Genomic DNA, 110,770 nt, shown 5'->3' with positions numbered 1-110,770 from the left:
AGCATTGGCTGGTGAAATCCTCCACTCTGCTTCCTTAGCCTTAGATGACATAGTAGATTATGATATAGTAAGAAGAGGGGACAAAGCTGCTTGGGCAATCTATACAAATAGAAAAGTCATATTTATTACAAATTATTTGATTCCTTCAGCACTAAGAATAATATCTACTTATGGTCAAAAAGCCTTAAACTTAAGTATAGAATTATGGAGGGATACTGCAGTAGGTGCCTTAAAAGACATATTCGGTAGCCCTAGCGAATATCTTTTAACAATAGAGCTAAAGACTGCTAGCTTGTTTAAGCTTTCAACTATGTTAGCATCTTTCTCAGCTAGAAGAGAGGATCTAGTAGACGCTTCTTTAAATGCAGGAAAATATCTGGGTATAGCATATCAGTTAATTGATGATTATATAGATTGTGTAAAATTTGATAAAGGAGAGCTTAAAGAACTTACTGGCAGTGCTAAACAGTTATATGATCTCAAAAGGGATTCCTATAAGGAGTTTGTTAAAAAAGAATATGAAAGTGCTGTAAATAATTACTTAGATTCAATTAGAAAAATGGAAATAAGTCAAGACTATGCAGAGGAAATAATTTCTCTGCCGACTTTCTTAACTATGGGGCTATTGAACGAGGCCGGGATAGATAAATTATAAAAAGTCTTCGCTTCAGAGTTGAAATTGGTGAATTATTATTAAATTAGCAGTCATTCATGAATCTCAAAAAATTACAGAACCATCGAAGCAACTGCTGTTAGAGATAAAGAATTCTGGTAATACTGCTGTTTATATTAGAATATCTAAGTTAAATCCAGTAATAACTTCAGAGGGTTTAGAATTCAACTATGGAGGGAAAAAGATAGACTTTGACGGGGCCTTAGTAAGAAACATAGGTTTTATATCATCAACTGAACAACTTATGAAGAGAATTGATACTTTAAAAGGACTTGAAAGTAGTGGAGTTACCCTAGTCAACTCTTCAGATTCAATGCTTACTGCTAGAGATAAATTTAACAGTTTAATGAAACTAAAACTAGCTAATATACCAGTTCCAGAGACTACAATAATGGAAGACCCATTTGAGGTTATGAGACTTGTAAATGAATGGAAGGATGTTGTAATAAAGCCGGTCATAGGTAGTTTAGGATTAGGATCAGTAAGAGTATCTGACCCAGATATAGCCTTTAGAGTTTCTAAAGCTATACTATCAGTTAATCAACCAGTTTATGTGCAAAAATATGTTAATAAGCCAGAAAGGGACATTAGAGTGATAGTTGTTGGTAATCAGATTTTAGGTAGCGTATATAGAATTAACAAGTCATCCTGGAAAACAAACGTAGCTCAAGGTTCTCTTACTCAAGTTCTTGTACCTGATCAAGATTTAGAAGAGATCTCTATTAAAACAGTAAAGACTCTGAAATTAGATTATGCTGGGATAGATATAGTAGAAGACGTTGACGGGAGTTACAAGGTGATTGAAGTAAATGCTTCTCCTTTGTGGAAAGGTTTTTATGAAGCTACTCATATAAATCCTGCAAAATATATAGTCGAGCATTTAATAAGAAAAATTAAGAAATGAGGAATAACAAACCGCCTGAGACATGATGAAGAGCTTTCGCCCTGATCATGAAAAATCCACAACTTTAATTTCTTTTACTGTTCTTAAAACAAACATTGTATAGGTAGAAGTAACTCCTTCCATATTCCCTATTTTATCTAAAACTACCGCTAACTCTTCTCTGCTTTTTACTCTAACCTTCAATAGCGCATAATATTCTCCGGTAACGTCAAATATCTCATAAACTTCCTTGTATTCGGAAATAGTCTTTAGTATACTCTCATATTTTTTTGGGTCAGCTTTTATTAAAACAAAAGCCATTACGTTGTATCCTATTTTTTCAGGGTCAACATCTACATAAAACCCTTTAATCACACCATTTTCTTTAAGTCTTTTTATTCTTATGTGAATTGTAGACTCGCTTAAGTTTAACATTTTAGCAATTTTAGAGAAAGGTGTTCGTGCATCTTCTTCTAGTATTCTCAATATCTGCTTATCTATGTCATCTAAATAATATGTCATATAATCATCCTCCCAAACAATTTTATTGCATCAAATAAATCAAAATCTCCAATTGCTATTTTTAAAACTAAGTTAGGGTCACTTTTAGTCATTATTCTTGACAATCCTTTTAGACTCATAATACCTTTTTTAACTCCATGAACAACTTTAGCTTGGTATTGAATAGTTGAATAAAGTTTGCTCTTCTTGAATTCTCTCTCAAAATTTTTCTCATTAATTAAAGTATCAGCAAAGATTTTAGCTGATAAAATTGATGGTCTTATACCTTCTCCAGTTAGAGGATAAACAATTCCTAAAGCTTCTCCAATATATTTTCCATTCATTCTATCCTCAAGTACTCCATAATCAGCAACTCTAGCTCCATGAAAGTTTAGGATTTTTCCCTTCAAGATTTTTTTCACTCTCTCTTTTAGGAACGATATGTCCGCCCATCCACCAATTCCTATTTTACTTCCTTTTTCATCTGGGAAAACCCATGCATATCCTAGCAAGTCGCTATAAAAATAAAATTCCACGACCTCTTTATCAATCTGATAATCTGTAATATATTGTATTGCTGGAATTGTACTATCCTTAGGTAAAGAGTAATGACCATTAGCAAAAATTACCTTATCAGCTTCTACCTTTTCTCCGTTCTGAGTGAAGTATTCTCCATTTTTCTCAATTACTTTTGTATTAAATTTAACATATACTTTATCTGCAATATCCCTTAAGAAAACTGGTTTATTTATAACATATCCTAGTTTCCTATCTGTTCGTATATCATGAATCAATTTATCATCAAGATAAATTCGGAAACCCTTTATCTCACTTATTATAGCTTCTTTTGATAATGGAACTATTCCTTCAATTCCGCTGATTAATCCCCATGCACAAGGCTTTAAACCTACATCAGACAAACCTTCATAAACCGTGACATTATATTTAGTTCCTTTTAAAATCCACGCTAATGATAGTCCAGCAGGACCGGCGCCAACAACTCCCAGTTCCATGAATTTGTCACTTCCTAAGATAAAGTAGTATTAGTATTCCTACCAATATAGTACCAGAATATAATACTATCAATTGATAAAAGTTTCCAATAAATCTCCCTATTATTGCTCCTATTATAACTATTAGCAAAAACGCAACGTATCCGTTTCCAAAACTTAAGAAATCCTTAGCTACTATTTTTGCAACTAATGGTTTAATTGATATTATGAATTGGAATATGAAAGGAATTATGTAAACTAATCCTACTAGCGCAAAATCCTTAGGTTTTACCGGTAAAGCAAAAAATATTGCTAGAGTAACCCCTAAAGCAAATACACCAGAGAAATATAATCCAACAATTCTATTCCTTAAGTCAGTCCATGTTTTATAGTTATAGAGAATGTAAATTAACATAACAAAATCTATTGTTGATAGAACTACAAATGCTGGAAAATTGAAAAGGTATGCTGGGATTATAGGTAAGGCTATAAATAGTATTGATAACAGTACGAGCGTCGAATTATTCAACTTAGCTCATTATTATACGTTTCACCCCAGATATAAAATTCTAATGCTAACTGTTGTAACAAAAAAATAATATAGTATCTTAACGTAATAACTAAAGGAGAAGAGTATTGAAGATACTAGTTATGGGCAACATTAGGTTTCCAGAGCCTCATGTAGAAAGTACATTGTCAACTATAATAAAAAAAGAAGAACCAGAAACTATAGTACTGGACGGTGATATAACTCAATGCTATTGGGATTATGAATGTCCTAGAGTAATAGATGTTCTTTACGTAATCAGAAGTTTAGCGCCCTGGGCTCAAATAGTATATATTCAAGGCGATATGGACCCTCATGCAATAAAATGCATTATGGCAGAGCCTAGATATAGAGAAGAGATAATAGCTACAACTACTTATATAGCAGAAGTATCTTCAACTAAATACTTCATTCTTCATGGTCATCAAGGTGATGTAGATCAATTAAGAAGAAGTACTTCTGCAGGACCATGGGATTGGATAGTTATTGCGCAGAATAAAAGGTTGGAAGTAGATAAATTAGCAAGAGTTATTTATATAGGTGGAATAACTAGGGAGTTTCCCCCAGAAGCACGAGGTTATTTGGTTATAACAGATTCTAATCATTACATTAGACAGATTAGGAGCTAACACCTAAAAGGGCACTTCTAACCATTTCATATATTTTAATATCATAAAATTGTTCAACAACTTCCTCTTTATTCTCCCCCTTTTCCCAAACTTTGTAGGAATTTATAAGTACTTTATTATTTTCTCCTTTAGAAAATACTATCTCTTTTTCTCCCTTCATGTTTCTGATGAGTTTTACAACTGAAAGTAATTCTTTATCTATTTTATTGTAAAAGACTTGTACTATCACATAATATAACTTTGCTCGGAAAAGTTATATTGTATTGGAAGTCATACTCAGTATTTTCCTTTCCAAGCGAAAATCACTAATACTAACTATTTCTACATAATGATAATGCCTTACAAAAATGTTCTTACGATAGTTTCTGCAAATTCTGATAATTTAGAAAACTATTTTAGAAAAATATTTAACGATATTAGAAGTAGCGGAAGTAAAAAAACAAGTATAAATGTGTTTACTGATTTAAACTATTCTAATTTAGTTACTATAGTGAGAGAAGCTTTATTAGAAAACATAGATATAGGTTATGAACTGTATTTATGGAGAAAAGATGAGGTTAAGAATTTTTTTGATTATATAGGAAAGACAGAGCTTGATGGACTTCTAATATATTGTGATGACGAAAATAGAGTTTTTATTTCAAAAATAATAGATAATTTACCAAATAATATAAAGAGTAACTTAATAAAAGATTATTGCAGACGGAATAGTTAGTTAAATGCTACGATAGTTTTTTAATTTTTGATGAGGAATAGAAAGAGCGATAAAATTTGAAGGAATTAAAATATGATGTACTCATTGTAGGAGGAGGTTTTGCTGGCGCTACGACTGCTTTCAATCTTGCTGGAAAAGGTTTGAAAGTTTTATTAATTGATAGCAAACCTTGGAACAGAATTGGAGATAAACCTTGTGGAGATGCAGTAAGCAAAGCTCATTTTGATAGACTTGGGATGCCTTATCCGCAAGGTCAAGAATTAGAGAATAAGATAAGTGGAATAAAGCTTTACAGTCCAGATATGAAAACGGTATGGACGGTAAACGGAGAAGGTTTTGAGCTAAATGCCCCACTATATAATCAAAGAATCTTGAAAGAGGCACAAAATAAAGGAGTTGAAATCTGGGATCAATCAACCGCAATGAAACCCTTATTTGTAGATGGATATGTAAAAGGAGCTGTTATATTCAATAGAAGAACCAATGAGGAAATAACAGTTTATTCAAATATCCTTGTCGATGCAACAGGTTATTCAAAAAGCGTTAGGAGTAAATTACCACAAGAATTACCTATAGCTGAAGATCTTGATGAAAAGGACGCTGATATAGCATATAGAGAAGTGTTGCTAACTAAGGATGATATTGAGGACTCAGAGTATTTAAAAATCTTCGTAACTCAACAAGCTTCTCCAGGCGGATATTGGTGGTATTTCCCTAAAGGTAAAAACAAGGTAAATGTAGGATTAGGTATACAAGGCGGAATGGGATATCCGCCAGTGCAGACATTCTATCAGAAATATCTAGATTATTATGCGCCAGATATTGATAAGACAAAACTGTTGATTAAAGGAGGAGCACTAGTCCCAACAAGAAGGCCATTATATACCATGACATGGAACGGTATAATTGCTGTCGGTGACTCAGCTTACACTGTTAACCCTGTTCATGGTGGAGGAAAAGGTTCTGCAATGATTTCTGGTTATTGTGCAGCCAAAACAATACTCAATGCTTTTGAGAACGGCGATTACTCTGCGCAAGGTTTATGGGATATGAACATTTGCTATATTAATGAGTATGGAGCCAAGCAAGCGAGTTTAGATATATTTAGAAGATTTTTACAAAAGCTCAGTGATGATGATATAAATTATGGTATGAACAAGAAAGTTATAAAAGAGGAAGACCTGCTAGAGGCTAGCGAGAAAGGAGATCTTCATTTATCAGCTGCAGAAAAAGCAATGAGGGTAATTGCTGGACTAGGAAGACCATCTTTACTTATGAAACTAAAAACTGTAGCTGAATATATGAAAGAAATTAAACAACTCTATCTAAATTATCCTAGATCCCCGTCAGCTCTTCATATGTGGAGAAAGCAAGTTGATGATCTAATATCAGAATTCAATGTGGATATTAGTAGATAATAAGACAAAAAGTATTGTAAGAATAAAAGGTGTAAGTAAAGGAATCCAAAAAGTTTTCATTGCATATCCTCCTACTTCTTCTAATGCTTTAACCATTAAAGATATAAATGAACCTAGAACTTTAACACCCTTTATGTCATCCTTTTTAAAGTACACTTCACTTTCATGTGCTTTTTCTTTTGCTTCTTTAAGTAGTTCGTATGCTTTTTCGACAAGAGCATCACATGGCTGAGCTGGTGTGTATAAGTCTCCAGCTATTGTACCCGTACAGCTATGGTCGTCCGGAGTAACTAATAAAGGGTAATTTACAAGAGTTCTTAGTTTTTCTCTTATTTTTTTAGTTAATTCTGGGTCAGAGTTATTGGAATAGATGTATACAATTCCAATATCGTTTTCCCCATCAGATATATATGTTACTCTTAGTTTATTATTGCATAGTCCTTCGCAATTATTTATAATGTCTTCGGCGTAACCTACTATGAATGGTCTCTCACTTCCTTTCTTATTTTTAGCTTTCTCGATTCCATTTGTTATACATGAATAAGAATTCAGTGGAAGGTCTTTAGTAAGATATTCATTATGGCAATCAACAATGTAATTTTCCGTTTTTACAGTAAAATCCCACAATCTTAATGGTAGATCATCGATCCCATAGTTAGGTCTTTCTAGGAACGTTAATGTTTTTGAGCCAAAATCTAGTGTAATTCCTCTGAATTCTCCGCAACTCCATTCCTTTATTCCATAAAAATTCAATTTTAGCCAATCATTGGTGGTCCTTTCCTCTTCTGCAATTCTTTTTGCGATGTTCATTGATTGTGAAGAGGTTGCTATATCAATTTCATGGCTTCCAGGTCCATGAAAGATAATATTGTGATTGTTTTCGTTTTCTAGCTGATATATAAATTTGCTACTACCTATTTCGCCAGAAATCCCGTAATGTATTTTAGGAATTACAAAGAACACATCATTTACTTTAAACAACCCTATATGAACAGTAGTTTTGAACGAAATACTTTCGAGGAATCTTTCCAGCGACGCGTTATCTTTTTTTATTATATTACTAAGGAAAGGTCTGATCAATTGCATAGACTTTATTCCAGTAATTTTTTCTCCTTTTTTGTTTACAGTATGAATATAATAATAAAAGATGAAAGCTACTAGAAAAGAGTAAATAACTATATATGTGTTAAAGAAAAATATAGTAGATATAATATTTGAGATAAAGACTATAAATGCAGACCTACTTTCGCTATACTTAGGAAGTAACGTGTAACCTATAAGTGGAGAAAAGAAAGTCAGGGAATAATAATAGTAGCTAGTAATAAGAGGTGAAAGAAGATAAAATATTCCAGTAATGTCTGCAAAAAAGAAAACAAGTTTTTTATCGTTTATAAATATTGCTGTAAGTAGTGCAATATAAATTGCAAAAGAGTATATGTATACAAGTCCAAGTTCTAAACTCCTTAAGACTATAATTACTGATTCGAATGCGGCAAGACCAGAAAGGATCTTTAAATCTGGTAAGCTTTTTAATTTAGAGTAGTACTTTCTCGTAATAGCCTCAGAATTCACGCATAAAATAGAGTTGTTGGGGGTTTAAATGTTATTGACTAATGAAATGTTAAACGCTAATAAAGTGATTCGTTACAAGAAAGAGGATTGTGAAATCTATGTAGTTGAAAAAGATGGGAAGTCTTTTCTTATAGGTATATACAACGGGGAATATTCCACCTATGCAAAAGTAACAATAACTTTTGCAGGAAACTGGAATTGTGAGACTATCTTGTATAATCCATTTGGTTACTTTGTATTTTCTACAGATGAGAAAGACTTGATTGAAAAAATAAAACAGAAGATGGAAGAGTTGATTAGGAATGTTCTTGGATGAGTATGATTTAATAATAAGTGATGTTGATGGAGTTTTAGTTAGAGAAGGAGAGCCAATTTGGAATAATTTATTTGCGATGAAAAAGATGATAGAAAATGGAAAGAAAGTCATACTTATAACTAACAATTCTGGTTTTAGTAGGATATTATTATCTAGACAATTAAACTATTTGGGATTAAAAATAGATCCAAACAATATAATAACCAGCGGTACAGCTGCAGCTATTTACCTTAGAGAAAAAACAACTGTGAGATCTGTTTATGTTGTGGGAGAAGAAGGACTGATAGAGGAACTTAAGAATTATAATTTTAGGATCTTGAATTCAAACGAAATAGAGGAGGAGACACCAGATGCAGTAGTTATTGGTTTAGATAGATTAAGCACATACGAAAAACTCTCTAATGCTATGCGATGTATCTATCATGGTTCTAAATTTATAGTCACGAATATGGATAGACTTTGGCCGTCAAAGGATGGTCTAAAACTTGGCGCTGGCTCATTAGCTGCTTCAATAATTTACGCTTTACAAAGAGAACCAGATTTTATAGCTGGTAAACCTAATACGTGGATTATAGAAATCGCACTAAAACTGACTAATACTAAGAGCCTTGATAAGGCAGTAATAATCGGCGATCAGTTAGAGACCGATATAAAAATGGGTTTGAATGCGGGAATAGATACGATATTAGTCCTTACTGGCATCTCAACATTAAAAGACATAGAAAAATCAAAAATTAAGCCCAAATATGTTGTTAATTCATTAAACGAAATTGTGAAATAAAGGTTTTTTAATCAATAACTGAAGATATGTTTGTGGAGAAAGTTTCTTATGATGCGGTTGTAGTAGGGGCTGGATTAGCGGGACTAATGGCTGCACATCAAATAGCATCTGCTGGGTATAATGTTGCTGTAATTTCAAAGGTTTTTCCTACAAGATCTCACTCATCAGCCGCCGAAGGAGGGATAGCTGCGTATATCCAAGATAACTCAGATCCAAACGACAACCCAGACTATATGGCATATGATACAATAAAAGGAGGAGACTACTTAGTAGATCAAGATGCGGCAGAACTCCTTGCATACAAATCAGGTGAAATAGTAAAACTTCTGGAAAGATGGGGAACATTATTTAATAGGCAACCCGACGGGAGAGTTGCAGTAAGATATTTTGGAGGACAGACATATCCAAGAACAAGATTTGTTGGAGACAAAACTGGAATGGCACTGCTACATACAGTTTATGAGAAAACATCCGGATTAGGTACTGTAGATTTCTATTTTGAGTGGTTTGCATGGGAACTTGTAAAGGACGATAAAAAAGTCAGAGGAGTTGTTGCTTTTGATATGAGGAATATGTTACCAGTATTCTTCAAAGCAAAAGCTGTAGTTATAGCAGCAGGAGGTATGGGGATGTTATATAGGCATTCAACTAACAGTTACATTAATACTGGTGATGGCTACGCTATCGCATTAAGAGCTGGTGCTTCCTTAAAAGACCCTGAATTTGTTCAGTTCCATCCAACTGCCCTTTATCCATCAGATATTCTAATTAGCGAGGCTGCTAGAGGAGAAGGTGCAGTTTTAAAGAATGCAAAAGGAGAAAGGTTTATGGTAAAATATGCCCCTAAAAAGCTAGATTTAGCTCCAAGAGATATAGTCTCTAGGGCTATCCTCACTGAAGTTAAAGAAGGAAGAGGATTCCCTGGAGGTTATGTAGGCTTAGATTTAACTCATCTTGGTGAAGATTATATAAAAGAGAGACTAGCTCTGGCATATGAGGCTGCTAAAAGCTTTGCAGGAGTAGATGCTACAAAGGAAATGATTCCAGTAAGACCAGCGCAACATTACTATATGGGAGGGATTGATGTTGATATCACTGGCAAGAATCCAGATTTAATTGGGTTATTTGCCGCTGGAGAAGCTGCTTGCGTTTCTGTTCACGGCGCTAACAGACTTGGTTCGAATTCTCTCCTTGAAACACTTGTATTCGGAAGAGAAACTGGAAATGCCGTGGTTGAATTCTTAAAAAGTTACACTGAACCATCGTCAGATATAGATAAAGAAGCAGACAGAGCTGTTGATTCAGCATACGGTGTTGTTAAAAGTGAGAGCGGTGTTCATTTTGGAGAAGTTTTAGAAAAATTAAGGGACATAATGTGGGATTATGTTGGGGTTTTCAGAGATGAAAATGGTATGAAAACTGCAGTATCAGAGGTTATGAAGTTAAGGGATGAGGCTAAGAAATTATATGTTTTAGATAAAGGTAGTGTATATAACACAGAGTTTTATAATGCCCTTGAATTAAGGAATATGCTCGACTTGGCATTAGTGATAGCAACTTCAGCCTTAAATAGAAAAGAATCCAGAGGCGCTCATTACAGGTTTGATTACCCAGAAAGAGACGACCAGAATTGGCTGAAACATACTATAGCTTATTTAAGAGGAAATACAGTTGAAATTACATATAAGCCAGTTAAGATGACAAAATGGAAACCTGAAGCGAGGGTGTATTAAATGTCCTTGCAAAATGAAGAAGGAGAGGTAATTTTAAAAATAAAAAGATATTCGCCCGAAAAGGGTTCTTATTGGCAAGAATATAAATTAAAGGTAGACAGATTTACTCAATTTACTGAAGCACTAAGAAGGATAAAAAGCGAACAAGACCCTACATTAGCATATAGAGCTTCTTGTCATATGGCAGTTTGCGGAAGTTGTGGAATGAAAATAAACGGAGAACCAAGACTAGCATGTAAAACTTTAGTTTTAGATACAGTAAAGAAATATGGTTCTAATGTAATAACAATTGAACCAATGGATTATTTCAAACCTGTTAAAGACCTTGTTGTAGAATTAGACGATTTTTATCAAAGGATGTATAAAGTAAAACCAAGATTATATCCTCATAAAGAAGTGCTCGAAGGTAAAGCAGAGCATAGATTGAAGCCAGAAGATCAGAGAGAACTGTGGAAATTTGCTCAATGTATTTGGTGTGGGTTATGTGTATCAGCTTGTCCTAGCGTCAAGATGGACACAAATTTCTTAGGACCTGCTGCACATGCTAAAGGTTATAGGTTCTTAGCCGATCCTAGAGACACAATTACTGATGAAAGATTAAAGATATTATCAGATAGTGCGTGGCGTTGTACTTATTGTTACATGTGTTATAATGTATGTCCAAGAGATGTAGAGCCAGTTACTGCGATTAAAAAGACAAGGGCTTACACAAAACTTGCAAAAGAAAAAACACCTGTAATAGTGACTGGAGAGAAACATGTGGAAGCAATCTATAGTTCTTTGATAGAAACCGGGAAACTAGATGAAGCTAAGGTTTATCTCAGCACTTACGGTCTACTTGGATCTATTAGGGACTTCATATATCTGTTCCAATCTGGCAAAGTAAAATACGCATTAGTAAAAGAGAAACCAGTTGAAAATATAAGTGAGATAAGGAAAATTCTAACAGGTGATAATAAATGAGTTATGCATATTATCCTGGCTGTGCAACACACGGTCTTTCAAAAGATGTTGATATCGCTACTAGAAAAGTCTTTGAAGCACTCGGGTTGAAATTAGTAGAGGTTAATGATTGGAACTGTTGTGGAGGAGGATTTTATGATGAAAAGGATGAAGTAGGGCATGTTGCACTTAATTTGAGAAACTTATCAAATGTTGAAAAAATGGGATACGAAAAAATGGTAACACCATGCAGCGTATGTCTTCATAGCCATAGGCTTGCTACTCATAAATATAAAGAAAATAAAGATTTGAAAAAGAAAGTGGATGAGAGAATAAAGGGTACCAGTATAAATTACTCGGGAAAAGCTAGTGCCGAACATATAGTTTGGGTTCTAATAAGAGATGTTGGGCTTCAAAAAATTAAAGAAAGAGTGAAAAAGCCTTTAACTGGGCTAAAAGTAGGAGCCTATTACGGCTGTCAGATGCTTAGACCTGAAGAAATAATGGGATTTGAACCTGCATTTAATCCTCATAGTATGGAAGATCTTATAGCTGCAACCGGAGCTACCCCTATATCATTCCCTGCAGCTAGGTCATGTTGTGGATTTCCCTTAATGGGTAGTAATCCTCAGGTAGGTATAAAGATGGCTTTTGGTGTATTAAAGGGTGCCAAGGACCAAGATGCCGATATATTAGTTCATCCATGTAGTTTATGCCATCTTCAGCTAGATTCCTTACAATTAAAGATAAAGGCTGAATTTAATATAAGTTGGACTTTACCAGCGATTTACATAACGCAATTATTGGGACTTGCATTCGGTTTCTCAGCTGATGAACTTGGTATAAGCAATTTAGCTAAGCAAGTATTAGCTCAAAAGGGTGTGATATGATGTATGAAGATAAAATCCAAGATGTTATAACTAAAGTAGGAGGAACAGTCACAAAAGGATGGTATTCCGTTAGCGAAAGGCCTGAAAAACCTCCTTTTGCAAAAGAAGTGGAATATAAGGTTGGAGACACATTTTGGGGTAAAATTCATCTGAGGAATGAAGGAGATATATATGTCCTTATAATTTCGAAGGACGTGTTTAATTGGAAAGATAAAGTAGCTCAGTTGAAAATTGGGGGAGAAGTAGAAGACGCTGCAGGAGGATTACTGTGGTTGAGAGAAAGTTCAGATACATTAGAAAATGACTTAAAATATATTAAAGACTATTTGTCTTCGCTTAAAAATCCTAATAAATAATTTTTTCCTTATATATAAATTTCATATCTTATCCTTGATAAAACTTTATTACTCAATTTGATTTATAATAATGTGGCCATGCCCAGTAGACTCCCACGAAGTTGGATGGAATGATACTGGGTCCTCCTCTTTATTTATGCTTCAACAACTCTCAGTAAATCATCATGATCTAATTTATATACTACTAGATAGTCATCAGAAACCCTTCTCAAATCTGCATTATCTCCTCTTATCATTACGCTTATTAATGTTGAGTTAGCTTCTTTTAGCGATCTCCTTACAGTAGTCTCAGCTATCTTATCTTCTCCATCTGTTAACAGAATTATTTCGCTTACTCCTTTTACATGACCTTCTTTTATATCTTCACAAGCTGAAATTACAGATCTACTTATATCAGTTCCTCCTCCACCTCTTATTTTTCCAATATACTCAATCATTTTGACTACGTCTTTACTCTTAGCATTCTTAGCAACTTTAATCAATGGATAAGGAATATTATCGAAGAATCTTACATAGAAATCTCTGTTTTCTCTTCTTGCTCTACTATATAGTGCTAATGCTACAGCTTTAGCCCATATAATCTTTTCTCCATCCATACTGCCAGATTTATCTAGCAAGAGGTAAATAGGTCCTAATACCTCTTTAATTCTTTTTTGATATAGCAATAATTGTGATTCTGCTAGTTTAACGTAAAATAGTTCTTCGGGCAAAGCTAATTCTGAGCTTACTATCCTTTCTAAATCTGATCCCTCTTCATAACCATAAAGCTCTCCCCTTGAAAATCTTGTTGTTTTTTTCTTTGTAAAACTGCCAAGTCTTGGCATTCCGCTCAAAAATTCAAGGATCTTCTTTATTTCAGTATTTCTTGCTAATCTTAATACTTCGTGTATTTCTCCTTCAAAGTTAAGTATCGACCCAGTCCCTGCTCCATTGCCCCCAACTATTTTCTGTAAATTCCTTACTGATTCTGAATCTTCTATGGCCTTGCTTAAAGCTTTATCATTTACTTGTTTCATTAATTTTTCCATTTGCTGATTATTTTGCTGATTTTGCTCTTTTTGCCCCTCTTTTCCTCCACCACCTTTCATTAGTCCATTTAACAGTTGTTCTGCCATTTGTCTCTCTTCTTGTGATTGTGAGGTTCTTTTTATTCTTTCTAATTCCTCTACTAGATTCTGTACATAACTAACAGAAAGTGCCATGCTCACTGCTGAATTTATCATAGAGTAATTTCTATTTTCTTCTACCAGTGGAGAGTTTATCATCATTTCTACGAATTTATGCATAATATCTTTTCCTTTAGGGATCTCCTCTTTTACTTTAGGTATTGGCATAGGTAAATAATGTATATAGTAGGTATCAATTAGGAAATTCTCATCTAGTTGTAAATCTCTTCCAATTAACTTCTTTATAGTATAGCTTATTCTTTCACCACGATAACGAACCAAGGGGTCTGTATATTGTATTCCTCTTAAAAAACCTTCGTCGTTTTCTTCACTCATGTATATATCCCCAATTTTCTAGCTACTTTTTCTAATAATTCATCTATTTCCTTCATCACTTCCTTGGAGAATTCCTCTACTTTTTCGTCTCCACTTTCTCTTCCTAGGGCTACTACTCTATCTCTTGTAGCCCTAAGACTTCTTATTAGTTCTATCAATCTTGGATCAGACTCATTTGCTGCTTCTACATACTTACTAGCTTCTTTTACATTAGAGTATATCTCATTTAGTTCTTTCATATACTTTATAGGTGTCTTTAGTTCTTCAGAAAGAAGCGCTGATACTTTCTCAAAGTCATCTATTTCTTTAGGAGCTATATACTTTAATACAATCAAGTCCTCTTCAATGGCTTTTAATCTTCCATTTAATATTGAATGGGCCGATACTATTTTCATCACCTTTCCTTTTCTTCTATCTGTCAGATGAATTCCTTTTTCCTCAAGCATTGCATAAAGTTTCAATAATTTACTCTTTATTGCTGATAAGTCAACTTGAGGAATAAGAGCATACAATTCATCTAATTGCTTTATACTCATTACAGGTTCTCTCACAGCCCATTTATTCGAAAATTCATAATCCCAAGCCGAGTTAATCAAATCCTTCCATAGATCTTCACTTATAGGCTTAGCATAATGTCTTAACAGAAGTCTATCGTATAATGCGTCCAGTTCTGGCTCATCTGGAACTCTATTGCTTGCAGATATTAGTGTCCTTAAAGGTACGTTTATAACGTTATAACCATCATAAATTACTCTTTCGTTAAGTAACGAAAGTAATGCGTTTAATATCGCAGAGTTAGCATTAAATATTTCATCAAGAAAGGCTATTTCACTTTCTGGTAATCTATCTTTCGTTATTCTCTTGTATATACCTTGCTTTAATGCATTTATATCCAAAGCTCCAAATAATTCGGCAGGTTCCGTGTATTTCGTCAGTAGATACATGAAGAATTTAGCATTTAATAATTCTGCAGCCCTTCTTGCAAGAGCAGATTTTGCAGTACCAGGTTCACCAATTAATATAACGTGCTCTTTTGAAATCAAAGCTAATGTTAGCACTTTAGCTTCTTCTTCTCTACCTATAAATGGCGCAGAAAGTAACTCAACAAACTTTTTAGGGTATTCTAATAATTGTTGTTGGTTACTACTCACATTTATTCCCATTTTAATTATAACTGTATAGCTTAAAAAGAAATCTTAACAATAATGCCCCATTAGTTTAAATACATTAAGCTACATTAATCATTTTTGCGTTATGAAAGAATTTTTATACTTTGAAACTATAAACATATTAACAAATTTCGTGAGTCGAGTCTAATGGTAGAAGAAAAAATAAATAATCTAAAAGCAGGTATGGAAAGTGTAGATGTAACTGTAAGAGTTTTAGAAGCCTCAGAAGCAAAAGTGATACAAACAAAGAATGGTGCAAGGACTATAAGCGAAGCTATTGTTGGAGACGATACTGGTAGAGTAAAACTAACATTATGGGGAAACCTAGCTGGTTCTATAAAGCAAGGGAGTGTAATTAAAATAGGCAATGCATGGACTACTGCCTACAAGGGTAAAGTTCAGTTAAATGCTGGAAGTAAGTCTAAGATCTCAGAAGTAAGCGATGATTCAATTCCGTCAGAAGATCAAATACCAGAGGAAACTCCTTCTGCGGGTGAATATAGAAGGCCATTCAGAGGAGGAAGAAGACAGAATAGAGGTCCTAGAAGGCCAAGATTTGATGAAGAAGATAGTGGTGAAGAAGAGTGAATTTTGATGAAGTAAAGAATCTAAAACCTCAGAAAGTGGGAGAGTTTTTAGATAAAAGTGAAGATGGAGAAGGTTATATTATAAAAATTTCTGAGGAGAAAGTTTACGAATTAGCTCCTATTGCATATTATGTTTGGGAATTATGTGATGGGGAAAAAACTGTAGATCAGATTGTAACTCAAATTAGTACAGAAGCAAATATCCCGAGCGAGCAAGTTCGAGACCCAATTTTGATGGTATTAGATGAGTTACAGAAAAATGCTCTTATAAGCATGTAATATGTAAAGTTATAAGTTTCGATTTTTTATTTTTATATCATGAGAGCTATACTGGACGATAAAACTCTTTTATTGGCTGAGGACGCTTTATCTCTTTATATAAAAGAGTCTTTACCTAAGCCATTAGGAATAGAAGAAGTAGAACTTTTAGATGCTCTTAATAGAGTATCTGCAGAGGACGTTTATTCTAAAATCGATCTTCCACCTTTTTCAAGGTCTACTGTTGATGGATTTGCAATTATCTCAGAAAACACCCCTGGAGAATTTGCAGTTATAGATAAAATAAGAATAGGGGAATACAAAGAGGTGAAAATTCAAGGTAATCAAGCAGTTGAAGTAGATACTGGAGCAATAATTCCGGAAAACGCTACTGGTGTTATAAAAATTGAAGAGACTAAACAAGAAAATAATAAGGTAAAAATTGAAAGAAGACTTAGCTTTGGAGAAAATATTGGCTGGGTTGGTAGTGATATTCCAAAAGGTTTTGAGGTGTTAAGGAAAGGAGAGATAATATCTGCAGAAAAAATAGGTTTATTGGCATCAGTAGGAATAAATAAAGTGAAAGTATTTAGAAAACCAAAAATCTTCATAATAACTACAGGGGACGAGCTTATACCTCCTGGTAACCCCTTGGAGAGAGGAAAAATCTACGAATCTAACGCATTTTATCTTTACGCTAAACTAAAAACGGAAGGATATGAAGTTTTAGGTTTCTCCCATGCCAGAGATGATAAGGACGAGATTGAGAGACAACTATTAAATGCTCTCAGCATTGCTGATGTGGTGATTCTTACTGGAGGTACAAGTGCGGGGGAAAAGGATTATGTGCATCAAGTGATAAAAGAAAAAGGAAGAATCGTTGTCCACGGGCTAAAGTTTAAGCCTGGAAAGCCCACGATTTTGGCCATAGTAGACGGTAAGCCGGTAATAGGTTTACCAGGGAATATAGTCTCAACTGTTATGGCTACTGAGAGAGTAATACTGAAGTACTTATCTATTCTTGCTGGAAAAGATTTTGAAGACCCCGTAAAAGTTAAGGCTATTCTTATGAATGGTGTCAAAGCTGATAAAAATCGTTATACTTACACACCAGTGTATCTATTTAGGAAAGGGGAAGCATATTATGCATTAGCTGTTCCATTCGATAGTTATATGATAGGTACATTTTCCTCTGCTGACGGCTACATAGGTCTTCAACCTGGTACAGATTTTAAGGAGGGTGAGGAGATCTATGTTTACATAAAACGTTTTGATCCTAGACCTATTTATATTGGAGAGGAAGAACCAGTCATAATGAAAAAACTTGATAATTTTAGAAAATTACCACTAGGATCTTTCGCTGCTATTAAGGCTTTACAGTATGGTTTGGGAGATGTTATAGTTTTAAGTAAGCTGTATGATCCTCAAGCTTCTGGAGATTATGTCTTTAAGCGCAAAGTTTTGCAAAACGGATCATTTAAAAACGTAATAGGCTATCATGATTGGATTGGTTTGAGCAAAATAGTAAGTTCTCCGTCAGTTAAACTACGATACGTGTCCTTAGCTAGTAATTTTATAGGAAGGGCTACGGTGATTGCACCTAATACTATTATCAACGAAGGTAACGAAATAAAAGAGGAAGAATTAGTGATTATAAGTAAAGAAGAGTATAAGTCAAAGCTTAAAATTTTATTTGGATAGTATCAGATGTGATTGTAAAAGCATTTTCGTCTTCAGCAAATTTAGGGGCTGGATATGATATATTGGCATTAGCACATAATGCTTTTGAGGATACTTTAGAATTGCAAGCTCAATCTTCTAGTGAACTGAGTATAAGGGTAGAAGGGGAAGGAGTTCCTCTAGAAGTAGAAAAAAATTCCGCTAGTTTTGCCCTTTACGAGCTTTTACGAGATTTCGGTATAAAAGCTAAAGTGAGAGTGAAAGTAATTAAGGGAATTCCTGCTGGTTTAGGCCTTGGGAGTAGTGGTGCTTCTTCATCTGCTGCAGTTTTTGGCGCAAATGAACTATTTAACTTAGGATTAAGTAGAAAAGATTTAGTCAAGTACGCTATGAGAGGAGAAATAGCATCCTCCGGCTCCCCTCATCCCGACAATGTATCTGCTAGTCTTGTAGGAGGAGTAGTTAGCGTTGTTAATTCAAACCCTATTCGTATAGAAGAAATTCCATTGAATATAGATTTTGATATCTTATTATTAATTCCGATTGTAAAGATTGAAGCAAAGACTAAAAAAGCAAGAGAGATGGTTCCAAAGCAAATAGATATATCTAAGTATGTTTCTAATTCAAGGTATTTGTCTTCACTGATTTTAGGTTTTGTTAAAGGAGAGAGAGAATTGATTAGATTAGGATTAAACGACGATATAGTGGAAAAAGCTAGAGAACCTCTTTTCCCATATTACCCTAAAATAAAGGAAATTGCTATCCTGCATAATGCTATTGGAGCATGTGTAAGTGGCGCTGGTCCTACTATAGCAGTTTTTACTGATCAATATTCCGATAAAAATAAGATTATTGAGGAGGCACTTAATGTTTGTAAAGCTTATGGCTATGAGTGTATCTATAAAGTAGCTAAAGTAGCAGGAGGTGCTTGGGTTGAGAGAAGGGACTAAAACTACTTCAGAAGGATTTGATGAAGAAACGGGAGCAATAACAACTCCAATTTATCAAACTACTTCTTATGTTTATCCTATAGGCGAAAAATTTAGATATAGCAGAGAGGTCAACCCTACAGTTCTAAAGTTAGCAGAGAAAATAACTGAACTAGAAGAAGCAGAAATGGGGGTTGCATTTTCTTCTGGCATGGGTTCAATTTCTTCAACCTTTTTAACATTAGCAAGACCGGGTAGTAAGATTTTAATTCACAGGGATATGTTTGGAAGGACTTACAAGTTTTTCACAGATTTTTTACGTTCTCTAGGTATGGAAATAGATATAGCGAATCCAGGTGAGATACTTGAGAAAGCAAAAAGTAAGAAATATGATATTGTTTACGTGGAAACTATTTCTAACCCCTTAGTAAGAGTCGTCGATATACCAAGCCTTTCGAAGATATGTAGAGAGAACGGATCAATTTTAGTAACTGATGCGACTTTTTCAACACCCATAAATCAAAAACCTTACGTCCAAGGGGCAGATATAGTTTTACATAGTGCTTCAAAGTTTATTGCAGGTCATAATGATGTAATTGCAGGTTTAGGTGCAGGTTCAAAGGAGTTAATGACAAAAATAGACTTGATGAGAAGGACATTAGGAACTTCATTAGATCCTCATGCAGCATATTTAGTCATTAGAGGAATGAAGACTCTAAAGATAAGGATGGACGTAATCAATTCAAACGCCCAAAAGATCGCAGAATTTCTTTCTGAACATAATAAAATCAAAGCCGTGTACTATCCAGGTTTAAAGACTCATTTCGATTTTGAGGTTGCGAAACGTGTATTAAAAGGATTTGGAGGAGTAGTGACGTTTGATATAAAAGGGACTATGAATGATGCCCTATCTTTATTGAGCAAAGTCAAGGTAATACTTCCTGCCCAGACTTTAGGAGGAGTGAATTCTACTATTTCTCACCCTGCTACGATGACTCACAGAACTTTAACACCTGAAGAAAGGAAATTAGTTGGCATCACAGATTCAATGTTAAGGTTATCTGTGGGAATAGAAGATGTAAATGATCTAATAGAAGATCTAGATAAAGCTCTTTCGACTTTAAATTAAACTATTGCCTTTATCTCATTTTTAAGTTCTTCTTCAAGCATTGCCTTTATCTCATTTCTATGCATTCTTATTAAATGTAAATATAGCCCTCTCTTAGTAAAGGGTCCTTTATTACAAATCTTGCAATATAAGACTGAATTTCTAGAATCAGAAAGCCAAAAAGCCACTTTTTCAACAGCATTTTTAGCTATGCGGAAGGATGAGATCCCGACAGTTTTTTCTATCTCTTTATCATCGACCTTTATTTTGCTGGCTACTCTGGCAGTTATATCAACTAGTTTCTCTGCAGTTATTGATATCCCACTATCCATTTTGGATCCCACACAGAAGATATTCCTATAGCTATGCTCAATATAGCAACTAATCTTACTAGTCTTTTATGTAAATCTACGTCTAAAAATGCTTTTATATCACTTAAATCAATTCCCAGAGTCCTTAATATCTTTTCAGTTCTAACTTCAAACTCTCTATAATATTCTGGTATTTGATTGTTATCTAAATTTCTTTTCATGTCTATTGTTAATTCTAATGTTTCAGCAAACTCATCTTCATTGATTTCTGGAAATATTTGTGTCAATTTTTTATTAATTTTGCTCCCAATTACCTCAGCCATACCGGGGACATATTCAATCGGAACTAAATAGGATATCCAAGCATCAACATATCTTCTTACTGTATCTTTCACTTCGGGCAAGTCACCTTCAAGCTCTTCAACTATCGAAGCAGCTGCAATTATATGAGCTGTTGCTTCTCCTATTTTTAGATCTTGAAATTCTAAGTGTGAATTAGAGTAATCTACTACATCACTCATTTAGTAACACTATATATTTTCTATCACGTCTTAATGTTTAAAGACAGTTATCAGATAATACATATTGTGGTAAGGTATATCTTATCGAGACTTATCATTTAAATTTTAGGAGTATAAAGTGTGTAAAAGGTTAAAAGTATGAATGCGTTCGTTTTTGGTTTAGGTGGTGGGGGAGATGTCGCGTCTACTTATATAGCGATAAAGTACCTTGAGCTAAGAGGGTACTCAAGTATCGTTGGAGCTGTAACATGGGAGAGATATATTGAGGATCCACTCCCTGGCCCAATTTGCGGAGAAGATCTGGTAAATTCAAAACCTATCAACAATGTAATAACTGAAGTTTATAGAAACTCTTATGCAATAAGAAAAGGTGCGAAAGTTATTCCACAGATTGTCCGTTTCTTAAATTCCACTAAATATGAAAAGGGATATTCAATTTGTATAAAGGACGGCTCTAAGAGAGTAGCTGAACAAGTAGCTGATTTTTCTTCTAGAATGAATGTTAGGCTTATTGTTGGCGTTGATGCTGGAGGAGATGTTCTAGCAAAAGGATGTGAAGATGGTTTAGGTAGCCCCTTGATTGATTTTGTTATGTTATCCTCACTAGTTGAGCTAAAAAAGATGGGTTATGATGTGCTTTTAGCTACCATAGGCACTGGTAGTGATGGCGAACTAGAACAAGAGTACATACTTCGGAGGATTTCAGAGGTTGCTAGGCGAAATGGCCTCATTGATATGAAGGGGATTGACAAAGACATTGAGAAAGAGTTTGAAATTATACTTTCGTATGTAAAGACGGAGGCTTCTAGGATTCCTTATGAAGCCTTTAAGGGCCTTTATGGCGAAATTGAAATAAGAGGAGGGTTAAGAAAGGTTAAAGTATCTCCTATATCATCTGTAATGTTCTTCCTTGACCCAGAAATAGTAGCTAAAACTTCTCCTCTTTATAATATAATAAAAGATAATACTTCGTTAGAAGATGCTAACAGACGAATGAATGAAGTGGGAATTTATACTGAATACGATTTTGAGAAAGATTTATACCAAAGATTTGGTGATACGGTAAGAAATAGAAGCGTAGAAGATATCATGAATATAAGGAACGAAGGAAGAAAACGTTTAGGTAACCTAAAAATTACCTGTTAATGTTCTATTTTATTTATAAAATGATATAGCATAATTTATAACTTTAAAGTTGTTATATAAGGCTGTGAAAGTACTCGATGACTTAAAAATTACATATGGCCTCTCTGAAGAAGATATTGAATACGCAATTGAAAAAGCACAAGGTATAATTCTAGGTTTCGCAATGGAGTATAAAGCTATTAGAGTGCTTGAGGGTATGGACTTTAAAAATGTAAAATATGTTGACTTACCAACTCACGATATAGAGGCAGAAAAGCTCGGTCAAAGATATTATATAGAAGTGAAGGCGTCAAAGAAATCACCAACTAAGGAATATTCTGCCCATAAATTAGCAATGATAGCAATGCTAGATGGCACTCATTTGACTCTTGTGATGAAGCCTTCCCCTCACTTGTTTAGTACAGAGGAAGTACTGAGTATTCCAAAGAAGGTTCTGCTTAACTTCTTTAAGTATGCATATCATGGCGATATAGAAAATTTAAAAACATTGTTAAGTGATGATAGGTCAAGAGAAATATTACTGAGCTATGAAAGAATAATAAAAACGTATAGTAGCAAATATTCTGGGGAGAGTTTAAGTATTATCCAGACCTTCCTTTAGAACTTGATTGACTTTAGATAAGGACAGATCTCTTTCTGCTTTGTCTAAATATTTGTATACGCTTGAGTGCTCTTTACCCTTAATAATTAGTTGAATGGCTCTTTTAGCAATATCAACTTGTTCTATATTACCAATTATTCCGACGGAATGATCTGTTACTATTATTTTTACACCTGTATATTCTTGAATTATTTTTTTCGTTTTTCCTCCTTCACCTATTATTCGTCCTTTGATTCTTTTTAAGTCATCTTGGCTGTTGGACACTTCTTTCAAGTTTATTTCTTCGAAAATATAATCATCTCTCATTAATTTCATTGCTTCTTCTGGTTCAAAACCAAGGCCTAACGCCTTAATTACAGAAACTACTTTCATCGCTTCGTAGGCATTATTATACGTAGGGGTAACATTAATGGATTTAGTCTTTTCATCAAGGGTGATTTTAGTATTACTAATCTCTTCTAACCGAGGGAGCAAGGATTTTACAATATGAATTCTCTCATCTGGAACAGTTACGTACATCACTTTTTATCAACATTTTGATATATCTTCAATCTCCCTAATATTTCCTCACTTTCAACTATCTCAATACCTTTACTAGCAAAAAAGTTGTTAATATTATTTATATCTCTCTTTAATAATTCTAGTGCGTTTGGGTGATTGATATCTACTGCTTGACTAACATCTATTATATAACATTTCTCGTTCCATACCATTATATTATATTCACTTAAATCTCCATGAACCAATTCTGCTTTATTTACCATATTCCCCATTTGAATCAAGATGTCTTCATACATTTCTTGACTTATTTCCTCATCATGTAATTCTTTTAGTAATGGAGCCCTAATACCATTTTCTCCGATGAAATCCATTACTAGGACGTTTTCCAAAACATAGTAAGGTTTAGGAACTCTAACATCATTTTGATATAACCTGTTCAAGTTTTTGAATTCTTTCCTAGCCCATACACTAATTAGTTGTCTAGTGTTAGAAACTTTTATATTATCAAATCTTGGATCTCCAAAAGTGTATCTTTCCAATGCTCGTTTACTCGAAGCTGTTGAAACATAGTATATTTTTAGAGCATACCAAATTCCATCTTCAGTAACTGCCGGATAAATTTTAGCTTCTTTTCCAGAAGAGACCGAGCCATATATATTTTTTATTTTTAATTTCCTAGAAATTTGAAATAAAATATAATAAGTTCTATTATCTAGAGCTGAATCGACTACCTTAAAAAGATCCTCATCTTTTCTTCTCTTCTCCTCCTTTTTCCTCCTTTCCAAAAAATCATCCTCTTAATTGCTCTATAATATCAGCTGAAACTACTTGCTCTTGTTCTAGTCTTCTAACTTCACTTTCAGTGTATTTATATACAATATCACATTTGTTAGGCTGAAAATCCCAAGGGGCAGCAAGTACAACGTCTCCTTCTTTAACCCACATCTTTTTTCTCATCTTACCTGGTATTCTACCTAGTCTTTCTTTTCCATCTAGACATATAACTTGAACGTGTTCAGCTCCAAGCATTTTCTTTACTACGCAAATAATTTCTCCTTCTTCCGGCTTTGGCACTTCCCTTACAGAAGGCTGTTCATTTGTTTTCTTTTTTGCCAATCAATTAGCCACCATTTCACATATTGTTTTTTATACCTAAAAAGTTATAGAGGTCTTAATAACTCGATAGCAATTGCGGTACTTCCACCAGTTCCATGGCAAATACTAGCAATCCCTCTTTTTCCTCCCATAGTAGATAATACATTAATTAATGTTGTAATTATTCTTGCCCCGCTTGCACCTATTGGATGCCCTAACGCTATTGCACCTCCAAATACGTTAAGTTTATCATACGATACACCTAAATATCTGTTATAAAGAACACTGTTTACAGCAAAGGCTTCATTGTTCTCGAAATAATCAAATTGCGAAATATCCATGTTTAATTTCTGAAGTAATTTTTTCACTGCAAATATCGGTGCTTCAGTGAATCTCCAGCTTTCAATTCCAACCCAGCTATATCCTAGGACTTTTGCTATAGGCTCTACGTTATATTCCTTAACGGCTTTTTCACTCATTAATACTAATGCTGATGCACCATCAGATATTTGTGAAGAATTTCCAGCTGTATGAAAACCATCTTGTGTAAATGCAGGTTTTAATTGTGATAATTTCTCTATTGAAGTATCTTTTCTTATTCCTTCATCTTGTATGATTTCTTTTTCTCCCATTTTTATCGGTACGATTTCTTTCAAAAAATAGCCTTTATCCGTGGCCTCTGCAGCTCTTTTATGGCTTTCATAGGCTACTTCATCTAGTTCCCTTCTGGTAAAGTTGTGGGCTTTAGCTACCATATCAGCCTCTTGACCCATAAGTTTCATATTAAACGGGTCTATAAGTCCATCCATTAGCATAGTGTCTATGAATTCTAATTTTCTGCCTAATAGCATCTTTACACCCCACCTTGTTTCGCTTTTAATCGCTAACATTGCCTGACTCATACTTTCCATTCCACCGGAGACCACTATATCGGCATCACCACTCTTTATCATTTGTGTGGCATTTATCGTGCTGATCATTCCAGAAGAGCAAACCATGTCAACGCAGTATCCTTCAACTTCCATGGGAATTCCAGCTTTTACTGCAGCTTGTCTAGCTAAATCTTGTCCATGACCGCCTCTAAGAATGTTACCCATTATACTAATATCCACCCTTGATGGTTCTACGTTTGCCCTTCTTAAAGCTTCTTTTATAGCTATTGATCCTAAATCTACTGGAGAAATATCCTTAAACACTCCTCCAAATTTTCCTATTGGAGTCCTTACAGCTGAAACAATATAGACATCCATACAAATCACTTTACTTTAACTATTTTAAATCTTTATGCATTTTTATTTTTCTTATGATTGAATTATTTGCCCTTTCAAGTCAAAAAACGAAGCTTCTGTAATTCTAACATTTATCCAGTCTCCTAGTCTATCATAGTCCCTTATTACTACTGGTATATAGTTAATTGTTCTTCCTATTATAGAACCTTTTTTCCCTCTCTCAGTTGTTAAAACTAAAGATGTCGTATTTACGTATTCAGAATGTATCGAATATGCCACATCCTCGTAGACCTTGTTAGCTATCCTCATTCTTTCTTTTTTTATTGGGTCTGGGACTTGTTCCATTAAAGCACTCTTAGTATTTGGTCTCAAGGAGTACATTGCCATGTGTATTCTTTCAAATTTCAGTTCTTTTATCAATTCCAAAGTGTTATTGAAAGCTTCCTCATCTTCTCCAGGATGTCCAATTATTATATCCGTAGTAATATTGACTATTGGTACTTTTTGCCTTATTTCTCTCACTAGTTGCTTATATTCATCAATAGTATATTTTCTATTCATTAATTTTAATACTCTATCATCTCCACTTTGCACGGGTAAATGTATAAATTTATACACTTTTCTATCTTTTAACACTTCTACTATGTTATCAATATCCCTCATGGCTTGTTCTGGTGTCATCATTCCTATTCTTAACATGTAATTTCCTTCAATATCAAGAATTTCTTTAACTAATTCTGACAGTTTAAAATTAATATCAAGACCGTAAGCTGCAGTATCTTGTCCGGTTAATTCTATTTCAACTGCACCTTTGCTTACTGCTTCTTTTACGGCATTAACTACGTTTCTAGGCGGATAACTCCTTAGTTTTTTCCTTGCAAGTTTTGTTATACAAAAATTACAATCTCCAGCACAGCCATCAGCAATTGGTATTATTGCAACCTTTCCTTCAAAGACTCTTGGAGTAATAAGATCTTTACTATCTTCAAGAAATATTTTTCTTTCCTTAGATTCTACAATGTCTACTATTTTATCAACACTCTGAGCTCCAATTATACTACTTTCTGGCGCAAGACTCATCACTAAAGCTGGCTCTGAACTAGCTAAACAACCTGCTATTACAAGTTTTTTCCCCAGCTTTCTTAGTTCTTTTATTCTCTGCTTCATTCTCTCTTCAGTTTCTAATCTTACAGCACAAGTGTTCAATACTACAACGTCTGCTTCAGAATAATCTTCCGTGATTTCGTGCCCCTTATCTTTGAGTAAAGTCATCATAATGTAAGAATCTCCTCTGTTTAAGGCACAACCATAAGTCTCAATGTAAACTTTCACGTATAATCACAACTAATTTATACCTCAAATTCTTAAGATTAATTGTGGCAACAGAGGAACAGTACATAAAACTTCTTGAAAGGCTTTACGCTAAGTTACCTGAAAGAACTCAAAAAGTTAGTGGTCAAGTTCTACCTAATTTGATAATCCTATCTATAGGAAATACAACAATAATAAAGAATTTCAGCGAGTATTGTGATAGGTTGAGAAGAGAAGATAAGCTTTGCATGAAGTTCTTATTAAAAGAGCTAGCTGCTCCAGGTAACATAGATGAAAACGGACAATTAGTCATTCAAGGTAAATTCTCTTCGGCTTCTATAAATAAAATTATGGATAGATTTATACGAACTTACGTACAATGCAGTACCTGTAAGAGTCTTGATACAGTTCTGATAAAGGAGAAGAAATCTTGGTATATCTATTGCTTGGCTTGTGGCGCAAAAACACCAGTCAAGCCATTGTGATTAAGATGAAAGTAAGTCTAAATGTAATAAGGAAGGAAGGATACGTTTTTGTGAACATATGTGAACCAGAATTAATAGATAAAACGTTCAGAGAAGGAGATATAAAGCTTACAGTAGACAGAGATTTTTATGAAGGTCAAGAAGTACCTATAGATTATGCTTTCTCTTTACTTGAGGAAGCAAGTGTAATTAGTATGATTGGAAACAAGATTGTTGAAGAAGCTATAAGAAGAGGTTTAATAAAAGAGGAAGGAGTAATTTTGGTTCAAGGAGTAAAATTTGCACAGCTATACAATATGTGAGAGATAATGGCTAGGAAGTTTTGTGTTTTATGTGGAAAAGAGGAAGGAGAATTTATTGGTTCGTTGTGCGTAGATTGTTATATAAAAACTAAAAGTTTAGTCGAGCTTCCACAGAGTATTAAAGGAAAGTATTGTAAATTATGTGGGGCGGAATGGGTAAATGGCAAGTGGATAAGAAGCAAAGATACTACTTTAACTCCTTTAGAGTCCATAATATATAGAGAGATAGGGAGAAAGATTGAAATTGATTCTAATATTGATGAAATAAATTATCAAATTAATAACATATGGAAAGATGTTAATGGACATACTTTTGTTACAATTGACGTCTCTGGTAAAATAAAAGGAAAGGATTTTTCTATGTCTAAAGTAGTGGATATTAATATTGAAAAGGCAGTATGTCCATCATGCTTAAAAAAGAAAACAAAATATTTTGAAGCAATAGTTCAGTTAAGATTTAAAGAGGGTTCTATAGACACAAAAAAGAAAACAGTGTTTGAGTCATTTTTTACGGATGATATAATAGATGGTTTATCAGATATTATAGAAGGAAAGGAAGGCGTAGATTATTATTTTATAAACAAAACAACGGCAAAACGCCTAGTATCCAATTTCAGTTCAATGATGAAGGACGTAAAAGTTGTTGAGAGTTATCAAGATGAGACCATGAAAAACGGTAAAAAATTTGCTAAACTAGTTATATCGGTTAGGATATGATTGTCGTCGGAATTGATGAGGCAGGACGAGGTTCTCTTATAGGTCCTATGGTAGTGGCAGGAGTTGCTGTTGATCACACTAAATTACAAGCTCTTAAAAATATGGGTGTTAAAGATAGCAAGCAATTAACTAGAAGTAGGAGAGAAAAGTTAATCAGTACAATAGCTTCTCTTGCTGAAGGTTTTGTTGTTGTTAAGGTTTTACCAGAAGATATAGATAAGGAAAATCTAAACGAACTTACGTACGAAGCGATGATAAAGATTATTAATGCTCTTAGCGTTTTTAAACCTTCAAAGATAACAGTAGATAAAGTAGGAAATGCAATAGAAGTTGAAGAGGAAATAATTAGGGTAGGGTCAGAACCAAACGTTGTTACAAACGCTGATGTTAATTTCGTGGAAGTGAGTGCTGCTAGTGTTATAGCTAAAGTAGTGAGAGACAAAATAATTGATGAGTTAAAAACTAAATATGGTGATTTTGGTAGTGGTTATCCTGCAGATCCTAGAACAGTAAACTGGATTGAGAAACTGTATGAAAGTAACTCTCCTCCTCCACCTATCATCAGAAGGACGTGGAAAATTTTACAAAGTATAGCCCCTAATTATTATATTAGAAAATGGTAACTAACTTACCTGCAGAGGCTAAAGCTAAATGGCTTAAATATATGGATGCTAAGACTAGTGAGGAAAAGATAAAAGCGTTACAAGAATTCCTTAGCGCAATTCCTAAACACAAAGGTACAGAAAATTTAGTTTATTGGGCAAAGAGACGATTAGCTGAGCTCAAAGAGGAAGCTCAATTAGAGAGAAGAAAATCTTCATCATTGGGCAAAGGTTTACAGTTTTTTGTAGTAAAAGAAGGAGCTGGTCAGATTGTACTAATAGGTAACAACGAATTAAGAAATAGATTAATGAAAATTTTAACCAATGTAAAGACAGATCCCAAAGACCTCCCAATCCCTGGAATGATGCAGTATAATGACGTTAACATACAGTTGGTTAATCCTCCTCCAATAATATTTGAAGCCAAAGCTTTGATAGGGAGAATTGTAGGACTAGTAAAAAATGCTGATTCTGTACTTATTGTGGTTAAAAATAAGGAAGAATTCATGAACATCAAAGATTTTTTAGTGAATAACGGAGTTTATCTAAGGAAACCTCGTGGAAAAATTACTATTGATAGAAGCAGGTATGGCAGGGCTGGCATTAGAATAGTAGTCTTAGGTAAACTTATCGATACAAATGAAAATGAGGTTAAAAACTATCTCGAGAGCTTTGGAATAAAAAGTGCATTAGTTAAAATTATAGGTGAAGTAAGTTTAGACGATATTGAAAAGGAGGTCTTTGAGACTGCAGTTTATAAATTAGGTGTAGTTGCTACGGTTGAACCATTTGAACTACCTGATATACCAGTTGTTAATATTAATGATATTGAAAGATTGAAAGAAGCATTATTCAAGTCTCTCGATGTCATAAGAGTATATACCAAGGAACCTGGAGAAAAACCTACATCCGAACCTTTAACAGTAAAAAGGGGGACTACAGTTCTTGAGATAGCGAAAAAATTGCATAATGAATTGGCAGATAATTTTAAGTACGCAAGAGTTTGGGGAAAATCAGTGAAGTTTCCAGGTCAAAAAGTTGGAGCAGACTACGTATTAGAAGATGGTGATATAATTGAAATTCATGCAAGATAAAAGTTTATATCTCCTTGAATTAATCGTATTCATATGGCATTAATTTCTACTACTAAGAAGAAAAAACAGAAGGAATATAAACAGAATTTATCACAGTTTGATTTAATATTTTACAAATCTTCTATAATCGACGGATTAGCTAAGTCTTTGGAAAAGAAACTCAAGCAAGCTGGACTATCTGATGATCCTAGAATGTATGCATCAAGAATTTTCTTCTTTTTGTTGGTAGGTATTATTGTTGGAGCGATGCTAGTAGCACTTGGTATTTTAATGTTTAGGGATTATGAGATAACAAAATCTACAAAGTTTGCGATAGTAGGAATAATGGGACTACTCTTTGGAATAATAATACCAGTGGTAACTTATTTAGTCTTGATATCTGGTGTTTCTCAAAAAGTGGATAACAGGAAACTTGGAATAGAGTCAGAGACTCCAGCTTTCTCTGCTTTATTTCTTGTTTTCTTAAGGAGCGGATTATCTACTAGGTTACTTTTTGAAAATTTAGCTAAAACTACTGCTTTTACGCATATAAATAATGTTTCAAAGTACATAGTCAAAAGAATTAATTATTTGGGAGAGTCAGTAGAAAGAGCTATTGATGAATCTATTAAAATTGTTCCTTCAAAACTTTATGATGACCTAATGACTACCTATATTACTGCAATTAGAACTGGTGCACCAGTATTTGAAACAATGGAAACAAAAATAAAGGATGTATTGAAAGAAATAGAGCTTGCTGCCTCAAGGGCTGCTGATAATTTATCTGGAGTTGGTGAAGGCTATGTAACCTGGTTATCTTCTGGATTTATATCATTCTTCCTTATATTAATTTTAGAGGCTGTTTTCCCACAACTGCACGTAATGCCAATAGGTATGTTAGGAGCATTTGCGGTAATAGGAATTCCAGTAGTTAACATATTATTCGTTTGGGTTGTCGATCAAACCCAATATAAATTCCCCGAAAAACCATTAAGGGCTGATAAAATATTCTTGATGTTATTCCCGGTAGGGATTATAATAGGGATTATCTTAATGGTTATACTAGAGCCAATTATAGCAAGAGTTACTCATCAAACACCAGTAGCCCCACAGTACATGATAATAGGTTTATTTACGTTGTCTGGGAACTTAAGCTATATTCCAGCTACTGTTATAGGCCTTACTGCAGGATTATTAATTGCAGCAATACCGCCTTATATTATCGCAAAAAGAGAACTTGCTACTGGGACTGGATATGATATTTACGTAGCCAGATTTTTGAGAGCTATAGGAGAAGGCATAAGGGCTGGTCTCTCTCCAGAGACAGTTATCTATAACTTGAAAGATTCTAAAGAGTTAGGCAAGCTTCAGATAATTCTAAAAAGAGTATACGCATATACGAGATTAGGCATTCCAATAAAAGATGCCTTTAAAAAAGCCTCAGAGATAATTTTAGACTTCCCAACAAGGATAGCTTTCTCCTCTTTAGCAGATATGGTAGAAGTGGGAAGTCTGACCCCTGAATCAGTTGAAATTCTTGCTGATCAAATAGATACTCAAGTGAGAATAAGGAGAGAGTATTATTCAAAAATAAAAGTATTGATTGCAATGCCTTATGTTGGATCTATTCTAGCATTAATTGCTACAGTAATATTATCTTCGGCCATAATTTCTTTATTGAATTCTAGTAGTTTTATCACCAGCTATGGTCCTCTTGCTGCAGCTCAAGCTCTGGTTCCAAGAGCAGTTTACATTGCTGGCTTGTCTTCAGTATTTAACGCTTTTACTGCTGGATTATTAGTAGGTAAGTTAGCTTCTGGTAGGATTGCCAACGGTTATCTTCATGCCGGATTATTAATGGTTATAACTGCAATATTGGTATTGGTATCTCTATCTATAAAGTTCTCATTTGGTACCACAGTTGCTCCTTCATTATAAAGATTTATATAGAGCATTAACTAAAATAGAGGTGATTAATCAATGAAATTTAAACTCAATATTCCGTTAAAACTTCAAAAGAAAACTTCTTCTAAGGTAACTAGCAATACAATTGATAATTCTCTTCCTTATTCGCTTTATCCTTTATATGTTAGTCTCTCTTCGATGCAGGCAGAAGTCAAATCTGATTATGATATCGATTTAGCTCAAGTTATTCCTGAGTTTATTGCTAAAGATTTTGAAAAGTACGGGATAGAGCTTTCAATAGCTAAACCACATGTATTTATAACATATGATGAAGAAAAAGGAATATATAGGTATAACTTAGTTGAACCTCCATTAGATATAAATACATTCAATATCTATTTAACTTTAATATCAGAAATAGAAAGAAATTTGCTTAGTAACGTAGATTATGTGGAGCTAGGCAAGATCTTAGATGAACTGAGCGTAAAGAGGGCAGACCTAAATGTATTTCAAGGCAGAATTGGTAACTTAAGGCAATTATCAACGGCATTTAGGGTTGCATTATACTATACCCTAAGAAATATGTTCGGCTATAATATAATTACTCCTTTATTGTTGGATAATAAGATAGAGGATATATCAGTTAGTGGAATCAATTTACCAATATATGTTTATCATAGAGAATTTGAATATACTCCGACAAACATAATATTTACTAAAAATATGAATATGTTTGGTAACAATATCGACGGAGAGGTATTACTAGATGAATTAGTTCTACGTTTTATTTCGCTATCAAATAAGACAATATCTGTAGCCAATCCGATAATGGACGGAATATTACCTAAAGGCGATAGAATAGCTGCAACTTTTAGAAAAGAAGTTTCTGCAAATGGTTCTTCGTTCGTTATTAGAAGATTTTCAGAGAACCCCATAACAATATTAGATTTAATAAACTCCAAAGTTCTATCTCCAGAAGCTGCCGCATACTTATGGTACTCAATTGACATGAAATTATCATTTATGGTTATTGGAGTAACTGGTGCCGGTAAAACGACTGTTCTAGGATCTATTTTAAACCTTGTCAAAGAATCAATGAAAATTTTGACGATTGAGGATATACCAGAAATGAGATTAGCTCAAGATAACTGGGTACAATTATATGCAAGACCTGCATATGGCGGAATGGGTAAAGAGATCACTTTAATGGATCTGTTGAAACTCGCGTTAAGATACAGACCCGATATAATAGTAGTCGGTGAAATTAGAGGTCAAGAGGCTTACGTTCTATTCCAAGCAATCTCTACTGGTCACGGTGGAGCTACGACTTTTCACGCATATGATAGTGAAAGTGCAGTACAAAGACTAATGAATGAACCATTAAACATACCTAGAGAATGGATTCCGATGATGAATATTATTGTAACTGTGAGAAGGTTACCAGTATATATTGGAGATAAAATATTATTAAGAAGAAGAGCTGTTGCGATAGATGAAATTGTATCTTATAATGATCTAAGAAGAACAGTCAGATGGGATCCGAATACCGACACACACATATTAGATTTTGATGCTATGTATGTATTGAAGGCTAGAACTCAAGAGGCTGGTAAAAGCTTTGATGAAGTGAAAGCTGAGATACAAAGAAGAGCTGATTATTTAAGATTGTTAGCATCAGCTAGACCAATAGTACAAAGTAAAGAAAGTTACAAATTACTTAAGAAGTATATTATTAAATACAGCAACAGACCTAACGAAGCATTCAGAGAGGTACAAACGTTGGCCGGTGTTAAGCAACAGATTCCATGATTCCTATAAATAGTAAAATTAATGAAGTCAATAATTCGCCTTGCAATATGTTTATAAATGAAAAAAGTAAGAGAATTGGCTCTACAATACTTATTTTTTCTTCTTCCTTTATCTCTTCTTCTTTTGTTTTTGGTGTAATTCTCCATGAAAATGGAAGTCTAAAAAGCCCTTTAATATAACCAGAAATTGATGCATTTAATAGAACTATTGGTAATTTAATATCATCTATTTTGGCTCTGAAGACTATACTATATAAACCGAGAGAGAAGCCATAGAGTGTAAGACATAAGAGGTAAACTAGTGGGGGGATTTTAAGGATAAAATTAAGCGCTGAAAACACCGAAATAATAACCACAAAAAGTCCATAAATTCCCCATTGTTGTGAATAAAGAAACCCTTCAATACCTTTTACTCCTTTTCTTATCATTTTTAATGACGAAAAGAATAACTGGGCTGACCCGTAAGACCATCTTTGAATTTGAGAATACAAATCATTTAAAGTAAAAGGAGCCAAAGAATATACTATTATATCATCAGCATATCTTATCTTGTACCCCTTAAGGAAAGCTCTAATTCCTAGTTCCAGATCCTCTGTTATTAAGTTTTCTTTCCAACCTCCTAATCTAATTAACGTATCTTTTTTAATACACAATGCCGATCCGTTTGGGAAAATTGGTAACCCTAAATAATATCTAGCCTTAAATAATGAATCCATCACTTTTTCTGTGAATTCTTTATAATATTTTTGAACGGGGGTTTGTGCATTATAGATCTTTATTCTTAGAGCTAAGATCTCGAAATTATATTCTGATAGTCTTTTCAAAAAGTCTTTATCAACTCTTCCATCTGCATCAAGAAAAACTAGATATTCATTTTTTGCTATAGAAACACCGTAATTCAGTGCGCCAGCTTTCTTTCCCTTAGGATTTGTTCTATTTAGTATTCTTACTCTTCGTAAGTTTTCGTATTTTTCGTATTTCTTCTTAAATGTTTCTGGTGGATCATCAGAAACAATAATTATTTCATAATTATCATAATCTAAATTAAGAAGATTCTTAAGAAGTTGGTTAATTGTTTCTTCTCTTTCATTTTTTTCTGCTACAATAAAACTAAAGCTTTTATGTACCTTAGAATTCTCATTCTTCAGTTTAATGCTATTAGATCTCAAAAGATAATACACTTGCAGAAAATTCCAAGTTATCGGTATTATAGTGAAAATAAGAAGAAGAATCTCATAAAAAATCATTTTGAATTTGCCCTTTTAATGGCTTCATTTATTCTTGCTTTTGCCTCACTAACTCCTCCCCAGCCTGACACCTTAACCCATTTACCTGGTTCTAATTCCTTGTAATGCTCAAAGAAATGGTTGATCTTGTTTTTTATTGCCTGTGGCAAATCAATTATGTCTTTTATATTTGAGTATGTGGGGTCTGTCTTGTCTTTTGGTACTGCAATTATTTTAGCATCTTCTCCTTCTTCATCTCTCATATAAAGTATTCCTATTGGTCTTGCTTCAATAACAGTTCCAGGGAACAATGTATAATCGGTTATTACAAGAACATCTATTGGATCTCCATCTTCCTCAAGCGTACCGGGTACGAATCCATAGTTAAATGGATATACCATTGAAGTGTAAAGAACTCTATCTACTTTTACAATTCCTTCTTCTTCGTCATATTCATACTTTATGTTCGATCCTAATGGAATTTCTATGACTACGTTAACTTCATCCGGAGCTTTTTTACCTGGGCCCAATTTCATTTCTTATCAAAAGAAAATTCTACTTTTCATTTATATTCTTTTTTAACTTAATGACTTCGTCAGAGATGAGCTTAAGTTTTTCGTCTTTCAAGAATTCGTTTATTTCATTTTCATAAGTTCTAATTATTTCACTTACGTCAAAACCCAATTTTGAGTATCTAATAGCTTGTAAATAAGTTGATAGTCTATCACATAATTTTGCTATTTTTCCCTCAATGGTCTTTAGTTCCTTATATTCAATAAATAAATTTACATCTAAGCCCAATTCTTTTATTGCATCTAATTCTACTTCTTCTTTTTGGGATATTCTATCTGAAGCCCATTTTGGTAAATCGCCTAAAATACTTTCACCAACATCATGAAATAACGCAATGGCAGAAGCTCTCTCTGGGTTTACATTAACTCCTTTTTCCTTAAGTTTATTTCCAAGATAGTATGCTAAAACTCCGGCTTCCCAACAGTGCTGTGATACTGTCTCTCCAATCGATGGAGGAATACCTTTTTGCATCCAACCAGTTCTTACCAAGTTTTTTGATCCAACTATTGCTTTTTCTAGGTTCATGAATCGAAAAGGGAGTTCTTAACTTAAATTTTTACATACATATTCTAATATATCGATCATTGAGCCTATTCCATTAGTCCAGATCCTTATCATAGCTTCTTTTCCTTTCATCCCTCTATCAAAGATCACATTAGGAATTTTTCCTTTCATTTCGTATACATAATCTATAAGCCACTGCATACTTTTTCCTTCTGTTTCTTTTTCTGGCTCCAATTCCCTATTAACTTCTATCATATCTAATCCATAAGAGTTAAGAAGATTTATTATTTTTTCATCAAATCGAATATTTATTAACGTATCTGCATTTATCCCTTTAGTTATTATAGCTAAGAGAAGTCTCGCAGTATGTGTAGGCTTACCGAATGTTACCGGGAAACCTACTTTTACTTTATTGTCCCAGTTCTTTATAATTCTGTTTTTGAAAGTTGCTATATCATTCAAATCTTTAACGTATGTTGGGGGTATTGAATGCGCTAGATTTGATTGAACTTCTGGTATTAGCTTGTAAAAGTTTGGAGTTTGTTCAACAAACATAGAGAAATTATTCATATCTTCTATTACTTTATATTTATATGCGTCTTTCTCTAAATAAGTCAGAGGATCTATTGGTCCTATACCTTTCCCTACTTCTAATCCATACTGAATTGAAACTTGAAGTAGATCTCTTGCTATCCTGAAAGCCCCTTCAATATTATTTCCTTTTACTAGTTCCGCTGAAATTGCAGTTGAAAAGACGCTTCCAGTACCGTGAGTATGTTTTTGATATAGTCTTTCATATCCTATGCTTAGAAATGAATCCTCGTTTGCCTTGTATAATATATCGATGCTATACTTTCCTTGTAAATGACCACCTTTTATAATAACAAATGGAATTCCATATTTCTGTGCAATTATTTTACTTGCCTTTTTTGCATCTTCAATGCTTTCTATCTTTATTTGGGCAAAATATGAGGCCTCAACTGCATTAGGTGTTATCACTGTTGAAATTTGCAGAATTAATTTCTGATATTCCTCCAGGTCTTTAATAAGTTGAGTCCCGTCTTTCGCAAACAACACAGGATCTGTTACTATTGTTTTGTCTTTTAGGTACTCATTTACAATTTCATATTGGTCTTTATTATATATCATCCCTATCTTAACACTTTTTATATCAAAGTCTTCTAGGATTGTTACTAATTGTTTCTTAAAAAAATTTCTTTCTATAGTTAATATCCCTTTAATTCCTTTAGTATTTTGTGCAGTTATAGCAGTAGGTGCAAGTACTCCATGAACTCCTAGAATCTCATATACTTTTATGTCAGTCTCCGCACCTGCTCCATTTCCCGTATCAATACCAGCAATACTAAGTCCTACTGGTTTTATCATCTTTTTTCACTCTTGTATTTCCTGCAACTACCCAAAACTCTCCATCATCTCTTATTTCCAATTTCCAAATTCCCGTAGTATGTTTTACAAGTTCTAATGTCTCTTCAACTGCATTGATAGCATCTTTTCTCCCTTTTCCTAATGCCATGATAAGTAACACGTTATCTCCGGGCTTAGTGTTATCAATAACATGTAGAATCCTTAAGTCAATTAAATCATTGTATTTCTTTTTCATTTCCTCTATAATTTCACTAAATCTCCTCTTTGTGTATTCCTCATAAGCTTGATAACGAAGTTCATACACTTTATGCCCTTCAACTATGCCTTTAACAATTCCTAAATAGACTACTAATGAGCCCGCCTCGGAGGGAGCCTTTTGTCTAAACTTCCGTATTTCTTCAAGAAGATCAAACCTAGAGGATAAAAGCAATTCCCCTCCTGCTGGGGGAGGCAAAAAAGCCACTTCATCCCCGTCATTGATTACTTCTGAGTTCTTTCCATTTACTAGTATACTTACCTTAATACTTCCTAATCCGTTTTTAACAACTTTATAAAAATCCTCACCATAAATAGAGGAGAGTTGAGAGATCAAGCAATCAACAGTTTTACATTCAGTTTCGACTTCTTCAAAGTCCTTCCCGGTATAATCTTGTAGGAAGGAGAAGTATCTTATTCGTATTTTCATTTTTCTCTCCCTTTATTTAACAACAAATATAATATGGACAAGGAATTATTAAATTTCTTATTAAATGGTGAATCTCAAAGTCCAAGAGGATTCAAGGATGATAGACTAAATGATGTATTGAGAAAATTAGATGAGATTGACAATAAAATACAAATTCTTATGAAGTCTAAATCATCAAAACCAATATGTGAACAGATTCTTGAAAGGATATATCTAATAGTCTCAGAAAGAGAAATTGACCCTAAACTAAACCCTTCACTTTTTATCCTTGATTTAGATGGCGAGAAAGTTCTTGTAACCTTTAAAGATACAATGGATTTATTACAAATGTATTTTAAGGTTTACAAAGAAGAAGTGGAGAATAAGCTACCAAGAAGATTAATGCCATTATTTTCTTTCTTAAAAAAGAATGGCCTAGTATACCTAGATCACGAGGATAAGGTGTACAAACTTATCTAAGAATACACTATCTCGTCAAGTATCCTTTCAATAAGCTTAGGGTTAATAGATCTTTTAATCATTTCTAGTAGAGCTGAAACCATTTCTTCGCTTTCAGCTAAATTCTTAGCGGTATATTCTAGTCTATTAGAGGAAGTTATTTTGTCTCTAACCTCTTTTAATTTATCAGAGTAGTTCTGTCCTTTAATGTAATCTGAAATAAGTGTTGTTTTTGCTTCTAATAATGATGGATTGTTAATAATAACACTAAGATATTTTATAATCTGATCTTTGTTAGGATTTTCTTTTATTTTTTCTTCAAAAATAGTTCTAAATTTATTCCCTATTATAGGAAATGAAACTAAAATGAAGTAATCTTTTCCCCCTAAATTCCAGAGTCCCACTTTTTCTGCTATTTCATCAATGGAAGAGGACAAGGCTTCTAATATAGATTCCGTAGCTATCTCAAGTAACACTGCATCTAAATTACCTTGTTTTTCTTCAACATTTTCTACAACCTTAGATTCAGAATAAAATGTTCCATACACCGAGACTGTACCGAATTTCCAAGACGAAAACGGACATATAGTTAAAACATCTTTCTTTTTATATGGATATGGATACCCTTTATATGTGGTAAATATTAAGCCAGCACACTCATCATCATCTCCTTTTATTCCTAACTTCTTTGCCCAACAACCTGCGTGGACTTTTCCTTTTACATCTCTTTTAACAACTTCAAAGCCCAGAATTCCCTTGTCCCCGGATAGTGTGTTGTACACGTAAAGTCCTTCTGGGCATAAGAAGTATACTCCTTGAGCTCCTTTATTTGCTTTTAATTCAAGGATTTTCTTAACTTTTTCTCTAGCCGAATTTATATCTCCTCCCACAAAATCATCAAATCCGCAACATTCATTTACTATTTCAACCCTGGGGGAAAAGGTTGAAGGTAAAGAATTCCCGTTGTCAATTAAATATTGCAAGAAGCCTCTTATTCCGTTTACATCGTACTTAGAAGCACAACCTGTTACCAGTAAGTAAAGTGGTTTATTTCTATAATTATTCTGAAGAGTCTTTGCCATGTTTTGAACATCCGCTGGAAGTGGTGAAAGTTCAATCCTTAGTTTTTCTGGAGAAAGTGTATTCACTCCTTCGGTCGTGAGTTTGCTTATTTGAATTCCTATAGGGCAAGCTTCCTCGTCTTTTGCGCACCCGAAACAAGCTTCAAACTGATTTTCTTCAAATATTAGTCTACCTATCTTACCTACAGGGCTATAGATAGGACTATGAGTTATTTCATATGATTTACAAGCATTAAGACAAAGACCACAGTTTATGCATTTAAGAGCATCATTATAGAGGGTTAAAATACTCTTGTATTGGTTAGGAGTTTTTACTTTTCTTCTTACCTTGTCCATTATTTCTAAATGCAGTTTATCATAATCTGTAAGAGACGGGAAAGGTAAGACCTCTCTGTTCTTCTTAAGAAATTTAAAAATCTCCTCAAGGTCATCAAACTTAATTCTACCTAGGTAAACATAATATTTTTCTGGTGAGTTATAATTTATAATGTAACCAATAATTTTCTCAAATTCCTTCAACTGCTCTAATTTAGGTAAAGAAGAAACAGGTAACCTCAATATTACTGGTACATAATCTCTTTTGAAACTCCCTACCACTATCTTGTTTATTTCTTCTATGACTGAATAAGTGTCTATGCTACCACTTTCTATGCCTTCTAACTTTGCATATGTAGTAGGTAAATAATATCTCTCTTTTCCATCTATTATTAAACCGCTCCATGCATATTTACTTTCTTTATCGCTCTCTATAACTTCAGAGTAGTTTGCGACCGTAACATATGCTTCGCTAGTATTCTCAAGTCTATGTACTTCTTTTTTTCCTTTTACAAATCCAAATTTATAGCTACCAAATCCCGATCCATTCGTAGCTATAAACCCACCCACACTACCTTGTAAGTATAAGGGAAAGAGGACGGGGACTTTAGAAATTTTCTTCAATTCGGTAATTAATTCTTCAAATGTAATGCCTGGAGCAACTTTAACTGAAGAGTAAACAGAAGAATCAGAATCTAATTCTTCAAGTTTTTTACCAGAAGAAAGGGAAGTGGGAGAAATAACGAACTTCGGATTTAAGTATTTAATAATTTCACCGCTCATAGAAGTAAGTCTGCCAATTACTACCTCTTTTTCTTCTTTGACCATATACTTTTCTAAGCTCTTTACTTCTATAGTAGTTAAAGCTCTACTGAATAATGACGCATCAGTAAGTCTCATGCTAATGTACTAATTAAGAATATTAAGTTTAAATTATTTTTCCTTAATAGATGTCGCAGATTGAAATTATTGTTCCTCTAAATATTTCTGGTATTTGGTACCCGATTTACAGAGAAGATATAAAAGAAACCGGGTCGATAGGACTATCCCTTGTTTTAAACCCTCCTATTGTAGCTACGCCTAAAAAAGGAGAGCCAAGAGTTATTTTTAACGGCATAAAAATAGACTTTCCAAATCTAGTATATTTAAGAAAACTTGGTGACATTGAAATAAACATCCTTTCAAAAGTTCCGTTAGGATTCGGTTACGGAATGAGCGGGGCTATAAGCTTAGCTTACGCAATGGCTTCACATGAATTATATAACGTAAACCTTGTAGATGCATTAGTCAAGGCACATGAAAGCGAGGTTTTGACAAAAAATGGGCTAGGAGACCTAATCTCAGAATATTATGGTGGGGGTTTGGTTTATAGGAAAAAACCTGGAGCTCCAGGTTACGGGGAAGTAGAAAAAATAAATGTTCAATGGGATAAGATCTGTAGCAAACCATTAGGTAAAGAATCTACAGAAAAATTAATTAAAAGTAGAAATGAGAACGCACTTCAATACATTATAGAGTTCCTACACTCTCCATCTCTTATTAAGTTTTTTCAATTGTCAAAGAAATTCACTGAAGAACTTGGCTTCTACTCTCCATATCCGAATTCATTTAAGAAAAAAGGTTTAATATTGAGACATGGAGAATGTGAAGGAGAAGGATGGATAAATCACACCCCAGCAATGAGTGGAGCTTACATTCATTAATCCCAGAAAATCATCCAAGAAAAGAGTCATTAATAATAAGGGAGAAAGTAGTGGAAGGTTTGCTAGAAGGTTATTTAGCTCCACAAGGTCTTATAGCACACGGAAGGGGAGAGTGCTTTGACTATTTGATGGGAGAGAAAACGCAAGACTTTGCTATTAAAGCAATGGAAGCCGGGATTGCATCAATCTTGTTAGCAAAAAACCCGGTAATTTCAGTGAACGGAAATATGGCAGCATTAGTTCCCAGTGAGATAGTAAGACTTGCAGAGATAACTAACTCAAAAATTGAAGTTAATTTGTTTTATAGGACAGAAGAAAGAGAAAAGAAAATCGCTGAGATCTTAAGAAAGGCTGGTGCTAAGGAAGTTTTAGGTATAGGAGAAGATGCATCAGCTACAATTCCGGAACTATTCAGTGAAAGGAGAAGAGTAAGCCCGAGAGGTATATATATCGCAGATGTTGTTCTACTTGCATTGGAGGATGGAGATAGAACCGAAGCTTTAGTGAAAATGGGTAAGAAAGTGATAGCAATTGACTTAAATCCGTTATCAAGGACAGCTAGAAAAGCTTCTATCACGATAGTTGATAACATAATAAGGGCTTTTCCTAAGATGATTGAAATCGCCAAGAGCATGAAAGGAAAAAGGAAGGAAGAGTTAGAGGAAATAATTAGGCAATATGATAATAAGAAAATCTTATCTGAGTCTTTAAACTTTATCAGTAAATACCTTTCTCAGCTTTCCTTAGATCTATAATGTTCTTTTGAAGGGAATTTATTTTCTTTAACCTCAGTTATGTAGTCTTCAACAGCTTTTCTTATAATATCCTTTAATTCCACATATCTTTTCGCAAAGTATGGTGAAAAATCTGATAACCCAAGTAAGTCATGTATTACCAAAACTTGACCATCACAATAAGGGCCCGCTCCAATACAAATGGTAGGAACGTTAACACTCTCAGTTATTTTTCTTGCTACATCTGAATAAGTGTTTTCTATTACTATTGAAAAGACTCCTGCATTTTCAAGCTCTTTTGCATCTTTAATCAGTTGTTTCTCTTCACTTTCTCTCTTTCCTATAACACGATACCCTCCGATTCTTAGGAACCTTTGTGGAGTTAAACCGATATGTCCCATAACAGGGATTCCAGCTCTTACTATCCCTTTTATTACATCTATCATCTCTTCTCCTCCTTCTAATTTTACAGCATCAGCTCCATGCCTCGCAAAGATCCCAGCGTTTCTTACAGCATCAGAAACTGAAGTTTCATAGCTTAAAAAAGGCATATCTGCTACAACTAATTGAGGGGGCTTGGCTCTAATAACCGAATCCAGATGAATAATCATATCTTTCATATTTACTTTTAATGTGCTTTCCTTCCCTTCTACTACCATCCCAAGGGAATCTCCGACTAATATGCTATCAAGGTTCGTCTGTGATATTATTTTCGCTGTTGGATAATCGTATGCTGTTAACATTGTTATTTTCTCTTTTTTCTCCTTTTTCTTTAAGAAATCCCTTATTGTAACCTTTTCCATAAATCCTCTTTGAAATAATTGAAGCCAAAGTTAATATTCTCTTAATACTCTCTACTATCTGAAGAGTTTCCTCAAATTGTGATGCCTCATCATAAATCTCAGCAAGTTTAGTTAGTTCATCAAATACCATCAACCTAAAGGTCTTTTTATCAACTTCTGTTAAAATCGATTTTTTGCTCATTAACTCTAATCTTTTCTCTATCTTCTGTGGCTCTAGGGAGTAAAACTTTATTCTAATAAGCTCAACTTTTGGATCAGTATCTTTGTTCTCGTTTACTACGTTTTCTACTTGCTCTCTATCGATAAACTTCCACCAATGTTGATTACTGCTTTTATAGGTTGTTTCTATTATTCCAAAATCCTTTTCCAAGGCTCTTAAAATCATCTTAGGATCAAAGTTATACCCCTTTTCTGTTAATTTTTCTACTACACTTTTATAGCTAAAATCCCCCAACTCGGTCCTTTCATTTTCATAAGAGCATTCAATTGCTGCGATTAATGTTTCTTTTCCCTTATCACCAAACTTCAGTAAGAACTCTAGTGTTCTATCGCTTACACTACCAATCACATTATATTTTTTTCTGAATGCTTTTATATTCTAATTTAATGAGGTTTATGGTATAATGGAGGAAAAATTTGCAATAAGTGTTATTCATCTTAGTAAGAAGTTTGGGAATTTTGTTGCTCTTAAGGATGTTAACTTTAGTGTAAAGAAAGGTGAAGTGTTTGGTTTAATAGGTCCCAACGGAGCTGGCAAGACAACAACCCTTAGGATTATTTCTGGGATAATAAGGAGTTATGAGGGAAAAGTGGACATCTTCGGATTTTCTCCTATTGAAGCAAAGAATAAAGGCTTAATTTCATACATGCCAGAGGATGCTTTTCCTTACGAGAAACTGAGTGGAATAGAAAATTTAGAATTCTTTGCCAAAATTTACAGCAATAATGATAAGAATAAGGAGGAAGAAATGATAAAACTAGGGATTCAGATAGCTAACTTGGGAGATAAAATATATCAGCAGACGTCCACTTATAGCCGAGGGATGAAAAGAAGGCTAATAATTGCAAGGACATTAATGGTAATGCCCAAATTAGCAATTTTGGATGAACCAACATCTGCATTAGATGTAGATTCCGCTGTAAGAGTTAGGCAAGTTATTGTAGATATGGCAAAGAAATTCGGTATAACTATAATTCTCTCTTCACATAATATGCTCGAGGTTCAATATCTCTGTGATGATGTGGCAATGATAAATGATGGAAAAACTATAATTTCTGGCAGTCCAAAGTTTATAATAGAAACTTTAGGGGTTTCAAACCTAGAAGAAGCTTTTATGAAGGTGGTTTCTAATGCTCAAAATATTTCTCAGTAAAGAATTAATGGAGATTAGACGAGATAAGAAGCTCCTTCTCTCTTCAATTCTCCTCCCTTTTATTCTTCTTCCCCTAATAGGAATAATCCTTTATGCCTCAGTATCAGCTCAACCTCCTGTAATAGCTGTAATAAATCAAAATCCAGCAAATACCCCTTATGTTAACATCGTAACAGACTACATTAAAGAAAACGGAGGAATTGTGGTTACAAATTCAACACAAGCAGATGTAGTAATAGTATTTCCTAATGACTTTTACGAGAACGTGTCTAATATAAGTAGGCAAGCATATTTGGATTTCTATGAGCTTATTTCTTCTAACCAGAATGCCATAAATTTGGCAGATTCAGCTCTAAACAAACTTCTTTTAAACATATCCAATTCAAGGATAGAATATTTGTCAAAGATGGCTCATGTTAATGTTACTCCAGAATCAGTTAGAGATCCGATATACCTTGTTTTAGGTTACAGATCAGTAAGTGGAAAAGCTGTCTCTGCAGGAGTGAGTGAATTAGCTAGTTTTGCAAGGATAATAGCTTTGATATTATTCCCTAGTGCTACTCCAGTTGTGTTTTATTTGCTTGAAGGCATAACTGGAGAAAGAGAAAGGAAAACATTAGAGTCGCTACTCGCAACACCTCTTTCCATAAGATCATTTATAATCTCAAAACTCGCTGTAGCTGTCGTGCTAGGAGTCTTTTCTTCATTGGGAGATATCATAGGTACGTTCCTCTTCATTTTCTTATCTTCAGTTGCTTTTAATATAACCATCTCATTAACTTTACCATTCTTATTAATCATAATATTTGTATATTTAACATCAATATTTCTAACAGGTGCTTTGAGTCTTATTTTCCTTTATATCTTTGGAGGATCAACTAGAAATATTCAAATAATAAACTTCATAATTATTTCCTTCGGGATGATAGCTTCATTTGTAGCATTATTTATAAACCCTAGCCAACTAAGTTTTCCACTATCAACAATATATGGAATACCTTATGTACAGCTTAGTCTTGGGCTTTTGTTATATGTATTCGGTTCATTACAAGAATCCATATTCTCTATTTCAGTAACATTAGCATTCTCTGTACTTTTAATACTGCTGATATCCAAGTTCTTTAATTCAGAGAGGCTTCTCTTAAAATAAAAAATATATTTTGGTTTATGAAAGTATAATATATGGCAGTAAAAGCCTATATCTTAATCGTAACAACTGTAGGAAAAGAAACGGAAGTAGCTAATTCGGTAAAGAAAATTAATGGAGTAAAAGAAGTGAATCCAGTTTATGGAGAATATGATGTAGTAGCTGAGATAGTTACGGAAAACCTAGACGAGCTGAATAAGGTAATATCTCAAATTAGAAGAGATCCTTCAATTCTAAGAACGGTAACATTAATATCTATGTGATCAGAACGAAGAATTTTTTCTTCATTTCTTTTTCAGTACGTCCCTGCAACATCATTTTTAGTGAGAAAATAGGTGACCCACCTATGCTCATGCGCTCTCGGGACTCGAGAGTATAATCGCATAGGCCCAAATTAACTCTTTTCATTCTTGTTAATAATTTCTACTTCTTCATCTTCGCCTTCTTTCTCTAACAATTTCTGAACTAATTCTTCTACTAATGCGTCCAATTGTGCAACTTTTGCCTCTAAATAAGTTACTGTCTCTTCTAGTTTCTCGTATTTTTTGTCGCTTTTCTCTTCATCTTCGTTTTCCCTTTCCTCAAGGCCTTCTCTTATATAAAACTTAACTAAATCTGTAACTTGAACACCTAAATCTTCAGCCTTTCTCTTCAACTCTTCATATAGTGACTCTGGTAATGACAAATGAATAGTGGGCAATGTGTATTCTCCTCTCAATAAAAATATATGATTACTAATATATTAATCTTAATCATAATAGATTACTCTTGAAAGCGGAGGATGGAAATACCGCTCCAGAAAATACTTAAACCTTAGTATGAAGAATATTAATATCGGATAAAAGATGAGAGTTGTAACATTTAAAGTAGAAGAGGATTTGTTAGAGCTATTGGACAGATATGCAATAAGGTATGGATTAAATAGAAGTGAAGCAATAAGAAAAGCTATTGAAGGATTAGTAAGGACAGAAGTAGAAAGGGAAACTGTACCAGTAGCAAAAGTGGAAAAAGTTAGACTTTAAAAACTATTATGGACCCCTTTTCTACTGTAGTTTCATCAATCTCTTTTTCCTTAACTTCAATAATTTTTCTGTCCTCTTTCATTAAACTAAGGAAATCATCGATTGGGTTAAGTGGCATTAAGTGTCCTTTGATCCAATAATGCATTGGTATAACTATTTTCGGGTCTATCATTTTTATTATGTCTCTTGCTTCATTATGATTTATTGTAATAACTCCTCCTACAGGTATCATTAAAACATCTGGCGACTTTATACTCTTAATGGTTTCTTCTTTAGGTAAATGACCCAAATCACCTAAGTGGACTATACTTCTTCCTTTCTTATCAATTATTTTATAAATAGTATTTTCTCCTCTTCTTTTACCGTTTTCTTTATCATGAAAAGTCTTAATACCTTCAATTGAGTAAGAACCATAGTCAAACTCTCCATATTGTTTAATCTTAACTTCCTTATGAGGAATAATCTCGTATGCATTATGATCGTAATGATTATGAGTTATGAGAATAAGATCCGCTTTTACTTCTGGTCTTGGCAATCCTATACTGCCACCATCATGTGGGTCTAAAAGTATAGAATTATCTATAAGAAAAGACGAATGATATAAAAACTTGATCATACTTTTATTTTTTTACTACTAACTTTAATAGCTATCTCTTTTGCTGTCTCTACATCTACTTTATGTCCTGTCTCTGCTAATCTCTTTACTTCTTCTAATACCTCTCTTAGTTCAGTATCATCTAAGTAAATCCCTTGGTCTTCTAACAATTTCTTTAGACCATGGATACCACTATGTTTACCTAAGGCTAATCTTCTGAAATTACCAACTTCTTCCGGTGATATAGGTTCGTAAGTTAGTGGATTTTCAATCACACCATGAACATGTATCCCTGCTTCATGCCCAAATGCATTTTCTCCCACAATTGCCTTAAAGTAAGGTATTGGTATACCAGTTAGTTCAGAAACAAGTTTACTGGTTTCATATAACTTGTAGGTTTTTACATTTACTTCATATCCAAGTAACTTCTTTAATGCCATCACAACTTCCTCTAGTGCTGCATTACCCGCCCTTTCACCTATGCCGTTAACAGTTACATGGACTTGTCTAGCGCCAGCCATTACTCCGGCTATTGAGTTAGCTGTAGCTAAACCAAAATCGTTGTGACAATGAACACTTACTATCTTATCTTTGGTTACAGAAACTACGTCTTTTATTAAATCATAAAACTTGAAAGGATGCATAGTCCCTACGGTATCGGGAATGTTTATTCTATCAGCTCCAGCTTCTATCGCTGTGCTTACAGCTTTTAGTAGAAAGTCATGATCTGTTCTGGTGGCATCTTCGGGTGAATATTCTACTATTAAACCGTGATCTTTAGCATAACGGACTGCCTCATAGATACGATCTAGTACTTGTTCCCTGCTCATCTTAAGTTTATACTTTAGATGAATGTCTGAAGTTGCTATAAATACATGAATGCTAGCTATTCCAGTCTGTATAGTCTTATCTATATCTTGCTTGTTAGCTCTGGATAACCCTATAACCTCTACTCTGTCTCCTACTTCATCAAGAATCTTTTTAGTTGCCTCAAATTCTCCTTCTGAGGCTGCTGGAAAACCAGCCTCTATTACATCCACTCCTAAGTCTGCTAACTGCTTGGCTATTCTAATTTTTTGTTCTACTGTTAAATCTATCCCAGGGGCTTGTTCTCCATCTCTTAGTGTTGTATCAAATATCCTAACTTTTTTGGAATCAACTAAGAATTGACATCCCAAATGTATAGGTGATTTAAAAATTATAAATCTTTTCTTAAAATAAGTTCAGTTATGTACTTTGCTATTTTTAGTTTGTTTCGTTTAACCCAGCTTACTGGTAAATTATTTTTATAAGGAGGCTTTGAGTATCTTCCTATATAATTAGAGTCGAAGTCCATTCCATATAATATAATATCTTTTGCACCAAACATTTTAGCTAAGACAACTCCTCTGTCCCCATCTGTAAATCCACCAAAAAGATGTAATTTACCAAAAGGGTAGACTTGACACGTCCCTATTATTTTCTTCATATTATTAACCTTATCTAGTTTGCCAATATTGTTGCCGTGGGCATGAACAACATAAATTGAATTTTCAGGATAAACATCTATCCCGTCAAGGTCAGTAACAATTATATCAGGTGTGATTCCTATCTTGTATAAGTAGTTTGTTGCTCCGTCAGCAGATATAATTATATCAGCATCTATTTCCTTTATTTGTTCAAGAGTGGGACCGGCCCCTACAACAGCAACCTTTTTTCCTTTTATAATTTCCATTTCTGTTACTTCTTCATTGTCTTTAATTTTCATGTTTAGAAGCAGAGCTGAATAATAATCCTCCTTTTCGGAATACCCAAAGTGATTTCTAAGAAGGGAGTAAAAATTCAACCAAAAGAAGATATCTGGAAGAATATAATATCACCCTCTTCTTTAACTATAACAATTTTGTAGGTAGATCTAATATACTCCAAATAGGGATTTGTTTTGGAAATTTTAAAAATAATATTCTTATCTGGTATTAATACGTCCTTGAAATCTGAGCCACATATATCTTTATCCAGATCAACTATGAAACTCATCAAATACACTATTTGCTAATTCTAATATATTTTCTAATTCTTTGATAAGAGCTTTTGCCTCAAAATTACGAATTATAACAGTGTCTTTCAAGGAAGATTCATCAATTAATGTAATAGGGTAGAGTCTCTGCTCCATAAGTTGTAATTTTCTAACTAAAGAGATTTCTTTTTCCTCTCTCATGTTAGTTAAGATAAGGTTTAGTTTCTGTGATGCGTGTAGATCGTAAGTATAAATCCCATAAAGCGATAGAAGTGCTTTGCTAACATTCTCAATGAAATTATAGCTGTTATTGATTGTACCGAGTAAATCCCCTTCATCTAGGGAGGTTTTTGTTTGGCTTAAGCTCCTAAAGGCCTTACTAAGAAACTCTGATGCTAAGGCACTATTGTTCATAAATCTACCACCTCTCCTTTATTAATGTCCCCGATCTTAATTGTATTTCCAATATTCATAACACTACTTCCAATGCTATTTTTTTCTCTCTCTACAATTTTATTCTTATCAAAAATTATTTTTCCTCTTGCTATAAGATAGAGCACTATCGGATTATGGAAGCTCATCTCTGAAGGGTCAATTATTATTCCATAAAGTAATGGTCTTTGTCCGTGCTTTTTTACATACCCGAAATAAATATCACTACTTTCTACTTTTTTTATGAAATATTCAAAAATTTCTTCACGTGCATAAAATGATATTTTATGTACCTTATCTAGAAATATAAGAAGAAGTAAAGGTTTTTCCTCATCTAGGCTTTCAATAGCCTCTCCTCCAATTACTATCCCTTTAACTTTATCTCCGTAATGGTCTAACACTAGATTACCTAAGGCTTCCACTATTTGTAATAAAGACTTCATGTTTATTACTTACAAATACAAAACTTAAGTTTGTGTATGAATTAATTACCGAGTACCTAAATTCCCGTACTTCAGAAAGGCTACCAGTTTTAGAGCTAGAAATACCTTGTAGTACAGAATGTTTAAATAATTCTAGGTTTAAAGACCTACTGAGCATATCCTCTTTTAAATCGCAAGTTGAAGTAATAGATAGCTTAAAAGATTTAATTAATTATAAAATAAATAACTTGCTTGAAGATATTTCTGGTAAGATATCGGATAGAGATTCTGTAGATCTAAATTCCCTAGCATATTCCGTTTATAAAATTATAGAGTTCGGAGGAGATTATGAGATAGGTTACGAGACTTTAAGGTTTGAAAATAAAACAATATTCGTAGGAACTTTCAGCAATATAATGAAATTAAGCAAAGAAATAGAAAAAGTCATATCTGACGATAATATAAAATCAATATGTAATGAGATAAGGTATTTAACTGAGTCATTATGGGAACATTTCGATAAGAATATAAGGAGGGCTTTGAATGAAGTTCAGAATAGGGCTTGAAGGATTTTCCTTTGATTCAGCTCATTACACTCTGTCTTCAGAAGGGAATCAGCAACTCCATGGGCATACATATAAAGTAAGTGTTGAAGTTGAAGGTACTATAGATGAAAAAAGCGGATTTGTTATAGATTTCGAAATATTAAAGAAAATAATAGCGGAAGTTATTAGAGAATGGGATCATAAATTGATAGTGCCAATAGAAGATTATAATCAGATTTATATAAAGGGCCCTTTTAAATTAGAAGTAAAAACGATACCTCATAAATACCCAACTGTTGAGTACATTGGCTTAGAAATAACTAAAATAATTTATGAAAAGTTAGAGAAAAAATTCAAAATTACAGTAAAAATATATGAAGGAGAGAATAATTACGCTATAATAGAATATCCGTGAGTTACCTTACAATAAATCTAAGTCCTATATTATCGATTATTTTACACCCTTGATTAGGTTCCCTATAAAAACATACGGTTTCACTATCAAAAGAATAACAGTCGTAAGGGTTCTTAATAAACTCCTCAATCGAAAATTCCCTTCCATTTGCCTTTCCCTGCTTTTTGATACATCCTTTAATTTCTAATCTTTCTAGCTCTGAGTTTACACTTAGAACTATTCCTCCATAAAGCAGTGCAAAACATTTATCGAAGGGCTTATCTTTGCAAGCTTCTTCTATGTCAAGTGTTTCTTTCAATTTGACAAGAAAGTCATCGTCAACCTTTGGAGGTAAAGTGGAAATATAGATTTTTATCTTACCTTTTTTCTCTTCCACTATAGTCGGTATTGAGGCTGATATATCCACGTTTAAACAGTGGTCTATCTTGTATATAATTTTTATCTAGTTGCAGAGCTATTTCCGCTTTGGCTAATTCATAGCCAATATAAAGTGCATGCTCTGAATTAACATTAATTAATTCAACTAGTTTTCTCCCTATACTTAGCCCGTCACTTCCTCTTATCTTTATTGGATTTCTTCCTAGCCATTCAAGGTCTATTTTATCCTTTTCCAAATAAATTCGTACAAACCCCTTATCCATGTATTTAGGTTCTATATGCTCACTTATTTCAATTAAATTGTCATCTTTCTTTTCATCTTCTTTCTCTCTCTTCATCCTCTTCTTGTCCTTAAGAATTAACAAGTCTAACCCTAAATCTTTAGGTAAAGTCTTTTTCTTAATTGCCAGACTTATCATTTTACTAGCAATTCTCGTTTCATATGAGCTCCACCTTGTCTTATTATGCTCCATTACAAGTAAATTGCCAATACCTATTTCGCCTGCAATGCCAGTAAGTAAAGCATTTACTCCTACGCTGTCCGCATCTATTAATTCTGTTGCATTAAGAATGCCCATGAGAATAGGAGCATCAGTCATTTTTCTTAGCTTCTTATACTCTATTATACTATCGACTAAGCCAAACATAGGAGGAGAAAGAACGGGATCTAAGATTAATTTTTCAAATCCCTTATCTCTAGCCTTTTTGTAAATTTCATAAGCAACTTCAGCTCTGTTTTCCGTAGATAAGGGGGCTATTATAAAAGCCTTATCTTTTATTACTTCTAGGTCTTCCAAGTTTTTCTCGTTTAAATTAAATATGAAGTCTGCCCCAGCTTTAGCTCCTTCTATTAACTCGTTTACAGATGCAGAGTCTATTGCTACCTTATAACCTAGGTTGCTAAGTTTTCTCACTTTATTTCTTACCTCTTCTACGTTTTCATGTCCATTTGGAAATCCAAGTACTATTACATCTACATACTCCTTCACTCTCTCAGCTTCCTCTATCAAAAACTCTTCATCTTTACTCGCGTCAAGCTCTATGAATATCCTAAAAGGAGGAGAAAATCTAGGAATCTTAACTCCATTGATTTCAAATGCATAATTTCCCTCCTTTTCTATCTTTTCTATTTCTTCTTCCACGTTCTCTTCTTTTATTTTTCCTATTATGACATCTGCTGGATATACAGATGATAAGGAGATTCCCTTTTCTAACGCATCAATAACTAGTGGTATGTCTCTATAATCCTCGGTACCTTTAAAGGTCTTTATTTTTGTCATTTCCTCAATCTTTTTTGCATCTCCGCTAACTAAACCAGGTAAGATTATGTAATCATAATCCTTCAATTTCATTCCTTTCAATCTTTCAGCAATGTAATCAACAGTCATTAATGAAGCAACTGGATAGTTAAGATTAAGGACATCAGCGTCAATATTCTTTTTAATTTCCTTTACTATTTCTTCCACTCCATCAAAGGCTAATTTACCAGTTACGAAGAGAACTTTCACAAGTTACCAATATTCCTTTTAGATTTAAAAATGCGATATCAGAAACTCTTTTATTTAATTTTTCCTATCATATATTGATGAGTCTATTACCAAGATCTTTTGATGTAAAACCTGGAGAGAAATTTGACGTAATAATTATAGGAATGGGTCCAGCCGGATATAGTGCTGCGCTCTACTCAGCGAGGTATATGCTAAAAACTTTAGTTATAGGTGAGACCCCCGGAGGTCAATTAACAGAAGCAGGAGAAGTAGATGACTATCTTGGTCTTATTGGTATACAAGCTGCAGACATGATAAAAGTGTTTAACAAGCATATTGAGAAATATAATGTACCTGCAATTATGGATACTGTTGAAAGCTTTAGGAAAGAAGGAGATGAGTATATAGTAAAGACTAAAAGAAGAGGGGAGTTTAAAGCTGATTCATTAATTGTCGCAATCGGTGTTAAAAGAAGGAAGCTAAACGTTCCAGGCGAAGCTGAATTTACCGGAAAAGGAGTATCTTATTGCTCAGTTTGTGATGCTCCATTATTCAAAAATAGACCTGTTGTTGTAGTTGGCGGTGGTGACTCGGCATTAGAAGGGGCAGAGTTGTTATCCCGTTATGCTACTAAAGTTTACGTTGTTCATAGAAGGGATGAATTTAGAGCACAACCGATATACGTCGAAAGCGTAAAACAAAAACCTAATGTTGAATTTATCTTAAACTCTACGGTTAAAGAGATTAAAGGGGATAAGTTAGTAAGAAAAGTTATAGTGCAGAATCTAAAGACAGGTGAAACTAGAGAATTAGACGTTAATGGAGTCTTTGTCGAGATAGGATTTGAACCACCAACTGACTTTGCTAGGCAAAACGGCTTAGAAGTAGATGATTACGGTTATATAAAAGTTGATGAATGGATGAAGACTAACCTGGAAGGAGTTTTTGCTGCAGGTGACTGTACTGGAATGTGGTTAGGGTTTAGACAAGTTATAACGTCTGCTGCACAAGGGGCTGTAGCTGCTCGTGGGTCTTTCACATATCTAACTGAGAAGAAGAGGAAAAAGTAATGAGAGAAGGGTTAGTTAAAGTTGCAAAAGAGATAATGTCTTTTTTATATGAGGAAAAAGATAAAAGTGGAATAGGTAAAATCATAGGCAAACATGGTAATGATGTAACAAGAGTTATTGATAAAGAATCTGAAGAATTGATATTTGATAGGCTTTCTCATTTGGGATACAAATTTATGTTTGTATCCGAAGAATCTGGTGTTGTAGATAATGGAAATTATGATTATATAGCAGTTATTGATCCTCTTGATGGGAGTACGAATTATATTCAAGGTATACCATGGTCGTCTGTTTCAATTGCAGTGTATAAGAAAGATTCTAGCGATATGCTGTCTTCTGTTGCAGGTGTCGTTGGAAGTATATTCACAAAAAAAGTTTATTCTTATGATGAAGCTAACTCTTATATTGACGATGAGGTTGTATCTCAAGTTTTACCTCCAGAAAAGCTTATTCTTTTAGCTTATTTCTCAAGGTCTAAATTACTTTATATTAAAAATTTTCTCGATGGAATAACCAGAGAGTATAAAATAAGAAGTTTAGGTAGTGCTTCATTAGATATGATTCTAGTATGTTCTGGGAAAGCTTCAATGTATTTTGATGTCAGAGGTAAATTAAGAAATGTTGATATAGCATCTTCATCAAACTTTTGTAAAAGATTGGGAATTAAAACAGTTAATTCTAGGCTAGAAGAATTAAAAATTGGGATAAGGAAAGTAGAAGAGATAAACGAGGCTATTGTTTCTTCTGATCAGAGTTTACTTCAGCTGTTTGCTCGTTCTTTACAGACGGTTTAACTATAGCTATCGCCTCAAGTAAGTCTTCATAGGTTAACTTTCTCTCTTTGTTTCCTTTTATTATTTCTTTTAGGACTTTCATCTTTGCCTCTCTAGTTACTGCAGCTATGTCAGCACCGCTATAACCTTCGGTTATTTCAGCTAGTTTGTCACAATTTACTTGTTCGCATACATCTTTGCCTAAATATTTTTCAAATATATCCCTTCTTTCATTCTTGTTGGGTAATGGCATATATATTACTCTATCAAATCTACCCGGTCTTTTTAATGCAGAGTCTATATCTTCAAGTCTGTTCGTTGTTCCTATTACAACTACTTCCTTCAAGCTTCTTATACCATCCATCTCTGTTAGCAACTGATTAACTATCTTTGATGCTTCAGATTTCTGTCCTTCACGTTTAGGCGCAATTGCATCTAATTCATCAAGTAATAATATTGATGGTTTATTTTCTCTAGCTCTATTGAAGACTTCCTTCACGGCGGATACTGCTCCTTCATAACCTTTGTAAAGAATTTCAGCACCACTTAGCATTATTAGTTTCACTCCTAGTGTTCTAGCTAAAGCTTTTGCCATCATTGTTTTTCCTACACCTGGTGGTCCATAGAGTAATATTCCTCTTATTGAAGGGATCTTCATTTGTTCCATGAGACTATAATATTTAAACTGCATTTCTAGCAAGTCATATAGTTCTTTCTTTATATCATCATACCCGCCTATATCGTTTATAGTTATCTTTTCAAAATCTTCTTCCTCTGGTATTTCTGGTCCTCTAAATTTCCTTTCATAATCTAACCTGAATTTCTCGTACTCATCCAACATCTGTAAAGTAACGCTTGGCTTATAACGCTTAATTACACTAACGAAATCTTGCATTGTTATTTTTCTTTCTATCTTCTTCTCCAATGCGTCTACTGCTGCAATTCTTGCAACTTCTTGCACCACGTTTGCAATATCAGCACCACTAAATCTTTCAGTCATTTCAGCCAATTTGTCGAAGTCTACATCATCTGCTAAAGGCATGTCTTTACAGTATATCTTAAAGATCTCTTTTCTTGATTTTTTATCTGGAACTCCAATGTAAATTAACTTGTCAAATCTTCCTGCTCTCAAAAGGGCTTTATCTAATAATTGCGGTACATTAGTAGAACCTACTATTATTACTCCTTCTTCACTTTGTAAGCCATCTATTTCTGATAACATCAAGGAAAGAAGTCTAGGAGTTACCGAATCCCCAGTATGGCTTTCTCTTTTTACGCCTATAGTATCTATTTCATCAAAGAATAATATACAAGGAGCGTTCTTTCTTGCATTAGCAAAAAGTTCTCTCAATCTGGCCTCGCTTTCTCCATACCATTTACTCATTATATCGCTCACGTTTACATAAATGAAGTTGATCTTAGCTTCATTGGCTAAAGCTCTCATCATGAGGCTTTTTCCACAGCCTGGCGGTCCAAAAAGTAATATTCCTTTTGGTGGTCTTAGACCATATTTCTTTGCAACGTCCTTGTACTTTAGTGGTAACTCTATGTACTCCTTGATTTCTTTCTTTATATCATCATACCCTCCTATCATATCCCAAGTTATTTTCTCTTTTACTTCCTCCTTCTTTTTCTGAGATTTCTGCTGGATCTGTAGAGCTTTATCTGATAGGATGAACTTTTGGCCTTGCTTCTTAAAGAGAAATACCAAGACAACTACGACTGTTGCAAGTGCAGCAAAAACTTGAAGTAACTGAATAAAATAAGGTGGTATACTCATTTGAGTTCAAAAAACACTATGGATTTACAAATATTTAAATTATAGTTAGAGTTTTTCTCCTTTCAAAATCTCCATTGCAGCGTTGTAACCCGGTGCACCGGTCACGCCACCACCAGGGTGTGTTCCGGATCCACATAAATAAAGATTCTTTATTGGAGTCCTATAATCAGAGTAACCTATTAGCGGTCTAAAGAAGTAAAGCTGGTCTGGCGTCATATCTAAATGAAAAATATTCCCTCCCCATATACCAAATCTTCTCTCTAGATCCAAAGGAGTAAGCATTTCAAACTTAACCGGTTTAAAATTAGGTGCATATTCTCTTATTTTCTCTATAGTTATTTCTGCTATTTTGTCTTTAATGTTATCTAAATCTTTAGAATATGGCAAATATTGACCGAATATATTAAATACGAACTTTCCTTGAGGAGCTAAAGTTGGGTCTACCGTAGATGGTATATTTAGTGAGAGCCAAGGTTCTCTTGAGTAGCCAATAACTTTTGAATCAATATATGCTCTTTCAACGTAGTCAACAGAGGGAATAGTAAGAATTGAAGCAACATGCTCTGGTCTTAATGACTTCCCAGTACCAAAATCTGGTAATTCCTCTATGAAACCATTGATCTTGAAAGAGACTCCAGTTGTCTTTAGAGATTTTACTTTTTTGATAAACTCCTCATCGAGGTCTCCATTTCTTAAAAGTTTTAAGAAGGTTGTTTTAGGATCAGTGTTTGAAACAACTATTTTGCTTTCCACGACTTTCCCATCTTTAAGCTTAATACCTTTAGCTTCTCCATTTTTAGTTATAATTTCATCTACTTCAGCATTTGTAAAAATGTCAACTCCATGTGATTCAGCAAACCTTCTCAACGCATTTGAAACTCCTCCCATCCCTCCCTCAACATAACCCCAAGCGCCTTTTACTCCATTAACTTCGCCAAAATTATGATGAAGTAAAACATAAGCAGTCCCTGGTGTGGATGGTGAGGCATCTGTTCCTACTACCGCATCTTCGATTAATGCAGACTTTACTTCCTCGCTTTCAAAAAATTCATCTAAAAATGATTTACCATCTTGGAAGAACATTCTAGCTATAGTCAGTGCTGTATTTTCATCTACGTTTAATCCTTTGAGTATCTTTGCTATCTCTTCTACTTCATTTATCTTTACCGGTCTATTCATAATTAGAAGATCGACGATCTCGGAAAAAGTTTCTAGCAAACTTGAAAATTTTTCATAGGCCAATGCGTCTTTTTTAGAAAATCTTTCAATTTCTTTTTGAGTCTTCTTAACAGAAGTCCAAATAGTTATACTTTTGTTGTTTCCGAAAGGAACAAAAAGCCCTGGATCTTTTAAGTAAACTTTAAGTCCGTAATTGTAAAGTTGAAGGTCTTCAATTATCTTACTTCTAAAAAGACTAAAGACGTATGAAGCTGTAGAGACTCGGATCCCAGGCCATAACTCTTCTGTTACGGCAGCCCCTCCTATAATATTTCTTCTTTCAAAAATTGCTACCTTCAGTCCTTCTTTAGCTAGATAAGATGCAGTAACTAGACCGTTATGACCTCCACCTATTATTACTGCATCGTAAATTCTATTCACCTCCTCTAAGCCTAATTACTATTGCTACCACTGCTCCTAGTGTTGATAAACCCATTGCAACGTAGGCTAGGACAAGTAATAATTCAGTCGGACTCATTTGAGATAACTTAATTAACTTAAATAAAACTTTAGTGGTATGAGTTTCGTCTATCCAGATTATAATAAAAATAGTGTTTACAATTTAGCTTGTGGTATTGCAGACTTCTTAGGAGTAAAAAGAGAATGTAAAGGTAACAAGATTAGCATACCCGGTAAAAAACTAGTTCTTATTCTTCTAGATGGTCTTGGTTATAATATGCTTAAAAATACTGGATATGAAATAGAGAGCAAAATAACTACAGTTTTTCCCTCGACGACATCAACAGTTATAACGACTCTTTTCACTGCCCAACTGCCTGGTGAACATGAAATTCTAGGTTATAATACTTTTTCGAAGAGACTAGGAGGAATTGCGAATGCACTTAGATATACTTATCCTCCTGTAGGATCAAGAGACTCTATAAGTCAAAACATAAAATTCGCAAGTGCGTTTCCTAACGTAAAAGGCTATCTATCTGAGGTGAAAGATAAAAAAACAGCATCTGTTGTTCCAAAGGGTATTGAGAATACTGAGTTCAGTATGGCTACTCATGGTAAAGTAAGTACTACTAAAACTTACGTGAATTACTGGGATGCATTATATGAGTTTAATAATATACTTACTGGTGATTATGACTTTATTTACTTTTATGTACCAGACATAGACACCCTTGCTCATAAACACGGACCTTCATCTTTACCAGTCAAACAAGCTATAAAAGATATTTATGAGGGAGTTAGACAAATAGCCTCTAACCATAAGGACTACACGTTTATAATAATAGCTGATCATGGTCACGTCGAAGTCTCTTCTCATATATTATTAAATTCAGATAATGAACTACTAAACCTGCTATATTTACCACCTTATGGGGATTCAAGAGCTTTGTTCTTTATTACTAAATTTGAACTTAAGACTTTTCTTTACCATAAATATCCCGATCTAAAGGTTTTTGATAAGTTAGACTTTGAGAAGTTGGTTGGAACAGATCATATTAGTGCAGATTTCATAGCCGTACCAACAGATAGCAAAGCATATATTTACCCGTTTAAAGATGAATTGGACGATTACGCAAAATTAAAAGGTCATCATGGTGGATTGTCAGAAGATGAAATGTATGTTCCTTTGGTGATATTAAATGCCTGAATATTTTATACCTAAATGGGAAGAAATAGAAGAAGGGATACTTTATATAGCAGAGAAAATGGTCAACGAAAATTTTGTTCCAGATACTCTTGTTGCAGTTCTTACTGGTGGTGTAATACCAGCCAAGCTTATTTCCGATGCACTTGGAATAAAAAACATCAAATATATAGATATTAAATTCTACAAAGGGGTAGAAGAAAGAGAAAGGAAACCAGTAATTAAAGCTGTATATGTAGATAATATTGAGAATAAAAACGTTCTTATTGTAGATGATGTGGCAGATACTGGTGAAACATTAGACGCAGTAAGTAATATCTTGACAATGTATAATCCATCTATGGTTAGATCTGCAACAATTTATGTAAAACCTTGGTCTAGGAAATATCCAGATTATTATTATAAAATGCTTGATAAGTGGATAATATTTCCTTGGGACAAGTGGGAAGTAGTAAGAGAAAATACAGAAGCTCCAGTAGATAAAAAAGAAAGATATTTGGAAATTCTTAATAAACTTAGAAGATAGATGGTTCTCTATATTCTCCCCATAATTCTCTAAGAGTTCCGCTTATTTCTCCTACTGTAGCACCAGCCTTTATTGCATTAAGTACATAGGGGAATAAGTTCTCATTCTCTTTTTCTGCGGCTTTCCTAAGCTCATTTAGAGAATCTCTCCATTTAATTTCATCTCTTTCACTTCTATATCTTTTCAAGCGTTCTAATATTCTATTTCTTACTTCTGGATTCACTCTAAAGACCTCTGTTGTTCCTATCCAATCCGGTTCATAGAACATATTAACACCTACTTTTACTAGATCTCCACTCTCAATTCTCTTTTGTATTCTATAAGCACTCTCAGCTATTTCTGCTTGTGGATATCCTTTTTCTATTGCTTTCATCATTCCTCCCATGTTTTCGATCTTTTCTATTATCTTCCAAGCTCTTTCCTCGATTTCATCAGTCAGTGCCTCAATGAAATATGATCCAGCTAATGGATCTATTGTATCAGTAGCTCCACTCTCGTATGCTATAATCTGCTGAACTCTAATTGCTATTTTAGCTGATTTTTCACTCGGTAAAGCTAGGGCTTCGTCGTAAGAGTTTACATGTAAACTTTGTGTCCCACCAAGTACCGCAGCTAAGCCTTGCAATGTCGTTCTTATAATATTAATCTCTGGTTGCTGAGCTGTTAATTCTGCTCCGCCAGTCTGAGTATGGAATCTTAGCATCATTGAGTCTGGCTTTTTAGCATTAAACCATTCTTTCATTATTTTTGCCCACATTCTCCTTGCGGCTCTAAACTTTGCTACTTCCTCAAAGATGTTTGTGTAACCTGCAAAGAAGAAAGAGAGTTTCGGAGCAAAATCATCTACTGGAATCCCTCTTTCCATGGTTTTCCTCACATATTCAATTCCATCTGCTAACGTAAATGCTACTTCAAGTACAGCATCAGCACCAGCCTCTCTAATGTGATAACCACTTATGCTTATGGGGAACCATTTGGGAATATTTCTCGCTGAATATTCTATTAAATCAATAGCATATCTCATAGATGGTTCTGGGGGATAAATAAAGTTCTTTCTTGCTATGTATTCCTTTAATATGTCGTTCTGAACTGTTCCATCTAATACTTTTTTATCTATACCTCTAGATTCTGCTACTGCAGTGTACATGGATAAGAGTTCTATTGCAGTAGCATTTATCGTCATAGAAGTAGATACTTTATCAAGGGGTATTTGATTCATTACTAAATCCATTTCTTTCCAGTGGAACATTGAAACTCCTACTACTCCAACTTCAGTTAAGGCTAACACATGATCTGGATCTAAGCCTAGTTGTGTAGGTAAATCAAAAGCCATACTAAGGCCTGTCTGCCCTGCTTGAAGAAGCTTTCTAAACCTTTCATTTGTATCTTCAGCTGATCCGAATCCAGCATATTGTCTAATTGTCCATAATCTCCCCCTATACATTGTGGGGTAAATTCCTCTTGTAAAAGGATATTGACCGGGGTAACCTATTTTTTCCTCATAAGACCCTTTTAGGTCTAAAGGCGTATAAAGTCTCTTGACCTCAATTTCTGAAGGTGTTTTAAATGACTGCTTTCTTTCGGGTCTCTTACTTAACCATGGTTTAAGTACTTTTTCTTCCCACTGTTGATAACTTTCTTTAATTTTATCCTCAATGTCCAATCTTTAGCCCCTAAGCTTATATAGGTTTAAACACTATAAAACTTTTGCTTTTTGAACAAACTTTTAAGCTAAAAATGTAAAAAATACTTGATGGAAACTCAAAATATTGACCATATAGGAGTAGTTGTAGAAAACATAGATGAAGCGATAAAATTCTATACTGAAAAACTTGGAATGAAAGTTGTAGATAGAGAAATTTTAGAAGACAGAGGTCTTAAAGTTGCTTTTTTAACTGGAAAAGAAGGGGAAACAGCGATAGAACTTTTAGAGCCAATTAATCATGAAGATATGAACAATACTACAGCAAAGTTTCTTAAGAATAGAGGTCCTGGTCTCCATCATTTGGCAGTTAAGGTAGAAAACATAGAAGCTTCATTAAGAGAGTTAGAATCACAAGGTCTTCAACTTGTTGATAAGAAACCAAGACCCGGTGCAAGGGGTCATCTGGTAGCTTTTATTCACCCTAAAAGTGTAATGGGAGTTTTATTAGAATTGGTACAACCAAGAGAATGATTGATTTTTTAATCTCTGGTTCCTAAATTATAATTGGGATCAACCATGTCAAAGAAGAACAAAGATATATTTGATTTGTTTGATGAGATGGTTAGAGAAATGGAAGAAGAGATAGAAAAATTTGAAAGAGAGTTTATGAGATTAGGAAGCGAAGAAGGTGCTAAAGTTTATGGTCCTTATGTGTATGGGTTTAGAATTACAGTAGGCCCTGATGGAAAACCAAAAATCGAAGAGTTTGGAAACGTTAAGAACTACAAAGGGAAACCGCTTGTAAGTGAAGAAAGAGAGCCTTTAGTTGATGTAATAGAGAAGGGAGATGAAATTAGAGTTGTTGCTGAAGTCCCCGGAGTTAACAAAGACCAAATCAAAGTAAAAGTAAGCGGTAATAAAGTAATAATTCAAGCTCAAGGAGAAGACAGAAAGTATTACAAAGAAGTAGAACTACCAGCCGAAGTTGATGATAAAAGTGCTAAAGCCACATATAATAACGGTGTTCTTCAAATAACGTTAAAGAAGAAACCTCAGCAAAAGACAGAAACAGAAGTTAAGGTTGAATAGATTCTATTTTTTTAATTATTGCTTTTTCACTTTGGATGAAACTAAGCCCACTAGGATCCTCAATTATTAAAGTAAAAGGTTTCTCTCCCTCTTTTGCCTCAAAGAGATCTTTACATGTTTTTTCATTACAGTCCTCAATTTGATCTACTATTATTTCCAAAATCCCTTCTATAGTGGTTACTACTCCTTGATATGCCGTACCAGCGGTTATTTCCACTCCTAGTTCTGGTATAAATACGCTCGCAAAAGCTGATCTATATACAAATGTGTTTAGGTCTTCTTTTCCATTAACTTTCATCTCTAGCCTTATAGGGCTTAGTGTCTCAAATGGTTTTATATCCCTTACTCTATAACCACAGTTCTCACACTCCCACACCGAGAGTTCTAACTTTCCCACCTTAGGAGCTTCATATAAGTATTCCTTGATGACGAATGTCTCTTTATGACAGACTGGACAGATATGCTTTCCTTGATAGAGTAGTTTTGGTTCACTCATTTTGGTCTTCATATAAAATTTAAAACCCAAGTACAAATTATTTATTGATAAAAGTGGTGAGATGAACTATCCTAAAGAAAGTGAAGACGGAAAGATAGAATATAAGCTTATTCTTAGCAATAAAGACGAAGATCGCTTGCAAGAATTAGCCTCTCAGATGAAATATAGGTTGGAAGAAGGAGGAGGGGAGGCTTTCTATATAATAGGAGTTAGTGACAATGGAGAAGTATTAGGTTTATCGGAAAGTGAACTTGATAAAAGCTTAGAAATTCTCTCCAAGATTGCGTCAATTATAAACGCAAAAATTGTTCACATTAGAAAAGTCCAAGCTAAAAAAGGTAAATATATTGCAGAAGTTCTAGTAAGAATTCATAGGGAACGTATACCAGTCCAAGTTAACATAGCGGTAATGGGACATGTCAATGCTGGTAAAAGCACCCTAACCGGGGTATTACTTTTTGGTAAGTTAGATGATGGTAATGGTACTTTAAGAGCACTAGTGGCTAACCATGTACACGAGGTAATAACTGGTAGGACATCCTCGATAACATTAAGAGTTCTTGGGTTCAAAGATAATAATGAAATAGTAAACTGGAATCTAAAAGATCCACTAGATGAGGCAGATGTAACGTTAAATAGTTCCAAGATAGTTCGACTTATTGATCTAGGAGGTCATGAAAGATATTTAAGAACTACGTTAAAAGGCTTATTAGGTTATGATGTTAATTACGTAATGCTAGTAGTAGGAGCAGATGACGGACTATCAATAATGGGTAAAGAGCATCTTGCAGTAGCGTCTATCTTACATTTTCCAATCTTTATAGTTATAACTAAGGTTGATAAATACAGTAAAGAAAGAACAAACCAAATAATTAACGACGTAAAAAATATTCTCAGAATCCCTGGAATTAATAGATTAGTAATGGAAGTAGAGGGTGAAGAAGATATTCTAAACGCTATTCTGGCAATGAGAACCGGCAGAGTGGTTCCTATATTTAAAGTGTCTAACGTTACTGGTGAAGGGCTAAACTTACTTTCTAGGTTTTTAAGTATGTTACCTCCTAAAGAGATTATAAGCGTACAAGGTTCACAGAATCCTCTTGTTTACATTGATGAGATCTATAACGTTACTGGTGTTGGGACAGTAGTTTTGGGCTCTGTAATCAGAGGCAATATAAACTCTAATGACACTTACTATATCGGCCCAACAAAGTTTGGAGAATTTAAGCAAGTAAAGGTAAAAACAATACAGCTAAACAGAGTGTTTGTAGATAACGTTAACCCTGGAAGTATTGCAACTTTTGCAATACAAGGGGTAGAAAAAGATTGGTTAAGAAAAGGTATGGTATTGATAAAAAGCAATGCCAATGCGTATAAGAGATTCAAAGCCAAAATAATAGTTTTACATCATCCTACTACAATTAGAGAAGGATATGTGGCTACCATGCATCTTTATACTATAAGGCAAGCCATAAAATTTGTTAAAATATCAAAAGGATACTTAAGAAGTGGAGATTCATCGGAGGTTCTCCTTACTTTCCTTTACAGACCAGAATATATTGAACAAGGTCAGATATTCTTATTTAGAGAAGGAAGGACAAGAGGTTTAGGTGTAATAACAGAACTGATAGATTAAGATACTGCTTGTGCAGTACATTCAAGAATCTGTTTCGTTAACTGTGATACTTGCTTATCAACAAAATTTTGCAACCCGGGTATATTTGTTGTCACTTCATAATCAACGTCGTAAACTAACTCATGATTTTCTATTTTCACTAGACTTCTAATAGTTGCTTTTACACCAGCACCATTTACCTCAATAACCGTTTCTGACCAGTCTTCTCCCTTATTAAAAGCCTTAACTTCACCCTCTGTCTCAAGAGTTAATATTCCTATTTTGCTTCTTGCAGTAAATCTATTTCCATTTACTTCCTTTACCCCAGGGACACAACGTAATAAACCATGATAAGTGGAAATAAAGTCTTCAGCTTTTTTGGGGTCACCTATCTTTATTTTACCTTGTAGTTTCATGTACTACTCGCCTTTGTTTTAATGCACTCAAATAGATCATTTAAAATTTTGTTAACAGCCGAGTCCATAAGTCTCGCTCCAATCGAAGCCAATATACCGCTTACTTTTACATCTGCTGAATATTTCAGCTTAGTTGGATTTTCCAAAACAGTTACTAAAGCGGTTATATCAACATTACTGTTTAATCCATTACCTTTTGCTAAAAGAGAAACAGTCTTATTTAATGCATCTATTTGTGTAAATTTAACAGTAGCTTTATACTCCCCTTTGATAAAACCTATACCAGCAGTGCCGACTACTTTATACTCATCCCCTTCTTTGTTTAGACTCTTTAAACCGGGAAAACACGATGCTATTTTTTCTGGGTTTGTTATATAATTCCACAATTGTTCAGCTGAGATAGGAACTTGAACTTCTCCTTCAAATTTCATAAGTTTATTATAAAATGTTAGTATTTATACTTGATGAGAACTGGTTCGATAGTATTAGCTGCGGGAGAAGCAAAGAGATTTGGAAGAAATAAGCTTTTACAACATTTTAATGGGAAACCAATAATAAACAGTGTAATAGATGCTGTAAGTTTTCTAGATAGAGTCATCATAGTCGGAAGATATGCGGAAGAACTATTACCTTATTTGAAGAACGAAATCGTAATTTATAATCCTAGATGGAAGTTAGGACTTAGCGAATCAATAAAAATCGGAGTGCGATTTTTCCAAGACTATGATGCAGTTCTAATAGTCCTAGGAGATATGCCACTCTTAACCCAAAATACAATAAAGAAAATCATATCATCATATAATACGGAATGTTCAGCAGTAATACCAGAGTATCAAGGTACTAGAGGTAATCCTGTTTTAATTTCTAGAGCTCTATTTGCTGATCTTATGAGACTAGAGGGAGACATAGGTGCTAGAGAAATTCTGAAAAATAGAAAAGATGTCTGTTTAGTAGAGGCAGGGAAAGAAGTTATTGTGGATGTTGATGCTGAGTCTGACTTAACTTCTCTGCAGCAGACTTAATCGCTTTTACTATATTTTGATAACCAGTACATCTGCATAAATTCCCAGAAATACCTTCTCTTATTTCTTCTTCAGTTGGGTTAGGCTTCTCTTTGAGTAACCAGTAGGATTCCATTATCATACCCGGTGTACAGTAGCCACATTGGAGACCATGATGTTCCCAAAAGGCTTCTTGAATAGGATGGAGTTTACCATCTTTGGCTAATCCTTCTACTGTTAGGATCTCTGCGTTGTTAGCCTCAACAGCCAATACAGTGCATGATTTTACACTCTTTCCGTTCATAATTACTGTGCAAGCACCGCAGTTTGAGGTATCACATCCAATGTGTACTCCAGTAAAGCCTAAATCCCTAAGGACATGAACTAGAAGTCTTCTGGGTTCAACTTCTGTTTCATATTTTTCTCCATTAATCTTTAACGTAATCTTGACTTTTTCATCAGGTTGAACAACTTTCACTTTTTTCACCTCTTTAATGCGTTTAGTATCGCCTTTTTAGTTAAAACTTTTACCATTTTCTTTTTATATTCTGCTGAACCTCTGAGGTCAGAGGTTGGATTTGCACTTTCCATTGCTCTATTTGATGCTTTCTCAATAACTTCATCATTTATTTTTTTGCCTAATAATTCTTCTTCTGCTCCCTTAGCTCTGACTGCAACATTATTAACAGCTGTTAAACCTATCCTTACATCATCTACCACATCGCCAGAAAGTTTTAACAGAACTGCAACACCTACTATTGCGAAGTCTCCAGCTCTTCTCTCAAGCTTTTGATAGGAGAATTTATAGTTTTCAAAAGTAGGGATCTGAATCTCCGTAACTAGTTCCCCAGGGTTAATATCTGGTGTAAACATATCCTTATCAAAAGATGCAAAATCTACTAGCCTCTCGTTTTTCCTACTGGTCACTTTAATTTTAGCATCCATTGCAATTAAGGCAGCAGGATAATCAGCTGAAGGATCTAGATGTGAGATGCTTCCACCAATAGTTCCCATGTTTCTAACTTGTGGGTCACCTATTTTATTTGCCGTATCACTTAGTAATGGTATTTGTGATTTAGTTATAGTGTAGTGAGTGGTTAGAGCACCGATTTTATATACTGTGTCTTCTTTTTTAACATAGCTTAATGGTAATCCTCTAATCTCAACTAAATATGAAGGCCTCAATATTCTTAGTTTTAACATAGGGATTAAACTATGTCCACCAGCTAGTGGTTTCGCATCATCATGCTCTTCAAGAAATTCCAAAGCCTCATTTAAGTTTTCTGGGATCACATAACCAAACTTTGGAGGATACACAAAAATAGATGGTATAGTTATTTAATATATTTATCTGGTCTCTTTTTAAACTCGGCCATGCACATGGGGCTACAGAAATAGTAAGTTTTTCCTTTATACACAAACTTATATGGCGTAGAATCTTCTACTTCCATTCCACATACTGGGTCTTTAGTTTTCATAATCTCATTTACGCTTATTAGCTTTTTAAGTTAACTTCCAGAGTTTGTCTCTAAGTTTTACAACATCACCTACAACTATTATTGCAGGGGATTTTACATTATTTAGCTCAACAATTTTAGAAAGTTCCTCAAGCTTACCTACAAATACTCTTTGTTTTTCAGTAGTCCCATTTTCTATCACTGCTACTGGTTCGTCTCGATCTCTAATTTTCAATAAAGATTTTTCCACATCTTTAATGATATGTATACCCATAAGGATTATTAGAGTACCTTTTTTCGGCACGTAGTTAATGTCAATAGGTTCTCCTTCAGCCCTTGTAGCTGTTATTACAGTGAATCCAGAAGATGAAGTAAGCCTACTTGTAACCGGAATCCCAGCATATGCAGGTACTGCAATCGCACTAGTTATTCCGGGTATGATCTCACACTCAATCCCATTACTTAATACGTAAATACACTCCTCTTCTCCTCTTCCAAATACATACGGATCGCCTCCTTTTAATCTAACAACTATCTCATGTTCTTTGGCTTTCTCTACCAGAATACGGTTTATATATTCTTGAAGATTAGCATCTCCTATTTCTTTCCCCACATAAATCAGCTCTCCTCTTAGTCCTTGTAGTAAGCTTTTTGCAATAAGCCTGTCATAGACCACAACGTCTGCACGTTTAAGTATGTTATAGGCTTTTAGAGTCAGAAGAGCGGGGTCGCCAGGACCTCCACCTATGATATAAATTTTTCCCATTAGATAGCTCTTACTTTTTTAATTATATAAAATGCAAATAGAACTCCCTCAGGGAATTTTACTCCATACACTAATAATATAATATGTAATTAACGACAAAACTTTCTGGGATTTGAAATAAATTTGCTGCATCATAAATTATGAAGAAATATAAGACATCGCCAACAAAGCCAAGACTGTAAATTATAATTTTCTCAATAAATTTAAAAGAAGAAAGAAAATATCCAATAAGGAAACCTGCAACAGTCATTGACACAAAGGAGCCTGAAAACAATATCTGATTTTCCTCTTCTACTCTAAACATAAATGGAGTTAGCCATGGAATAATTAATGCCAGTGAAAAAACTAAAATTGGTAGAGCATACTTTCTTATAGCCACAGATATGACTGGAATTTTTTCACCTTGTTCATCTTCTATTATTTTATCTTTGCTTGTAGAATTTAATACGTACCAGCCTAAGAGTCCACCACCTAGTATCGGGCCTTGATAGGAAAGTAATTTAGTGATAGGATCCCCAAACACATATATTATAGATGCTACAACTAACAGTGCTATTCCGAGATATTTAGCTAGTGAAAGATAGTTCACAAATTAATATTGGACTCTATTATAAAAAAGTCTTTTTAAGGGTATAACTTGCAGTTATATCTATTGATTTTCAAGGTAGATAAACTTTATAGACTATTTTATCGCCTTCGTCATTCTTATCTAATATTTTAACTCCTTTTTCTTTCATGGCCTCTGCCCACATTTCAACCTGATCTGCCTGAATTCCTTTTAGTGCTATTATTTCAACTTCTTGGTTTCCTCCTTCACTTAACCAGAATTTCATTATACTTAACGCTGGAGAACTGCTACCACACTTAGTATCACTTTCCCTTAAATCTAATACTTTCATTAATATATCATCTCAGAACTAATATTTAGGATCTTTTCATCTTCGAAGAAGTAAATTCTATTCCAATTTTCCTTTTTCATTTTTAATATTATAGAGTAAAGCAAGCTCCTTGTGTTGCAAAAAGCTCCTTTACACTCTGTCATTTCCACTTTAGTGTAATCAATTGTACCCTTCAGAAATTTCTCTCTATCGTCACCAGACGAAAATATAATTATTTCTCTGTTTCTGGTGCTAAAAATTGGAGCGTGAGCAAAGAGTTCTAACTTCTCATAGTTTGAAGGCTCACCAAATATCTCAGCCATTTTTAAGCTTGCAAAATAAGCTACTCCACAGTTTTCCTCTTTTCCAATAAAGAAAGGATTTTCCTCAATTTCAAAACTTCTACCTTGCTCCTTATCTTCCTCCAGCCTAAAAATTGAGTATAACGCTGAGAGTGACATTAAAAAAGATAAAAACCCCGGAAGTCTAGATTTTGGTTTGTAAGGTAATTCTACTATTTCTTTTGACTCTTTTGCTAGAGGTGAATCTGGATTCGCGGTTACTGCAATAACTCTCGCCCTATTTCTTAATTTCCTAGCTAATAAAACATTATATTTAGTTCTTCCAGAAACTGATAATATTATAACAGGCTTATCAAAATTAAAATCTAGTGCTTCATAAGGATCTAAAACTGTAATTTTCCCTTTCTTTTTTCCTTGGACAGTTAACCCAGCTGCGTATGAGTCTCCTGCTCCAACTATATAACCTTCGTCGAGCTGTATATCAGAGTTAATTTTATAGTTAGTATTTAATTCCTCTTCAAGTAATTTGATATAGTCCATATCATTAAGGTGTAATTTGAGATGAAAAGTATTATCAGAGCAGGGATAGCAGTAGGAGCTGATTCTCCATTAAGGAAAGTTTATGTGGGAGTGAATGATAATAAGATAGAAGTTATAAGTCATGAAGAGCTTACAGGTTATGAGGATGCAGAGCTAGATATTGGTGGTTGGGATAGACTGCTTTCACCTAGCTTTATTACTGTTCATACATTTTTAACACTTTATCCGTTTAGATATAGAATATTTAACGGAAAAATTAATACTAATGAGTTACTCTCTGTAATTAGCAATAACGATACTTATCATTTAGCAGTGTTAGGAGCTTATCATCTTTTGCGTTCTGGCGTAACTACAATAGCTTTTAGCGACAAGTCCCCTGACCCAGTAGCTAGAGCTGTGTCAAACGTAGGATTAAAGCCAATAATAGTTATTTCAGCAGGATGTGCTAATTCTCCGGAAAACTGGGAGAAGGAGTTCAAATCAATGTATAATAGGTGGTCTCATCAAGGTTCTAATAATGTAATTTTGAAAGTGTGTGATCAAGAATTAGCTAAGGAAGTCTTTGAATTATCAAAGGATTATGATGTAGCAGTATTAGCTGAAAGAACTATAGATTTACATTTATTTAAGAAAGAGGATTTACCTAAGACTGTAATTGCATTGGGAGGAGGATCGAGAACTGATCTAGATTTTATAAAAAGCAACAGTATTTATCTCTCATTTACTCCTTCATTTGAAGTCTCAAGGTTTCCATTGAGCGAATTTAAACCTTCAGTATCTTTAGATTTGACTCCAATGTTTGACATTAGACATGAAGTGGCTTACGCTTCAACTAGGTTAATGCTAACAGCAGAAGAAGCTTTTAGGTCTATTACAGTTTGGGGTTATCAGCAACTAGGGATTAACTCGGGTTATCTAGGAGTTAACGCTTCTGCAGATCTAGTGTTATATGAATATAGAGAGCCTCCCGCTTTTCCATTAGATTTTAATTCTCCTTACGAATCATTCATTTATTCCGGGTATTCTGTGGAAACAGTATTTGTTGATGGAGAAAGTGTATTAGATGGAGGAGTTCCACTAAATGTAGGATTAAAAGATATTGAGGAAGGATTGAAGAGGGTGGAAGAGATTGATAAAAGACTTAGCGAAAGAATTAGGGCTGTGGAAAAGGGTAGAAATAGTAGGTGATATAGCGGTAGTTGTAATACCATTCGGTAAATCTGCAGAAGATGTGAGACCATTTGCAGAAGATTTATTGAAGAAATTTTCTTATATTAAGTCTGTCTGGGGGCATTATAGAGATACAAAAGGAGAGTACAGACTGTCCACTTTTGTGCATTTGGCTGGCGAAAATAGGAGTGAGACAGTCTACAAGGAGCATGGTTGCAGATACTTTCTTGATGTAACAAAGGTGTTTTTCTCTTCAAAGCTTTCTTACGAACATCTGAGAGTAGCGAAACAAGTAAGACAAGGGGAAATAATAATAAACATGTTTGCTGGTTATGGACCCTTTTCAATACTTTCTTATATTTTAGGCAAACCCAGTTTAGTATATTCAATTGACATAAACCCATATGCTTACTACTATATGATGGCTAATGTGGATTTAAATAGGGCATATGGTGTCATTCCAATTTATGGTGATGTTTTTAAGAAAATTGAACACTTGCCTATCGCTGATAGAATAATTTCCCCATTACCAGAAAAAGACGAGGAGGCATTCAAAGTAGCCTGGGAACACGTAAAGCAAGGTGGTACAATACATCTCTTTACACAAATAGAAGGAGAAGAACCTGAAAAAGAGGCAATGAGAAAATACCCGAATGTTATTTTTGCAAGAGTAGTGAGAAGTGTTAAGCCAAAAGTTTATCATGTAATAGTTGATATAATTAAAAAGTGAGCATGGACATTTATACGATAATGATACTAGGTTACCAAGTATCTCAAAAGAAAAAAGTAAACGTGGGAATTTTCACCCTTAAATTTCATAGAAGGAAAAGAAAAAACGATTATTTATATATAGTAGAGTTAGAGAGACAAGGAGAGATAATGGAAAGGGGAATTTTCACTGAATATGCAAATGCAGTAATGTATGCAGGAGAAGTGTTTAGTCGTTTTCGTTAATATTTATAAATTGTGAGTTTAATTACTGTTGAGAAAGTTGCTTAGAGACGAAATCCTAGACGTTCTAAAAAGCGGAAGAGTAGATTATGTAAGAGTAGTTTTTGTTGATGTTTTAGGAAATGGTAGAGGTAGGTCTTTGAGAAGAATAGAATTTGAAAAAGCATTAGATAAAGGCGTCGAATATTCAGAATCTCTTTTACTATTAGATTTCCAAGATTTACCTATAAAACCTAGATACGGTGACGTCTTTGCTGTACCAGATACAAGTACCTTCGTCATGATGCCATATTTAGAAAGGACAGCTAGAATACTGTCTTTTGTTACTACCACAGATAACTCTCCTCATCCCTTATGTACAAGGTCTCTCTTATCTAGAGCTATAGATAAGTTAAACGAGGTTGGTTACAATCTTCAAGTATCATTCGAACCCACTTTTTATCTTATAACCTTTAAAGATGGTAAACCAGTACCAGCAGATGAAGCTAGAGCATTCTCATCTGAAGGACTTATGGAACAACAGAATTTTTTAAGAGATCTAATTAAATATTTAGAGAGCGTTGATATACAAGTACAATACATAAATAAGCATTACAGTCCGGGCCAATATGAAATAACGTTTAACATGAGTAATTCTCTTAATTCTGCGGATTCATTAATTACAGCTAGAGAAATAATAAGGGATACTGCAAGATTATATCATCTCTATTCCACCTTTATGCCGAAACCCTTCAAAGAGTATACAAGTAGTAGCATGGACGTTTATATTAAACTCCTAGATCTTTCAAATAAACCAGTCGGAGTAGATACCTCAGATCCTAAAGGTCTTGGATTGAGTAAAGTACTTTACAGCTTTTTAGCTGGTATTCTAGAACATATAGGTTCGATTCTTGCTATAGCCTCACCAACAATTAATTCTTATAAAAGGTATAAGGAAGTTGTCACTCCAAATGTAGCTGGAATAGGCAACGAAAGGCATTACGTAATTAGAATTCCATCTACATATAAAGATGAAGGAGTTTTTGAATTTAGGTTAGCAGATCCTTTAGCAAACCCATATCTATTACTTTCTTCTATGATATTTGCAGGCATTGATGGAATAGAAAGAGGACTAGATGTGGATGCTAACTATGAAGTCACCACATTACCTACAAATCTTAAAGATGCCTTGCAGAAACTTGATAGTGATACAAGGTTAAAGTATTATCTAGGAGAACAGCTTGTAAATACTTTTATTGAATTAAAGAAGAAAGAAATCGAGGAATATGAAAAGGAAATAAGCGACTGGGAAATAAACTCCTACCTTAAATCAGGCTGGTAAAATGAAGGCAGCCGTTTTTAGAGAGATAGGAAAACCACTTAGCATAGAAGAAGTTCCAATTCCTAAGTTAGAAAATGAGAAAGAAGTACTATTGAAAGTAAGAGCTACCGGTGTATGTCACGGAGATTTGCACATTCTAATGGGGGACTGGAAATATGAAGTCCCAGTAAATCCTCCTATAATTCTAGGTCATGAAATTGTAGGAGAAGTAGTGGAGGGAGGAACAAGATTTAAGAAAGGAGATCTTGTAATGGTTTACAATGCATTTGGATGCAAAGAATGTAAACACTGTAAAGCTGGCTTTTATCAGTTTTGTGAACGAGTAAAGGTGCTAGGTGTAGAAATGAATGGTGGTTTTGCAGAATATGTAAAGGTGCCTGATGAGGATTTTTTAGTAAAAGTTGAAGGAAGTCCAACTGAAATGGCTCCTTTGGCTGATGCAGGTGTTACTGCTTATAGTGCAACAAAAGACATAAAGGAAGGGGACAAAGTGCTCGTTGTTGGTACTGGTGCAGTAGCTCTTCTTGCCATACAAATTCTTAGAAATGTCGGAGCTGAAATATCCGTAGTTAGCAGAAACCCTGCAAGGTTAAGTAAAGCAGAAGAATTAGGTGCAAATTTTGTTTTTTATAAAAAGAAAACGTATCCTTCACTATATACATCAATTGTCAGAAAGAAGTTTGACTACATATTAGATTTCGTTGGTTCTGAAGAGACTTTACAGGACGTTTCATGGCTTTTAGATAGAAGAGGAGAGTTAAGAATTATAGGAGAATTTGGCGGGCATTTGGATGTCCCAGAGCAGTTAATAGTTCTTAGAGGGTTAAAAGTCAGAGGAATTCTTTACGGTACTTTAGATGATATGATAAACGTCATTAAACTTTACAAAGAGGGTAAAATAAAGACTTTACAAGTTCCTTATTACCTTGAGGAAATAAATGAGGCATTTAATGATTTAATGGAAGAGAGAATATTAGGTAGAGCAGTTATTATTCCTTCTTAACAAAATGGAATGGCTTTTCACCCTTAATTTCAATTTTAACATTTAAAAACTTAGAAATAACCTCAGCATTAGTTCTAGCGTGGCTTGTTAACTCTGCGCCTAGATATTCTGCTTTTGGAGAAAGGGAAGCATAAAGCATTAACATATCTCCCATATGCCTATCTGCAGTGGCTTTTGTTGTTATATCTTCATATAACATTTTCCCAGCTTCCTCTCCTACAGTCTCTGCTCTCTTACCTCTTTCTCCCAATGAATCTGAACCTAAGAAGGTATTCTCGAAAACAGAAACTAGTGAAATCCCAGTACCTCTACTTATTTCTTTCTCCCTTACATCAATATCAATATTTATGGGAACGTCAAAAAACCTAGATAGGTAATCTTTTGCAGATTTAGCTTCTCTTTCAGCAATATGTGCAGGTAGCGAAGATACATGAGCAATGCCTCTTATTTCTATCAATTTCCCTTGGGAAACTAAAGAGAAAGGCAATATATCTCCTTTAACATCATAAATTCTTACTTCTCCTCCACCCTCTGGATAGTGTCCTCTTTTTACTAACTCTATCTTACTTTTTATTCCAATTTTTTCTAGCAAAGGAAGAAAAGTAAGCCTAATGTAATCTATACTGGGAGATTTAGGTACATCTGTCCCTCCTTTTAATACAACTTTTATTTTTCTATTGACTAGCAAGGGTAAAATTGTTTGAAGAATTAAAGTTATACTGCCAGCTGTGCCCACATCAAAAGTATACTCTCCTTCTTCAACTATATCCTTTGGCTCAAAAATTAGTTCTGTGGAACCAACTTTATCACCTTTTACAGTCGCGTTTGTTAACGTTTTAACAGCATTAACTGCGGTTAAATGTTGTCTTTGGAGTCCAGGTTTTGGTCTGTTTGCTCTAATTTTATAAATTCTGAAAGGCTTTTTTGTTAATGCTGATAGAGTCAATGATGTCCTTAAGATTTGACCGCCTCCTTCTCCAAAAGAGCCATCAATCTCTAACATTCTGGTGTGTATAAAATGCGTGCTAAAATAAATCCTCTTCTAAATATAATAGGCAGAGAAGAACTTATTGTTATTCCAATAACAAGGAATGGCGATTTTTTACTCTCACTAAATTTTTTTGAAGATATAGATGGTGGAAGATTAGCTAGATTTGTCCTTATTCAAGATAAATATGAGGAAATAAGGGATGAGGAAACAGCAGTAAGGGGAGATAAAGCAATAGTTTTCGTTGAAGGTATTGAAGAAGATTACAAAAAGCTACAACAAGTTATAAAGATCGATAAGTACTTGAGAAGTAACAGAATCCCTTTGTTTGTAAATATCGAAGTTTTGAGAGATATTGACATAAGAGAGAAGGGAGTCAAGGGTTATATCAATTATATTTCTAGGTACGGAAAAATAGATGTTCATAAACTTGCTAACATAGTAAGCCTTGAAATAGATATTGTGCCTAGATAAAATCTTCTAATCCCCTTGCTTTGTAAATGTTGTCCAATCTAACCCCAACTCTTCTGACTAGCCTCTTATCTCTTTCTAAGATTTGTTTTAACAATTCTAACGCCTCTCTATATGCTCTCTCTCTTCCAACCCCAGATTTAAAGCTCTTACTTTTACTTATAGTATCTAAATCTTCCATGATTGTCACCACACTTAAAGTCTTAGGGACACCATCAATTTTACCATAAGCCTCATCAATAGCTCTTTTTAAATAAGGTTCAATAACCTTTAAGTCTCTGGTATTTTTAGGTAATGTTAGATATCTGCCATGAGGATTTCTTCCTTTATTTAGTACCGGTTCTGAGTAAGTGTTTGTAGCTAATCTATATAAATAGAAAGCTTTTGCTTTCCCTATTTCTTCCTCTAGTCTTTCAAAAGGAACATTTAGCACATCTATTAGTTTCTTAACTCCTATTGAGTTAAGCTTTTCAGATAAAACTTTTCCAACTCCAGGGACTTCGTTGATATTCAGTTCCTTAATAAAATTTTCAACGTTTTCTGGTCTAAGTATTCCGAGCCCGTTAGGCTTAGCATTATCAGCAACAATCTTTGCAAACACTTTGTTAGGGGCAATGCCTACAGTTACTGTAATTTTCTCTTTTTCTAGTATTTCTTCTTTTAATCTTTTCCCAAGTTGTTCTGCTTCATCAAAATTTTTAACTTTGTTTGTGATGTCTAGATAAGCCTCATCAATACTAGCAATTTCTACTTTATCTGAGTATTCTCTGAGTAAACTCATTATTCTGTTAGATACTTGTGTATAAACCTCTTTTCTCATGGGGACAAAAATCGCGCTTGGAGCTAGCTCCATTGCTTTTGATATGGGAATTCCAGCTTTTACTCCAAGTTTTCTAGCTTCATAATTTGCAGTAGCTACTGCGCCACTTTTTTCGTTTCTCCCAGAATAAACACAAACAACTAAAGGTTTCCCCTTATACTCAGGGTGTAAAACCTCTTCTACTTGTGCAAAGAAATAATCGAAATCAACAAATAAAACTATCATCTACATTCAACTTTTGGCTTATAGATTTTTAACGCTTCATGCACTTCAGAAAGCGAAGGAGAATTTATTCCTCCCAACCTCTGGACTTTAAGGGCAGACGCTGTAACAGCTAACTTAAGTGTTTCCTCTATGGGCAAATCTTCTGCTAAACCGTAATTGAATGTTGCATCAAATACATCTCCTGCCCCAGTCGTATCCACAACACTATCCACTCTGTAAGCTTCTGCTTTACATTCTTGACTCTCAGTAATTACCTTAGCTCCCTTTTCTCCCATTTTTATTACAATGATCTTTGCTTTAACTTTGTTTAAGTCTATTAGACTGCTTTCTTTTTCATTTATATAGAGAACATCAACATCAACATCGTTTACATCTTTGCTAAATGGCCCTGGGTCATAAGAAACAATCTTAGCCATAGGATCTCTAACTACAACAGTTGAAGGTATAGAGGCAAAATGGATTACGTCAAACAAGCCAAAGTACTTCTTTACATCTTCAGCAGAGATAAGTATTGATGCCCCTAACTTTCTTACCATTGAAATTTTCCCGTTTTTTCTCAGAAAGATCAAAGCCATACTCTGAGGTGCATTAACTTCTTCAAGGTAATCTAATCCTACTCCCATTTCTGCTATACTTTCCATTAAGCTTTGAGTTAAGTTACTCTTCCCAACTTTAGCTAAAAGTTTACTGCTGTGACCTAGTCTATTTATCATTACAGCATAATTTACTGCTGCTCCGCCCGGCATAATTTCCATTAAATCAGTTGTTAAAAATTCATCTATATCGGGCATTTTTTCAATTTTTACCAATATATCTATATTGAATCTTCCTACAGCAAGATGGATTGACCTCATTTTTATCTAACCTCAGACAGCCGCCACTTCAGCACAGCTCAGTCCCAAAGGTCTTCATCACTAAATAAATAAATTTGCCGTGGCTAAAAAGGATTAATTTCAAAAACTTAACTCTTTAATATTTTCATGAATATGGCTGAGATAAGAGAGATAAGAAAATTAGAACGAGAAAGTGCTAGTATTCACAGTCATATTTCCGGTTTAGGTTTAGATGAGAAAGGAAAAGCCAAATTTAAGGCAGATGGACTGGTTGGTCAAACGGAAGCGAGGGAAGCATCCGGGATCGTTGTACAACTCATTAAACAAGGTAGAATGGCTGGTAAAGGAGTACTATTTGTAGGCCCACCAGGTACTGGTAAGACAGCTTTAGCAGTGGCTATAGCCAAAGAACTTGGAGAAGACACTCCATTCACCACTATGAACGCTTCTGAGGTTTATTCTACAGAGTTAAAGAAGACCGAAATATTAACTCAAGCAATAAGAAAATCTATAGGTGTAAGAATAAGACAGAAGAGAGTAGTTTACGAAGGAGTAGTAAAAGACATAAAATTGAAAGTTGCCAGAAGTAGATTAAACCCATATTCAGTTATGCCAAGGGAAGCGCAGTTAGTGTTAGCAACTAAGGATGAAGAAAAGACGTTTAATGTAAGTGATAGCATAGCTGAACAACTAGTACAACTTAATGTAAGAAAAGGTGATGTTATTTGGATAGATGCCCAAACTGGAGAAATTAGCAAAATCGGTAAGGCTAAAGATTTTGAAGGGGCAAAGACATATGATATTGAAACTGTAAGGAAAGTTGACATACCTACTGGTCCCATAAAGAAGGAAAAAGAGACTACAATAACAGTAACTCTCCATGATCTAGATCTAAATGTAGCAGCAAGGAACATTTCGATAACAGCTCTATTTAGCTTCTTTACAGAGAGAGAAATAAACTCTGACATAAGGCAAAACGTGGATAAATTGGTGAAAGACATGATAAGTAGAGGTGAAGGAGAGCTAGTACCTGGTGTTCTCTTCATTGACGATGCTCACATGTTAGATATTGAGGCTTTTTCCTTCTTAACTAAGGCTTTGGAATCTGATTTGGCTCCGATACTAATCCTAGCTACCAATAGAGGAATAACTAAGATTAGAGGTACTGATATTGAATCTCCACACGGAATGCCCCTTGATTTGCTAGACAGGTTATTAATAATACCTACAAGGCCTTACACAGCCGATGAGATTAAAGAGATATTGAAAATACGGGCTGATGAGATTGAGATCCAGCTTGAGGATAAAGCTTTAGAAACTTTAACAAAATTAGGAGTCGAATACAGTTTAAGATACTCAGTACAACTATTAGAGCCATCTAATATAATAGCACAAAGAAACGGAAGAAATATTATTAAAGAAGAAGATATAATAGAAGCATCAAAGTTATTCTCCGACTTTAGGAGAAGCGTAGACTATGTAAAAGAGTACGAGAAGCTTTTATTAAAATGATGAATGGTAACGGAACTGAAACTATGATGTATCGTTGCCTGGCTGAATACAAATCTCGTACATCTTTTTATCTATAATATCTTTTAAAATTCTATAGGTCATCCCCCAAACTCTATATCCATCATAATAAAAGGCGTCATCCTCTCCTTTTTTTAAGTCAGATAGCTTCACCCAAAAAGCGTGATCAACTTCTTCTTTCTGTATTCTAGGAGTAATTTCGTTATCAACACAACTCATAAATGCCTTTACGGGTAAAGAGCTCATATTATGCGGAGAGTAAATCCCCAATTCTATTAATTTGTTAGGTTTTATTCCTACCTCTTCCAAGCATTCCCTTATTGCTGTAGTTTTACAATCCTCCCCGTTTTCTCTTCTTCCACCGGGTAAAGCTATATGTCCACTCCAAGGATCATTCTTGTTTTCTTTTCTTTTTATAAGCAAGACCTTGCCGTTTTTAGAAATTAGTGCAACAACAGAAGCCTTACATTCAGTCATATTATTTTAGTTTACTCAAAGCTTTTATTTTTAAATCCACAAAAATTGTGTGTGAAAATTGCCGTAATATATTTTGGTGGGCAGTACAACCACCTTATAGTTAAAGACCTAAAATATCTTGGTGTTAATGCTGTTCCCGTCACTCCGGATAAACCGGTCGATTTATTGAAAGATTTTGATTGTATAATATTTGGAGGAGGGCCTCATTCTGTCGTAACAGAACTTGATAAAATGGGTAATGCAAAAGATTATGTTTTAAAGACTACTCAACCAAAACTAGGAATATGCTTAGGTCACCAACTACTTGCCAAAGTCCTCGGTGGTGAAGTTGTAAAAGCGTCTAAACCAGAATATGGTTTAGTAAAAGTAAACGTTTTTGACGAAGATACACTTCTGAGAAAGCTCTCTCCTTCTATAAACGCTTGGGAGAGCCATACTGATGAAGTAGTATCCCCTCCAAGTGGCTTTAGAGTTTTAGCCAATAGTGAAAACGCTAAAGTTCAAGCTATGGTAAATAGTGATAACACAATCTTTGGGGTTCAATTTCATCCAGAAGTCAAACACACCGAAAAAGGAATAGAAGTATTTAAAAATTTCATAGAGGCTTGTAAAAAGTAACTAAATCTCTTTTTCTTCTGATGATTTCTTTATTTTCTCCATTACCTTGGACGGCAACGCATAATCCTCCTTTCTTTCGTTTACTTTTCCTAAGAGGACTATTCCTTTCCCTGGCTTTATATCAATTTCCCAAACGTATTTATCATGGTTTGTTTGTCTCATCTTTTCAATAAGGAGATACCTATGTAACATACCATCTTTTATGCTTCTTCTAAAACGTATTATTCCATCAGCTACATGCTCTACTCCAAATCCAAATGCTTGGGAAGTAGTTATTGCATATTGCGACGTTGCGTAAATTGTAAATTTCCACTTGTTTAGAACTCTTTTTAGGTAATAGCTTATCTTCCTAGACATTGCTGGTTTATCTAAGAACAAGGCACTAACTGAGTCAATTACCAATCTAGCTCTACCTTGTCCTAATCTTTGCTTTGCTGAAATTACTTTATTTACTAACTCCTCAGCTGTTAATTCATTTAAGCTCCACTCATCTTCCTTTTCTCTCATTAAAGCATCAATAATTATCAGTTTTTTCTCTATGTATTCTTCGAAATCCCAATTAAACTGCTTTGCTTGTCTAATAATTGAATCTCTGCTTTCTTCAGTTGTCACGTATATACAGTTATCTCCTTCTTTTAGCCCTTCCGCAATAAAATGCAAAGAGAATATAGTCTTACCAGTACCTGGCTCACCAGTAAGTGCGACAAAGAATCCTTGAGGAATTCCCCCCTCTACTAGCTTATCAAAATCTGGTATACCAGTTGAAAGTCTGATCATAATTTTAAAATTGGAGTTTAAACTAATAAAATATGATGAAGAACAGCGGATCTTCTGAGTGATTGATGATGTATTGGGTAAGAAAAGGTAAAATAGGCGGATCTCAGATTCCTTATACAGAAGATGAGATAGAGGAGTGGAAAAAACAAGGAGTTAGAAGAGTTCTTGTTTTACCCGAGGAATGGGAAATCGAGGAAGCTTGGGGATCAGTTGATTATTACTTTTCAATACTGAGAGAAAAAGGTATAGATTTCCTTCACGTTTCCATTCCAGATGGATACCCGCCAACATTTGATCAGATGAAAATTATTTATGAATGGCTAAAGAAAGATTCAAACAATCTTGTACATTGTGTTGGTGGTATTGGGAGAACTGGAACTGTAATCGCAGCTTATCTTATTCTTGAGGAAGGTATGGATAGTGGGGAAGCCATAGAAGAAGTTAGAAACTATAGACCCGGAGCAGTACAGACTTATGAGCAACAGTTATTTCTATTAGAGCTTGAAAAGATGAGGGATAAATGGAAAAATATATTTTAGATTTTCTAATAAAATTTCAGTATCTAGTGGCTAAAAACGTAAAAATTCAACATTTAGGCTTGGAGAATGTTAAATCCATTTGCGGAGTAGATATTGCGTATAAAGGAAATACTGGTTATGCCGTTGTAGTTAAAGAGGAAAAAGGGAACTTTGAACACAATCTTGTCAAGGGAGATGTATTCTTTCCTTACATTTCTACGTTTTTATTCATGAGAGAAGCTCCTTTAATGATGAGTGCTTTAGAAAAATTCAACTGTGATTTAATTTTAGTTGATGGTCAAGGTCTTGCACATCCTCGGAAAAGTGGTATTGCTACTGTGATAGGTGTTCTTTTAGATAAACCGACAATCGGAGTGGCTAAATCAAGGTTGACGGGTGATTTCATAGAAGAAAATGGCATAACATATATAGTTGTTCATGGTGAAAAAGTAGGCGTAAAAAGTGGTAAATATCTTTATAGTATTGGCAATAAAACGGATTTAGACGACGTTATTGCTCTCTCAAAGAGAGGATACCCAGAAGTGTTAAGACTTGCTGATAAGTTATCGAAAGAATTGAAGAAGAAAGAATAAAAAACATGTGTTCGTATTTTTAATTATGAAAGTAAAGGTTCCTAATATTCCAGAGGAAAAAGAAGTTCAACTTTCTCCTTTAGACACAGCTTTGCTAATAGTTGATATGCAAAACGATTTCGTTAGAAAAGATGGAAAGTTATATGTTCCTACGGCTGAAGCGACTATACCAGCCATTAGAAGGCTTATAGATAACGCAAGGAAAAACAATGTCCTTGTTATTTATACTCAAGATTGGCATATGAAGGATGACCCAGAGTTTAAGATATGGGGCGAACATGCATTAGCTGGTACTTGGGGGGCAGAGATTGTCGATGAGCTTAAACCAGAAAAAGATGATTTCCTAGTAAAAAAATACCGTTATGACGCATTTTTTGAAACCCCATTAGATTACATTCTTAGAGTGAAAGGGATAAAGAATGTAATAGTAACTGGTACTGTAGCTAACATTTGCGTTTTACATACAGCAGGTAGTGCTGCTTTAAGATGGTATAATGTAGTCATGATAAAAGATGGAATTTCTGCAATAACAGATTTTGACTATTACACAACGTTAAGACAAGTAGATTTTCTATATAAAGGCAAAATTACGGACTCCTTTGGAATAAAATTTATTACTAGAGCTTAGAGTTGTATAGTTATGGATTATTACGCAATAGTTCATAACGACTTTGACGGAACAGCGTCTGCAGCAGTATATGCTAGGGCAGTTGGCAGTTTACCAAAAACAGTGTTTTTCACAGAACCAACTAAGATTCACGATTTACTAGGGAAACTAGAGCTTAGGGGAGTCCAAAATATAATGATAGCTGATATAGGGTTGAACGGTTCCACGCTTGATACTGTAATTCAGAATCTAAAGAAACTTATAAGTCAAGGGGCGAAAGTACAGTGGTTTGATCATCACGTATGGAAAGATGAATGGAAAAAAAGATTAACAGAATTGGGAGTAGAAGTATATCATGACACTTCGACTTGTGGCGCTGGTGTAATTGTAAAATATCTAAATCCTAACGATGAGTTCTCAAAGAAGTTAGCCAGTGCAGATTGTTCAGTTGATATATGGCTTCACGATGACCCAATGGGAGAGAAGCTTAGAAGAGTTGTTGAATCAAATAGAGACTATAGCTGGAAACAGTACTTGATAAATAAGTTTTACCAAGGAGTCTTATGGGATGAAGAATTTGAAAAGATCCTTATAGATCAAATTGATAAAGAATTGAAAGGGTACGAGCAATTATATAAGTATATAAGGGTTCTTGATATCCAAGGCAAGAAAGTAGTTGTAGCTGTAAGATGGAAAGGTCCTCCGGATATAAGTTATGCTTCACAATTCCTTATGAACAGATATAATGCAGTAGTGTTTGCCTCAGTTAACGGAAAAGCGATTTCATTTAGAAGTAATACAGTAGAAGTAAGGAAATACGCTGAAAAATTAGGTGGCGGTGGTCATCCTTTGGCTGCTGGTGCAGGCTTGAAAGCACCATTCTGGAGGTTTTTGTTACATAGGCTTGGTTATAGAAAACCTATGTTAAACTGGGTAAGTAAGATAGTTACAAGCGTAATTAATGATGTTGGTTTTGTTTCGTATCAAAAGAAAGACTTGGTAATGTAGAATCTTTATACAAAAAATTATGCTCTCTTTTAAGATATATAAACTCATCGATTTACTTTCATTTAAAAACAATTTAAAAACTTGAAAAGATATTAACTTATAGTGATTCCAAATGGTCAAGCTATACTCCAAGTTCCCAGACACACAAGTATTAACAACTAAAGGTCCAATAGACTTTTACAAAGATATATTTGGAAAAGGGAAATGGCTATTCCTATTTGCTCATCCCGCAGACTTCACACCAGTATGTACTACAGAATTTGTTGCATTCTCTCAAAAGTATGAAGAATTTCAGAAACTAGGTGTTGAGTTAGTAGGCTTAAGCGTTGACAGTGTATACTCTCACATTCAATGGTTAATGGATATAGAGCAAAGATATGGAGTTAAAGTTCCATTCCCAGTAATCGCTGATCCTGATAAGAAACTTGCAAGAATGTTAGATGCACTTGACGAAGCCTCTGGTCAAACAATAAGAATTGTTGTATTAGCGTCCCCTGATGGTGTAATTAGATTCGTAGCTCAGTACCCATTAGAATTTGGAAGAAACATCGATGAGCTATTAAGAACAACTAAGGCAGCTATAGTGAACTATAAAGCAAAGGTTGTATTACCCGCGAATTGGCAACCTGGTCAAGACGTAATAGTTCCTCCACCATCAATATTTGATGAGGCTGAAATGAGAGTTAAACTACCTACAGCAAAAGCATGGTACTTAACATTTAAGAAATACGACGAGTTACCCCAAGATCAGAAAGTCTGAATTAAAACTATTTTTTTATTTGCTGGTAATGCCACGTTATAAACTCTTACGTTTCTAACTATACCAAAAGTTATTTTTGCATAATGTGCGTGCCCATGTATTGCAAGGTTTGGTAAACATTCAGCTTCTTCAATTATTCTATCTCCTAGTTGCGGATAAACGGATTTTCTTTCTCCAACTACTGTAGCAAAAGTAGGTGCGTAATGCGTTAACAATATTTTAAATTCTGCGTCTTTTTCACATAACATTTCTTTTATCTTTTCTTTCTTTTCTCGGAAATATTTTTCATCTATTCCATTAAGTTTTTGCCATTTAGTGGGCTCTTGTAATACTCCTTCGCTTCCAACTACGAGAATTTTTCTTCCGTTTATTTCCACTTTCGTAGAAGAATCTTCAAGCCAAATTATTTTATCAAAATTCTTTCTATAGTACTCTCTATATTCAGGGAAATCCTCATTTCCAAAAACTGCCACTGTTGTATATTTCTTTAAAACTTCATAAATCGGATAAAAGTGGTTATACTTCCCTTCATCTGCTAAATCACCAGCTAAAAGGAATAAATCGATGTTAATGTTTCTTAAGCTATTGTAAGCTATGAAGAACTGCGTTAAGTATTTAGGCGAATGGATATCAGATGTTGCTGCGATAAGCATAATTTAAATTAGACTTTGTAGATAAGAAATTTAATTGTGAAATTAGAAGGAATTGCTGATTTACCTTTACATACTGGTCATGTTCCTCCGTGGCTAGCTCAGATTATGAAAAGGTTGAGTAAAGCCATAATTGACGTTATGGTATTAGAATGGGGTCCAGAAAAAGTTGTAGAGAGACTTTCAAACCCCTTGTGGTTTCAAGGGTTTAACAACATCATTGGAATGGACTGGGATTCCTCTGGTTCAACGACGGTGACTCTAGGGGTATTGAAAGAAGTGATAAAACCAGAAGAAGAGGGATTAGCAGTATTAGGTGGTAAAGGTAAAAATGCACGTAACGTACCAGAAGAAATTCTTTCTTTATCGAAACGTTTTAATGTCGATGCAGATAAACTGGCAAGAGTAAGCAGATTAGTAGCAAAGGTTGACAGTGTATTAATTCAAGATTCTCATACGTTATATCATCATTCTTTAATTGTAACTACTTCTGGTAAGTGGGGCATTATTCAGCAGGGAATGAATACTCAGACTAGATATGCAAGAAGGTATCATTGGCAAGAAACAGAAAACTTCGTGATTGAGCCACACTCTGGAATAGCAGGGACAAAACAAGATGTAGCATTAAATATTATTGAAAAGGATAAAAATGATATTAGGAAACTAATAGTAGACCTAGTAAAAGAAAGACCTAGTAGTGTGGCAGGAGAAATAAGAAGAGCTTTAACATATCTTAAAGGTCAAACTACTCTTGACTCATTTAATAAAGCATTTAATATTGTCATTTCCCCTAAAGCGAAGTTAGTTTATATGAAGCCAATAGACGTAGATAAAGTCCAGCAAGTATTAACTAACTTATATGAAGCCAGTCCAAATAGTTTGGAAGAAGTACTTCTACATGGTTTAGGTCCTTCTACAGCTAGAGCATTATATCTGGTGGCTGATTTAATTTACAAAGAACCACCATCCTATAATGATCCAGTTAACTACCCTTATGACCCATTCAAATATGCTTATGCTACAGGTGGGAAAGACGGCATTCCTTTTCCGGTAAATAGAAAAGTAGCATGGGAAGTTATATACACTCTTGAGGATATTCTTGAAAAGGCTAAGCTAGAAAAAAAGGAAAAAGATTTTGCTTTAAACAAATTAAAAGAGTTGGTTAAGGATGGAAATAAAGAAGGGGCTTGAGGACGTATATGTGAAAGAGACAGAAATAACGTACATAGATGGGGAATTAGGAAGACTTTACTATAGGGGTTATTCTATTTATGACCTAGCGGAATTCTCTAACTTTGAAGAGACTAGTTATTTAATTCTTTACGGTAAACTCCCAAACAGAGAGGAACTAGATTGGTTTCAAAGTAAGTTAAAAGAAGAAAGACAGCTACCAGAATCAACAATAAAGTTCTTGAAAGATGTAAGAAAAGATGCTTCACCAATGGATATATTGAGGACTGTAGTAAGTTTACTAGGCATTGAGGATAATAAAAACGATGAACCTCTAGATGTAAAAGGCATTAAGTTGATAGCAAAGTTCCCTACTATAATATCTTACTATGCTAGGTTAAGGAAAGGCTTAGAAATAGTCGATCCAGATCCTAGACTTTCCCACGCAGAAAACTTCTTGTATATGCTAACAGGTGAAAAACCAGATGAAATTAAGTCAAAAACGATGGATGTTGTATTAATTTTACACATAGACCATGAAATGAATGCGTCAACCTTTGCCTCATTAGTCGTTGCCTCAACTCTTTCAGATATTTATTCCTCAATAGTAGCTGGTATTTCTGCATTAAAAGGTCCTTTGCACGGAGGAGCGAATTACGAAGCATTAAAGATGTTTAAAGAAATTGGATCTCCAGATAAAGTAAGTGATTATATATTGCAAAGACTCTCTAACAAACAAAGATTAATGGGCTTTGGGCATAGAGTTTACAAGACTTATGATCCTAGAGCTAGAATATTAAAGCAATATGCTAAGACCTTAGCCGAAAAAGAAGGAGGAGAGATACAAACATTATACACAATCGCTGAAAAAGTTGAGGACATAGGGGTTAAATATTTAGGTCCAAAAGGCATTTACCCTAACGTTGATTTCTTCTCCAGTATCGTATTTTCTTCACTTGGCTTTGAGCCTGACTTTTTCCCTGCAGTATTTGCCTCAGCCAGAGTAGTGGGATGGGTGTCTCACATTATAGAGTATATAAGAGATAATAAAATAATTAGGCCTAAAGCATACTATAAAGGTGAAGTAGGAAAGAAATATATTCCAATAGACAGTAGATGATCTAAATTGATTAAAATCAGAATAAACAAAGAAGAAGAATTATTTCAAAAACTAGTAAAGATGGGAGAAGATATAAAAGCTGAGTGCGATGCATTAAAATTGCTTGTTTCTGGAGTAATTTATGGTAATGAAGATTCTGTAAATAGTAATTTTGTAAGAATAAAGACAATCGATGAGAGAATTTCAATGACTAGGGGTGAACTGTTAGAACTGCTTTATGGTGGTGCATTCTTACCCGATTTTAAAGAAGCAATGGTAATGTTGACTCAATCTTTGTATCATTCTAGCAGTTCAGTAAAAGATTCAGCAAGATCTCTTGTCTCAAGGAAGCCTGCAGAAAAATGTATTATTTCGATCAGAGAGACAATGTTGGCTTATTTGGCAATAATCGAAGAAGCTGCAGAGAAAGTAATATCAATGCTTTCAGCTCTATCAAAGAATTTACAAGAGGCGCTGAAAGTGGGTAGAGAAATTCAGATGTTAGAGAGGTCTGGAGATGATATGAAAGATACCTTAATATCAAGGCTTTATGAACTTGAGAAAGAAATAGACTTAATAACGGTTTTGCAGATGCGTGATGTAATATTTTTCCTAGATGATATACTTGATTCAATGGAGGATGCAACATTAAGCGTAGAAGTACTTTATGCAACTTTAAAGGCCTAAAATACTTTTTAACACACCGTAAGTTGCTAAGCTGACTATGATCGCTAAAATTGGTGATACTGTCCATCCTTTGGCAATCTGCATTAATTGTTTCTTTATATCAAACCCAAAGCTCCTAAAACTTAGTCCTATAATTCCTCCCATAATTGTTTGAGTTATTGAAATCGGAATCCCTAAGAGTGTAAATATTTCTGATATTATATCGCTCCCAATGAGCGCAGAAGATGCCCCAATATAGCCTAACTTAGTAATTCTAAAACCTACAGTTATAGCAGCTTTTCTAGAACTAAAATAAAATCCTAATACTGAAGCAACAGCATAAAGAAGAGAAGTAATGTAAAAAGGTTCAGCTAAAACTCCAGCAGATATTATAATACCTATTGCGTTTGCCCCAGTAACATAAGATGTAAACACTGAGGCTAAGATAAGTGACACTTTGTAATATCTTATTTGGGCAAGAAAGTTTGAAGTTGTGGTTGAAATGGCTTTAGATAGTAAAAAATAGGAAAGAAGAGACACTACTATAGCGACCACAGGAGATATTCCCCAGGATGCCACAGTAAACCAGAATTTTCCCCAATCAAAAGAAACTAAACCTCTTGAAACTAGGACTAGAACAGCTATTGATGGATAAATCATCTGACTCAAAGATGCTGGTATTCCACGTTTATTTAAATAGTAAAAAGTTGTTGTTGATGAAATCAAAATGGAAGAAAGAAGAATCTCAATTAATATTTCTTCAGTTGAGGAGATAGTACTATAAATGCTCCCCAACATAGTATAGCTTCCTAAGGATGCACCTACAAAAAGTGATATAGCGTTTATTGCATATGAATATTTTCTTTTCAAAACGTTTGTAGAAAGCAAAATACCAAGAGCTATAGCTGAGTTGTTTCCTCCAACGCTAAATGAGGCCAATAGTCCAGTAACGAAGATTAATATTATCAGAAAATTCATACTTTTCTAGTCTCTTCTTTTTCAAGCTCTTTTAAATATTGTATATATTCTATTATGGCATCTCTAATAAGATCACTTCGATTAGAGTAGCCTAGTATTTTTGTCATTTCATCAATTTCTCTGAGAAAATCTTCTTCAAGTTTAAATGAAATCGTCTTTACCTCACCTAAATCCAATTCAAATGTATTATCACCTAATTTTCTTATAGCAACCATAAGTCTCAAAAAAGAAATAGATGAACCTTTAAAAAAACTTTACTTGGCAACACCTTAAAGCTAAGTATATATAGAGGGGGTTAACTGACAGTGTATTTTTAAACGTTTTTATGAGTAACAAGCCTTTTAAATAAAAACAGTTAAAAGAAAGTAGTTTTAACATGGAAACTATAGCTATTGACGATTTACCAGTAGACAAGAAAATTATAGAGATTTTAAAAGGTAGAGGAATTAGAAAATTAAACCCTCCTCAAGCTGAAGCTATTAGAAAAGGACTACTAGAAGGAAAAAGACTTCTAGTTACATCTCCTACAGCTTCTGGTAAAACGCTAATAGCAGAACTAGGGATTATTAATTATCTTTTATCTAGGGGTGGGAAGGCTGTCTATATTACTCCACTTAGAGCATTAACGAACGAAAAATATACTACTTTTAAAGATTGGGAAAAGCTAGGTTTAAAAATAGGTATGACTAGCGGTGATTATGATTCAGATGATAGCTGGCTTGAAAATTACGATATAATAGTGACTACATACGAGAAAATAGACTCTTTATGGAGGCACAACGCAAAATGGTTACGAGAAGTTTCTTATTTTGTCTTAGATGAATTTCACTATCTGAATGATCCTGAAAGAGGACCAACAATAGAATCAGTTGCAATAAGGGCTAAGAAAAGAGATGTGATACTTGGGTTAAGTGCAACAATAAGTAATGGTGAAAAAATTGCTAAGTGGTTAGAAGCCGAATTAGTTGCAACAAATTGGAGACCAGTTCCGTTAAAGGAGGGAGTCTTATATCCAGAAACAGAAAAGAAAAAGAAAGATTTTGTAATAATTTATAAAGACAATACTTCTAGAAAAGTTTATGGTGACGACGGTGTAATTGCCTATACTTTAGATATAGTTTCAAAAGGAGGTCAAGTACTTGTATTTAGATCATCAAGAAAACTAGCAGAAACCACAGCAAGGAAAATAGCTCAGAATATGAATTTCATTAAACTTGAGGATAAGAAACTCCTTGAAATAGCTAACCAGATTAAAGAAATCGAGGATGCAGGAAGCAATGAAAAAGAGGATTTACATGACTTGATAATAAAGGGTGTCTCATATCACCACGCTGGTTTATCAAAAGGACTTAGGGATATTATAGAATCTTCATTTAGAGATAGAGTAATAAAAGTAATAGTCGCAACTCCAACACTTGCTGCCGGAGTTAACTTACCAGCTAGGGCTGTAGTAGTAGGTGATATATACAGATATAATAGGAAAGTCCTTGGTTTCATGGAACCTATCCCAGTAATGGACTACAAACAAATGAGCGGAAGAGCCGGAAGACCAGGCTTTGATGAGAATGGCGAAGCAGTAATCGTTGTTAGGTCTAGAAAGGAGGCAGACAAGGTATTTGAAAGATATCTAATGTCTGATGTTGAACCTATTGAATCTAAGTTAGGATCAGAGAGTGCATTTTATTCGTTCCTAATTTCAACTATCGCCTCTGAGGGAGAAATGGATAAAGAGGATCTACTAAGTTATGTTAAAGAGTCTCTTTTACCAAAAGAGCTAATCAAAAAGTACTTTGAGTCTGGGCTAGAGTGGCTTTTAGACCATGATATATTTGGGCTCAAAGACAATAATGTAGTTTTAACTAGATTTGGAAAGAGAATTTCAGACCTTTATATTAACCCCTTTACAGCTGTTACCATTAGAGAAGCATTAGAGAAAAATGAGAAAGGATGTGAAATTGCTTACCTTCATTTATTAGCTTTTACTCCAGATGGACCTTCTCTTAGTGTAGGCAAAGCTGAAGAAGACGCATTAATCGAAGAGCTGGATTGTGAGCTTTTCATAGACGAACCGGATGATGAAATTGAATTCTCAAATTATCTATCAGCATTAAAGACAGCATACGTAATTTATGATTGGATAAATGAAATCGACGAAGATACAATACTTGGCAAATATGGAATTGGGTCAGGTGATCTAAGGGCAATTATTGACACAATGGACTGGTTAACTTATTCTGGATATCATGTTGCCTCAGTTTTGGAGTTAAAAGAACATAAAGATATACTAGACGAGTTGCATCAGAGAGTGAAGGATGGTGTAAAGCCCGAGTTAGTTGAACTTGTGAAAGTACCTGGAATAGGAAGAGTGAGGGCAAGGATGTTGTATCAACATGACATTAAAAGACCAGAAGATATCGTATTAAACCCAGAGAAAGTTAAGCAACTTCTAGGACCTAATTTAGGTGAGAAGATTGTCAGAGCCGCTGCAAGGCTTATTGCTTAAGTACATTATAGAAGGCAAAAATGAGTTTACAGTAAGTTGTGGAGACACAGAGAAAATAAGAAAACTGTTCATTGCTCTAGGAAGAGAAGTTGAAATGGAAAAAATAAATGAGGAAGAATGTCTTATAAAGGTATATTTCCGTGTTTCTTAGGATATCTGTACTCTCTCTTAGTCTTTAACATTTCTAATGCTGCAGCAATTACTCTCCTTGTATCCTTTGGCTCAATTACGTCATCTACTAGTCCTTTCTCAGCAGCCCAGTACGGGTTTGCAAATAGTTTTCTATATTCAGCAATCCTTTGTTTTAATAGGTCATCTGGGTTAGATGCCTGTTGTAATTCTCTTCTGTAGAGGATTCTTACAGCTCCTTCTGGTCCAGTTACTGCTATTTCAGCTGTGGGCCATGCGTAAACTAGATCTGCACCTAAACTCTTGATACTCATTGCTATGTGAGCTCCACCATAAGATTTCCTAATTATCATTGTCACTTTAGGTACTGTTGCTTCTGCAAACGCATAAAGCATCTTAGCACCGTGTCTTATTATTCCTCTGTATTCTTGCTCTGTACCAGGTACATATCCGGGTGTATCAACTAGGCTTACTAAAGGAATGTTGAATGCATCACAGAACCTAATAAACCTAGCAGCTTTATCAGCTGCATCTATATCAATTGAGCCTCCAAACTCCTCTGGATTGTTTGCTACAATACCAACTACATTTCCAGCTATTCTCGCAAATCCGACAATCATATTTTGAGCCCAATGTCTATGTACTTCAAGGAACTCTCCATTATCAACTACTTTGTAAATTATTTCTCTCATGCTATATGGTTTAGCAGCATCGTTGGGAATAATTTGCTCGACACCTGCAACATCTCTGTCTGCTTGGTCTCCAGTGTCCATATATGGAGGTTCTTCCATGTTGTTAGATGGCAAATATGAAAGTAATCTTTTAGTTAAGTTAATTGCCTCTTGCTCACTATCGACCATGAAGTGTACTACACCAGACTTGGTTGCATGAACAACAGCTCCACCGAGGTCTTGATAAGAGACTTCTTCTCCTAATACCACTTTCGTAATTTCTGGGCCAGTGACAAACATGTAATATGCGTCTCCTTTAATCATAATCAAAAAGTCTGTTAATGCTGGGGAATATACTGCACCTCCTGCCGCTGGTCCTGCCATTATTGTAATTTGTGGAATCACACCAGAAGCCATCACATTCATTTTGAATACAGCACCATATCCCTCAAGCGACATTGCGCCCTCTTGGATTCTAGCACCACCTGAATCGTTAATCCCTACTACTGGTGCTCCTACTTTTAATGCGGTTTCATAAATTCTAACTATTTTGTTTGCGTGCATCTCTCCTAGGCTTCCACCAAGAGCTGTGAAGTCTTGTGCATAGGCAAATACTGTTCTTCCGTCAACTTTTCCCCAACCTGTTACTACACCATCACCATATACTTTTTGTTTGTCAAGGCCAAACTCTGTAGCTCTAGTTGTTGCAAAAGTCATTATTTCGCTGTATTTTCCATCATCAAAGAGCATTGAAAGCCTTTCTCTAGCTGTTAATTTGCCTTTGCTGTGTTGGAATTGTATCTTGTCGTCTCCTCCACCTTTATATGCTTTTTCTTTTAATTGCCTTAGTTCTTCTATTAACTTTTCAACCGGGGGTTTTTCATATATAGACATGCTTTTCACCTTTTATTTTTACTAAAAATAATATAAAAAATTTAATTACTTAACTATTAGTAATAAGTCACCTTTCTTTACACCTTGTCCGGGCTTAACCATTATCTTTTGTACAACACCAGCTACTGGTGCCGATATTATGGTCTCACTCTTCATAGCTTCAATTGAAAGCAAAGGCTGACCCTTTGTGACTGCATCACCTTCTTTTACTCTTATTTGTACAATTCTTCCTTGCATTGGAGATAACACCTCTCCTTCTTTTCCTTTTATAAGTTCTTCAAGGGACTTTCCTTGTTCTACTGGTGTCTCAGTTATCCTATCTACCTTGAACAAGGACTCGTCATCAATTATGATAAAACCATTATCAATATAAGCTCTATGAATTTCTCCGTTAATCTTAAAGAGCATTTCTCCTTCTCTCCAGCCTGGTCCAACGTATTCTATTTCAAATTTGTTGTCTTCAAAGCTTATGATATCTTTATTGCCTTTTTGATCGTAAGTAACAGTAAAATTATCTCCTAAATCTGAAGATACTCTGATTAGCTTCATTACCACATCACCCTATAAGAAGCTTGTTGGTTTAACCCATATGATTTCCAGTTTGATTTTCTTGTTGCTTGTGTCGTTTGCTGTTGAGTTGATGAGGCTTTCCTTAATAAACCCCTTTCAAAAATTGCTGTCGCTAGAGCAGCTTTCATTTGCTCCTTTTGTTTAAGATACTTAATGAACTGTTCTCTCTTCTCAGAAATGTAGGCTATGCTAAACTTTCCTTTTTGAAAATCTTCATCTTGTGTTATCCATTTATACAACTCAATAGTTGTCTTTATTCCCCCAATCTTATAATCATTTAATGCTCTAACACCTGCTTGAATTGCATACGGTCTATTTTCACCATATACAATCAACTTTGAAACTAGTGAATCATAGAATGGGGGTACATAACTACCCAAGGTAACACCACTATCTACTCTAACTCCAGGGCCAGTAGGTTCTCTATAGTAAGTTATAAAACCGGAATTACCTGTAAAATCGTTTAAAGGATCCTCGGAATTAATTCTAAATTCTATTGCGTGTCCCCTTACTCTTTTATTTATTTCTTCTTGTGTGAAGGGCAGATGTTCTCCTGCAGCGATATTAATTTGGAGTTTTACCAAATCAATTCTGAAGATTAACTCAGTAATTGGGTGCTCTACTTGTAATCTTTTGTTTAATTCAAGGAAGTAAAACTCTCTTGTAGTATCAGAAAAGACTGTTTCAAAGGTTCCAAGTGTATAGTAATGAATAAGTTGTCCGTATTTCATGATTGGCTCAAACATTCTCTCTCTTTCTTCCATTTTTACAGCGGGTGAAGGTGCCTCTTCAATTAATTTCTGGTTTCTTCTTTGGATAGTACATTCTCTTTCCCATGCGACAACGTAGTTTCCATACTTATCACCTATTAGTTGGAACTCGATGTGTCGCGGATTTACTGCAGCTTTTTCGATGTACAAATCAGCTTTTCCAAAAGCTTGATAAGCTAACCTTTTGTTTCTTTCCCACACTTCTGCTAGTTGGTCTGGGCTATCCACCCTCGTTATACCTGTACCTCCTCCTCCGTAAGCCGCTTTAACCATTATTGGATAACCAATTTTTTCTGCAATTTTCAAAGCCTCATCTAAGCTTTCAACTGGCCCATCAGAGCCGGGTGATACCGGTACACCAGCTTGTACAGCAAGTCTCTTTCCATCTAGTTTGCTCTTAATTGCTGTCATAGCCTCTACAGGCGGGCCTATCCATGTCATTCCTGCTTTTGTTACTGCTTCAGCAAAATCTGCGTTTTCAGAAAGGAAACCATAACCTGGATGAATAGCATCTGCATGGGCTTTTTCAGCTGCATTAATAATTGACTGAATATTTAGATAGCTTTCTAATGCAGGAGCGGGACCTATATAATATGCTTCATCAGCATATTTTACATGCAAAGCATATTTGTCTGCCTCAGAATAAACTGCAACAGCTTTCATGCCCATTTCTTTAATAGCTTTCATAACTCTTACAGCAATTTCCCCTCTATTAGCTACTAGAACTTTTCCAAAAGGTGGCATTTTTTGTCATATAATAAAGTAATTTAGAGTTTAAAAAGTTTTAATATTACACTTTTTATCATACAGATTAAACATATTTCTTAATTATAATTTAGTTTTTATTTCTAATATATTTGAGAAAGAAAAATCAAGAGATTAAAAAAGGGAAAAAATCAGTGCTCGCGCATGTCATCAACAATCAGGTCCCGGATTCCACATCATGCAAGATAGATTCCTTCTTCAGCAATATATTTCTTTCTTGCCAGATCCATTAGCTTTCTTGTAAAGAGTATTGAATATATTATTACGATAACTCCAAAGAATACAGAAACCCAAGACGCTAACAGAATATTTCCATTAGCAGTAGATACATCTATAATCCTCATAAGACCAGTATGAACACCTAAATTGTAACCTTGTATAATGTGGGGCCAGTATTCTCCTATTGCAAGACCTCCCCAAGCGCTATTTATTGTACTGGATAAACCCACAATTATATAAGGAAAAGTGCCAGGCAAAATTACATATCTCATCTTTTGCCAGAAGTTAAAGTCATAGTTTTTCATAATTTCCCAGTATTGTTGTGGTAAATTCTTTATCCCCATCCAGAAACTATAGAACACATAGTAAAAAGTTGATATAAAACCTAGAAAGAGTACATACACTTCATTAGTAAAAGGCCCAAAGGCTTTGCTTACGAAAGATATGGTTACAAGAAAGAGCAATGGGAAATAAGCAGGGGCAGGTAATGAAGCATAGGCTTGAATGAATGGAACAATAATTTTTTCAGCTCTTTCATGTGTGGCAACATAATATCCTACAAAAATTGCAAAAACTAATGAGATTCCGGCGATTATTGCAACTCTTAGATAATCGGCTCCTATTGCAATTAGATCTTCTGGTATAGTAGATATTAAATAACTCCATGTAGAGAGAGGAACGGATAAAATTGTGTTGATAGCGCCATATAGGATTAAAGCTAAAAGCAGTACGCCAGCTAAAATTCCGCTTATTTTCCACAAATATTTGTGCTCTTTTTCTTCTTCATCTTCAACACTTCTTCTTAGTTTTACTGGAGTAGGAAATACTTTAGATAATTTGGCTGTAGAAGAAAGAGCATTAGTTAGTCTTATGGTATAACCAAAATGTATTCTTCCCCTCTTTTTTACAGTAATTTCAGTATCTAAACCATATTTCTCTATAGTATATTTAGAAAAATCTCTAAGCAGAATTGTAATTATAGTCGTAAAAATTCCTACTACTATAACACCTATTAGTCCGTTAAGATAATCTCCACTAGATACGAAATTGGCAATAACTGTTCCAATACCGAATACTTGAAAAGTGTGAACCCCAACAGCAAAAACTTCACTAACAGTTATATAAAACATAGCGTCAGCAAAACTAGGTATTAAGTTTGCAGCAATTCTAGGCAGAGAAAATGGAATATAAACTCTCCGTAATGTTCCCCAGAATTTTAACCGGTAGTTTTCTGCTACCTCAAGAAGGTCTTGCGGTACAGTTTTGAAAGCTTGATATTCTCCCATCCAAATATTCCATACAACTGCAGTAAACACTAAGAAAAGAACAGCAAATTCTACACCTAGACTACCACCTATGTCAAATACAAAGAAGACTAAAACAACCGGGAAGAAGCTAAAAACTGGTACTGACTCAAAGACTTCTATTAAACTTATGTAAATATTCTCAAAAATTCTATTTTTAACACTTGCATATGCCAAGAACCAGCCACTAACTATAGAAAACAAAATTACAACCCATACTCTTCCAATTGTAACCATAGAAGCTAAAATCATCGTAATGAGAAGCGAAAGGTTCATTCTTTACCCTCACCATTCAATCTTTTCTTTATTGGTGTTAAAGACTTGTAGAGCTGATCTAAGTATTTAGAGAACTGTGGATCTCTAGGATCTCTAGGTCTTTCCATTTCAATCTTTATGACATCAACTACTGTAGCCGGACTACCGTTAAGTACATAAATTCTATCTGAAAGCTCTACAACCTCATTGAGGTTATGTGAAACCAATACTGCAGATCTGAGATTTGTGTCTGGTGAGAATATCATCTGGTAAATCTCTTGCCTTAATCCTTCAGCCGTTAACTCGTCCAAATGAGAGAAAGGCTCGTCCATTAGTAAAACTACTGGTTCAGCTGCCAATGCTCTAGCAATAGCTATCCTTTGTCTCATTCCTCCGCTTAATTGCTTAGGGTAGAAATCTTCGAACCCAGATAAACCTACTATTTCCAACATTTTTCTAGCTATTTTATCTTCCTCTTCTTTTGGTAATTTTCTATATTTTAATCCAAGCTTAACGTTTTCCAATGCGGTCATCCAAGGGAAGGTAGCAATAGACTGATGAACTAGTGCAATTTTTGGTGTTGGCTTAGTTATCTTCTTTCCTAGTAGTCTAACTTCTCCTTCTTTTGGTGGTATGAAGCCTCCTAAGATTCTAAGTAGTGTGGATTTACCTATTCCAGAAGGACCAACTATAGCTATTAACTCCTTATCATAAGCTGTTATATTAACTTCCTTGAAGACAAAGTTATTTCCAACATAAGCGTAAGCTAAGTTTATTCCTTCTAAGATTCTTCCATCTGACCACCAAGTCTAACTTTTCGATATTATTAAAAAGTTTTGCTTATTCCTTTTTTGTATGATTTGATTTATTCGGAAAACTGCATCTTTTTTATCATATTCTTGTTGTTTTTATACGGAAGCTCACTAAAATATAATATTACTACCATCTTAACTTTCTAGAAGGGATAGTTAAAACTCTTAACTTCAATATCTATAATATAGTAAAAAGGATCGCTTTTCTCCTCCATATTCTTTATTAATCATAGAATCTCGTATACTCATTATAAACTTATGAAAGTTAATGTAAAGTTCATTAAAGTATGAAAAATAACTATCCATAAATAAATATGCTCTATTAGTCATATTCATAAAATTGGAAGCAAAGTTTATTAATAAGCACGAGAAAGAATTTAAATGATAAAAGTATGGCATTCGGCCCCACAGATACAATAATATTGATTGTTGTAGCCCTAATAGTGCTATTCGGAGCTTCAAAATTACCAGATATTTTTAGATCTCTAGGAAGAGCCACTGGTGAATTCAAGAAGGGTAAGTTAGAATCAGAGATGGAATTGGCACAGCTACAACAACAAGTGCAGCAACCACAAGTACAACAACCTACCTCAAGAGAAAAAGAATTAGAAAACAAGTTACAAGAACTTCAAAAGCAATTAGATGAATTAAAGAAACAATCTCAAAATCAATCTAAGTAATTTCCCTTTTTTATCACGGTGATCAAAATGATAGGAAATTTAGATGATTTTTTAATTATTGTATTAGTGGGTGTTTTACTCTTTGCAGGAGATAAAAGCTCTGCAAGCTCTATAAAAAATGTGCTTAAAGGGTACAATGAATTCAAGAAAAGGAGAGATGAGTTAATGACTGAATTAAGGAAAGAACTCAATCAAGTAACTGAGGAGACTACGACACCAGTAAAAGAAGTTTCCAATCATTTCAGAGCCGGTGTTAAAGAGCTAAACAATACATATAGTGATACAAGAAGCAGTTTAGAGAACATGAGGGTAAAATTATTAGAAGAAAGGATAAAGGAGCTTGAAAGAGAACTGGAAGAATTAAAGAAGAATCAAAATGGCAGTGATATCAAATGAGTGTTCAGAAACCCACTACCGATAAGGAGACTCCTTTAATTGAACATTTAAAAGAGCTTGCAATTAGAGTTAAAAATATAATTATTTATCTCTCTATATTCTTTTTCATATACTTTGCTTTTGATATTTCGTTTATTAAAGTAGGGGCTTATACAATTCCTATTATTTATCCGTCTCTTTATCATAGTATTGCAATTGAGGTTGATAATATGTTCTTAGATAGAGTAAAACCTGCAGGTCTTCATTTAATCACGTTAAACCCATTTGATCCCTTATATGCCTCAATGTATGTCTCATTTCTATTAGCCTTAATAACTTCATTTCCATTAGTATTTAGAGAGATCTGGGCGTTTATTGCTCCAGGGTTGTATGAGCATGAGAAAAAAGTTGTTAGGAATGTCTTACTTCCTGCTACAGCTCTTTTTATTGCAGGAGCTTCTTTTGCCTATTTTTTAATTATTCCTTTTATGATGTTATTTGTTTATAGACTAGACCTAGAGTTAGGAGTAGATCCCACCCTTAGTTTAAGATCCTTTGTAAGTACTGTAGTAACTCTAATGGTAGCTGTAGGCGGTTCTTTTGAATTCCCATTAGTTATGACTTCTTTGACCCAATTAGGTTTAGTAAAAGCAAAGACATGGAGAGAAAACTGGAGATGGGGAGTTTTAGTTTCGTTTATAATAGCATGGATAGTTTCTCCTGGTACAACTGGGGGATTAATAGAAACAACTATCGGTGTAACTCTATCTACTTTATATTTTGTAGGAGTTATAGTTTCGTCAATTATTGAAAAGAGGAGATCGAAAAAAGAAAACAGCTTATTAGTAAAATAACTGAAATCGAACGAATTTTAAACTAATATTTATTTTCTACTTTTTCATTCTAATATACGTGCCTCAAACATTAACCGAAAAAATTTTGAGTAGGGCAGCTGGGAAGACTGTAACACCCGGAGACGTAGTAGAGATAAAAGTAGATATTGCCGCGTTTCACGACCTAACTGGTTATCACGTAATAGAAGTAATGGAAAAAGCTGGAATGCTGAAAGTTTTTGATAAACAGAAAATTGTAATAGCGTTTGACCATTTAGCTCCACCACCAGATGTTAGAAGTGCAGAAATACAAGACCAAATAAGAAAATTCGTGAAAGACTTAAAGATGCCAAACTTTCATGACATAAACTATGGGATATTACATCAAGTGTTGTTAGAAAAATATGCTAACCCCGGGTATGTAATAGTTGCTGCAGATAGCCATACTACAACTTCTGGTGCAGTTGGAGCTTTTGCTCAAGGTCTAGGAGCTAGCGATGTTGCTGCAGCAGTAATAACTGGAAAAACATGGATAATGGTTCCCCAACCATTCAAAGTCACATTAGAAGGTAAGCCTGGTAAATGGATAAACGGTAAAGATGTGGCATTGAAGATTCTAGGTGACTTTAAGGCAGATTACTTTAATGGAATGACTTTAGAGGTATTTGTAAAGGAGCCATCAGCTTTCCCAATGGACTATAGAGCTACAGTTTCAAATATGGGTATTGAAATGAACGCAGATGCATTAATGTTTATACCAGACTCAGAGACAGTAAACTATATTAAAACTATGAGAGGGTATGAGCCACAAGTAGTTACACCAGATGAAGGTGCAAAGTATGTTGATGAATATACAATTGATCTTGGAAAATTAGACCCATTAGTTGCTGCTCCTCACAGTGTAGATAACGTTAAGACAGTAAATGAGGTCGAAGGAACTCCGGTTGATCAAGTGTTTATTGGCTCTTGTACAAATGGTAGAGTAAGTGACTTTGAAATGGCTGCCAAGATATTAAAGGGTAAAAAAGTTAAAGCAAGGTGTATTGCAATTCCAGCATCATACAATTTGTTCAAAAAAGTAATGGACTTAGGATATATAGAGACTTTAGTTGACGCAGGATGCATAATAACTTATGGAACGTGTGGACCTTGTTTAGGAGGGCATTTTGGTGTTGCAGGGCCCGGCGAAACTATTGTATCTACAAGTTCAAGAAACTTTAAAGGAAGGATGGGAAGTAATGAATCAAAAGTTTATTTGGCAGGGCCTGCAGTTGCAGCAGCCTCTGCGTTAGAGGGTAAAATAACTGATCCAAGGGTGGTAGCATGATAGTAGAAGGAAAAGTAATGAAATTTGGAGATAAAATAGATACAGATATAATAATACCAGCAAGATACTTAAAGTATACTGACCCACAATATTTAGCTCAACACGCAATGGAACCACTAGATCCAGAGTTTTATAAAAAAGCTTCTGTCGGTGTAATTTTAGTTGCTGGTAAGGTATTTGGTATGGGATCTTCAAGAGAGCAAGCTGCAATTGCTCTAAAGGCTGCAGGAGTAAGGGCAATAATTGCCGAATCTTTTGCAAGGATATTCTATAGAAACGCAATAAACAATGGTTTACCAGCAATAGTTTTACCGGAAGCTACTAAGTTGATTAACCAAGATGATTATGTAAAAGTCAATGTTGAGACTGGAGAAATTATAGTAAACAATCAAAAGACATACAAAGGTAAGGGAATAAGCGGAATGCCTTTAGATATACTGAAGACTGGCGGATTATTAGATTATTTAAAGAAAGTTTCGGTTAACAACTAAGATTTTCCCGAAATAAAAAGATTTTTGTATTTTTAGTCCCTTTTTTATCATATGAGAGTTAGTTTCGTTTTACTCTCTCTCTTATTTATGCTGGTAGATGAGCCTATAGCTCTCTATTCACTAGGAAAAGTATATGGAAATGAAGTGATGTCTTTAGCTCTTTCGCCCTGGATCCTCGTACCATATTCGTTAATAGTATTTTTCGTTGAATATCTAATAATTTCAGCTTTTTATCAAGTATTGTCTAAATTTTTGCATTCCTTAAAGAGAGTAAAAGGCTCTCACTAGGTTTCTTTTCCCATTCATTTTCAAATACTAAGTCCTCTGGAGATTGCTGTTCCCTTTGCTCTCTCGCATCGTTGTATGGACTCATCTTATTTCAAGCTATATTAACTTAAAGCATCCGTAAAAACTTTCTATTTCTCGGCCCTACCTTATATAAGATTCATATATGATGTAAGTTTTCCTTTGCTAAATACCTTAGATGTGTTGTTAATATCTGCAAGAATGCACGTACTGAATATATGTTTATTCCTTAGTTGCCATTAGAAGTCTCACTTTATCATTATCCTTTACTCAGCAATGAATCGCATTAAAAATAAAAAATTTTACAAGGAAAAAATTTTGGAAAACTTATAAGAATCCTATTTTTATTGATTTTCTCCCATTTTTCTTAGGATTTCAAGACCATTTACAAAGGCTCTATTCCCTGTGATAAATCTAATTATTGCAACCGTATCTAAAAGTTCTTTAACGGTACCCCCATTTTTAAAGTATTGAGTCAAATACACCTTTTCGCATTCAAGACTATGTATTGAAGCGCTTACAGCATATGCTATTAAAAATGCATACTTCTTTTCAAGTTTTAAAGGATTCTGAAGCAGCTCATTGCTTTCTCTCAAATGCTCTTTCAAAAGGTCTACAGAATATTGGGATAATGCTTTAGGGGATTCTGGAACAAATCCGAGCCCTGATTCGATTTTCTTTAAAATATTCTCTGCCTCTTCTTTTTCGCTTGGACTTATATCAACATTTCCTACGACTGCGGGAAATGTGCTTGACACTGTCATAAGGGTCGAAGACATTAAAGCCATTTTTGTGAAGCGCATTGTATCAAGGATCTCGTCATTTGTAGCACCAAATTTCTTTGCTAACCTATAATGAATCATTGCAGATTCTTTTGGCCCGTTTGCTAGTGCAACTGCCATTGCTATTAATGCTGCAATCTTTTTTGGTATGTTTTCTCTGCCAAGATAAAGCTTTATGTTTTCATTAAACTGTTCTATGGCTAGATTTTCATTATATTTCGCTAGAAGCCTTATTACCTCAGGTACTTCTCCAAGAGAATTTTTTGCAAATTCTTCAATTTCTTTATAAGTTACCAATATCTTACCCGATACTATGTTTGTATCCAATGTATTTAAAACTATTTCTTTGCATGTTATCATAAATTGAAACTTTGTACTAAATTAATATAAATCACAAAGAAAAAGAAAAAAATTAATACATTATCAAAAATTTACACATGTATGTAGTACCATCCGTCTTGTTGTTTTCTTAGTATTTCAACAAATCCTCCTTTGGGAGTTGCTTCTACACCATGAACAAGATCAGAGGGCTTAATATTATGCATTTCCATAGATGTTCTGCATGCCATCACTTTTACTTTTTCCGCACCTAGCATGGGTTTTATGGCTTTCTCATCGGTTACTGCATGTATAGCTGTTTCAAGGAATACAACTTCTATGCGTTCGATATCTTTCTCCATAGCAAGATGCGTGGCAACAACATTTGCCATATCAATTTTTTCCTTTTCTGACACTTATATTATTATATTCATAACATTAGTTTGTTTCAAATTAACCTATAAAATATACTATAAAACTTGATGTATCTACTGTCCTGAAATCATTGAATATAGAAAAGGCGCGTTTTCAAATAAAGGTTCTTAAAGCTGAATAAACACAAGACCGACAATATTATCAGAGCAAAAATAAAAGAAAAGAGCTACAAGCAGGTTGCAAGGAATCTGGAAATAAGTGTATCGATAGTGAAAATGGTTATTTCTTGTGTCTTTTTGACTATAGCATCAATAATTTTTCCAGCTAATTCAAGGTACGTTCCTAAATTGTTGATATATCATATATATTAATTTATGTTAATTCTATAGATCTATTGTCAAATACTTTTTTCGTTGAATATCTAATAATTTCAGCTTTTTATCAAGTATTGTCTAAATTTTTGCATTCCTTAAAGAGAGTAAAAGGCTCTCACTAGTTTTCTTTCCCCATTCATTTTCAAATACTAAGTCCTCTAGAGGAAGTCTTCTTCCCCAACCCTTTTCTTCTAACTCTGGTATTTCCGGGAACTTTGATGCATAACATAGAGTCAAATATGCTATTACTTCTATGTTATTGGGAATTCTTAAAATCCTCTTTAAATCTTCTTTTCTAAAGAAGCTAACCCAACCAACTCCAATACCTTCGGCTGTAGCTGATAACCAGAGATTTTCTATTGCTAGAACAGTTGAGTAGTTACACGTTTCTGGTATTGTGAGTCTACCCAAAACATAAGGCCCAAATCTGTTCATATCACAAGTTACTACTAAATTTACTGGTGACTCTAATATTGCATCAATCTTTATTTTATCAAATATTTTCTTCTTTTCTTCGTCTAGTTTTTCTCTAAAATCTCTTCTTTGTTCATCTACTAACTCTTTAACTTTCCTCTTTATTTTCTCATCTTTTATTACAATAAAATTCCATGGCTGAGAATATCCTACTGAAGGTGCTAGATGTGCTGATAAAAGCAGTTTAGCTAAAACCTCATCTGGAATAGGATCGCTTTTACAATAACTCCTTAGGTCTCTTCTTCTTTTTATTGCTTCATACAAGTCCATGGTTAAGTTATCCAAATGTAGGTTTATATATTTAAAGAAAAAAGATTTCATTCACTATTGCTTAAGTAAAGTTGTAATGCTTTTACTCCCTCTCCTACTCTTACGTCCTCACCCAACTTTCTAAGCACTCTTTCAATTGTTGCTATGGTTGCTACTGCATCATTCTCTGTAACCCATCCCATATGACCAATCCTAAAGTATTTACCTTGTAACGCTGGATGAACGCCTGGGGCTAGTTCAATACCTTCTGACACTATGTCTGTAAGCACATTTCCAGCATTTACTTTCTTAAGCAAAACACCTGTCACAGTATTGCTGTAAGCTTCTGGTCTTTTTGCTACTATTTCAAGCCCCATACCTTCAACACCTGCCCTTATAGCTGAAGCTACTCTTTCATGTCTTTTTATCCTATTCTCAAGCCCTTCCTCTTCTGTAATTATCTTGAGAGCTTCTTGTAGCATTAGAATTGTATGGACTGGAGGGGTTGAGAAATACACTCCTTTTCCTTCTTCCATTCCTCTCATAACTGGTAACCAGTTTCTTAAGTCAAGATAATATCCAGCAATACTTTTTTCGTCACTTAGCCTTTTCATTGCATTTTCAGATAATACTAAAATCCCGAGGCCCGGAGGTACACCTATTGCTTTTTGGCTAGCTGTTAAGTACACATCTACTCCCCAATCTTTTGCCTTTACTTCTTCAGCCCCAACACTTGAAACTCCGTCTACAACAACTAAATCAACCTGGTCTCTCACTGCCTTTACACTTTCCTTAATCGGTTGTCTAACTCCAGTACTAGTTTCTACGTGAGTAAATGTAACTAAGGAGTACCTCTCTTTTTTAACTTGTTTTTCTACCGTCTCAGGGTCTACGTAGTAGCCTGGCTCGGACTTTAATACATCAACCTTCACAGGGTATTTTTTAAAAATGTTTATCCATCTATCACCGAACACTCCGTTGCTTACTACAAGCACTCTTTCTCCTTCCTTAAGTAATGAAGTTACACTTTCCATAGCAGAAGTTCCGCCACCAGGGATTAAGAAGGGTTGATATGTACTGTCTACTTGAAATAGTTCTCTCGTCTTTTTCAGTGAGTATTGAAATGCTTGTATAAATTCTGGCGATGAAAATCCTACGTTATTTTTCAGTCCTACATAAAGTATTCTATCAAGTATATTTACTGGACCTACGTGCATGAGAATTCTTTTTTCTTTTCTTAACATGAGATATATCACGACTGAAAGTATTTATTCTTTTTAGTTTAGGAGAAACTCTAACATGTATTATCTTGCCCATCTTTTATAATAATACTACATAAGATATTGATCATGATTGATTTAGCTAACTATATGGTAATTAGGAAGACTTTCGAAAATTTCAAAGATGATTTTTCGAGTTGCACGAATGTGAAGGAATTGAAGCTTAAAACTCAGAAATTCCTATCTTTCATTTCATCTCTAGATGTGGAAAGTAGTTTAAAAGATTTTGTTGCGAAGCAGAAAGAGATTGCTAAGAGATTGCTTCTAGTGATAAATATTCGTTATATTATAATCTTTATGTACAAGTATTTAGTTCAAAGACTTCTCTCTCAGCTTCTTTCATTAATTAACAACGCTCTCAGCATTTTAGGTTCTCAAATTAGATGATTGAAGCTTTAAGGCACTCTTCAATTTTTTTAGCATCTTCTTCTGGTACAGGTCTTTTAAGGTTTGCTGGGACATTTCTTAAATACTTGGAAAATTGATATTTGTCTTCTATGAATGAAAGAGATTTAATCAACTCCCTAGAATCACATTCGCCGATGATTACTGGTTCTACTTTTACTCTATATATATCAATCGCTTTCCCAGTTAACTGTTCATTAGGGTAGAGTATTGTTTCGTCAACGTACCAATCAGAAACTACTCTATATATTCCGACAAATTTCCCTCCATATTTTTTCGCATAGTATTTGTTAACATAAAATATTATATAATCACCTACTTTGATGTATCTTTGCACAGATTCTTTGCGAAACCCAAATATGTTAGTTTTAACGACTGTTTCCCAAAAGTCTTCTTGTACTGGCACTATCCAATACATACAAGATTTCACTCTTCATGAAAATATTTAAATGTATTGTAATATTACCGCTTGAAAACTAGAGGTTACTTAAACGAATTTGCTTGGTAATGAAATAAAGAAAGAAAATTCGGAAATGACTTAAGTATTTCAAATAACACAAAAGTTTTATCTCGAGAAGAAATTTGATATTTTGTCGAACTTCCTCTTCATTCCTAAAAGCGTTTAGTTGTAAGCTTTATTAGTGATGAAGACTACAATTATTAACGTGAAAAAGCTATTTCTCTTTACAACTCCTAAAAGAAGATCTTCTGTGGAGGAGTATGAACTCTCTCTCCTCTCAAGGATTGATGAAAAATTTGGCCTTGGGGAATTAATGGAGTATGGAAGATGGAGTGAAGGGGAAATAAATTACGTTTATGCTAGGTTTAGAGGAGGAAGTGTCAAGCTTAGGTATATAGAAGGAAAAGAAGGTATTGCATCAATTAGGATGAAAAAATACTTAAATGAGAAGAAAGATTTCAGCTAACATAACTGCAAATAATCCAGACATAAATATTCCGTCAAAGGTTCCCATACCTCCAATACTTACGACTTGTGGACTTGATTCGATAATTTTCTTCAAATTCAGTAAGTCAGCCCCTATTAAAGACCCCAAGACGCTACTAATATAAGCCGAGACTGGTATTAAGTAACTCATTTTGTAAAAGATCATGTAACTTAGTAGGACTGAAAAAAGTGGGGCAATAAGCGGATTCATAACTACTCCTACACCCGGGACTACCCTAGAAAAAATTTTACATATTACAATTAGAAGAACTAGATCAATTAGCAAAAGGAAAAATGTGTTCCCTTTAAACGCTAAGTACATTAAAGTTATAGAAAGTAATGTTGGTATTATAGCTCCTCCTACATTTACAGCTATAAGTGTTTTCATTATCCTTTGAGCTATTCTTGGTACATAAACTGGAATTCCAAAAACGTAAACTACATCGACTTCTGGTGCTAAAGCTTCCCTATTAACTTCTTTAATTACAATGTTTACTGGGCTAAAGACTAAGCTAAAAAGAGCTAATTCTACAGATAACAAATAACTTATGAGAGGATTGACACCAACGGTTTTGAGTAATGAAGTGAAGTATCCAATTGATACAAAGAATATTATTATCCCAAGAAAGGCATAACCGATTGCAAAAACGCCTCTGAATGGTGTTAGTATTAAGATTCTTTTAGCCACTAGCTATATTCCATCTCCCTACATAAATTTTTTACAGTAATATAGTCAGAGAAGGTGTTTACGTTAATTATTTCACCGTCATAGTACACATTCTCATAGTCTTCAAAGTCTAATCTATTCCATAGGCTTATTCCAACAAATCCGTTTTTCGTTACTAATGAACAAATTGATTTTTTACATGAAAATAGAGAAAGAATAGCTTCTTCTCGTATAAATGGTGTGTCAGATGGTACTATTAGAGTAGGAAAACCTGTCTTTCTTAAAACTGAAACAACGTCATATTCATATCCTTTACCTTCTGTGAGAATTTTCTTAAAATCAGTAAAAACTAATGGACTTGACGGTGTAATAGCTAGATAAATTTCTCTAGTAAAGTTAGTTAGTGTTTTGTAAACCCAATAAAACATAGGGTAACCGCATAAATCAAGAATTGGCTTAAGGGGGGAAAGTCTAGTACCCTTACCTCCTGCCATTATGACTGCTTTCAAATTTAACAAGTTCCTCCTCGAAGTCATTTTCATAAGTACCCTCTCCTTTTATTTCTAATACACCCTCTCCTTCAACTATTTTACCTATTATAACACCTCCAAGCTCTTCTATCTTTCTTGGTTCTCTTGTTATCACGACAAAAGCACCAGAAGAAATTAAAGTATAAGGATTGAGGTTTAGCGCTTTAGTTATTTCTGCAGTTTCATTAAGAAGTGGCGGTCTCTTTTCAATAAACACTTTCTTTCCAGTGGCTTTTGCTATTTCTAGTAATGCTTGATAAACTCCTCCTTCAGTTGTATCATGCATTGCAACAACATAGTCTTTAACTCTTATAGCGGTCTCTTGTACTGGGATCAACTTCTTTAGTTCTTTAGCTTTTTCTATGCTTGTTTTGGAAACTCCCCTCTTGATAAGTTCTTCTTCATATTCATTTGCTAGAATCCATGTCCCCTCTAAACCTGCATAACCAAAGAATCCAATATAATCTCCAACTTTTCCATCTGATAATTTGACAATACGATCTGAAAAGGAAAATGCTGTTGTTATTACAATGTCTTGTTGTAAACCCCTTGTTACTTCAGTATGCCCTCCAACAACTGAACAATTAAGTATCGCACACGCTTCGTTAATACCGTCAATTACTTCGTCTAGGTTCTCCTTTTTAGAAAGTAAAATAGTAGTTAGAACCCATTTACAAGGTACCCCTTTCATATTAACATCATTGCAAGCTACTGCTATCGAGAGAAAACCAGCATCTTTACCAGCTTCAGTTATTGGATCAGAGTGAATTACTAAGTATTTTCCCTCTATCTTTACAATTGCATCATCTTCTCCTATAGATGGGCAAACGTTACAATTTCCCGATCTAATTTTATCCAAGAAATCTTTTAAAGGGATTTTTCCAAAAAGCATAAATTTTATTCGATCAACGGATAAATATGCATTTAATTGAAGTTGATGATTTAAGGAAAATTTACAAAAATGACGTTGAAGCATTACAAGGCATTTCTTTCACTGTTGATGAGGGTGAGATATTTTCCTTTTTAGGCCCAAACGGAGCCGGTAAAACTACTACCATTAAGATCTTATCTTGTGTACTTAAACCCACAAAAGGCAAAGTAATCGTTGCTGGATACTCCTCTCCAAAAGACTGTGGAAAAATAAGGAACATTGTAACTGTTGTGCCCCAAGATTTTCAAGGGTTTTCTGACTTAACTGTTAGGGAAAACATTGAATATTTTGCTAAGCTTTACTCTTCAGATAAGGTAGAAGAGATAATAGAGAAGCTTGATTTAAAAGAACATGAAAGAAAAAGATTTAGAGAGTTATCAGGAGGATTGAAGAGAAGAGTTGGAATAGCTTGTGGACTTGTAGGGAATCCTAAAGTGATTTTCCTTGACGAGCCAACAACCGGTTTAGATCCTAAATCAAGGAGAAACATTTGGGAATTAATAAAATCGTTGAAAAATGAGAGAATTACAATCTTTTTAGCTACTCACTACCTAGATGAAGCAGAGAAATTGGCTGATAAAGTTGCGGTAATATACAAAGGAAAGATAGTTAAAATCTCATCTCCAACTGAATTAATGAAAGAATTTCAGAAAGAGAATTTAGAAGAAGCTTATCTAGCATTAATAAATCAAATAGAGAGTGAGAGAGAATGAGAAACATTATACCTACAGCAGTTGCAATCATAAAGGATAACCTTAGAAGTAAAGTGACAATTTTCTTCGTAGTTTTCTTTCCATTACTCATAGCAACTATCTTCTCCCTTATTACAATATCTCCTCAACCTCATATTACTGTTTATGTTCAAGGGGATAATGCAACTCAAATAGCTTCCTATTTAAATTCTAGCAAACTTTTCATAGGAATTATGGGCGGAAATCCATCTTTAGTTAAATTAAATCAGCAAGCTATGTTTTTAAATTTAACTAGTAAAGAAATTTATTATAATCAACTAGAGAGCAATTATGTTCCAGTACTTCAAGCTTATTTATCCTCTTATCCCCAAAAGGATGATTTCAAA

The 110,770-nt window shown here is 34.4% G+C and carries 134 protein-coding genes and 1 pseudogene (1 of these 135 cut by a window edge); 69 read left to right on the top strand and 66 right to left on the bottom strand.

Translation table 11 applies throughout. The annotated features are described in order from the left end of the window. Both gdS-2 and AC3OCB_RS09275 read left to right on the top strand, forming a co-directional pair. Positions 1-655 carry the 3' portion of a hexaprenyl pyrophosphate synthase gene (gene gdS-2, locus AC3OCB_RS09280; protein WP_498342374.1) on the top strand. Its footprint begins 197 nt before the window's first position, so only the last 655 of its 852 coding nucleotides appear in the window; the start codon falls outside the window, past its left edge; the stop codon is at positions 653-655. A 31-nt stretch (positions 656-686) separates the two neighbouring features. Continuing rightward, positions 687-1,577 (top strand): ATP-grasp domain-containing protein, encoded by an 891-nt coding sequence (locus AC3OCB_RS09275; RefSeq protein WP_498342373.1) that lies wholly within the window; start codon positions 687-689, stop codon positions 1,575-1,577. A gap of 45 nt (positions 1,578-1,622) precedes the next feature. On the opposite strand, the gene AC3OCB_RS09270 is transcribed toward AC3OCB_RS09275, so the two are convergent. From AC3OCB_RS09270 to AC3OCB_RS09260, 3 genes are read right to left on the bottom strand one after another with little or no spacing between them, the layout of a single operon-like run. Beyond that, complete coding sequence (locus tag AC3OCB_RS09270) at positions 1,623-2,078, bottom strand: Lrp/AsnC family transcriptional regulator (RefSeq protein WP_498342157.1); 456 nt, start codon at positions 2,076-2,078, stop codon at positions 1,623-1,625. Continuing rightward, positions 2,075-3,070, bottom strand: a complete 996-nt coding sequence (locus AC3OCB_RS09265; RefSeq protein WP_498342156.1) for an NAD(P)/FAD-dependent oxidoreductase — start codon at positions 3,068-3,070, stop codon at positions 2,075-2,077. The genes AC3OCB_RS09270 and AC3OCB_RS09265 overlap by 4 nt, the downstream gene beginning before the upstream one ends. A 7-nt stretch (positions 3,071-3,077) precedes the next feature. Continuing rightward, positions 3,078-3,578, bottom strand: a complete 501-nt coding sequence (locus tag AC3OCB_RS09260; RefSeq protein WP_498342154.1) for a hypothetical protein — start codon at positions 3,576-3,578, stop codon at positions 3,078-3,080. 107 nt (positions 3,579-3,685) lie between these two features. Here AC3OCB_RS09260 and AC3OCB_RS09255 point away from each other — a divergent pair, with 107 nt between their 5' ends. Then, positions 3,686-4,225, top strand: a complete 540-nt coding sequence (locus AC3OCB_RS09255; RefSeq protein ID WP_498342152.1) for a metallophosphoesterase family protein — start codon at positions 3,686-3,688, stop codon at positions 4,223-4,225. On the opposite strand, the gene AC3OCB_RS09250 is transcribed toward AC3OCB_RS09255, so the two are convergent. Further along, positions 4,215-4,454 carry a hypothetical protein gene (locus AC3OCB_RS09250; protein ID WP_498342150.1) on the bottom strand — a complete coding sequence of 80 codons (240 nt, stop codon included), beginning with the start codon at positions 4,452-4,454 and terminating at the stop codon, positions 4,215-4,217. The two genes, AC3OCB_RS09255 and AC3OCB_RS09250, sit on opposite strands and share 11 nt — an antisense overlap. Before the next feature lie 105 nt (positions 4,455-4,559). Here AC3OCB_RS09250 and AC3OCB_RS09245 point away from each other — a divergent pair, with 105 nt between their 5' ends. After that, entirely contained in the window at positions 4,560-4,940 is a 381-nt protein-coding gene (locus tag AC3OCB_RS09245) for a DUF5751 family protein (RefSeq protein WP_498342148.1), read from the top strand. A gap of 56 nt (positions 4,941-4,996) precedes the next feature. Beyond that, on the top strand, positions 4,997-6,358 hold the full coding sequence (locus AC3OCB_RS09240) for a digeranylgeranylglycerophospholipid reductase (RefSeq protein WP_498342147.1): 1,362 nt from the start codon (positions 4,997-4,999) through the stop codon (positions 6,356-6,358). On the opposite strand, the gene AC3OCB_RS09235 is transcribed toward AC3OCB_RS09240, so the two are convergent. Beyond that, a complete protein-coding gene (locus AC3OCB_RS09235; protein WP_498342146.1) occupies positions 6,329-7,930 on the bottom strand; it encodes a DUF2070 family protein in 1,602 nt (533 codons plus the stop codon). The two genes, AC3OCB_RS09240 and AC3OCB_RS09235, sit on opposite strands and share 30 nt — an antisense overlap. 28 nt (positions 7,931-7,958) lie before the next feature. On the opposite strand from AC3OCB_RS09235, the gene AC3OCB_RS09230 reads away from it, so the two are divergent. The 6 genes from AC3OCB_RS09230 to AC3OCB_RS09205 are packed head-to-tail and all read left to right on the top strand — an operon-like array spanning position 7,959 to position 12,948. Beyond that, positions 7,959-8,246, top strand: a complete 288-nt coding sequence (locus AC3OCB_RS09230) for a hypothetical protein (protein WP_498342145.1) — start codon at positions 7,959-7,961, stop codon at positions 8,244-8,246. Next, positions 8,233-9,027 (top strand): HAD-IIA family hydrolase, encoded by a 795-nt coding sequence (locus AC3OCB_RS09225; protein WP_498342144.1) that lies wholly within the window; start codon positions 8,233-8,235, stop codon positions 9,025-9,027. The genes AC3OCB_RS09230 and AC3OCB_RS09225 overlap by 14 nt, the downstream gene beginning before the upstream one ends. Positions 9,028-9,059: 32 nt before the next feature. After that, positions 9,060-10,760: a succinate dehydrogenase flavoprotein subunit gene (locus tag AC3OCB_RS09220; RefSeq protein WP_498342143.1), complete on the top strand. Its 1,701-nt coding sequence runs from the start codon at positions 9,060-9,062 to the stop codon at positions 10,758-10,760. Then, the gene (locus AC3OCB_RS09215) at positions 10,761-11,723 is read left to right on the top strand and encodes a succinate dehydrogenase/fumarate reductase iron-sulfur subunit (protein WP_498342142.1); all 963 of its coding nucleotides are present in this window, start codon (positions 10,761-10,763) and stop codon (positions 11,721-11,723) included. After that, a complete protein-coding gene (locus tag AC3OCB_RS09210) occupies positions 11,720-12,592 on the top strand; it encodes a CoB--CoM heterodisulfide reductase iron-sulfur subunit B family protein (RefSeq protein ID WP_498342141.1) in 873 nt (290 codons plus the stop codon). Before AC3OCB_RS09215 ends, AC3OCB_RS09210 begins: the two co-directional genes overlap by 4 nt. Next, positions 12,592-12,948, top strand: a complete 357-nt coding sequence (locus tag AC3OCB_RS09205) for a succinate dehydrogenase (RefSeq protein WP_498342140.1) — start codon at positions 12,592-12,594, stop codon at positions 12,946-12,948. The genes AC3OCB_RS09210 and AC3OCB_RS09205 overlap by 1 nt, the downstream gene beginning before the upstream one ends. 134 nt (positions 12,949-13,082) lie before the next feature. On the opposite strand, the gene AC3OCB_RS09200 is transcribed toward AC3OCB_RS09205, so the two are convergent. Both AC3OCB_RS09200 and AC3OCB_RS09195 read right to left on the bottom strand, forming a co-directional pair. Beyond that, positions 13,083-14,450, bottom strand: coding sequence for a vWA domain-containing protein (locus AC3OCB_RS09200; protein WP_498342138.1), 1,368 nt, complete (start codon positions 14,448-14,450; stop codon positions 13,083-13,085). Beyond that, complete coding sequence (locus AC3OCB_RS09195) at positions 14,447-15,613, bottom strand: AAA family ATPase (RefSeq protein WP_498342137.1); 1,167 nt, start codon at positions 15,611-15,613, stop codon at positions 14,447-14,449. The genes AC3OCB_RS09200 and AC3OCB_RS09195 overlap by 4 nt, the downstream gene beginning before the upstream one ends. A gap of 153 nt (positions 15,614-15,766) precedes the next feature. Between AC3OCB_RS09195 and AC3OCB_RS09190 the strand changes: the two genes are divergently transcribed. The 5 genes from AC3OCB_RS09190 to AC3OCB_RS09170 are packed head-to-tail and all read left to right on the top strand — an operon-like array spanning position 15,767 to position 20,202. Next, a complete protein-coding gene (locus AC3OCB_RS09190) occupies positions 15,767-16,207 on the top strand; it encodes a single-stranded DNA-binding protein (RefSeq protein ID WP_498342136.1) in 441 nt (146 codons plus the stop codon). Beyond that, the gene (locus AC3OCB_RS09185; RefSeq protein WP_498342135.1) at positions 16,204-16,485 is read left to right on the top strand and encodes a PqqD family protein; all 282 of its coding nucleotides are present in this window, start codon (positions 16,204-16,206) and stop codon (positions 16,483-16,485) included. The genes AC3OCB_RS09190 and AC3OCB_RS09185 overlap by 4 nt, the downstream gene beginning before the upstream one ends. Positions 16,486-16,524: 39 nt before the next feature. Then, a complete protein-coding gene (locus AC3OCB_RS09180; protein ID WP_498342134.1) occupies positions 16,525-18,165 on the top strand; it encodes a molybdopterin-binding protein in 1,641 nt (546 codons plus the stop codon). An 8-nt stretch (positions 18,166-18,173) separates the two neighbouring features. After that, positions 18,174-19,094, top strand: a complete 921-nt coding sequence (locus AC3OCB_RS09175) for a homoserine kinase (RefSeq protein WP_498342133.1) — start codon at positions 18,174-18,176, stop codon at positions 19,092-19,094. Continuing rightward, positions 19,078-20,202 carry an aminotransferase class I/II-fold pyridoxal phosphate-dependent enzyme gene (locus tag AC3OCB_RS09170; RefSeq protein ID WP_498342132.1) on the top strand — a complete coding sequence of 375 codons (1,125 nt, stop codon included), beginning with the start codon at positions 19,078-19,080 and terminating at the stop codon, positions 20,200-20,202. The genes AC3OCB_RS09175 and AC3OCB_RS09170 overlap by 17 nt, the downstream gene beginning before the upstream one ends. On the opposite strand, the gene AC3OCB_RS09165 is transcribed toward AC3OCB_RS09170, so the two are convergent. Together AC3OCB_RS09165 and AC3OCB_RS09160 are read right to left on the bottom strand one after the other, a co-directional pair. Next, positions 20,199-20,513: a hypothetical protein gene (locus AC3OCB_RS09165; RefSeq protein WP_498342131.1), complete on the bottom strand. Its 315-nt coding sequence runs from the start codon at positions 20,511-20,513 to the stop codon at positions 20,199-20,201. The two genes, AC3OCB_RS09170 and AC3OCB_RS09165, sit on opposite strands and share 4 nt — an antisense overlap. Next, positions 20,492-21,013 carry a hypothetical protein gene (locus AC3OCB_RS09160; protein ID WP_498342130.1) on the bottom strand — a complete coding sequence of 174 codons (522 nt, stop codon included), beginning with the start codon at positions 21,011-21,013 and terminating at the stop codon, positions 20,492-20,494. Before AC3OCB_RS09160 ends, AC3OCB_RS09165 begins: the two co-directional genes overlap by 22 nt. A 138-nt stretch (positions 21,014-21,151) precedes the next feature. Between AC3OCB_RS09160 and AC3OCB_RS09155 the strand changes: the two genes are divergently transcribed. Together AC3OCB_RS09155 and AC3OCB_RS09150 are read left to right on the top strand one after the other, a co-directional pair. Next, positions 21,152-22,159, top strand: coding sequence for a DUF1152 domain-containing protein (locus AC3OCB_RS09155; RefSeq protein WP_498342129.1), 1,008 nt, complete (start codon positions 21,152-21,154; stop codon positions 22,157-22,159). 64 nt (positions 22,160-22,223) lie between these two features. Then, complete coding sequence (locus AC3OCB_RS09150) at positions 22,224-22,760, top strand: hypothetical protein (protein WP_498342128.1); 537 nt, start codon at positions 22,224-22,226, stop codon at positions 22,758-22,760. On the opposite strand, the gene AC3OCB_RS09145 is transcribed toward AC3OCB_RS09150, so the two are convergent. The 5 genes from AC3OCB_RS09145 to AC3OCB_RS09125 are packed head-to-tail and all read right to left on the bottom strand — an operon-like array spanning position 22,734 to position 26,860. Beyond that, entirely contained in the window at positions 22,734-23,279 is a 546-nt protein-coding gene (locus AC3OCB_RS09145; protein WP_498342372.1) for a KH domain-containing protein, read from the bottom strand. The two genes, AC3OCB_RS09150 and AC3OCB_RS09145, sit on opposite strands and share 27 nt — an antisense overlap. Continuing rightward, positions 23,279-24,046, bottom strand: a complete 768-nt coding sequence (locus AC3OCB_RS09140) for a serine protein kinase RIO (protein WP_498342126.1) — start codon at positions 24,044-24,046, stop codon at positions 23,279-23,281. The genes AC3OCB_RS09145 and AC3OCB_RS09140 overlap by 1 nt, the downstream gene beginning before the upstream one ends. Positions 24,047-24,050: 4 nt before the next feature. Then, positions 24,051-24,377, bottom strand: coding sequence for a translation initiation factor aIF-1A (locus tag AC3OCB_RS09135; RefSeq protein WP_498342125.1), 327 nt, complete (start codon positions 24,375-24,377; stop codon positions 24,051-24,053). A gap of 44 nt (positions 24,378-24,421) precedes the next feature. Continuing rightward, the gene (locus tag AC3OCB_RS09130) at positions 24,422-25,606 is read right to left on the bottom strand and encodes a thiolase family protein (RefSeq protein WP_498342124.1); all 1,185 of its coding nucleotides are present in this window, start codon (positions 25,604-25,606) and stop codon (positions 24,422-24,424) included. A gap of 51 nt (positions 25,607-25,657) precedes the next feature. Next, positions 25,658-26,860: a tRNA (N(6)-L-threonylcarbamoyladenosine(37)-C(2))-methylthiotransferase gene (locus AC3OCB_RS09125; protein ID WP_498342371.1), complete on the bottom strand. Its 1,203-nt coding sequence runs from the start codon at positions 26,858-26,860 to the stop codon at positions 25,658-25,660. Between the two features lie 101 nt (positions 26,861-26,961). On the opposite strand from AC3OCB_RS09125, the gene AC3OCB_RS09120 reads away from it, so the two are divergent. Genes AC3OCB_RS09120 through AC3OCB_RS09090 form a run of 7 tightly spaced genes read left to right on the top strand, consistent with a single transcriptional unit; the run spans position 26,962 to position 33,789 of the window. After that, the gene (locus tag AC3OCB_RS09120; protein ID WP_498342123.1) at positions 26,962-27,381 is read left to right on the top strand and encodes a translation initiation factor IF-2 subunit beta; all 420 of its coding nucleotides are present in this window, start codon (positions 26,962-26,964) and stop codon (positions 27,379-27,381) included. Between the two features lie 5 nt (positions 27,382-27,386). Then, complete coding sequence (locus tag AC3OCB_RS09115; protein ID WP_498342122.1) at positions 27,387-27,683, top strand: DUF424 domain-containing protein; 297 nt, start codon at positions 27,387-27,389, stop codon at positions 27,681-27,683. Between the two features lie 6 nt (positions 27,684-27,689). Then, complete coding sequence (locus AC3OCB_RS09110) at positions 27,690-28,400, top strand: 60S ribosomal export protein NMD3 (protein WP_498342121.1); 711 nt, start codon at positions 27,690-27,692, stop codon at positions 28,398-28,400. Next, positions 28,397-29,023, top strand: a complete 627-nt coding sequence (gene rnhB, locus AC3OCB_RS09105; RefSeq protein WP_498342120.1) for a ribonuclease HII — start codon at positions 28,397-28,399, stop codon at positions 29,021-29,023. The genes AC3OCB_RS09110 and rnhB overlap by 4 nt, the downstream gene beginning before the upstream one ends. Further along, on the top strand, positions 29,017-30,096 hold the full coding sequence (locus AC3OCB_RS09100) for a TGS domain-containing protein (RefSeq protein ID WP_498342119.1): 1,080 nt from the start codon (positions 29,017-29,019) through the stop codon (positions 30,094-30,096). The genes rnhB and AC3OCB_RS09100 overlap by 7 nt, the downstream gene beginning before the upstream one ends. 33 nt (positions 30,097-30,129) lie before the next feature. After that, positions 30,130-32,013 (top strand): type II secretion system F family protein, encoded by a 1,884-nt coding sequence (locus AC3OCB_RS09095; RefSeq protein WP_498342117.1) that lies wholly within the window; start codon positions 30,130-30,132, stop codon positions 32,011-32,013. A gap of 42 nt (positions 32,014-32,055) precedes the next feature. Then, positions 32,056-33,789 carry a type II/IV secretion system ATPase subunit gene (locus tag AC3OCB_RS09090; RefSeq protein ID WP_498342115.1) on the top strand — a complete coding sequence of 578 codons (1,734 nt, stop codon included), beginning with the start codon at positions 32,056-32,058 and terminating at the stop codon, positions 33,787-33,789. On the opposite strand, the gene AC3OCB_RS09085 is transcribed toward AC3OCB_RS09090, so the two are convergent. From AC3OCB_RS09085 to AC3OCB_RS09065, 5 genes are read right to left on the bottom strand one after another with little or no spacing between them, the layout of a single operon-like run. Further along, entirely contained in the window at positions 33,770-35,035 is a 1,266-nt protein-coding gene (locus AC3OCB_RS09085) for a glycosyltransferase family 2 protein (protein ID WP_498342114.1), read from the bottom strand. The genes AC3OCB_RS09090 and AC3OCB_RS09085 overlap by 20 nt on opposite strands. Next, the gene (ppa, locus tag AC3OCB_RS09080; RefSeq protein ID WP_498342113.1) at positions 35,032-35,550 is read right to left on the bottom strand and encodes an inorganic diphosphatase; all 519 of its coding nucleotides are present in this window, start codon (positions 35,548-35,550) and stop codon (positions 35,032-35,034) included. Before ppa ends, AC3OCB_RS09085 begins: the two co-directional genes overlap by 4 nt. A 19-nt stretch (positions 35,551-35,569) precedes the next feature. Then, positions 35,570-36,112: an HD domain-containing protein gene (locus AC3OCB_RS09075; RefSeq protein WP_498342112.1), complete on the bottom strand. Its 543-nt coding sequence runs from the start codon at positions 36,110-36,112 to the stop codon at positions 35,570-35,572. Positions 36,113-36,130: 18 nt separating this feature from the next. Next, on the bottom strand, positions 36,131-37,477 hold the full coding sequence (thiD, locus tag AC3OCB_RS09070; protein WP_498342110.1) for a bifunctional hydroxymethylpyrimidine kinase/phosphomethylpyrimidine kinase: 1,347 nt from the start codon (positions 37,475-37,477) through the stop codon (positions 36,131-36,133). Then, positions 37,455-38,162 (bottom strand): MoaD family protein, encoded by a 708-nt coding sequence (locus AC3OCB_RS09065; RefSeq protein WP_498342109.1) that lies wholly within the window; start codon positions 38,160-38,162, stop codon positions 37,455-37,457. The genes thiD and AC3OCB_RS09065 overlap by 23 nt, the downstream gene beginning before the upstream one ends. 33 nt (positions 38,163-38,195) lie before the next feature. On the opposite strand from AC3OCB_RS09065, the gene AC3OCB_RS09060 reads away from it, so the two are divergent. Further along, positions 38,196-38,621 carry a hypothetical protein gene (locus AC3OCB_RS09060; RefSeq protein ID WP_498342108.1) on the top strand — a complete coding sequence of 142 codons (426 nt, stop codon included), beginning with the start codon at positions 38,196-38,198 and terminating at the stop codon, positions 38,619-38,621. Here AC3OCB_RS09060 and AC3OCB_RS09055 read toward each other — a convergent pair. Continuing rightward, on the bottom strand, positions 38,618-40,897 hold the full coding sequence (locus tag AC3OCB_RS09055; protein ID WP_498342107.1) for an FAD-binding protein: 2,280 nt from the start codon (positions 40,895-40,897) through the stop codon (positions 38,618-38,620). The two genes, AC3OCB_RS09060 and AC3OCB_RS09055, sit on opposite strands and share 4 nt — an antisense overlap. 50 nt (positions 40,898-40,947) lie before the next feature. Between AC3OCB_RS09055 and AC3OCB_RS09050 the strand changes: the two genes are divergently transcribed. Further along, positions 40,948-41,700: a GHMP family kinase ATP-binding protein gene (locus tag AC3OCB_RS09050; protein WP_498342105.1), complete on the top strand. Its 753-nt coding sequence runs from the start codon at positions 40,948-40,950 to the stop codon at positions 41,698-41,700. Continuing rightward, the gene (locus AC3OCB_RS09045; protein ID WP_498342104.1) at positions 41,655-42,455 is read left to right on the top strand and encodes a 4-phosphopantoate--beta-alanine ligase; all 801 of its coding nucleotides are present in this window, start codon (positions 41,655-41,657) and stop codon (positions 42,453-42,455) included. The genes AC3OCB_RS09050 and AC3OCB_RS09045 overlap by 46 nt, the downstream gene beginning before the upstream one ends. Here the strand turns inward: AC3OCB_RS09045 and panB are convergent. Together panB and AC3OCB_RS09035 are read right to left on the bottom strand one after the other, a co-directional pair. Next, on the bottom strand, positions 42,434-43,237 hold the full coding sequence (panB, locus tag AC3OCB_RS09040; RefSeq protein WP_498342103.1) for a 3-methyl-2-oxobutanoate hydroxymethyltransferase: 804 nt from the start codon (positions 43,235-43,237) through the stop codon (positions 42,434-42,436). The two genes, AC3OCB_RS09045 and panB, sit on opposite strands and share 22 nt — an antisense overlap. Further along, the gene (locus AC3OCB_RS09035; protein ID WP_498342101.1) at positions 43,122-43,805 is read right to left on the bottom strand and encodes a hypothetical protein; all 684 of its coding nucleotides are present in this window, start codon (positions 43,803-43,805) and stop codon (positions 43,122-43,124) included. The genes panB and AC3OCB_RS09035 overlap by 116 nt, the downstream gene beginning before the upstream one ends. Positions 43,806-43,860: 55 nt before the next feature. Here AC3OCB_RS09035 and AC3OCB_RS09030 point away from each other — a divergent pair, with 55 nt between their 5' ends. The 3 genes from AC3OCB_RS09030 to AC3OCB_RS09020 are packed head-to-tail and all read left to right on the top strand — an operon-like array spanning position 43,861 to position 46,020. Beyond that, positions 43,861-44,610 (top strand): ABC transporter ATP-binding protein, encoded by a 750-nt coding sequence (locus AC3OCB_RS09030; RefSeq protein ID WP_498342100.1) that lies wholly within the window; start codon positions 43,861-43,863, stop codon positions 44,608-44,610. After that, positions 44,588-45,760 (top strand): ABC transporter permease, encoded by a 1,173-nt coding sequence (locus AC3OCB_RS09025; protein WP_498342098.1) that lies wholly within the window; start codon positions 44,588-44,590, stop codon positions 45,758-45,760. Before AC3OCB_RS09030 ends, AC3OCB_RS09025 begins: the two co-directional genes overlap by 23 nt. 32 nt (positions 45,761-45,792) lie before the next feature. Next, entirely contained in the window at positions 45,793-46,020 is a 228-nt protein-coding gene (locus tag AC3OCB_RS09020) for an Lrp/AsnC ligand binding domain-containing protein (RefSeq protein WP_498342097.1), read from the top strand. Between the two features lie 131 nt (positions 46,021-46,151). Here the strand turns inward: AC3OCB_RS09020 and AC3OCB_RS09015 are convergent, their stop codons facing one another. Next, entirely contained in the window at positions 46,152-46,457 is a 306-nt protein-coding gene (locus AC3OCB_RS09015) for a ribbon-helix-helix domain-containing protein (RefSeq protein ID WP_498342370.1), read from the bottom strand. Between the two features lie 145 nt (positions 46,458-46,602). Between AC3OCB_RS09015 and ccr1 the strand changes: the two genes are divergently transcribed. Continuing rightward, complete coding sequence (ccr1, locus tag AC3OCB_RS09010; protein ID WP_498342095.1) at positions 46,603-46,779, top strand: aCcr1 family cell cycle regulator; 177 nt, start codon at positions 46,603-46,605, stop codon at positions 46,777-46,779. Here ccr1 and AC3OCB_RS09005 read toward each other — a convergent pair. Genes AC3OCB_RS09005 through AC3OCB_RS08980 form a run of 6 tightly spaced genes read right to left on the bottom strand, consistent with a single transcriptional unit; the run spans position 46,769 to position 50,245 of the window. Continuing rightward, positions 46,769-47,395, bottom strand: coding sequence for an MBL fold metallo-hydrolase (locus AC3OCB_RS09005; protein ID WP_498342094.1), 627 nt, complete (start codon positions 47,393-47,395; stop codon positions 46,769-46,771). The two genes, ccr1 and AC3OCB_RS09005, sit on opposite strands and share 11 nt — an antisense overlap. After that, the gene (locus tag AC3OCB_RS09000; protein WP_498342093.1) at positions 47,392-48,552 is read right to left on the bottom strand and encodes an isopropylmalate synthase; all 1,161 of its coding nucleotides are present in this window, start codon (positions 48,550-48,552) and stop codon (positions 47,392-47,394) included. Before AC3OCB_RS09000 ends, AC3OCB_RS09005 begins: the two co-directional genes overlap by 4 nt. A gap of 20 nt (positions 48,553-48,572) precedes the next feature. Next, positions 48,573-49,199, bottom strand: a complete 627-nt coding sequence (locus AC3OCB_RS08995) for a 6-hydroxymethylpterin diphosphokinase MptE-like protein (protein WP_498342092.1) — start codon at positions 49,197-49,199, stop codon at positions 48,573-48,575. Beyond that, positions 49,196-49,390, bottom strand: a complete 195-nt coding sequence (locus AC3OCB_RS08990) for a hypothetical protein (RefSeq protein WP_498342090.1) — start codon at positions 49,388-49,390, stop codon at positions 49,196-49,198. The genes AC3OCB_RS08995 and AC3OCB_RS08990 overlap by 4 nt, the downstream gene beginning before the upstream one ends. Next, the gene (locus AC3OCB_RS08985) at positions 49,374-49,784 is read right to left on the bottom strand and encodes a hypothetical protein (RefSeq protein ID WP_498342088.1); all 411 of its coding nucleotides are present in this window, start codon (positions 49,782-49,784) and stop codon (positions 49,374-49,376) included. The genes AC3OCB_RS08990 and AC3OCB_RS08985 overlap by 17 nt, the downstream gene beginning before the upstream one ends. After that, the gene (locus tag AC3OCB_RS08980) at positions 49,781-50,245 is read right to left on the bottom strand and encodes a hypothetical protein (protein WP_498342087.1); all 465 of its coding nucleotides are present in this window, start codon (positions 50,243-50,245) and stop codon (positions 49,781-49,783) included. The genes AC3OCB_RS08985 and AC3OCB_RS08980 overlap by 4 nt, the downstream gene beginning before the upstream one ends. 32 nt (positions 50,246-50,277) lie before the next feature. On the opposite strand from AC3OCB_RS08980, the gene AC3OCB_RS08975 reads away from it, so the two are divergent. Next, positions 50,278-50,790, top strand: a complete 513-nt coding sequence (locus AC3OCB_RS08975) for a hypothetical protein (RefSeq protein ID WP_498342085.1) — start codon at positions 50,278-50,280, stop codon at positions 50,788-50,790. Further along, on the top strand, positions 50,768-51,184 hold the full coding sequence (locus AC3OCB_RS08970) for a 6-pyruvoyl trahydropterin synthase family protein (protein WP_498342084.1): 417 nt from the start codon (positions 50,768-50,770) through the stop codon (positions 51,182-51,184). Before AC3OCB_RS08975 ends, AC3OCB_RS08970 begins: the two co-directional genes overlap by 23 nt. Position 51,185: 1 nt before the next feature. Here AC3OCB_RS08970 and AC3OCB_RS08965 read toward each other — a convergent pair whose 3' ends face one another. After that, entirely contained in the window at positions 51,186-51,560 is a 375-nt protein-coding gene (locus AC3OCB_RS08965; protein ID WP_498342083.1) for a hypothetical protein, read from the bottom strand. After that, positions 51,541-53,070 carry a dihydropteroate synthase-like protein gene (locus tag AC3OCB_RS08960; RefSeq protein WP_498342082.1) on the bottom strand — a complete coding sequence of 510 codons (1,530 nt, stop codon included), beginning with the start codon at positions 53,068-53,070 and terminating at the stop codon, positions 51,541-51,543. Before AC3OCB_RS08960 ends, AC3OCB_RS08965 begins: the two co-directional genes overlap by 20 nt. A 77-nt stretch (positions 53,071-53,147) precedes the next feature. Between AC3OCB_RS08960 and trxB the strand changes: the two genes are divergently transcribed. Both trxB and AC3OCB_RS08950 read left to right on the top strand, forming a co-directional pair. Beyond that, positions 53,148-54,119, top strand: a complete 972-nt coding sequence (gene trxB, locus AC3OCB_RS08955; protein ID WP_498342081.1) for a thioredoxin-disulfide reductase — start codon at positions 53,148-53,150, stop codon at positions 54,117-54,119. Continuing rightward, on the top strand, positions 54,119-54,913 hold the full coding sequence (locus AC3OCB_RS08950; protein WP_498342080.1) for an inositol monophosphatase family protein: 795 nt from the start codon (positions 54,119-54,121) through the stop codon (positions 54,911-54,913). The genes trxB and AC3OCB_RS08950 overlap by 1 nt, the downstream gene beginning before the upstream one ends. On the opposite strand, the gene AC3OCB_RS08945 is transcribed toward AC3OCB_RS08950, so the two are convergent. Both AC3OCB_RS08945 and AC3OCB_RS08940 read right to left on the bottom strand, forming a co-directional pair. After that, on the bottom strand, positions 54,852-56,672 hold the full coding sequence (locus tag AC3OCB_RS08945; RefSeq protein WP_498342078.1) for an AAA family ATPase: 1,821 nt from the start codon (positions 56,670-56,672) through the stop codon (positions 54,852-54,854). The genes AC3OCB_RS08950 and AC3OCB_RS08945 overlap by 62 nt on opposite strands. 45 nt (positions 56,673-56,717) lie before the next feature. After that, a complete protein-coding gene (locus AC3OCB_RS08940) occupies positions 56,718-58,262 on the bottom strand; it encodes a phytoene desaturase family protein (RefSeq protein WP_498342369.1) in 1,545 nt (514 codons plus the stop codon). 145 nt (positions 58,263-58,407) lie between these two features. On the opposite strand from AC3OCB_RS08940, the gene AC3OCB_RS08935 reads away from it, so the two are divergent. Next, positions 58,408-59,496 carry an alkaline phosphatase family protein gene (locus AC3OCB_RS08935; RefSeq protein ID WP_498342076.1) on the top strand — a complete coding sequence of 363 codons (1,089 nt, stop codon included), beginning with the start codon at positions 58,408-58,410 and terminating at the stop codon, positions 59,494-59,496. Then, positions 59,489-60,019 carry a phosphoribosyltransferase gene (locus tag AC3OCB_RS08930; RefSeq protein ID WP_498342075.1) on the top strand — a complete coding sequence of 177 codons (531 nt, stop codon included), beginning with the start codon at positions 59,489-59,491 and terminating at the stop codon, positions 60,017-60,019. The genes AC3OCB_RS08935 and AC3OCB_RS08930 overlap by 8 nt, the downstream gene beginning before the upstream one ends. On the opposite strand, the gene AC3OCB_RS08925 is transcribed toward AC3OCB_RS08930, so the two are convergent. Then, positions 60,009-61,682 (bottom strand): acyl-CoA mutase large subunit family protein, encoded by a 1,674-nt coding sequence (locus AC3OCB_RS08925; protein ID WP_498342074.1) that lies wholly within the window; start codon positions 61,680-61,682, stop codon positions 60,009-60,011. The genes AC3OCB_RS08930 and AC3OCB_RS08925 overlap by 11 nt on opposite strands. 90 nt (positions 61,683-61,772) lie before the next feature. Here AC3OCB_RS08925 and mce point away from each other — a divergent pair, with 90 nt between their 5' ends. After that, complete coding sequence (gene mce / locus AC3OCB_RS08920; RefSeq protein ID WP_498342073.1) at positions 61,773-62,195, top strand: methylmalonyl-CoA epimerase; 423 nt, start codon at positions 61,773-61,775, stop codon at positions 62,193-62,195. A gap of 45 nt (positions 62,196-62,240) precedes the next feature. Then, positions 62,241-62,753: an archaeal heat shock protein Hsp20 gene (hsp20, locus tag AC3OCB_RS08915; protein ID WP_498342071.1), complete on the top strand. Its 513-nt coding sequence runs from the start codon at positions 62,241-62,243 to the stop codon at positions 62,751-62,753. Here the strand turns inward: hsp20 and AC3OCB_RS08910 are convergent. After that, positions 62,740-63,249, bottom strand: coding sequence for a ZPR1 zinc finger domain-containing protein (locus AC3OCB_RS08910; protein ID WP_498342070.1), 510 nt, complete (start codon positions 63,247-63,249; stop codon positions 62,740-62,742). The genes hsp20 and AC3OCB_RS08910 overlap by 14 nt on opposite strands. A gap of 61 nt (positions 63,250-63,310) precedes the next feature. Between AC3OCB_RS08910 and AC3OCB_RS08905 the strand changes: the two genes are divergently transcribed. After that, entirely contained in the window at positions 63,311-64,885 is a 1,575-nt protein-coding gene (locus tag AC3OCB_RS08905) for a GTPBP1 family GTP-binding protein (RefSeq protein ID WP_498342068.1), read from the top strand. Here AC3OCB_RS08905 and AC3OCB_RS08900 read toward each other — a convergent pair. Further along, a complete protein-coding gene (locus AC3OCB_RS08900) occupies positions 64,882-65,280 on the bottom strand; it encodes an SRPBCC domain-containing protein (protein WP_498342067.1) in 399 nt (132 codons plus the stop codon). The genes AC3OCB_RS08905 and AC3OCB_RS08900 overlap by 4 nt on opposite strands. Then, complete coding sequence (locus AC3OCB_RS08895) at positions 65,277-65,711, bottom strand: CoxG family protein (protein ID WP_498342066.1); 435 nt, start codon at positions 65,709-65,711, stop codon at positions 65,277-65,279. The genes AC3OCB_RS08900 and AC3OCB_RS08895 overlap by 4 nt, the downstream gene beginning before the upstream one ends. Positions 65,712-65,744: 33 nt before the next feature. Here AC3OCB_RS08895 and AC3OCB_RS08890 point away from each other — a divergent pair, with 33 nt between their 5' ends. Beyond that, complete coding sequence (locus AC3OCB_RS08890) at positions 65,745-66,302, top strand: nucleotidyltransferase family protein (RefSeq protein ID WP_498342064.1); 558 nt, start codon at positions 65,745-65,747, stop codon at positions 66,300-66,302. Here the strand turns inward: AC3OCB_RS08890 and cutC are convergent. From cutC to AC3OCB_RS08855, 7 genes are all read right to left on the bottom strand, one after another. Then, positions 66,250-66,759, bottom strand: a complete 510-nt coding sequence (gene cutC / locus AC3OCB_RS08885) for a glyceraldehyde dehydrogenase subunit gamma (RefSeq protein ID WP_498342063.1) — start codon at positions 66,757-66,759, stop codon at positions 66,250-66,252. The two genes, AC3OCB_RS08890 and cutC, sit on opposite strands and share 53 nt — an antisense overlap. Before the next feature lie 5 nt (positions 66,760-66,764). Next, complete coding sequence (gene cutB, locus AC3OCB_RS08880) at positions 66,765-67,598, bottom strand: glyceraldehyde dehydrogenase subunit beta (protein ID WP_498342062.1); 834 nt, start codon at positions 67,596-67,598, stop codon at positions 66,765-66,767. Positions 67,599-67,615: 17 nt separating this feature from the next. Continuing rightward, positions 67,616-67,759 (bottom strand): YHS domain-containing protein, encoded by a 144-nt coding sequence (locus AC3OCB_RS08875; protein WP_498342061.1) that lies wholly within the window; start codon positions 67,757-67,759, stop codon positions 67,616-67,618. Between the two features lie 25 nt (positions 67,760-67,784). Beyond that, a complete protein-coding gene (gene cobA, locus AC3OCB_RS08870; protein ID WP_498342059.1) occupies positions 67,785-68,504 on the bottom strand; it encodes a uroporphyrinogen-III C-methyltransferase in 720 nt (239 codons plus the stop codon). A 70-nt stretch (positions 68,505-68,574) separates the two neighbouring features. Continuing rightward, the gene (locus AC3OCB_RS08865) at positions 68,575-69,093 is read right to left on the bottom strand and encodes a hypothetical protein (protein WP_498342058.1); all 519 of its coding nucleotides are present in this window, start codon (positions 69,091-69,093) and stop codon (positions 68,575-68,577) included. A 70-nt stretch (positions 69,094-69,163) separates the two neighbouring features. Further along, entirely contained in the window at positions 69,164-69,403 is a 240-nt protein-coding gene (locus AC3OCB_RS08860) for a hypothetical protein (RefSeq protein ID WP_498342057.1), read from the bottom strand. Next, complete coding sequence (locus AC3OCB_RS08855; RefSeq protein WP_498342055.1) at positions 69,403-70,224, bottom strand: SIS domain-containing protein; 822 nt, start codon at positions 70,222-70,224, stop codon at positions 69,403-69,405. Before AC3OCB_RS08855 ends, AC3OCB_RS08860 begins: the two co-directional genes overlap by 1 nt. A 21-nt stretch (positions 70,225-70,245) precedes the next feature. On the opposite strand from AC3OCB_RS08855, the gene AC3OCB_RS08850 reads away from it, so the two are divergent. From AC3OCB_RS08850 to AC3OCB_RS08830, 5 genes are read left to right on the top strand one after another with little or no spacing between them, the layout of a single operon-like run. Beyond that, the gene (locus AC3OCB_RS08850; protein ID WP_498342053.1) at positions 70,246-71,412 is read left to right on the top strand and encodes an amidohydrolase family protein; all 1,167 of its coding nucleotides are present in this window, start codon (positions 70,246-70,248) and stop codon (positions 71,410-71,412) included. Further along, the gene (taw21, locus tag AC3OCB_RS08845; RefSeq protein WP_498342052.1) at positions 71,354-72,124 is read left to right on the top strand and encodes a tRNA 4-demethylwyosine(37)-methyltransferase Taw21; all 771 of its coding nucleotides are present in this window, start codon (positions 71,354-71,356) and stop codon (positions 72,122-72,124) included. Before AC3OCB_RS08850 ends, taw21 begins: the two co-directional genes overlap by 59 nt. Then, positions 72,121-72,348: a hypothetical protein gene (locus AC3OCB_RS08840; RefSeq protein ID WP_498342050.1), complete on the top strand. Its 228-nt coding sequence runs from the start codon at positions 72,121-72,123 to the stop codon at positions 72,346-72,348. Before taw21 ends, AC3OCB_RS08840 begins: the two co-directional genes overlap by 4 nt. Before the next feature lie 37 nt (positions 72,349-72,385). Further along, positions 72,386-73,666 carry a glutamine synthetase family protein gene (locus AC3OCB_RS08835; protein WP_498342049.1) on the top strand — a complete coding sequence of 427 codons (1,281 nt, stop codon included), beginning with the start codon at positions 72,386-72,388 and terminating at the stop codon, positions 73,664-73,666. Between the two features lies 1 nt (position 73,667). Next, positions 73,668-74,669, top strand: coding sequence for an alcohol dehydrogenase catalytic domain-containing protein (locus AC3OCB_RS08830; protein ID WP_498342047.1), 1,002 nt, complete (start codon positions 73,668-73,670; stop codon positions 74,667-74,669). Here the strand turns inward: AC3OCB_RS08830 and rtcA are convergent. Then, positions 74,656-75,672: an RNA 3'-terminal phosphate cyclase gene (gene rtcA / locus AC3OCB_RS08825; RefSeq protein ID WP_498342046.1), complete on the bottom strand. Its 1,017-nt coding sequence runs from the start codon at positions 75,670-75,672 to the stop codon at positions 74,656-74,658. The two genes, AC3OCB_RS08830 and rtcA, sit on opposite strands and share 14 nt — an antisense overlap. Positions 75,673-75,687: 15 nt before the next feature. On the opposite strand from rtcA, the gene AC3OCB_RS08820 reads away from it, so the two are divergent. Next, positions 75,688-76,131: a hypothetical protein gene (locus AC3OCB_RS08820; protein ID WP_498342044.1), complete on the top strand. Its 444-nt coding sequence runs from the start codon at positions 75,688-75,690 to the stop codon at positions 76,129-76,131. On the opposite strand, the gene AC3OCB_RS08815 is transcribed toward AC3OCB_RS08820, so the two are convergent. Both AC3OCB_RS08815 and AC3OCB_RS08810 read right to left on the bottom strand, forming a co-directional pair. Beyond that, on the bottom strand, positions 76,124-77,173 hold the full coding sequence (locus tag AC3OCB_RS08815; protein ID WP_498342043.1) for a DNA polymerase IV: 1,050 nt from the start codon (positions 77,171-77,173) through the stop codon (positions 76,124-76,126). The genes AC3OCB_RS08820 and AC3OCB_RS08815 overlap by 8 nt on opposite strands. Beyond that, entirely contained in the window at positions 77,170-78,027 is an 858-nt protein-coding gene (locus AC3OCB_RS08810; RefSeq protein ID WP_498342042.1) for a carbohydrate kinase family protein, read from the bottom strand. Before AC3OCB_RS08810 ends, AC3OCB_RS08815 begins: the two co-directional genes overlap by 4 nt. Positions 78,028-78,159: 132 nt before the next feature. On the opposite strand from AC3OCB_RS08810, the gene AC3OCB_RS08805 reads away from it, so the two are divergent. Further along, on the top strand, positions 78,160-79,518 hold the full coding sequence (locus AC3OCB_RS08805) for a RuvB-like helicase (protein ID WP_498342041.1): 1,359 nt from the start codon (positions 78,160-78,162) through the stop codon (positions 79,516-79,518). Positions 79,519-79,539: 21 nt separating this feature from the next. Here the strand turns inward: AC3OCB_RS08805 and AC3OCB_RS08800 are convergent, their stop codons facing one another. Further along, entirely contained in the window at positions 79,540-80,013 is a 474-nt protein-coding gene (locus AC3OCB_RS08800) for an NUDIX hydrolase (RefSeq protein ID WP_498342040.1), read from the bottom strand. 51 nt (positions 80,014-80,064) lie between these two features. Here AC3OCB_RS08800 and AC3OCB_RS08795 point away from each other — a divergent pair, with 51 nt between their 5' ends. Beyond that, the gene (locus tag AC3OCB_RS08795; protein ID WP_498342039.1) at positions 80,065-80,631 is read left to right on the top strand and encodes a GMP synthase subunit A; all 567 of its coding nucleotides are present in this window, start codon (positions 80,065-80,067) and stop codon (positions 80,629-80,631) included. On the opposite strand, the gene AC3OCB_RS08790 is transcribed toward AC3OCB_RS08795, so the two are convergent. Continuing rightward, positions 80,632-81,408 carry a KaiC domain-containing protein gene (locus tag AC3OCB_RS08790; protein ID WP_498342038.1) on the bottom strand — a complete coding sequence of 259 codons (777 nt, stop codon included), beginning with the start codon at positions 81,406-81,408 and terminating at the stop codon, positions 80,632-80,634. It lies immediately after the preceding gene. 68 nt (positions 81,409-81,476) lie between these two features. On the opposite strand from AC3OCB_RS08790, the gene AC3OCB_RS08785 reads away from it, so the two are divergent. The 5 genes from AC3OCB_RS08785 (at position 81,477) to AC3OCB_RS08765 (ending at position 84,894) form a co-directional block, all read left to right on the top strand. Next, the gene (locus tag AC3OCB_RS08785; protein ID WP_498342037.1) at positions 81,477-81,947 is read left to right on the top strand and encodes a protein-tyrosine phosphatase family protein; all 471 of its coding nucleotides are present in this window, start codon (positions 81,477-81,479) and stop codon (positions 81,945-81,947) included. Further along, on the top strand, positions 81,929-82,519 hold the full coding sequence (locus tag AC3OCB_RS08780) for an endonuclease V (RefSeq protein ID WP_498342036.1): 591 nt from the start codon (positions 81,929-81,931) through the stop codon (positions 82,517-82,519). Before AC3OCB_RS08785 ends, AC3OCB_RS08780 begins: the two co-directional genes overlap by 19 nt. A 25-nt stretch (positions 82,520-82,544) precedes the next feature. Then, a complete protein-coding gene (locus AC3OCB_RS08775) occupies positions 82,545-83,147 on the top strand; it encodes a cysteine hydrolase family protein (protein WP_498342035.1) in 603 nt (200 codons plus the stop codon). A 12-nt stretch (positions 83,148-83,159) separates the two neighbouring features. Beyond that, entirely contained in the window at positions 83,160-84,134 is a 975-nt protein-coding gene (locus tag AC3OCB_RS08770) for a DHH family phosphoesterase (RefSeq protein WP_498342034.1), read from the top strand. 112 nt (positions 84,135-84,246) lie between these two features. Further along, positions 84,247-84,894, top strand: coding sequence for a peroxiredoxin (locus tag AC3OCB_RS08765; protein ID WP_498342033.1), 648 nt, complete (start codon positions 84,247-84,249; stop codon positions 84,892-84,894). Here the strand turns inward: AC3OCB_RS08765 and AC3OCB_RS08760 are convergent. Next, positions 84,882-85,547 carry a metallophosphoesterase family protein gene (locus AC3OCB_RS08760; protein ID WP_498342032.1) on the bottom strand — a complete coding sequence of 222 codons (666 nt, stop codon included), beginning with the start codon at positions 85,545-85,547 and terminating at the stop codon, positions 84,882-84,884. The genes AC3OCB_RS08765 and AC3OCB_RS08760 overlap by 13 nt on opposite strands. Positions 85,548-85,583: 36 nt before the next feature. On the opposite strand from AC3OCB_RS08760, the gene AC3OCB_RS08755 reads away from it, so the two are divergent. Genes AC3OCB_RS08755 through AC3OCB_RS08745 form a run of 3 tightly spaced genes read left to right on the top strand, consistent with a single transcriptional unit; the run spans position 85,584 to position 88,500 of the window. Next, positions 85,584-86,735 (top strand): DUF763 domain-containing protein, encoded by a 1,152-nt coding sequence (locus AC3OCB_RS08755; protein WP_498342031.1) that lies wholly within the window; start codon positions 85,584-85,586, stop codon positions 86,733-86,735. Next, positions 86,713-87,834 (top strand): citrate/2-methylcitrate synthase, encoded by a 1,122-nt coding sequence (locus AC3OCB_RS08750; RefSeq protein WP_498342030.1) that lies wholly within the window; start codon positions 86,713-86,715, stop codon positions 87,832-87,834. Before AC3OCB_RS08755 ends, AC3OCB_RS08750 begins: the two co-directional genes overlap by 23 nt. Before the next feature lie 6 nt (positions 87,835-87,840). Beyond that, complete coding sequence (locus AC3OCB_RS08745; protein WP_498342028.1) at positions 87,841-88,500, top strand: DUF47 domain-containing protein; 660 nt, start codon at positions 87,841-87,843, stop codon at positions 88,498-88,500. Here AC3OCB_RS08745 and AC3OCB_RS08740 read toward each other — a convergent pair. After that, positions 88,489-89,457 (bottom strand): inorganic phosphate transporter, encoded by a 969-nt coding sequence (locus AC3OCB_RS08740; RefSeq protein WP_498342026.1) that lies wholly within the window; start codon positions 89,455-89,457, stop codon positions 88,489-88,491. The genes AC3OCB_RS08745 and AC3OCB_RS08740 overlap by 12 nt on opposite strands. Next, a complete protein-coding gene (locus AC3OCB_RS08735) occupies positions 89,454-89,672 on the bottom strand; it encodes a ribbon-helix-helix domain-containing protein (RefSeq protein WP_498342368.1) in 219 nt (72 codons plus the stop codon). The genes AC3OCB_RS08740 and AC3OCB_RS08735 overlap by 4 nt, the downstream gene beginning before the upstream one ends. 161 nt (positions 89,673-89,833) lie before the next feature. On the opposite strand from AC3OCB_RS08735, the gene hel308 reads away from it, so the two are divergent. Both hel308 and AC3OCB_RS08725 read left to right on the top strand, forming a co-directional pair. Further along, positions 89,834-91,960, top strand: coding sequence for an ATP-dependent DNA helicase Hel308 (gene hel308, locus AC3OCB_RS08730; protein WP_498342025.1), 2,127 nt, complete (start codon positions 89,834-89,836; stop codon positions 91,958-91,960). Next, a complete protein-coding gene (locus tag AC3OCB_RS08725; RefSeq protein WP_498342023.1) occupies positions 91,929-92,111 on the top strand; it encodes a hypothetical protein in 183 nt (60 codons plus the stop codon). The genes hel308 and AC3OCB_RS08725 overlap by 32 nt, the downstream gene beginning before the upstream one ends. Here the strand turns inward: AC3OCB_RS08725 and AC3OCB_RS08720 are convergent. The 5 genes from AC3OCB_RS08720 to AC3OCB_RS08700 all read right to left on the bottom strand — a co-directional run bounded on the left by AC3OCB_RS08720 (position 92,083) and on the right by AC3OCB_RS08700 (position 98,259). Beyond that, on the bottom strand, positions 92,083-93,654 hold the full coding sequence (locus AC3OCB_RS08720; RefSeq protein ID WP_498342022.1) for an acyl-CoA carboxylase subunit beta: 1,572 nt from the start codon (positions 93,652-93,654) through the stop codon (positions 92,083-92,085). The genes AC3OCB_RS08725 and AC3OCB_RS08720 overlap by 29 nt on opposite strands. A gap of 45 nt (positions 93,655-93,699) precedes the next feature. After that, complete coding sequence (locus AC3OCB_RS08715) at positions 93,700-94,203, bottom strand: biotin/lipoyl-containing protein (protein ID WP_498342021.1); 504 nt, start codon at positions 94,201-94,203, stop codon at positions 93,700-93,702. Further along, entirely contained in the window at positions 94,203-95,738 is a 1,536-nt protein-coding gene (locus AC3OCB_RS08710; protein WP_498342020.1) for an acetyl-CoA carboxylase biotin carboxylase subunit, read from the bottom strand. Before AC3OCB_RS08710 ends, AC3OCB_RS08715 begins: the two co-directional genes overlap by 1 nt. Positions 95,739-95,935: 197 nt before the next feature. Then, positions 95,936-97,558, bottom strand: coding sequence for an ABC transporter permease subunit (locus tag AC3OCB_RS08705; RefSeq protein WP_498342019.1), 1,623 nt, complete (start codon positions 97,556-97,558; stop codon positions 95,936-95,938). Continuing rightward, on the bottom strand, positions 97,555-98,259 hold the full coding sequence (locus AC3OCB_RS08700) for an ABC transporter ATP-binding protein (protein ID WP_498342367.1): 705 nt from the start codon (positions 98,257-98,259) through the stop codon (positions 97,555-97,557). Before AC3OCB_RS08700 ends, AC3OCB_RS08705 begins: the two co-directional genes overlap by 4 nt. A 482-nt stretch (positions 98,260-98,741) precedes the next feature. On the opposite strand from AC3OCB_RS08700, the gene AC3OCB_RS08695 reads away from it, so the two are divergent. From AC3OCB_RS08695 to AC3OCB_RS08675, 5 genes are read left to right on the top strand one after another with little or no spacing between them, the layout of a single operon-like run. Beyond that, entirely contained in the window at positions 98,742-99,029 is a 288-nt protein-coding gene (locus tag AC3OCB_RS08695) for a twin-arginine translocase TatA/TatE family subunit (protein WP_498342018.1), read from the top strand. A 27-nt stretch (positions 99,030-99,056) separates the two neighbouring features. Then, positions 99,057-99,425 carry a hypothetical protein gene (locus AC3OCB_RS08690; protein ID WP_498342017.1) on the top strand — a complete coding sequence of 123 codons (369 nt, stop codon included), beginning with the start codon at positions 99,057-99,059 and terminating at the stop codon, positions 99,423-99,425. Next, positions 99,422-100,258 carry a twin-arginine translocase subunit TatC gene (tatC, locus tag AC3OCB_RS08685; protein WP_498342016.1) on the top strand — a complete coding sequence of 279 codons (837 nt, stop codon included), beginning with the start codon at positions 99,422-99,424 and terminating at the stop codon, positions 100,256-100,258. Before AC3OCB_RS08690 ends, tatC begins: the two co-directional genes overlap by 4 nt. A 58-nt stretch (positions 100,259-100,316) precedes the next feature. Further along, positions 100,317-101,564 (top strand): 3-isopropylmalate dehydratase large subunit, encoded by a 1,248-nt coding sequence (locus AC3OCB_RS08680; RefSeq protein WP_498342015.1) that lies wholly within the window; start codon positions 100,317-100,319, stop codon positions 101,562-101,564. After that, positions 101,561-102,055 (top strand): 3-isopropylmalate dehydratase small subunit, encoded by a 495-nt coding sequence (locus AC3OCB_RS08675; RefSeq protein ID WP_498342014.1) that lies wholly within the window; start codon positions 101,561-101,563, stop codon positions 102,053-102,055. The genes AC3OCB_RS08680 and AC3OCB_RS08675 overlap by 4 nt, the downstream gene beginning before the upstream one ends. 244 nt (positions 102,056-102,299) lie before the next feature. On the opposite strand, the gene AC3OCB_RS08670 is transcribed toward AC3OCB_RS08675, so the two are convergent. From AC3OCB_RS08670 to AC3OCB_RS08650, 5 genes are all read right to left on the bottom strand, one after another. Beyond that, complete coding sequence (locus AC3OCB_RS08670) at positions 102,300-102,428, bottom strand: hypothetical protein (protein WP_498342013.1); 129 nt, start codon at positions 102,426-102,428, stop codon at positions 102,300-102,302. Between the two features lie 277 nt (positions 102,429-102,705). Then, the gene (locus AC3OCB_RS08665; RefSeq protein ID WP_498342012.1) at positions 102,706-103,503 is read right to left on the bottom strand and encodes a carboxymuconolactone decarboxylase family protein; all 798 of its coding nucleotides are present in this window, start codon (positions 103,501-103,503) and stop codon (positions 102,706-102,708) included. Positions 103,504-103,574: 71 nt separating this feature from the next. Then, positions 103,575-103,853, bottom strand: coding sequence for a DsrE family protein (locus tag AC3OCB_RS08660; protein ID WP_498342365.1), 279 nt, complete (start codon positions 103,851-103,853; stop codon positions 103,575-103,577). A gap of 435 nt (positions 103,854-104,288) precedes the next feature. Further along, a complete protein-coding gene (bluB, locus tag AC3OCB_RS08655; RefSeq protein ID WP_498342011.1) occupies positions 104,289-104,954 on the bottom strand; it encodes a 5,6-dimethylbenzimidazole synthase in 666 nt (221 codons plus the stop codon). A gap of 47 nt (positions 104,955-105,001) precedes the next feature. After that, a complete protein-coding gene (locus AC3OCB_RS08650; protein WP_498342010.1) occupies positions 105,002-106,177 on the bottom strand; it encodes a pyridoxal-phosphate-dependent aminotransferase family protein in 1,176 nt (391 codons plus the stop codon). Positions 106,178-106,282: 105 nt separating this feature from the next. On the opposite strand from AC3OCB_RS08650, the gene AC3OCB_RS08645 reads away from it, so the two are divergent. After that, positions 106,283-106,600: a hypothetical protein gene (locus tag AC3OCB_RS08645; protein ID WP_498342008.1), complete on the top strand. Its 318-nt coding sequence runs from the start codon at positions 106,283-106,285 to the stop codon at positions 106,598-106,600. Here AC3OCB_RS08645 and AC3OCB_RS08640 read toward each other — a convergent pair. Beyond that, positions 106,593-107,036 (bottom strand): EVE domain-containing protein, encoded by a 444-nt coding sequence (locus tag AC3OCB_RS08640; protein ID WP_498342007.1) that lies wholly within the window; start codon positions 107,034-107,036, stop codon positions 106,593-106,595. The two genes, AC3OCB_RS08645 and AC3OCB_RS08640, sit on opposite strands and share 8 nt — an antisense overlap. Before the next feature lie 247 nt (positions 107,037-107,283). Here AC3OCB_RS08640 and AC3OCB_RS08635 point away from each other — a divergent pair, with 247 nt between their 5' ends. Next, positions 107,284-107,544: a hypothetical protein gene (locus AC3OCB_RS08635; RefSeq protein ID WP_498342006.1), complete on the top strand. Its 261-nt coding sequence runs from the start codon at positions 107,284-107,286 to the stop codon at positions 107,542-107,544. Here AC3OCB_RS08635 and AC3OCB_RS08630 read toward each other — a convergent pair. Genes AC3OCB_RS08630 through AC3OCB_RS08620 form a run of 3 tightly spaced genes read right to left on the bottom strand, consistent with a single transcriptional unit; the run spans position 107,518 to position 109,653 of the window. Beyond that, the gene (locus AC3OCB_RS08630; RefSeq protein WP_498342005.1) at positions 107,518-108,252 is read right to left on the bottom strand and encodes a DUF1614 domain-containing protein; all 735 of its coding nucleotides are present in this window, start codon (positions 108,250-108,252) and stop codon (positions 107,518-107,520) included. The two genes, AC3OCB_RS08635 and AC3OCB_RS08630, sit on opposite strands and share 27 nt — an antisense overlap. After that, positions 108,252-108,773, bottom strand: a complete 522-nt coding sequence (locus AC3OCB_RS08625) for an NTP transferase domain-containing protein (protein WP_498342004.1) — start codon at positions 108,771-108,773, stop codon at positions 108,252-108,254. Before AC3OCB_RS08625 ends, AC3OCB_RS08630 begins: the two co-directional genes overlap by 1 nt. After that, a complete protein-coding gene (locus tag AC3OCB_RS08620; protein WP_498342002.1) occupies positions 108,712-109,653 on the bottom strand; it encodes an AIR synthase family protein in 942 nt (313 codons plus the stop codon). Before AC3OCB_RS08620 ends, AC3OCB_RS08625 begins: the two co-directional genes overlap by 62 nt. 20 nt (positions 109,654-109,673) lie before the next feature. Between AC3OCB_RS08620 and AC3OCB_RS08615 the strand changes: the two genes are divergently transcribed. Both AC3OCB_RS08615 and AC3OCB_RS08610 read left to right on the top strand, forming a co-directional pair. After that, positions 109,674-110,405, top strand: coding sequence for an ABC transporter ATP-binding protein (locus AC3OCB_RS08615; RefSeq protein ID WP_498342364.1), 732 nt, complete (start codon positions 109,674-109,676; stop codon positions 110,403-110,405). Then, positions 110,402-110,770 (top strand): annotated as a pseudogene (locus tag AC3OCB_RS08610) (ABC transporter permease); the annotation flags it as partial. The gene AC3OCB_RS08615 and the pseudogene AC3OCB_RS08610, both read left to right, overlap by 4 nt.

The sequence above is a fragment of the Sulfurisphaera sp. genome (assembly GCF_059755235.1).
Note: the sequence above shows the minus strand (reverse complement) of the source record. Positions and strands in the feature narration are given on the sequence as shown.

Coding starts and splice junctions, on each gene's coding strand:
- AC3OCB_RS09270 (WP_498342157.1), bottom strand. CDS start 2,078: ATGACATATTATTTAGATGACATAGATAAGCAGATATTGAGAATACTA.
- AC3OCB_RS09265 (WP_498342156.1), bottom strand. CDS start 3,070: ATGGAACTGGGAGTTGTTGGCGCCGGTCCTGCTGGACTATCATTAGCG.
- AC3OCB_RS09245 (WP_498342148.1), top strand. CDS start 4,560: ATGCCTTACAAAAATGTTCTTACGATAGTTTCTGCAAATTCTGATAAT.
- AC3OCB_RS09230 (WP_498342145.1), top strand. CDS start 7,959: ATGTTATTGACTAATGAAATGTTAAACGCTAATAAAGTGATTCGTTAC.
- AC3OCB_RS09225 (WP_498342144.1), top strand. CDS start 8,233: ATGTTCTTGGATGAGTATGATTTAATAATAAGTGATGTTGATGGAGTT.
- AC3OCB_RS09215 (WP_498342142.1), top strand. CDS start 10,761: ATGTCCTTGCAAAATGAAGAAGGAGAGGTAATTTTAAAAATAAAAAGA.
- AC3OCB_RS09210 (WP_498342141.1), top strand. CDS start 11,720: ATGAGTTATGCATATTATCCTGGCTGTGCAACACACGGTCTTTCAAAA.
- AC3OCB_RS09205 (WP_498342140.1), top strand. CDS start 12,592: ATGTATGAAGATAAAATCCAAGATGTTATAACTAAAGTAGGAGGAACA.
- AC3OCB_RS09200 (WP_498342138.1), bottom strand. CDS start 14,450: ATGAGTGAAGAAAACGACGAAGGTTTTTTAAGAGGAATACAATATACA.
- AC3OCB_RS09195 (WP_498342137.1), bottom strand. CDS start 15,613: ATGGGAATAAATGTGAGTAGTAACCAACAACAATTATTAGAATACCCT.
- AC3OCB_RS09190 (WP_498342136.1), top strand. CDS start 15,767: ATGGTAGAAGAAAAAATAAATAATCTAAAAGCAGGTATGGAAAGTGTA.
- AC3OCB_RS09180 (WP_498342134.1), top strand. CDS start 16,525: ATGAGAGCTATACTGGACGATAAAACTCTTTTATTGGCTGAGGACGCT.
- AC3OCB_RS09165 (WP_498342131.1), bottom strand. CDS start 20,513: ATGGATAGTGGGATATCAATAACTGCAGAGAAACTAGTTGATATAACT.
- AC3OCB_RS09160 (WP_498342130.1), bottom strand. CDS start 21,013: ATGAGTGATGTAGTAGATTACTCTAATTCACACTTAGAATTTCAAGAT.
- AC3OCB_RS09155 (WP_498342129.1), top strand. CDS start 21,152: ATGAATGCGTTCGTTTTTGGTTTAGGTGGTGGGGGAGATGTCGCGTCT.
- AC3OCB_RS09145 (WP_498342372.1), bottom strand. CDS start 23,279: ATGTACGTAACTGTTCCAGATGAGAGAATTCATATTGTAAAATCCTTG.
- AC3OCB_RS09130 (WP_498342124.1), bottom strand. CDS start 25,606: ATGGATGTCTATATTGTTTCAGCTGTAAGGACTCCAATAGGAAAATTT.
- AC3OCB_RS09125 (WP_498342371.1), bottom strand. CDS start 26,860: ATGATGACTTTACTCAAAGATAAGGGGCACGAAATCACGGAAGATTAT.
- AC3OCB_RS09115 (WP_498342122.1), top strand. CDS start 27,387: ATGAAAGTAAGTCTAAATGTAATAAGGAAGGAAGGATACGTTTTTGTG.
- AC3OCB_RS09110 (WP_498342121.1), top strand. CDS start 27,690: ATGGCTAGGAAGTTTTGTGTTTTATGTGGAAAAGAGGAAGGAGAATTT.
- rnhB (WP_498342120.1), top strand. CDS start 28,397: ATGATTGTCGTCGGAATTGATGAGGCAGGACGAGGTTCTCTTATAGGT.
- AC3OCB_RS09100 (WP_498342119.1), top strand. CDS start 29,017: ATGGTAACTAACTTACCTGCAGAGGCTAAAGCTAAATGGCTTAAATAT.
- AC3OCB_RS09095 (WP_498342117.1), top strand. CDS start 30,130: ATGGCATTAATTTCTACTACTAAGAAGAAAAAACAGAAGGAATATAAA.
- AC3OCB_RS09090 (WP_498342115.1), top strand. CDS start 32,056: ATGAAATTTAAACTCAATATTCCGTTAAAACTTCAAAAGAAAACTTCT.
- AC3OCB_RS09085 (WP_498342114.1), bottom strand. CDS start 35,035: ATGATTTTTTATGAGATTCTTCTTCTTATTTTCACTATAATACCGATA.
- ppa (WP_498342113.1), bottom strand. CDS start 35,550: ATGAAATTGGGCCCAGGTAAAAAAGCTCCGGATGAAGTTAACGTAGTC.
- AC3OCB_RS09075 (WP_498342112.1), bottom strand. CDS start 36,112: ATGAACCTAGAAAAAGCAATAGTTGGATCAAAAAACTTGGTAAGAACT.
- thiD (WP_498342110.1), bottom strand. CDS start 37,477: ATGATAAAACCAGTAGGACTTAGTATTGCTGGTATTGATACGGGAAAT.
- AC3OCB_RS09065 (WP_498342109.1), bottom strand. CDS start 38,162: ATGAAAATACGAATAAGATACTTCTCCTTCCTACAAGATTATACCGGG.
- AC3OCB_RS09060 (WP_498342108.1), top strand. CDS start 38,196: ATGGACAAGGAATTATTAAATTTCTTATTAAATGGTGAATCTCAAAGT.
- AC3OCB_RS09055 (WP_498342107.1), bottom strand. CDS start 40,897: ATGAGACTTACTGATGCGTCATTATTCAGTAGAGCTTTAACTACTATA.
- AC3OCB_RS09050 (WP_498342105.1), top strand. CDS start 40,948: ATGTCGCAGATTGAAATTATTGTTCCTCTAAATATTTCTGGTATTTGG.
- AC3OCB_RS09045 (WP_498342104.1), top strand. CDS start 41,655: ATGGATAAATCACACCCCAGCAATGAGTGGAGCTTACATTCATTAATC.
- panB (WP_498342103.1), bottom strand. CDS start 43,237: ATGGAAAAGGTTACAATAAGGGATTTCTTAAAGAAAAAGGAGAAAAAA.
- AC3OCB_RS09030 (WP_498342100.1), top strand. CDS start 43,861: ATGGAGGAAAAATTTGCAATAAGTGTTATTCATCTTAGTAAGAAGTTT.
- AC3OCB_RS09025 (WP_498342098.1), top strand. CDS start 44,588: ATGCTCAAAATATTTCTCAGTAAAGAATTAATGGAGATTAGACGAGAT.
- AC3OCB_RS09020 (WP_498342097.1), top strand. CDS start 45,793: ATGGCAGTAAAAGCCTATATCTTAATCGTAACAACTGTAGGAAAAGAA.
- ccr1 (WP_498342095.1), top strand. CDS start 46,603: ATGAGAGTTGTAACATTTAAAGTAGAAGAGGATTTGTTAGAGCTATTG.
- AC3OCB_RS09005 (WP_498342094.1), bottom strand. CDS start 47,395: ATGATCAAGTTTTTATATCATTCGTCTTTTCTTATAGATAATTCTATA.
- AC3OCB_RS08990 (WP_498342090.1), bottom strand. CDS start 49,390: ATGAGTTTCATAGTTGATCTGGATAAAGATATATGTGGCTCAGATTTC.
- AC3OCB_RS08985 (WP_498342088.1), bottom strand. CDS start 49,784: ATGAACAATAGTGCCTTAGCATCAGAGTTTCTTAGTAAGGCCTTTAGG.
- AC3OCB_RS08980 (WP_498342087.1), bottom strand. CDS start 50,245: ATGAAGTCTTTATTACAAATAGTGGAAGCCTTAGGTAATCTAGTGTTA.
- AC3OCB_RS08970 (WP_498342084.1), top strand. CDS start 50,768: ATGAAGTTCAGAATAGGGCTTGAAGGATTTTCCTTTGATTCAGCTCAT.
- trxB (WP_498342081.1), top strand. CDS start 53,148: ATGAGTCTATTACCAAGATCTTTTGATGTAAAACCTGGAGAGAAATTT.
- AC3OCB_RS08950 (WP_498342080.1), top strand. CDS start 54,119: ATGAGAGAAGGGTTAGTTAAAGTTGCAAAAGAGATAATGTCTTTTTTA.
- AC3OCB_RS08945 (WP_498342078.1), bottom strand. CDS start 56,672: ATGAGTATACCACCTTATTTTATTCAGTTACTTCAAGTTTTTGCTGCA.
- AC3OCB_RS08935 (WP_498342076.1), top strand. CDS start 58,408: ATGAGTTTCGTCTATCCAGATTATAATAAAAATAGTGTTTACAATTTA.
- AC3OCB_RS08930 (WP_498342075.1), top strand. CDS start 59,489: ATGCCTGAATATTTTATACCTAAATGGGAAGAAATAGAAGAAGGGATA.
- mce (WP_498342073.1), top strand. CDS start 61,773: ATGGAAACTCAAAATATTGACCATATAGGAGTAGTTGTAGAAAACATA.
- hsp20 (WP_498342071.1), top strand. CDS start 62,241: ATGTCAAAGAAGAACAAAGATATATTTGATTTGTTTGATGAGATGGTT.
- AC3OCB_RS08910 (WP_498342070.1), bottom strand. CDS start 63,249: ATGAGTGAACCAAAACTACTCTATCAAGGAAAGCATATCTGTCCAGTC.
- AC3OCB_RS08905 (WP_498342068.1), top strand. CDS start 63,311: ATGAACTATCCTAAAGAAAGTGAAGACGGAAAGATAGAATATAAGCTT.
- AC3OCB_RS08900 (WP_498342067.1), bottom strand. CDS start 65,280: ATGAAACTACAAGGTAAAATAAAGATAGGTGACCCCAAAAAAGCTGAA.
- AC3OCB_RS08895 (WP_498342066.1), bottom strand. CDS start 65,711: ATGAAATTTGAAGGAGAAGTTCAAGTTCCTATCTCAGCTGAACAATTG.
- AC3OCB_RS08890 (WP_498342064.1), top strand. CDS start 65,745: ATGAGAACTGGTTCGATAGTATTAGCTGCGGGAGAAGCAAAGAGATTT.
- AC3OCB_RS08875 (WP_498342061.1), bottom strand. CDS start 67,759: ATGAAAACTAAAGACCCAGTATGTGGAATGGAAGTAGAAGATTCTACG.
- cobA (WP_498342059.1), bottom strand. CDS start 68,504: ATGGGAAAAATTTATATCATAGGTGGAGGTCCTGGCGACCCCGCTCTT.
- AC3OCB_RS08860 (WP_498342057.1), bottom strand. CDS start 69,403: ATGAAAGTATTAGATTTAAGGGAAAGTGATACTAAGTGTGGTAGCAGT.
- AC3OCB_RS08855 (WP_498342055.1), bottom strand. CDS start 70,224: ATGGACTATATCAAATTACTTGAAGAGGAATTAAATACTAACTATAAA.
- AC3OCB_RS08850 (WP_498342053.1), top strand. CDS start 70,246: ATGAAAAGTATTATCAGAGCAGGGATAGCAGTAGGAGCTGATTCTCCA.
- AC3OCB_RS08830 (WP_498342047.1), top strand. CDS start 73,668: ATGAAGGCAGCCGTTTTTAGAGAGATAGGAAAACCACTTAGCATAGAA.
- rtcA (WP_498342046.1), bottom strand. CDS start 75,672: ATGTTAGAGATTGATGGCTCTTTTGGAGAAGGAGGCGGTCAAATCTTA.
- AC3OCB_RS08820 (WP_498342044.1), top strand. CDS start 75,688: ATGCGTGCTAAAATAAATCCTCTTCTAAATATAATAGGCAGAGAAGAA.
- AC3OCB_RS08815 (WP_498342043.1), bottom strand. CDS start 77,173: ATGATAGTTTTATTTGTTGATTTCGATTATTTCTTTGCACAAGTAGAA.
- AC3OCB_RS08810 (WP_498342042.1), bottom strand. CDS start 78,027: ATGAGGTCAATCCATCTTGCTGTAGGAAGATTCAATATAGATATATTG.
- AC3OCB_RS08805 (WP_498342041.1), top strand. CDS start 78,160: ATGGCTGAGATAAGAGAGATAAGAAAATTAGAACGAGAAAGTGCTAGT.
- AC3OCB_RS08800 (WP_498342040.1), bottom strand. CDS start 80,013: ATGACTGAATGTAAGGCTTCTGTTGTTGCACTAATTTCTAAAAACGGC.
- AC3OCB_RS08790 (WP_498342038.1), bottom strand. CDS start 81,408: ATGATCAGACTTTCAACTGGTATACCAGATTTTGATAAGCTAGTAGAG.
- AC3OCB_RS08785 (WP_498342037.1), top strand. CDS start 81,477: ATGTATTGGGTAAGAAAAGGTAAAATAGGCGGATCTCAGATTCCTTAT.
- AC3OCB_RS08780 (WP_498342036.1), top strand. CDS start 81,929: ATGGAAAAATATATTTTAGATTTTCTAATAAAATTTCAGTATCTAGTG.
- AC3OCB_RS08775 (WP_498342035.1), top strand. CDS start 82,545: ATGAAAGTAAAGGTTCCTAATATTCCAGAGGAAAAAGAAGTTCAACTT.
- AC3OCB_RS08770 (WP_498342034.1), top strand. CDS start 83,160: ATGGATTATTACGCAATAGTTCATAACGACTTTGACGGAACAGCGTCT.
- AC3OCB_RS08765 (WP_498342033.1), top strand. CDS start 84,247: ATGGTCAAGCTATACTCCAAGTTCCCAGACACACAAGTATTAACAACT.
- AC3OCB_RS08760 (WP_498342032.1), bottom strand. CDS start 85,547: ATGCTTATCGCAGCAACATCTGATATCCATTCGCCTAAATACTTAACG.
- AC3OCB_RS08750 (WP_498342030.1), top strand. CDS start 86,713: ATGGAAATAAAGAAGGGGCTTGAGGACGTATATGTGAAAGAGACAGAA.
- AC3OCB_RS08740 (WP_498342026.1), bottom strand. CDS start 89,457: ATGAATTTTCTGATAATATTAATCTTCGTTACTGGACTATTGGCCTCA.
- AC3OCB_RS08735 (WP_498342368.1), bottom strand. CDS start 89,672: ATGGTTGCTATAAGAAAATTAGGTGATAATACATTTGAATTGGATTTA.
- hel308 (WP_498342025.1), top strand. CDS start 89,834: ATGGAAACTATAGCTATTGACGATTTACCAGTAGACAAGAAAATTATA.
- AC3OCB_RS08720 (WP_498342022.1), bottom strand. CDS start 93,654: ATGTCTATATATGAAAAACCCCCGGTTGAAAAGTTAATAGAAGAACTA.
- AC3OCB_RS08715 (WP_498342021.1), bottom strand. CDS start 94,203: ATGAAGCTAATCAGAGTATCTTCAGATTTAGGAGATAATTTTACTGTT.
- AC3OCB_RS08710 (WP_498342020.1), bottom strand. CDS start 95,738: ATGCCACCTTTTGGAAAAGTTCTAGTAGCTAATAGAGGGGAAATTGCT.
- AC3OCB_RS08705 (WP_498342019.1), bottom strand. CDS start 97,558: ATGAACCTTTCGCTTCTCATTACGATGATTTTAGCTTCTATGGTTACA.
- AC3OCB_RS08695 (WP_498342018.1), top strand. CDS start 98,742: ATGGCATTCGGCCCCACAGATACAATAATATTGATTGTTGTAGCCCTA.
- AC3OCB_RS08690 (WP_498342017.1), top strand. CDS start 99,057: ATGATAGGAAATTTAGATGATTTTTTAATTATTGTATTAGTGGGTGTT.
- tatC (WP_498342016.1), top strand. CDS start 99,422: ATGAGTGTTCAGAAACCCACTACCGATAAGGAGACTCCTTTAATTGAA.
- AC3OCB_RS08675 (WP_498342014.1), top strand. CDS start 101,561: ATGATAGTAGAAGGAAAAGTAATGAAATTTGGAGATAAAATAGATACA.
- AC3OCB_RS08670 (WP_498342013.1), bottom strand. CDS start 102,428: ATGAGTCCATACAACGATGCGAGAGAGCAAAGGGAACAGCAATCTCCA.
- AC3OCB_RS08665 (WP_498342012.1), bottom strand. CDS start 103,503: ATGATAACATGCAAAGAAATAGTTTTAAATACATTGGATACAAACATA.
- AC3OCB_RS08660 (WP_498342365.1), bottom strand. CDS start 103,853: ATGGCAAATGTTGTTGCCACGCATCTTGCTATGGAGAAAGATATCGAA.
- bluB (WP_498342011.1), bottom strand. CDS start 104,954: ATGGACTTGTATGAAGCAATAAAAAGAAGAAGAGACCTAAGGAGTTAT.
- AC3OCB_RS08650 (WP_498342010.1), bottom strand. CDS start 106,177: ATGTTAAGAAAAGAAAAAAGAATTCTCATGCACGTAGGTCCAGTAAAT.
- AC3OCB_RS08645 (WP_498342008.1), top strand. CDS start 106,283: ATGATTGATTTAGCTAACTATATGGTAATTAGGAAGACTTTCGAAAAT.
- AC3OCB_RS08640 (WP_498342007.1), bottom strand. CDS start 107,036: ATGTATTGGATAGTGCCAGTACAAGAAGACTTTTGGGAAACAGTCGTT.
- AC3OCB_RS08625 (WP_498342004.1), bottom strand. CDS start 108,773: ATGAAAATGACTTCGAGGAGGAACTTGTTAAATTTGAAAGCAGTCATA.
- AC3OCB_RS08620 (WP_498342002.1), bottom strand. CDS start 109,653: ATGCTTTTTGGAAAAATCCCTTTAAAAGATTTCTTGGATAAAATTAGA.